The sequence below is a fragment of the Chroococcidiopsis sp. CCNUC1 genome (assembly GCF_023546805.1).
Taxonomy (GTDB): Bacteria; Cyanobacteriota; Cyanobacteriia; order Cyanobacteriales; family Chroococcidiopsidaceae; genus Chroococcidiopsis; species Chroococcidiopsis thermalis.
In genome coordinates this window covers 4955833-5071175 of record NZ_CP097480.1, presented here as the reverse complement: position 1 = coordinate 5071175, position 115343 = coordinate 4955833, and the positions used below count along the sequence as shown (strand labels likewise).

At 45.3% G+C, this 115343-nt stretch carries 100 protein-coding genes and 4 pseudogenes (2 of these 104 only partly in view); 55 read left to right on the top strand and 49 right to left on the bottom strand.

Annotated elements, in window-relative coordinates:
- Together M5J74_RS23380 and M5J74_RS23375 are read right to left on the bottom strand one after the other, a co-directional pair.
- Nucleotides 1-973 carry the 5' portion of an aspartate aminotransferase family protein gene (locus tag M5J74_RS23380; RefSeq protein WP_015156402.1) on the bottom strand. It extends 536 nt beyond the left edge of the window, so 973 of the gene's 1509 nt are visible here — the first part of the coding sequence; the start codon lies at nt 971-973; its stop codon lies off the left edge, out of view.
- A gap of 6 nt (nt 974-979) precedes the next feature.
- Nucleotides 980-2302: a diaminobutyrate--2-oxoglutarate transaminase family protein gene (locus M5J74_RS23375; RefSeq protein WP_015156401.1), complete on the bottom strand. Its 1323-nt coding sequence runs from the start codon at nt 2300-2302 to the stop codon at nt 980-982.
- Nucleotides 2303-3680: 1378 nt separating this feature from the next.
- Here M5J74_RS23375 and M5J74_RS32895 point away from each other — a divergent pair.
- The 5 genes and pseudogenes from M5J74_RS32895 to M5J74_RS23345 all read left to right on the top strand — a co-directional run bounded on the left by M5J74_RS32895 (nt 3681) and on the right by M5J74_RS23345 (nt 9977).
- A pseudogene (locus M5J74_RS32895) lies at nt 3681-6586 on the top strand (M16 family metallopeptidase).
- Nucleotides 6583-6861: a hypothetical protein gene (locus M5J74_RS23360; protein ID WP_250013436.1), complete on the top strand. Its 279-nt coding sequence runs from the start codon at nt 6583-6585 to the stop codon at nt 6859-6861. The pseudogene M5J74_RS32895 and the gene M5J74_RS23360 overlap by 4 nt, the downstream one beginning before the upstream one ends.
- An 88-nt stretch (nt 6862-6949) precedes the next feature.
- The gene (locus M5J74_RS23355; protein ID WP_342669349.1) at nt 6950-7357 is read left to right on the top strand and encodes a plastocyanin/azurin family copper-binding protein; all 408 of its coding nucleotides are present in this window, start codon (nt 6950-6952) and stop codon (nt 7355-7357) included.
- 182 nt (nt 7358-7539) lie between these two features.
- Nucleotides 7540-8370 carry a type I methionyl aminopeptidase gene (gene map / locus M5J74_RS23350; RefSeq protein WP_015156399.1) on the top strand — a complete coding sequence of 277 codons (831 nt, stop codon included), beginning with the start codon at nt 7540-7542 and terminating at the stop codon, nt 8368-8370.
- 131 nt (nt 8371-8501) lie between these two features.
- On the top strand, nt 8502-9977 hold the full coding sequence (locus tag M5J74_RS23345; RefSeq protein ID WP_250013434.1) for a pitrilysin family protein: 1476 nt from the start codon (nt 8502-8504) through the stop codon (nt 9975-9977).
- 50 nt (nt 9978-10027) lie between these two features.
- Here the strand turns inward: M5J74_RS23345 and M5J74_RS33645 are convergent.
- Both M5J74_RS33645 and M5J74_RS23330 read right to left on the bottom strand, forming a co-directional pair.
- A pseudogene (locus M5J74_RS33645) lies at nt 10028-13332 on the bottom strand (efflux RND transporter permease subunit).
- Nucleotides 13333-13382: 50 nt separating this feature from the next.
- Nucleotides 13383-14711, bottom strand: coding sequence for an efflux RND transporter periplasmic adaptor subunit (locus tag M5J74_RS23330; RefSeq protein ID WP_250013431.1), 1329 nt, complete (start codon nt 14709-14711; stop codon nt 13383-13385).
- Nucleotides 14712-15080: 369 nt separating this feature from the next.
- On the opposite strand from M5J74_RS23330, the gene M5J74_RS23325 reads away from it, so the two are divergent.
- Nucleotides 15081-15911 (top strand): hypothetical protein, encoded by an 831-nt coding sequence (locus M5J74_RS23325; RefSeq protein ID WP_250013429.1) that lies wholly within the window; start codon nt 15081-15083, stop codon nt 15909-15911.
- A 143-nt stretch (nt 15912-16054) separates the two neighbouring features.
- On the top strand, nt 16055-17731 hold the full coding sequence (gene ribBA, locus M5J74_RS23320) for a bifunctional 3,4-dihydroxy-2-butanone-4-phosphate synthase/GTP cyclohydrolase II (RefSeq protein ID WP_106169263.1): 1677 nt from the start codon (nt 16055-16057) through the stop codon (nt 17729-17731).
- A gap of 117 nt (nt 17732-17848) precedes the next feature.
- Here the strand turns inward: ribBA and M5J74_RS23315 are convergent, their stop codons facing one another.
- On the bottom strand, nt 17849-19855 hold the full coding sequence (locus M5J74_RS23315) for an ATP-binding protein (RefSeq protein WP_250013427.1): 2007 nt from the start codon (nt 19853-19855) through the stop codon (nt 17849-17851).
- Between the two features lie 361 nt (nt 19856-20216).
- Here M5J74_RS23315 and M5J74_RS23310 point away from each other — a divergent pair, with 361 nt between their 5' ends.
- Entirely contained in the window at nt 20217-22394 is a 2178-nt protein-coding gene (locus M5J74_RS23310; protein WP_250013426.1) for a response regulator, read from the top strand.
- Here the strand turns inward: M5J74_RS23310 and M5J74_RS23305 are convergent.
- Nucleotides 22361-22525: a hypothetical protein gene (locus M5J74_RS23305; RefSeq protein WP_250013424.1), complete on the bottom strand. Its 165-nt coding sequence runs from the start codon at nt 22523-22525 to the stop codon at nt 22361-22363. The genes M5J74_RS23310 and M5J74_RS23305 overlap by 34 nt on opposite strands.
- Nucleotides 22522-23904 (bottom strand): LCP family protein, encoded by a 1383-nt coding sequence (locus M5J74_RS23300; protein ID WP_250013422.1) that lies wholly within the window; start codon nt 23902-23904, stop codon nt 22522-22524. Before M5J74_RS23300 ends, M5J74_RS23305 begins: the two co-directional genes overlap by 4 nt.
- 119 nt (nt 23905-24023) lie before the next feature.
- On the opposite strand from M5J74_RS23300, the gene M5J74_RS23295 reads away from it, so the two are divergent.
- From M5J74_RS23295 to M5J74_RS23280, 4 genes are all read left to right on the top strand, one after another.
- Nucleotides 24024-25085 (top strand): mannose-1-phosphate guanylyltransferase, encoded by a 1062-nt coding sequence (locus M5J74_RS23295; protein WP_106166961.1) that lies wholly within the window; start codon nt 24024-24026, stop codon nt 25083-25085.
- A 192-nt stretch (nt 25086-25277) separates the two neighbouring features.
- On the top strand, nt 25278-25574 hold the full coding sequence (yidD, locus tag M5J74_RS23290; protein ID WP_106166960.1) for a membrane protein insertion efficiency factor YidD: 297 nt from the start codon (nt 25278-25280) through the stop codon (nt 25572-25574).
- Between the two features lie 129 nt (nt 25575-25703).
- Nucleotides 25704-27347, top strand: coding sequence for an AarF/ABC1/UbiB kinase family protein (locus tag M5J74_RS23285; protein ID WP_106166959.1), 1644 nt, complete (start codon nt 25704-25706; stop codon nt 27345-27347).
- Between the two features lie 95 nt (nt 27348-27442).
- Nucleotides 27443-28306, top strand: a complete 864-nt coding sequence (locus tag M5J74_RS23280) for a transglutaminase family protein (RefSeq protein ID WP_106166958.1) — start codon at nt 27443-27445, stop codon at nt 28304-28306.
- Nucleotides 28307-28347: 41 nt separating this feature from the next.
- Here the strand turns inward: M5J74_RS23280 and M5J74_RS23275 are convergent, their stop codons facing one another.
- Entirely contained in the window at nt 28348-29022 is a 675-nt protein-coding gene (locus M5J74_RS23275; protein ID WP_250013420.1) for a glutathione S-transferase family protein, read from the bottom strand.
- Between the two features lie 37 nt (nt 29023-29059).
- On the opposite strand from M5J74_RS23275, the pseudogene M5J74_RS33640 reads away from it, so the two are divergent.
- Nucleotides 29060-29224: pseudogene (locus M5J74_RS33640) on the top strand (DUF29 family protein); the annotation flags it as partial.
- On the opposite strand, the gene msrA reads toward M5J74_RS33640, so the two are convergent.
- From msrA to M5J74_RS23225, 9 genes and pseudogenes are all read right to left on the bottom strand, one after another.
- The gene (gene msrA, locus M5J74_RS23270; RefSeq protein WP_250013419.1) at nt 29202-29687 is read right to left on the bottom strand and encodes a peptide-methionine (S)-S-oxide reductase MsrA; all 486 of its coding nucleotides are present in this window, start codon (nt 29685-29687) and stop codon (nt 29202-29204) included. The pseudogene M5J74_RS33640 and the gene msrA sit on opposite strands and share 23 nt — an antisense overlap.
- A 31-nt stretch (nt 29688-29718) precedes the next feature.
- On the bottom strand, nt 29719-30198 hold the full coding sequence (locus tag M5J74_RS23265) for a thiol-disulfide oxidoreductase DCC family protein (RefSeq protein ID WP_250013417.1): 480 nt from the start codon (nt 30196-30198) through the stop codon (nt 29719-29721).
- A gap of 149 nt (nt 30199-30347) precedes the next feature.
- Nucleotides 30348-33569: an efflux RND transporter permease subunit gene (locus tag M5J74_RS23260; protein ID WP_250013415.1), complete on the bottom strand. Its 3222-nt coding sequence runs from the start codon at nt 33567-33569 to the stop codon at nt 30348-30350.
- Nucleotides 33570-34156: 587 nt separating this feature from the next.
- Nucleotides 34157-35380: a dicarboxylate/amino acid:cation symporter gene (locus tag M5J74_RS23255; protein WP_250013413.1), complete on the bottom strand. Its 1224-nt coding sequence runs from the start codon at nt 35378-35380 to the stop codon at nt 34157-34159.
- A gap of 174 nt (nt 35381-35554) precedes the next feature.
- Nucleotides 35555-36322 (bottom strand): amino acid ABC transporter ATP-binding protein, encoded by a 768-nt coding sequence (locus M5J74_RS23250; protein ID WP_250013412.1) that lies wholly within the window; start codon nt 36320-36322, stop codon nt 35555-35557.
- A pseudogene (locus M5J74_RS23240) lies at nt 36288-37744 on the bottom strand (ABC transporter substrate-binding protein/permease). The gene M5J74_RS23250 and the pseudogene M5J74_RS23240 overlap by 35 nt, the downstream one beginning before the upstream one ends.
- A gap of 282 nt (nt 37745-38026) precedes the next feature.
- A complete protein-coding gene (locus M5J74_RS23235) occupies nt 38027-40117 on the bottom strand; it encodes an FHA domain-containing protein (RefSeq protein WP_250013406.1) in 2091 nt (696 codons plus the stop codon).
- Nucleotides 40118-40345: 228 nt separating this feature from the next.
- Nucleotides 40346-42412, bottom strand: a complete 2067-nt coding sequence (locus M5J74_RS23230; protein ID WP_250013397.1) for a serine/threonine-protein kinase — start codon at nt 42410-42412, stop codon at nt 40346-40348.
- Between the two features lie 282 nt (nt 42413-42694).
- Nucleotides 42695-44134, bottom strand: a complete 1440-nt coding sequence (locus M5J74_RS23225) for an FHA domain-containing protein (RefSeq protein ID WP_250013395.1) — start codon at nt 44132-44134, stop codon at nt 42695-42697.
- A gap of 367 nt (nt 44135-44501) precedes the next feature.
- On the opposite strand from M5J74_RS23225, the gene M5J74_RS23220 reads away from it, so the two are divergent.
- From M5J74_RS23220 to M5J74_RS23205, 4 genes are all read left to right on the top strand, one after another.
- Entirely contained in the window at nt 44502-44813 is a 312-nt protein-coding gene (locus M5J74_RS23220; protein WP_015156376.1) for a DUF1778 domain-containing protein, read from the top strand.
- 13 nt (nt 44814-44826) lie between these two features.
- Nucleotides 44827-45345: a GNAT family N-acetyltransferase gene (locus M5J74_RS23215; RefSeq protein ID WP_015156375.1), complete on the top strand. Its 519-nt coding sequence runs from the start codon at nt 44827-44829 to the stop codon at nt 45343-45345.
- Nucleotides 45346-45577: 232 nt separating this feature from the next.
- Entirely contained in the window at nt 45578-46696 is a 1119-nt protein-coding gene (locus tag M5J74_RS23210) for a GTP-binding protein (RefSeq protein WP_250013393.1), read from the top strand.
- Between the two features lie 258 nt (nt 46697-46954).
- Nucleotides 46955-47179 (top strand): hypothetical protein, encoded by a 225-nt coding sequence (locus M5J74_RS23205; protein WP_015156373.1) that lies wholly within the window; start codon nt 46955-46957, stop codon nt 47177-47179.
- Nucleotides 47180-47278: 99 nt separating this feature from the next.
- On the opposite strand, the gene M5J74_RS23200 is transcribed toward M5J74_RS23205, so the two are convergent.
- From M5J74_RS23200 to M5J74_RS23190, 3 genes are all read right to left on the bottom strand, one after another.
- Nucleotides 47279-47734 (bottom strand): nitrate reductase associated protein, encoded by a 456-nt coding sequence (locus tag M5J74_RS23200; protein ID WP_250013391.1) that lies wholly within the window; start codon nt 47732-47734, stop codon nt 47279-47281.
- Between the two features lie 169 nt (nt 47735-47903).
- A complete protein-coding gene (locus M5J74_RS23195; RefSeq protein ID WP_015156371.1) occupies nt 47904-48047 on the bottom strand; it encodes a hypothetical protein in 144 nt (47 codons plus the stop codon).
- A 208-nt stretch (nt 48048-48255) separates the two neighbouring features.
- Nucleotides 48256-48426 carry a hypothetical protein gene (locus M5J74_RS23190; RefSeq protein WP_015156370.1) on the bottom strand — a complete coding sequence of 57 codons (171 nt, stop codon included), beginning with the start codon at nt 48424-48426 and terminating at the stop codon, nt 48256-48258.
- Between the two features lie 162 nt (nt 48427-48588).
- Here M5J74_RS23190 and M5J74_RS23185 point away from each other — a divergent pair, with 162 nt between their 5' ends.
- Nucleotides 48589-49365 carry a cyclopropane-fatty-acyl-phospholipid synthase family protein gene (locus M5J74_RS23185; RefSeq protein ID WP_106168607.1) on the top strand — a complete coding sequence of 259 codons (777 nt, stop codon included), beginning with the start codon at nt 48589-48591 and terminating at the stop codon, nt 49363-49365.
- Nucleotides 49366-49440: 75 nt separating this feature from the next.
- Nucleotides 49441-49779: a cupin domain-containing protein gene (locus M5J74_RS23180; protein WP_015156368.1), complete on the top strand. Its 339-nt coding sequence runs from the start codon at nt 49441-49443 to the stop codon at nt 49777-49779.
- A gap of 186 nt (nt 49780-49965) precedes the next feature.
- On the opposite strand, the gene M5J74_RS23175 is transcribed toward M5J74_RS23180, so the two are convergent.
- A complete protein-coding gene (locus tag M5J74_RS23175) occupies nt 49966-51186 on the bottom strand; it encodes a serine/threonine-protein kinase (RefSeq protein ID WP_206751824.1) in 1221 nt (406 codons plus the stop codon).
- 518 nt (nt 51187-51704) lie between these two features.
- Here M5J74_RS23175 and M5J74_RS23170 point away from each other — a divergent pair.
- Nucleotides 51705-52301 carry a hypothetical protein gene (locus tag M5J74_RS23170; protein ID WP_250013389.1) on the top strand — a complete coding sequence of 199 codons (597 nt, stop codon included), beginning with the start codon at nt 51705-51707 and terminating at the stop codon, nt 52299-52301.
- A gap of 14 nt (nt 52302-52315) precedes the next feature.
- Here M5J74_RS23170 and M5J74_RS32890 read toward each other — a convergent pair whose 3' ends face one another.
- Nucleotides 52316-52450, bottom strand: coding sequence for a hypothetical protein (locus M5J74_RS32890; protein ID WP_256498594.1), 135 nt, complete (start codon nt 52448-52450; stop codon nt 52316-52318).
- A gap of 83 nt (nt 52451-52533) precedes the next feature.
- Here M5J74_RS32890 and M5J74_RS23165 point away from each other — a divergent pair, with 83 nt between their 5' ends.
- Together M5J74_RS23165 and M5J74_RS23160 are read left to right on the top strand one after the other, a co-directional pair.
- Nucleotides 52534-52719, top strand: a complete 186-nt coding sequence (locus M5J74_RS23165; RefSeq protein WP_106171313.1) for a hypothetical protein — start codon at nt 52534-52536, stop codon at nt 52717-52719.
- Between the two features lie 79 nt (nt 52720-52798).
- Complete coding sequence (locus M5J74_RS23160) at nt 52799-53134, top strand: antibiotic biosynthesis monooxygenase (RefSeq protein ID WP_015156365.1); 336 nt, start codon at nt 52799-52801, stop codon at nt 53132-53134.
- A gap of 97 nt (nt 53135-53231) precedes the next feature.
- Here the strand turns inward: M5J74_RS23160 and M5J74_RS23155 are convergent, their stop codons facing one another.
- Nucleotides 53232-54029 (bottom strand): bifunctional 2-polyprenyl-6-hydroxyphenol methylase/3-demethylubiquinol 3-O-methyltransferase UbiG, encoded by a 798-nt coding sequence (locus tag M5J74_RS23155; RefSeq protein ID WP_015156363.1) that lies wholly within the window; start codon nt 54027-54029, stop codon nt 53232-53234.
- A 319-nt stretch (nt 54030-54348) separates the two neighbouring features.
- On the opposite strand from M5J74_RS23155, the gene M5J74_RS23150 reads away from it, so the two are divergent.
- From M5J74_RS23150 to M5J74_RS23140, 3 genes are all read left to right on the top strand, one after another.
- Nucleotides 54349-54768 carry a hypothetical protein gene (locus M5J74_RS23150; protein WP_015156362.1) on the top strand — a complete coding sequence of 140 codons (420 nt, stop codon included), beginning with the start codon at nt 54349-54351 and terminating at the stop codon, nt 54766-54768.
- Between the two features lie 65 nt (nt 54769-54833).
- A complete protein-coding gene (locus M5J74_RS23145; protein WP_250013387.1) occupies nt 54834-56114 on the top strand; it encodes an aspartate aminotransferase family protein in 1281 nt (426 codons plus the stop codon).
- 193 nt (nt 56115-56307) lie between these two features.
- Complete coding sequence (locus tag M5J74_RS23140; RefSeq protein ID WP_181246347.1) at nt 56308-56448, top strand: hypothetical protein; 141 nt, start codon at nt 56308-56310, stop codon at nt 56446-56448.
- A gap of 44 nt (nt 56449-56492) precedes the next feature.
- On the opposite strand, the gene M5J74_RS23135 is transcribed toward M5J74_RS23140, so the two are convergent.
- The 9 genes from M5J74_RS23135 to M5J74_RS23095 all read right to left on the bottom strand — a co-directional run bounded on the left by M5J74_RS23135 (nt 56493) and on the right by M5J74_RS23095 (nt 64793).
- On the bottom strand, nt 56493-57668 hold the full coding sequence (locus M5J74_RS23135; protein ID WP_015156359.1) for a HetZ-related protein 2: 1176 nt from the start codon (nt 57666-57668) through the stop codon (nt 56493-56495).
- A gap of 213 nt (nt 57669-57881) precedes the next feature.
- Nucleotides 57882-58787: a hypothetical protein gene (locus M5J74_RS23130; protein WP_250013386.1), complete on the bottom strand. Its 906-nt coding sequence runs from the start codon at nt 58785-58787 to the stop codon at nt 57882-57884.
- A 44-nt stretch (nt 58788-58831) separates the two neighbouring features.
- Complete coding sequence (locus M5J74_RS23125) at nt 58832-59770, bottom strand: hypothetical protein (RefSeq protein WP_250013384.1); 939 nt, start codon at nt 59768-59770, stop codon at nt 58832-58834.
- A gap of 49 nt (nt 59771-59819) precedes the next feature.
- Nucleotides 59820-60815 (bottom strand): hypothetical protein, encoded by a 996-nt coding sequence (locus tag M5J74_RS23120; protein WP_250013382.1) that lies wholly within the window; start codon nt 60813-60815, stop codon nt 59820-59822.
- 46 nt (nt 60816-60861) lie between these two features.
- Complete coding sequence (locus M5J74_RS23115) at nt 60862-61755, bottom strand: hypothetical protein (RefSeq protein ID WP_250013381.1); 894 nt, start codon at nt 61753-61755, stop codon at nt 60862-60864.
- Nucleotides 61739-62002, bottom strand: coding sequence for a hypothetical protein (locus M5J74_RS23110; RefSeq protein ID WP_106167466.1), 264 nt, complete (start codon nt 62000-62002; stop codon nt 61739-61741). Before M5J74_RS23110 ends, M5J74_RS23115 begins: the two co-directional genes overlap by 17 nt.
- Before the next feature lie 348 nt (nt 62003-62350).
- A complete protein-coding gene (locus M5J74_RS23105; protein WP_015156354.1) occupies nt 62351-62704 on the bottom strand; it encodes a DUF1257 domain-containing protein in 354 nt (117 codons plus the stop codon).
- Between the two features lie 148 nt (nt 62705-62852).
- The gene (locus tag M5J74_RS23100) at nt 62853-64361 is read right to left on the bottom strand and encodes an AAA family ATPase (RefSeq protein WP_106167467.1); all 1509 of its coding nucleotides are present in this window, start codon (nt 64359-64361) and stop codon (nt 62853-62855) included.
- Between the two features lie 96 nt (nt 64362-64457).
- Complete coding sequence (locus M5J74_RS23095) at nt 64458-64793, bottom strand: hypothetical protein (protein WP_015156352.1); 336 nt, start codon at nt 64791-64793, stop codon at nt 64458-64460.
- A 264-nt stretch (nt 64794-65057) separates the two neighbouring features.
- Here M5J74_RS23095 and M5J74_RS23090 point away from each other — a divergent pair, with 264 nt between their 5' ends.
- The 3 genes from M5J74_RS23090 to M5J74_RS23080 all read left to right on the top strand — a co-directional run bounded on the left by M5J74_RS23090 (nt 65058) and on the right by M5J74_RS23080 (nt 68096).
- Entirely contained in the window at nt 65058-66209 is a 1152-nt protein-coding gene (locus M5J74_RS23090; RefSeq protein ID WP_015156351.1) for a UDP-sulfoquinovose synthase, read from the top strand.
- A gap of 68 nt (nt 66210-66277) precedes the next feature.
- A complete protein-coding gene (locus M5J74_RS23085) occupies nt 66278-66925 on the top strand; it encodes a DUF4291 domain-containing protein (protein ID WP_250013379.1) in 648 nt (215 codons plus the stop codon).
- Between the two features lie 31 nt (nt 66926-66956).
- Entirely contained in the window at nt 66957-68096 is a 1140-nt protein-coding gene (locus tag M5J74_RS23080) for a glycosyltransferase family 1 protein (protein WP_015156349.1), read from the top strand.
- A 101-nt stretch (nt 68097-68197) separates the two neighbouring features.
- On the opposite strand, the gene M5J74_RS23075 is transcribed toward M5J74_RS23080, so the two are convergent.
- Nucleotides 68198-68461: a hypothetical protein gene (locus tag M5J74_RS23075; RefSeq protein ID WP_015156348.1), complete on the bottom strand. Its 264-nt coding sequence runs from the start codon at nt 68459-68461 to the stop codon at nt 68198-68200.
- Between the two features lie 146 nt (nt 68462-68607).
- Here M5J74_RS23075 and M5J74_RS23070 point away from each other — a divergent pair, with 146 nt between their 5' ends.
- Nucleotides 68608-68763 carry a hypothetical protein gene (locus tag M5J74_RS23070; protein ID WP_250013377.1) on the top strand — a complete coding sequence of 52 codons (156 nt, stop codon included), beginning with the start codon at nt 68608-68610 and terminating at the stop codon, nt 68761-68763.
- Between the two features lie 37 nt (nt 68764-68800).
- Here M5J74_RS23070 and radA read toward each other — a convergent pair whose 3' ends face one another.
- A complete protein-coding gene (gene radA, locus M5J74_RS23065) occupies nt 68801-70321 on the bottom strand; it encodes a DNA repair protein RadA (RefSeq protein ID WP_015156347.1) in 1521 nt (506 codons plus the stop codon).
- Between the two features lie 186 nt (nt 70322-70507).
- Between radA and rpaB the strand changes: the two genes are divergently transcribed.
- The 4 genes from rpaB (at nt 70508) to M5J74_RS23045 (ending at nt 72717) form a co-directional block, all read left to right on the top strand.
- Nucleotides 70508-71236 (top strand): response regulator transcription factor RpaB, encoded by a 729-nt coding sequence (rpaB, locus tag M5J74_RS23060; RefSeq protein WP_015156346.1) that lies wholly within the window; start codon nt 70508-70510, stop codon nt 71234-71236.
- 13 nt (nt 71237-71249) lie between these two features.
- Nucleotides 71250-71459 (top strand): hypothetical protein, encoded by a 210-nt coding sequence (locus M5J74_RS23055; protein ID WP_250013375.1) that lies wholly within the window; start codon nt 71250-71252, stop codon nt 71457-71459.
- Entirely contained in the window at nt 71452-72114 is a 663-nt protein-coding gene (locus M5J74_RS23050; protein WP_250013373.1) for a cofactor assembly of complex C subunit B, read from the top strand. Before M5J74_RS23055 ends, M5J74_RS23050 begins: the two co-directional genes overlap by 8 nt.
- Before the next feature lie 87 nt (nt 72115-72201).
- Nucleotides 72202-72717: a DUF456 domain-containing protein gene (locus M5J74_RS23045; RefSeq protein ID WP_015156344.1), complete on the top strand. Its 516-nt coding sequence runs from the start codon at nt 72202-72204 to the stop codon at nt 72715-72717.
- 11 nt (nt 72718-72728) lie between these two features.
- On the opposite strand, the gene hypE is transcribed toward M5J74_RS23045, so the two are convergent.
- The 9 genes from hypE to M5J74_RS23000 all read right to left on the bottom strand — a co-directional run bounded on the left by hypE (nt 72729) and on the right by M5J74_RS23000 (nt 85213).
- Nucleotides 72729-73784 carry a hydrogenase expression/formation protein HypE gene (gene hypE, locus M5J74_RS23040; RefSeq protein ID WP_250013372.1) on the bottom strand — a complete coding sequence of 352 codons (1056 nt, stop codon included), beginning with the start codon at nt 73782-73784 and terminating at the stop codon, nt 72729-72731.
- A gap of 34 nt (nt 73785-73818) precedes the next feature.
- Nucleotides 73819-74925 carry a hydrogenase formation protein HypD gene (gene hypD / locus M5J74_RS23035; protein WP_250013370.1) on the bottom strand — a complete coding sequence of 369 codons (1107 nt, stop codon included), beginning with the start codon at nt 74923-74925 and terminating at the stop codon, nt 73819-73821.
- 2 nt (nt 74926-74927) lie between these two features.
- A complete protein-coding gene (locus M5J74_RS23030; RefSeq protein ID WP_015156341.1) occupies nt 74928-76001 on the bottom strand; it encodes an ATP-dependent 6-phosphofructokinase in 1074 nt (357 codons plus the stop codon).
- Between the two features lie 132 nt (nt 76002-76133).
- A complete protein-coding gene (locus M5J74_RS23025) occupies nt 76134-77165 on the bottom strand; it encodes a dihydroorotate dehydrogenase-like protein (RefSeq protein ID WP_250013360.1) in 1032 nt (343 codons plus the stop codon).
- A gap of 45 nt (nt 77166-77210) precedes the next feature.
- Nucleotides 77211-81017, bottom strand: a complete 3807-nt coding sequence (nifJ, locus tag M5J74_RS23020) for a pyruvate:ferredoxin (flavodoxin) oxidoreductase (protein WP_250013358.1) — start codon at nt 81015-81017, stop codon at nt 77211-77213.
- A 118-nt stretch (nt 81018-81135) separates the two neighbouring features.
- Nucleotides 81136-81366 (bottom strand): HypC/HybG/HupF family hydrogenase formation chaperone, encoded by a 231-nt coding sequence (locus tag M5J74_RS23015; RefSeq protein ID WP_106169433.1) that lies wholly within the window; start codon nt 81364-81366, stop codon nt 81136-81138.
- Nucleotides 81367-81385: 19 nt separating this feature from the next.
- Entirely contained in the window at nt 81386-83749 is a 2364-nt protein-coding gene (gene hypF, locus M5J74_RS23010; RefSeq protein WP_250013357.1) for a carbamoyltransferase HypF, read from the bottom strand.
- Nucleotides 83750-83755: 6 nt separating this feature from the next.
- Nucleotides 83756-84787 carry a nitroreductase gene (locus M5J74_RS23005; protein WP_250013355.1) on the bottom strand — a complete coding sequence of 344 codons (1032 nt, stop codon included), beginning with the start codon at nt 84785-84787 and terminating at the stop codon, nt 83756-83758.
- Between the two features lie 204 nt (nt 84788-84991).
- A complete protein-coding gene (locus M5J74_RS23000; RefSeq protein WP_015156335.1) occupies nt 84992-85213 on the bottom strand; it encodes a DUF4327 family protein in 222 nt (73 codons plus the stop codon).
- A gap of 328 nt (nt 85214-85541) precedes the next feature.
- On the opposite strand from M5J74_RS23000, the gene M5J74_RS22995 reads away from it, so the two are divergent.
- The 4 genes from M5J74_RS22995 to M5J74_RS22980 all read left to right on the top strand — a co-directional run bounded on the left by M5J74_RS22995 (nt 85542) and on the right by M5J74_RS22980 (nt 90428).
- Nucleotides 85542-86924, top strand: a complete 1383-nt coding sequence (locus tag M5J74_RS22995) for a GTP-binding protein (protein WP_015156334.1) — start codon at nt 85542-85544, stop codon at nt 86922-86924.
- 199 nt (nt 86925-87123) lie between these two features.
- A complete protein-coding gene (locus tag M5J74_RS22990; protein WP_106171551.1) occupies nt 87124-87696 on the top strand; it encodes a Uma2 family endonuclease in 573 nt (190 codons plus the stop codon).
- A 108-nt stretch (nt 87697-87804) separates the two neighbouring features.
- Entirely contained in the window at nt 87805-89370 is a 1566-nt protein-coding gene (cysS, locus tag M5J74_RS22985; RefSeq protein WP_250013353.1) for a cysteine--tRNA ligase, read from the top strand.
- A complete protein-coding gene (locus M5J74_RS22980; RefSeq protein ID WP_015156332.1) occupies nt 89355-90428 on the top strand; it encodes an AI-2E family transporter in 1074 nt (357 codons plus the stop codon). The genes cysS and M5J74_RS22980 overlap by 16 nt, the downstream gene beginning before the upstream one ends.
- 72 nt (nt 90429-90500) lie before the next feature.
- On the opposite strand, the gene M5J74_RS22975 is transcribed toward M5J74_RS22980, so the two are convergent.
- The gene (locus M5J74_RS22975) at nt 90501-91151 is read right to left on the bottom strand and encodes a DivIVA domain-containing protein (RefSeq protein WP_250013351.1); all 651 of its coding nucleotides are present in this window, start codon (nt 91149-91151) and stop codon (nt 90501-90503) included.
- A complete protein-coding gene (gene coaD / locus M5J74_RS22970; protein WP_015156330.1) occupies nt 91124-91612 on the bottom strand; it encodes a pantetheine-phosphate adenylyltransferase in 489 nt (162 codons plus the stop codon). Before coaD ends, M5J74_RS22975 begins: the two co-directional genes overlap by 28 nt.
- Before the next feature lie 274 nt (nt 91613-91886).
- Between coaD and M5J74_RS22965 the strand changes: the two genes are divergently transcribed.
- The 5 genes from M5J74_RS22965 to sir all read left to right on the top strand — a co-directional run bounded on the left by M5J74_RS22965 (nt 91887) and on the right by sir (nt 97370).
- Nucleotides 91887-92834 (top strand): helix-turn-helix domain-containing protein, encoded by a 948-nt coding sequence (locus tag M5J74_RS22965; protein ID WP_015156329.1) that lies wholly within the window; start codon nt 91887-91889, stop codon nt 92832-92834.
- 297 nt (nt 92835-93131) lie between these two features.
- A complete protein-coding gene (locus tag M5J74_RS22960) occupies nt 93132-93842 on the top strand; it encodes an A/G-specific adenine glycosylase (protein ID WP_371934076.1) in 711 nt (236 codons plus the stop codon).
- Nucleotides 93835-94155, top strand: coding sequence for a divalent-cation tolerance protein CutA (cutA, locus tag M5J74_RS22955; RefSeq protein ID WP_015156327.1), 321 nt, complete (start codon nt 93835-93837; stop codon nt 94153-94155). The genes M5J74_RS22960 and cutA overlap by 8 nt, the downstream gene beginning before the upstream one ends.
- Nucleotides 94156-94611: 456 nt before the next feature.
- Nucleotides 94612-95160, top strand: coding sequence for an outer membrane beta-barrel protein (locus M5J74_RS22950; RefSeq protein ID WP_106217323.1), 549 nt, complete (start codon nt 94612-94614; stop codon nt 95158-95160).
- 230 nt (nt 95161-95390) lie between these two features.
- Nucleotides 95391-97370, top strand: coding sequence for a sulfite reductase, ferredoxin dependent (gene sir, locus M5J74_RS22945; RefSeq protein WP_015156325.1), 1980 nt, complete (start codon nt 95391-95393; stop codon nt 97368-97370).
- A 50-nt stretch (nt 97371-97420) separates the two neighbouring features.
- Here the strand turns inward: sir and M5J74_RS22940 are convergent, their stop codons facing one another.
- Both M5J74_RS22940 and M5J74_RS22935 read right to left on the bottom strand, forming a co-directional pair.
- Nucleotides 97421-97858 (bottom strand): DUF4079 domain-containing protein, encoded by a 438-nt coding sequence (locus M5J74_RS22940; RefSeq protein ID WP_041462580.1) that lies wholly within the window; start codon nt 97856-97858, stop codon nt 97421-97423.
- Nucleotides 97859-98042: 184 nt separating this feature from the next.
- Nucleotides 98043-98408 carry a DUF1830 domain-containing protein gene (locus M5J74_RS22935; RefSeq protein ID WP_051033365.1) on the bottom strand — a complete coding sequence of 122 codons (366 nt, stop codon included), beginning with the start codon at nt 98406-98408 and terminating at the stop codon, nt 98043-98045.
- A gap of 585 nt (nt 98409-98993) precedes the next feature.
- Here M5J74_RS22935 and M5J74_RS22930 point away from each other — a divergent pair.
- The 7 genes from M5J74_RS22930 (at nt 98994) to M5J74_RS22905 (ending at nt 105826) form a co-directional block, all read left to right on the top strand.
- Nucleotides 98994-100565: a photosystem II high light acclimation radical SAM protein gene (locus tag M5J74_RS22930; RefSeq protein ID WP_015156322.1), complete on the top strand. Its 1572-nt coding sequence runs from the start codon at nt 98994-98996 to the stop codon at nt 100563-100565.
- Between the two features lie 96 nt (nt 100566-100661).
- Nucleotides 100662-102008 carry a DICT sensory domain-containing protein gene (locus M5J74_RS22925; protein WP_015156321.1) on the top strand — a complete coding sequence of 449 codons (1347 nt, stop codon included), beginning with the start codon at nt 100662-100664 and terminating at the stop codon, nt 102006-102008.
- A 93-nt stretch (nt 102009-102101) separates the two neighbouring features.
- A complete protein-coding gene (locus M5J74_RS22920) occupies nt 102102-102740 on the top strand; it encodes a pentapeptide repeat-containing protein (protein ID WP_106217320.1) in 639 nt (212 codons plus the stop codon).
- A 204-nt stretch (nt 102741-102944) separates the two neighbouring features.
- Nucleotides 102945-103067, top strand: coding sequence for a hypothetical protein (locus M5J74_RS32885; RefSeq protein WP_256498591.1), 123 nt, complete (start codon nt 102945-102947; stop codon nt 103065-103067).
- Between the two features lie 41 nt (nt 103068-103108).
- Nucleotides 103109-104395 (top strand): DegT/DnrJ/EryC1/StrS aminotransferase family protein, encoded by a 1287-nt coding sequence (locus M5J74_RS22915; RefSeq protein WP_015156319.1) that lies wholly within the window; start codon nt 103109-103111, stop codon nt 104393-104395.
- 45 nt (nt 104396-104440) lie between these two features.
- A complete protein-coding gene (locus tag M5J74_RS22910) occupies nt 104441-105478 on the top strand; it encodes a glycosyltransferase family 2 protein (RefSeq protein ID WP_015156318.1) in 1038 nt (345 codons plus the stop codon).
- A 147-nt stretch (nt 105479-105625) separates the two neighbouring features.
- Entirely contained in the window at nt 105626-105826 is a 201-nt protein-coding gene (locus tag M5J74_RS22905) for a hypothetical protein (RefSeq protein WP_250013347.1), read from the top strand.
- A 62-nt stretch (nt 105827-105888) separates the two neighbouring features.
- Here M5J74_RS22905 and M5J74_RS22900 read toward each other — a convergent pair whose 3' ends face one another.
- Both M5J74_RS22900 and clpS read right to left on the bottom strand, forming a co-directional pair.
- The gene (locus M5J74_RS22900) at nt 105889-106719 is read right to left on the bottom strand and encodes a CPBP family intramembrane glutamic endopeptidase (protein ID WP_250013346.1); all 831 of its coding nucleotides are present in this window, start codon (nt 106717-106719) and stop codon (nt 105889-105891) included.
- Nucleotides 106720-106801: 82 nt separating this feature from the next.
- Nucleotides 106802-107083, bottom strand: a complete 282-nt coding sequence (gene clpS, locus M5J74_RS22895; protein ID WP_015156315.1) for an ATP-dependent Clp protease adapter ClpS — start codon at nt 107081-107083, stop codon at nt 106802-106804.
- Between the two features lie 135 nt (nt 107084-107218).
- On the opposite strand from clpS, the gene M5J74_RS22890 reads away from it, so the two are divergent.
- The 6 genes from M5J74_RS22890 to M5J74_RS22865 all read left to right on the top strand — a co-directional run.
- Entirely contained in the window at nt 107219-107581 is a 363-nt protein-coding gene (locus M5J74_RS22890; protein WP_015156314.1) for a hypothetical protein, read from the top strand.
- A 959-nt stretch (nt 107582-108540) separates the two neighbouring features.
- On the top strand, nt 108541-108870 hold the full coding sequence (locus M5J74_RS22885; RefSeq protein ID WP_015156313.1) for an STAS domain-containing protein: 330 nt from the start codon (nt 108541-108543) through the stop codon (nt 108868-108870).
- A 146-nt stretch (nt 108871-109016) separates the two neighbouring features.
- The gene (locus tag M5J74_RS22880) at nt 109017-111815 is read left to right on the top strand and encodes a TIGR03936 family radical SAM-associated protein (RefSeq protein ID WP_250013344.1); all 2799 of its coding nucleotides are present in this window, start codon (nt 109017-109019) and stop codon (nt 111813-111815) included.
- Between the two features lie 418 nt (nt 111816-112233).
- Nucleotides 112234-112404, top strand: coding sequence for a hypothetical protein (locus M5J74_RS22875; protein WP_015156311.1), 171 nt, complete (start codon nt 112234-112236; stop codon nt 112402-112404).
- Between the two features lie 9 nt (nt 112405-112413).
- Nucleotides 112414-114519, top strand: coding sequence for an Rne/Rng family ribonuclease (locus M5J74_RS22870; RefSeq protein ID WP_106217317.1), 2106 nt, complete (start codon nt 112414-112416; stop codon nt 114517-114519).
- Between the two features lie 95 nt (nt 114520-114614).
- Nucleotides 114615-115343 carry the 5' portion of a ribonuclease HII gene (locus M5J74_RS22865; protein ID WP_106168808.1) on the top strand. Its footprint extends 3 nt past the window's final position, so only the first 729 of its 732 coding nucleotides appear in the window; the start codon lies at nt 114615-114617; its stop codon lies beyond the right edge, outside the window.

The following is a 115343-nucleotide window of genomic DNA, read 5'->3' as shown; positions in this document are numbered from 1 at the left end:
ATTTATCTTTGAGTAAGAACAGACTACAGGGAATCGGTTGATAGAAGAGTTTGTGAAAATCGATCGTGATAGAATCTGCTTGGTGAATGCCAGCTAGTTTCTGGCGATGGCGATCGCTGAGCATTAACGCTCCACCATAGGCAGCATCGACGTGCAACCAAGTGTTGTGTTCGTGGGCGATCGCAGTCATTTCAGCGATCGGGTCGATACTACCAAAATCTGTCGTCCCAGCTGTTGCGACAATGCAAATTGGAATCAAATCTTGGCGATCGATATCTTCTAAGCACTGCACCAAATGTTGAGAACAGAGGCGATAGTTCTTGTCAACTTTGACGCGCACGACTGCATTCATCCCTAAGCCTAAAATCGCTGCCGATTGTTGAACGCTAAAGTGTGCTACCTCCGAACAGAGAATCCGAAATCGCCCTGCTAAGTTTGGCAACCCGTGCAGCTGACTTGTAAATCCACGTTGCTGCAAAGCATAATCCCGCGCTAGCATCAACGCCATAAAATTTGACTGCGTGCCACCACTGGTAAGAGTGCCATCAGCGTTGGCATCGTAACCATACAACTGACACATAAAGTTAATCAAATTCTGCTCTAGTAGCGTCGCTGCACCGCTCTGATCCCAAGAGTCCATCGACTGATTAAATGCCGAGATCAGCATTTCTGCTGCTAGAGAGGGAATTAACACGGGGCAGTGCAAGTGAGCCACGCAATCGGGATGATGTACGGCGATCGAATGGCTGAAGATCGCCTCTACAGCTTCTTGTAAAACTTGCTGAGTCGGGATTCCTTGCTCTGGCAGAATCTTTTGAGTGAGAAACTCGCTGAGAGTTGCGGGAGATAAGCCACTGAAAACTCGTTCTTGCTGGCTCAGGCAGTCCTGAATTAACTTCTGAGTTTGCTGTACAGTTTGAGCGTATTGGGCTAAGCTTTCAGGATTGTGGTTGAGAAAATGCTGTAAGTCCATTTTTGATTAAATGTTCTCCTGGGCAACAGCTGCAACTGCATCTCGGAAAATTTGACAGACATCATCAATCTGTGGTGCTTCGATAATCAGAGGTGGTAGAAAGCGCACGACGCTGGAATTACGACCACCTAGTTCGATAATTAAACCGCGATCGAGACACTCAGCTTGAAGTTGGCGACCCAGGTGTCTGACTTGTGCGGATAGTTCTACTCCCACCATTAGCCCCCGTCCCCGCACGTCGGCAATCAAGTGGGAAAATTCGGCTTGGATTTGCCATAACTGCATCTGAAAATGCATCCCCATTTGCTCAACATAGCTAGCGAGTTGATTTTCACGGATGTAGCGAATGGTGGCGAGTCCAGTCGCCATTGCAAGTTGATTGCCTCGGAAAGTGCCTGCGTGTGCGCCTGGTTGCCAAACATCTAATTCATCTTTGTAAAGAATGACTGCTAGCGGTAAGCTACCCCCAACTGCTTTGGATAGAACGATAACATCAGGTATGATTCCAGAACGTTCAAAGGCGTAAAGCGTCCCCGTTCTACCTAGACCAGTTTGAACTTCATCCGCAATTAAGGGAATGTTTCGTTCTCGCGTAATTCTGCGTACCTCTCGCACCCAAGCGTCCGGTGCTGGAATTACACCACCTTCACCTTGAACGATTTCCATGACTAAACCAGCTAGGGGAAGAATGCCACCCTCTGGATCGCCCAAGGTTGTCTCTAGGTATTGGCTACACTGTTGATAATCTTGCTCGCAGTCGCCCGTACCGATAGGATAGCGATGATGATAAGGGTAGGGGAAGAAATGAACATCTGGCATTAACCCTGGAACTTGCATTTTGGGACCTAAACTTCCCATCAGTGCCAAAGAACCGTGAGTCATGCCGTGGTAGCCACCGCGAAAAGCACCAACTGCCCGTCTACCTGTTGCCGTTTTGACTAACTTGAGTGCAGCTTCAACGGCATCGGAACCGGAGGGACCGCAGAATTGAATTTTGGCATTTTTGCTAAATTCTGCTGGCAAGGACTCGAATAACTCGGAAACAAACTCATCCTTAATTGGCGTGATCAGATCCAATGTCTGCATGGGCAGATCGTTATTGAGTGCGTCGTAGATTGCTTGCTTGACAGCTGGGTGGTTGTGTCCTAGAGGTAATGCACCCGCGCAAGCTAAGCAGTCGATGTATGTTTTGCCATCTACGTCTTTAACGTAAATGCCCTTAGCTTCTGATATTGCTAACCCCAAGTTTCGAGCGTATGTTCGCGCGTTTGATTCGCGGCGAGCTTGCCTTTCTAAAATGGGAGTCGATCGCTTAATAATAGTTACCATGAATAGTCCTGAGTAATTTGTGAATGAGTTAAGTCAAGAGAAATAACATAGCTTGCAATGCACAGAACTCGCTTGAGATAGCTACGTTATAAGAGCTATACCAGAGCTAAAGAAGTCATCTGAACATGTTTAATCCTACTGAGTTGAGTACAAGAAACTATTTCTACAGCTCTTAGCTGTCAAAGATATTTTTTTTCACCATGCCTTTTACCTATGTTTGGCAAAACTTCAAACTGGAGATATCTCATGCACTACTTCAAAATAGTTGAATTCAGATGAAAAGCCAGGCATATAGCTTTCTAAAATCACTGAATATATATCGATAGGAAATGAAGGATAGCAGATGATTTCTACATATATTTATCAGGTTTTTACTCAATACATAATATAGATATTCAAGCAACAAAGAGTCACTTGTTTTCGATCTTATTTATGTTATTTGAGTTGACCGAGTTTAGAATTTCTTATCGCAAAGATTTAAACTCGTTATGATTCGATAATTTCATTATTTCTTAAGATTGTCAACTAGTATTTTCCGCAAGAAATAAAAATACTCAATGTGTTTTTTTTTACTTAGAACTTAGTAAGTGTAATCACTAGGATATATCTAGCGTAAGCAAATAAAGTATTATCTCATACAGGTTCGTACACTTACTCCTCTATATAATACAAGTGAATTTGAAAAACAACTATTGAATAAATAAAGACTGTGCAGCAATCGTATCTATTTATGCATTACAAAGCTAATGCACATAATCCATGTTTAACAATGCTACAAACTGTTAGGTTTATGGACGCAGCGATAATACGAAAATTAAGCTTTCTGTCTCTATTTTAGATAAAAAAATATTTAGATAAATTCATTCATACCCTTTTCAGGTTACCCGATTAGAATGCAGCTATTATAGCCCAGTTAGTTCAAATTTAATGTTTTGTATAAAGCATTATTTAAATCTTTAAGTAGGTTAAAAGTTATTGCGTGAAACTACAGAGAATGACTAGAGCAAATTGTAAAGCAACGGTGAAAATTGGATTTGAATTATTTTAAGAATATATAAATTATGGGGCGAATATTGAATTGCGAATTGATTCATGATTGTGGGCGATCTCGTCGGTATTACGCAGACTACGTACACAACTAGATGAGTTGATGAATATCCAGGATTCTCAACTCACTTATTTAAGTCTGCGGCGAATGGAGATTGAATAAGTGAGTGTTGGAGGAAAGGCGATCGCAGATAGATTGAGATAAAAAAATTAAACAAAAGTCGATGCTTAGGTAAACAAATGCTAATCCCTAAGTTGCGGTCGGCGGACTACAGTAGAGTCAATAAGACTACTGAACTTAGCAACCACTGACTGTCAATCGAAACAATTCATGCGGATTTTTACTTATTTACGCCGTCATCGGCTATTTGTGATTCCATTCACTCTTTGTCTGAGTGGAGTGCTGTTCTTGGCTAATGGAATAACGCTGAGTTTTCCCGCTGCTGCTGACTCTCAGCGTCCTGCTGCTACAGTCACGCGATCGCCTCTATCCGTCACGGAAGATGTCCGTAAAACAATACTGGAAAACGGTCTAACGATTTTAACTAAAGAAGTCCATACTGCACCAGTCGTTAGCGTCCAGGTATGGTACAAAGTCGGATCGCGCAATGAAGCTCCAGGGGTAAACGGTATTGCCCACCAATTGGAGCATATGCTGTTTAAAGGTACGACGACCCGTCCAATTCAATTTGGTCGCCTGTTTAGTGCTTTAGGTAGCGAGTCCAATGCTTTTACCAGCTTCGACCAAACAGCATATTTTGGCACGGTAGAACGAAATAAATTGAAGGCGCTGCTGGAACTTGAAGCAGATCGGATGCAGAATGCGCTAATTAATGACGAGCAACTAGCAAGTGAAAAGCGAGTTGTCATCTCTGAGCTACAAGGTTATGAGAATAGTCCTACTTATCGCCTCGATCGCGCCGTGAGGCGTGCGGCGTTTCCTAACTCTCCATATGGTTTGCCTGTAGGCGGTACGAAAGCTGACGTGGAAAAGTTTACTTCGGAAAAAGTCAGAGATTATTACAACAGGTTTTACAGCCCCGACAACGCTACATTGATTGTAGTAGGAGATTTTGACACTGCACCAACGTTAAAAGCGGTGAAGGAGGTTTTTGGCAAAGTACCGGATCGGGTGAAGGGAACGGGAGTCGGGAGTCGGGAGTCGGGAGTCGGGGGACAAGGGGGACAAGGGGGACAAGGGGGACAAGGGGGACAAGGGGGACAAGGGGACAAGGGGGACAAGGGGGAATAAACTCTTCCTCAGCTCCCTCAGCTCGTTCTAACAGTAAGCCTATCGTACTCAAGGAACCAGGGGCGGCGGCGACGTTGCAAGTCGTGTATTCCTTGCCGGATGCGAATCACCCTGATGTTCCCGCACTGGATGCGATGGATTATATCTTGACAGAAGGGCGGAGTTCTCGATTGTATCAAGCTTTGGTGGAATCGGGTTTAGCGAGTGCGGCAGGCGGTGGCACGGCGAATATGATGGCAGGGGGTTGGTACGAACTCTCGGCTACGGCGGCTCCTGGGCAACAGTTAGATAAAATTGAAGCAGTTCAAGAGCAGGCGATCGCGAATTTGCGAAATAAAGGAGTCACGCCGGAAGAACTCAACCGCGCCAAAGCCCAACTCAAAGCAACGATAATTTTGAGCAATCGCGATATCAGTTCCCAGGCTACACAACTGGGTTACAGCCAAACCACTGCTGGAGATTATCGCTACATCGATCGCTACCTGGCAGCTTTGGATAAGGTAACGGTAGATGATGTCAAGCGGGTAGCAAATACTTACTTAGCTACCGAGAAACGCACTGTAGGGAAGTTTGAACCTACCCAAATCGCCGCCGGACAACCTGGTGGTGCTGGGGCGGGAACTGGTCAAACTGCGGAAAGCTTTAACTTAGGTTCCCCTGTCGATCCGGCAGAAGTGGCTAAATACTTACCACCAGTAGATGTTGCGGCTACACCGAAAGCGCGGCGGCTACCAGAAGAATTTACTTTGGATAATGGCTTGCAGGTGTTGCTTCTGCCCGACTCTAGCACTCCAACTGTAACCTTGAGCGGTCATATCAAAGCAGGGACGGAATTCGATCCGAATCAGTCGGGTGGTTTGGCAAGTATGACCGCAGATAACCTAATGAATGGGACGAAGAATCAGAATGCTTTGCAACTTGCTAAGGCGTTAGAGGATAGAGGCGCAAGTCTAGGTTTTTCTGCGAATCGCGAAGGCGTAGAAATTGGCGGTTATAGCTTAAAAACAGATTTGCCTGTAGTGATTCAAACAATGGCAGATGTGGTACAAAATGCCACATTTCCCGATCGCGAATTAGAGCTATCGCGCCAACGCGCCCTGACTCAACTCAAAATAGACTTGGATAATCCCGGACGGGTAGCGCAACGGAAGTTTCAACAGACGATTTATCCTGCGAATCATCCTTTCCATACCTTCCCAACGAAGGAAAGCTTACAGAGTATCGATCGTCAGCAGATAGTGGAGTTTTATCAAACTCATTACCGTCCCGACCAAACGATTTTGACTTTATTAGGAGACTTCGATCCAAAAGCCGTGCGATCGCTGTTAACGCAACAATTAGCCAAGTGGCAAGGAACGGGCAAACCGCCAACGATCGCCTATCCAGATGTATCTCTACCAGCGAAGGTCAAGCAGTTTAACCCGATTATGCCAGGGAAAACGCAATCGATTACGATTTTGGGATATCGGGGAATTGACCGCAAAGACCCGCGTTACTATACCTCTTTGGTATTGAATCAAATTTTGGGTGGCGATACGCTTTCTAGTCGCTTAGGCACGGAAATTCGCGATCGCCAAGGGTTGACATATGGCATTTATAGTGCATTTCAAGCTGGCAGACATGCCGGACCATTCGCAATTAGAATGCAAACCGACCCAACTGATGCTCAAAAAGCGATCGCCAGCGCCCGCAAATTAATGCAACAAATTCAAACTCAAGGCGTAAAAGCAGAGGAAGTAGAGGCAGCTAAGCGCTCTCTTACCAGTAGTTATACTGTTTCCCTTGCTAGTCCTGACGCTCTTGCTAGTACGATCTTAATGAATGCTGTTTTCGGGCTGGGTGAAGCGGAATTACGCGACTTCCCACAAAAAATTCAAGCTGTCACTTTAGAAAAAGTCAATCTGGCAGCAAAAGAATTGTTGCAACCAGATAAGCTGGCGATCGTTACAGCTGGTCCTGGTAGTGCTACAGCACAAGGGAAGTGAGGAGTGAGGGGACAAGGGAGACAAGGGAGACAAGGGAGACAAGGGAGACAAGGGAGACAAGGGAGACAAGGGAGACAAGGGAGACAAGGGAGACAAGGGAGACAAGGGAGACAAGGGAGACAAGGGAGACAAGGGAGACAAGGGAGACAAGGGAGACAAGGAAGCAGGAGATAAACTGCTGCGCTTTGCCAAATTCTGAATTCCAAATTTCCCTAACTCCTAACTCCTCGCTCCTCACCCCTCTTGACTCCCAACTCCCGCCCTTAACGAGTTAGATATCTACCATCACAGGGAGATTTTATGATGCGCTATTTAAAAAAATTCTTTCTTGTGGCAGGGTTAATACTCTGTACTGCGATCGCTATGCCAAATTTAGCTCAAGCGGCGACGAGTACAGCCCCATCTGTAGACTTGTTGCGTCAGCCAGCGACAGAAATTTCCGTCAGCTTGGGGACTGCTAGTAACGAGCTGAAGTTTGTGCCAGATTCTTTAGAATTATCTGCCTTTAAACGTTACAAACTCGTGCTGACAAATCCTAGTCCGCAGAAACACTATTTCACGGCGAAGGATTTTGCTGATGGAATTTGGACGCAAAAAGTAGAAGCTGGCAATGTAGAGATTAAAGGGGCGATCCATGAATTGGAACTCAAACCGGGAGCCAAGGCAGAATGGGTATTTGTACCTTTGAAATCGGGTAAGTACGCTTTGCGCTGTCCGATTCCCGGGCATACAGAAGCAGGAATGAAGGGGAATATCGCGATCGCCGCCTAAGTCAAACTACAATCAAAACCACAATCGGCTCAAAGTGAAGGACTGTAAATTAAAATAGAGAAGGTGTTTGAATCGTTAGCCTGGATAACAAATTCAGATAACAAATTTATAGACAAGCGCGATCGCATCAAACCTAGATCGGTTGTTTCACACAGTCACCCCATCTGTTCCCATAAAACTCCATGAATATTCTCAGTAATCTCCTCCCTCAACAACCTGCTCAATCTCAGCGCCAAAAAAAGCAACGGCGGGGTATTGAAATCAAATCTCCCCGTGAAATCGAAATCATGCGGCAGTCAGCTAAGATTGTGGCAACGGTATTAAAAGAGATTTCTGAGATGGTGCAGCCTGGGATGACGACTGCCGATCTCGATGCCTATGCTGAAAAGCGCATCCGCGAAATGGATGCAACTCCTAGCTTTAAGGGTTATCACGGTTTTCCTGCTTCTATTTGTGCCAGTGTTAACAATGAAGTCGTACATGGAATTCCCAATCCAAAAAAAGTTTTGAAGACGGGGGATGTCTTAAAAGTCGATACAGGCGCTTTCCATCAAGGTTTCCACGGCGATTCCTGCATTACGATCGCCATTGGTGAAGTTAGTCCGACAGCAACTAAACTGATCCGCATTGCTGAAGAATCTCTCTATAAAGGGATCGAGCAAGTTAAGGCTGGAAATTATTTGATGGATATTGCAGGGGCAATTCAAGACCACGTAGAGGCAAATGGTTTTACGATTGTCGAAGACTTCACCGGACATGGTGTTGGTCGAAACTTACACGAAGAACCCTCGGTTTTCAACTTCCGTACTCGGGAAATGCCTAACGTTAAACTCCGTGCTGGAATGACGCTAGCAATTGAGCCAATTTTGAATGCCGGATCGAGATTTACGCGCATTCTTGCCGATCGCTGGACGGCTGTAACGGTAGATAATGCCCTGTCAGCACAGTTCGAGCATACCGTCTTGGTGACAGAAAGCGGTTACGAAATCCTCACCGATCGCTCTTTGGTGTAATTTCAGATGAGGCAGTATGGCTGCTGTATGATGGGCATCTTGCCTGTCCTGTTAGATTAAATAACGTATCATCGTAGGGGCGCACAGCTGTGCGCCCCTAAAATCTGTGTGACAACGAAATTTTAAATTGTATGATCTCGGACAAGCACCTTATCCGTAACTTTTACAGAATTGGTTTAATAGTCATAGCGATTTTGTTCGTACTTGTCTACCATCCCTCAGCTATAGCAGCCACAGCCAAACACTACACAGAACTAGAGTTTCCCCCCCTCAAACAAGTACAAATTCCCAAATACGATCGCTACGAAATGCCGAATGGTATGGTGGTGTATTTGATGCCGGATCGGGATTTACCTTTAGTGGGAGGAACGGCAATAATTCGGACAGGCGATCGCTGGGAACCACCAGATCGAGTAGGATTGGCAAATTTAACTGGAGTTGTATTGCGGACTGGCGGAACGCAAAAACATTCCGCAGATGAGTTAAATCAGTTATTGGAACAACGGGCAGCGGCGGTGGAAGTTGGAATTAGTGATGCTTTCGGTTCCGCTAGTTTTAGCGCCTTGAGTGAAGATTTAGAAATGGTATTTGGGCTATTTGCGGAAGTTTTACAACAGCCAATATTCGCCCAAGAAAAGCTAGATTTGGCGAAAACTCAAATTAGAGGCGGAATTGCTCGTCGTAATGACGATCCGAATGGTATTGTCGGGCGGGAGTTTCAAAAGTTAGTTTATGGCAGTGATAGCCCTTATGCGCGAACGGTGGAATATGCGACTTTAGATAATATTTCCCGCCAGGATTTAGTTGATTTTTACCGTCAATACTTTCATCCTAATAATCTGATTTTGGGCATTGTCGGAGATTTTGACTCGCAGAACATGCGATCGCTGATTCAAAAATATTTTGGCAAGTGGAAATCTCAACCCAATCTATCCCAACCCCAAATTCCCACAGCCTCTCAGTCTAAGTTGGGCGGATTATATTTTGTCGATCGCCCCCAATTAACTCAAAGCTACGTCCAAGTCGGGCATTTAGGCGGACGGTTTAATAGTCCCGATTATCCAACATTAGATGTGATGAATCAAGTTTTGAATGGATTTGGCGGGCGATTGTTTAACTCCGTGCGATCGCGTCAGGGTTTGGCTTATTCTGTCTACGGTGTCTGGAGTCCCCGTTTTGATTATCCTGGCTTATTTGTAGCGGGGGGACAAACTCGTTCGGCTGCGACTGTCCCTTTTCTGCGTGCGATTCGGACTGAAATTGAAAAACTCCAAACTGATATAGTTCAACCAGATGAGTTGCAACGTGCTAAAGAGTCGGTATTGAATTCGTTTGTCTTCAATTTTGAAAACCCCAGCCAAACTCTGTCTCGCTTAATGCGATACGAATATTTTGGTTATCCAGCTGATTTCTTGTTTCGCTACCAACGTGGCGTACAAATTACGACTGCGGCTGATGTTCAAAGAGTTGCTAAAAAATACCTCCAGCCAGAAAAACTCGTCACCCTAGTTGTTGGAAATGGTACTGCGATTCAACCACCACTGAGTGCGATCGCTTCAGAAGTCATTCCGATTGATATTACGATTCCCGATGCTAAGTCAGGGTGACAAACAAGTCAAAAGTTAAAAGTCAAAAGTTAAAAATGAAGACTCGTTACTCATCCCTCTTTATTGACAGCTGATAACTGATAACTGACAACTGATGGCTGTTTGCGTCCAGACAGATCGCCTAAGAGTCCCATGATGGCGGGAACGACTGTGGGAGTGAGGATGGTTGAGAAAGCTAAGCCACCTGTGAGGACAATGCCCAACCCTTGATATAATTCAGCTCCTTGTCCTGGGACGACTGCTAAAGGTAACATTCCTAGTACGCTCGTGCCAGCTGACATGAAAATAGCCCGGAGGCGATCGCGTGTGGCATTGTAAAGAGACTTATCGTAGTCTTCGCCTTCTGCTTGGAGTTGTAAAGCGCGGTCTACTAAGAGGATCGCGTTGTTTACCACTACCCCAGTCAAAATGATAAATCCCAGCGCCGTAATCATATCCAAGGGGATGATAACACCTGGAATTTGGTTGGCGATAGCCAGACTCAATAACCCGCCACTCATACCCATCGGTACTGTTGCCATAATGACAACTGGGTAGAGAAAGGAGCGATACAGCGCTACCAATAGCAAGTAAATAATTAAGACGGACAGGATAAAGGCAGAGGATAATTGAGACAAGGTTTCAGCCAAGCGATCGGCAGATCCAGATAAATCTAACCGATATCCGGCGGGAAGATTTGCTCGGAGTGGAGCCAAAACTTGAGTTTCTGTCTGATTGACTAATGTTCCTAAAGGTGCTGTAGCTTCGAGGGAAGTTGTTAGAGTAATCGATCGCTCTAGGTTGACGTGGTTAATGACATCGGGTCCTGTTGTCTCTCGTACCTCGGCAACATCTGCTAGCTGCACTTGCTGTCCGCGACTAGTATACAAAGGCAGTTGGCGCAACTGTTCTGGAGTTTCGACAAAAAGATTTTGCAATTCCACTGAAACATCCAATTCTTCTTTACCATCGATAAAATCAGAAGCGATGCGACCACCTAGTGCTGCTTCTACCATTGCCCCGACTTCAGCTTCCGACAACCCAACTTCAGCTAAACGTTCGCGGTTGGGAATCACCTGCAATTCTCCTGCACCAAAGACATAATCAGACCGGACGTTGCGCACGCCAGGAAATGCTCGTAGTTGTTCTGTTATCTGCGTTTCCAACTGGCTCAACTGCTGCAAATCTGCACCCACGATTTGTATTTCAAACTCCTTACCTGGGTCTTGGAAGATCGAGAAGCGTGTCGGAATCAGAAAGCGATAGCCAGGAAAGTTGTTACTCTGCTGTCGCATCCGATCGACCATATCAGCAAGTCCGTTGGTAGTAGCAAATTCGGGCTTGAGAATTGCCGCAATCCCCCGCCTACCAGGACGTTCAATAAACATGACGCGATCGACTTCCGGTTGCTGGCTCAAGAAATCTCTCGCAGGTTGGGATAGGCGAATAGCTTCGGGAATGCTGGTTCCTGGTAAAGGTTCTGCCACCCAAAACACTAAGTTGCGGTTGCCTTCAGGCAGATAATCAGCAGGAGGCAGTAGAAAGATACTTGTAAATAGCAGAATGACGGGAATAGAGACAAGAATTAGTCTACGTCCAACCCGACCTGCACCCAGCGACCAAAGTACAGTAGATGCCAAAAATGATTCTAATTTGCTTTGAAATAGCCGAAAGACAGCAGAAGTGCGAAAAACGGCTGATTCAATTTTTTGGAAGATGGTTGATGGTTGACGGTTATTGGTTGTTGGTTGTTGGTTGTTGGCAATTATTCTCCCTTGTCCCCCTTGTCCCCCTTGTCCCCCTTGTCCCCCTTGTCCCCCTTGTCCCCCTTGTCCCCTTGTCCCCCTTGTTCCCGACTCCCGACTCCCAGCATTTGCATTGCTTCGTGCTGTTTGAGAAACAAACCAGAGAGCATCGGTACTAAAGTTAATGCAGCAAATAGAGAAAATAGGGAAGCACAAGAAAGGGCGATCGCCATGTCTGCAAATAACTGTCCGGCTTCCCCCTGTACCATAATTAAGGGAACGAACACCACAACGTTAGTCAGGGTAGAACCTAACATTGCGCCCCAAACTTCTTGAGTTCCATCGATCGCGGCGCGAACTGCTCCTTTTCCCTGCTGCATGTGGGTAAAAACATTCTCAATCACGACGATCGCGTTGTCTACAACCATCCCCACGGCAAACGCCAATCCCGCCAAGCTAATAATGTTGAGAGATCGCCCCAAAAATGCTATGACGATGAATACTGTGATTAAGGTTGTAGGAATAGTGAGGGCAACGACTGCTACTGTCCGCATCGAACCCAAAAACAGAATTAATACAGCCGTCGCTAGCAGCGCCCCGCTCACTAAGTTCCCTTGTACCAAGGCGATCGACTGCCCGATGTAGTCATTCTCATCGTAGTTGTAGACGAAGCGAATATCTTCTCCTTGGCGATCGAACTGGGTTTCCAATTCTGCTAGAGTTGCCCTCACTCCCCTAGATGTCTCCGGTACGTTTGCCCCAACGCGCCGGATAATTCCAATTGCCACGGCAGGAGTATTGTTAAAAACTAAAGCACTCTCTAGAGGTTTACGCCCCATTTGTACGGTTGCCACATCCCGCATGTAGACTGTACCCGACTGGTCGCGCCGCAGCACAAATTCAGCGATTTGTTGTATGTCTTGCGATCGGCTGAGAGTCCGCACGCGGTATTCTCGTCTACCTAACGTTAGGGGACCACCACGAATGTCGCGATTGTTCTCCCGTAACACCCGCACGACATCGCCTATGGTTAGATTGCGATCGAATAAAGCTTTGGGGTCAACCCTCACCTCAACTTCTCGTTCCCTACCCCCAGGAATGATAAACTGCCCTACGCCTTCGACTCGGCGCAATCTCGGTACGATAACTTCTTCTGCTAAGTCGCGGTAGCGATCGGGATTACCTTGAAACCCTTGTCTCGGTGTGAGGACAACCCACATCATCGGCGAATTATTGCCCCCAACCATCTCGACATCAGACTCATTAACTTCTGCGGGGAGTTCCTCAACTTGTTGCAATTTATTTAACACGTCCACCATCCGCTCGTTTACATCGCTATTCCAAGTAAACTCAAGCGTAATGGCACTGGTTCCAGGACGAGAACTGCTGGTAATTTCCTGTACCCCTAAGACTTCCTCCATCCGTTCCTCAATCGGACGGGTGACGAGATCTTCTACTTCTGTGGGAGCCGCACCAGGATAGGTAGTGGTAATTGTGATTTCAGGGCGATCGCCTCCTGGTTGCAGTTCTAAAGGCAAACTTAGTAGTGAAAAGATGCCAAATACGGCAAGCAGGCAAAACAACACGAAAGTACCGTGCCGCCAGCGGACGGCTGTTTCAATCAAGTTCATGGTAATTGGTAGTTGGTAGTTGGTAGTTGGTAGTTGGTAGTTGATAGCAGTTAACTGTCAACCTTTACTACCGCTCCATCTTTTAATCCATCTCCACCCCGTACGACGATCGCCTGTCCTTGGCTCAGTTGTGGGTTGGCGATCGCCATTTTTTCGCCCATGTCTGCTACGAGTTCGACTTCTAGTTGTCTGGCTTTGCCATCAGCAACAGTAAATACGAGCCAGCGATTTTCCCGCCGAGTCAATGCATCGCGGGGGACGACGAAACTAGGAGTACTGCTGGGTAACTGTAACTGTGCCTGTACTGCCATTCCTGGCAACAGGTTGGCGGGGGGATTTGATAGTCTCACCCGCACTCGCTGCCGTCGGGAAGCTGTATCAGCAGATGGTACGATACCCGTTAATGTAGTGCGATCGCGCCAGTTGGGTAGCGCCCTAGCAGTCAACTCGACAGGCATACCCGCTCTCACACTTCCGCTAAGTGATTCTGGCACTTCCAGAAATACGTCTAACTGAGTGCCATTGACCTTGGTGGCAATCTCATCACCACTTTCTACTAAATCGCCACTGCTGACTTGTCGTGTCTGGATAACACCGCTTGATACTGCCCTGATGCGCGTGCGTTGCAAGGCTAATTCTGCTTGGTTTAATGCAGATTCGGCGGCGGCTACATTAGCTCGTTGCGCGTCAATTTCTTCACGAGTGGGACCAGCGGTGGCTTCTGCTAACTCTGCTTGGGCTTGCATTCGTTCCCCTCTAGCAGCATCTGTCCGCGATTCTGCTTCGACTAATTCCCGGCGCGAGAGTGCGCCAGTATTAACTAGACTTCTGGTTCGGTCTGAATTGTCTTGAGCTTCCTGTTCCCGCGCTTGGGCTGCTCGGACTTCGGCTTGCCTTTGGGCGATGATTTCCTGCCGCGTACCGACTTCTAAGCGTGCTAATTCGCTCCGAGCTTGAGCCAGTCTTGCTCTCGCTTCGGCTACGGCTAAACGCTGATCTGTATCGTCAAGGATGGCTACAACCATACCAGGGGTAATGCGATCGCCTGGTTGGACTAACACTTGTTGCACGACTCCTGATGTTCTGGTGCGGACTGTAGCGCTCTCGCTTGCCTCGACTTGCCCTAACATACTAGTGCTTCGAGTTGCCGTGCCTGAAGTTAAAGCGATTGTCTCTATGGGGCGCGGTGGTTGCGGTTTTGCTGCCGCTGGTGCAGTGGCTTGGCTGGCAGGAGTTAATCCCCGCCCCAGTCCAACTCCTCCAACTCCGACTAGAAGCATGAGTAGCAGCCACCACCGTTTCTGGGAGCGGGGTGACGGCGGCGGAGTCTGCAATTCTTCTCGGTTTGAAACGGAAACTTGGGAATCAGAGGTTGGCACGCTCGATACTCCTATCTCAAGAGTTAACGTTTAATTGTTGACCGTTGACACTCGTAACGCTGTTTTTGTCAAGCTGTTTTTGTTAACTATCTATGCAGCATGGCAAAGGTTGGTCAGTAGCATGAAGTTTGATGGATAAATGTGACATCAATATGACACATTTATTAAATTTTCCTTAAACCTCAATTCGCAAGATTGAATTACGTAAGTTTCACGAAATAATTTATACTGCCAATAGCTAAATCACATAGAGTTTGCTGTCACTACTGCCAGTAACGGAACCATCGGTACTGGTGTGCTGTCAGCGAGAAAAATAGCTCTGGATATAGAACTAGCCTTTTGAGTGAGATTGATGTGAGGAGGATTTTCGTGCCAAAACTAAAACTGAATTCAAGAATTGTGCGATCGCTCGCACCAGCCTTGCCATTAGCCATACCATTAATTGTTTTAGAGGCAATCCCTAGTATTGCTGCCACTTTTGCTAGTTCTGAATCTACAGTTATAATTGACAATTTTAGCCATAACCCCTTCGATAGCGAGGTAATTACTGACACTTTTACGAATACTTTTGCCACAGATGGCAACGTGAATGCTAGTACAGATGCAATAGCAAACTTTATTACGGAACCACCATCTGCTTTTAACTCATCATTTAGTAGTACTGATGGTACTGGTAACAACTACTCCGGTACGGCAGACAGTTTTGCTGGAGTTTTAGGGAACTTTAGCGTCAATAGTGGCGAAACTTTTTCTTTTAATTTCGATGCCGATTTAAATTTAACAACATCCATAGACAATCCACAAACTGAAACTGCGATCGCTGACGGTACGGTTTCTTTTGCCTTATATGATACTAGTAATGTAGATAGTTGGACGCTTCTAGACTCATTTACAATTTCAGGAAATGTGACTTCTGGAAACAACGATTTTCTCAATTTTAATTCCAGTGATGGGACTCAATTAAATCTGAGTAATATTAGTTTGACTACAAATTTTGGTGGCGATCGAGAATCTGCATCAGCTTCAACTGAAGGTCTCTTTTCTCGTACTTTCGATCGCGTGACAAACTTAACCTTAGTAGAAGTCAAGGAAAATCGATCTACTGTTGCCGTACCGGAACCTTCGATTGCTGTTGGCACAATTTTAGGTATCTTTGCCTTGGGATATCGAGCCTGGAATCGGCGAGTCGGGGTGAAATAATAGCTACGTGAGTAAGGGCGCACGGCTATGCGTTCCTACAAATCGCGGATCTCATTTAATTGAAAATGGTTAGATCTCCTTTTATCCCTAGTCCAGTTAAAGCGGCTAAAATCAGAGATAGATTTTGTTTGTGATGTATTTTTGTGCAGCCTCAGAACGCTTCTAATCAATCTTTTGTGTTTGACTCGATCGATGCCGCTCTCGCCGACCTTAAAGCTGGACGCTCTATTGTTGTAGTAGATGACGAAAATCGCGAGAATGAGGGCGACCTCATTTGTGCCGCTCAGTTTGCGACCCCAGACACGATCAATTTCATGGCAGTGGAGGCGCGGGGATTAATCTGTTTGGCAATGACGGGCGAGCGCTTGGACGAACTCGATTTACCGTTGATGGTAACCAATAACACCGACAGTAACCAAACTGCTTTTACAGTAAGTATCGATGCTGCGACACATTTAGGCGTGACGACGGGTATTTCTGCTGAGGATCGCGCCCGCACGATTCAAGTAGCGATTAACCCCGCCACAAAACCCTCAGATCTGCGCCGTCCCGGTCATATTTTTCCCATCCGCGCCAGGACGGGTGGAGTACTCAAACGTGCTGGACATACAGAAGCAGCGATCGATTTAGCTCAATTAGCAGGGCTGTATCCGGCGGGAGTGATCTGTGAAATTCAAAACCCCAATGGTTCAATGGCACGATTGAATCAGTTGATGGAATACGCCAAACATCACCAACTGAAAATTATTAGTATTGCCGATCTGATTAGCTATCGCTTGCAAAACGAGCGATTTGTGACTCGCGAGACTATTGCTCAATTACCGACTTCCTTCGGTGAATTTCAGATCTATGCTTATCGCAACAGCGTAGATAACTCCGAACACGTAGCAATTGTTAAAGGCGATCCGGCTCAATTTCGCGATCGCCCCGTGATGGTGCGGATGCATTCAGAATGTCTCACGGGCGATGCTTTGGGTTCGCTGCGCTGCGACTGTCGGATGCAACTACAAGCAGCTTTGAAAACGATCGAACATGCAGGCGCGGGAGTTGTCGTTTACCTACGTCAAGAGGGAAGAGGCATTGGCTTAATTAACAAATTGAAGGCGTATTCCCTACAAGACATGGGACTAGACACCGTAGAAGCCAACGAACGCCTCGGCTTTCCCGCCGACTTGCGCAACTACGGGGTAGGGGCGCAAATTCTCAACGATCTGGGCGTGAAACAAATTCGGTTAATTACCAACAACCCCCGCAAAATTGCTGGGTTGAAGGGGTACGGTTTAGAAGTCGTCGATCGCGTGCCGCTGCTGATTGAAGCTAACGATTACAACTCTAACTACCTTGCCACCAAAGCCAGCAAGCTAGGGCATATGCTCTTACAAACATACTTGGTTGCTGTGGCAATTCACTGGCAAGAAGAATCTTTATCCGTCACGCAACGTTACGAACGGTTAGAAAAGCTACGACACATAGTCAGGACACATGATTTGCTATTGCAGGAAGAGGCACGACCGTTAGCAGTAGCACTGTTCGGTCAACCTTCCCTAACATTTCACGTTGGCTTAGATCAACCCGAACTAGCTACACCAGACTGGTATCAGCAACCAAATCATCCTTATCTAAAGGCGATCGCGCAAATTCTCGACAGCATATCAACCTTACCCTACGTCCAGCGACTAGAATTTCTCGTTGCCCCCGGTCACGATCCACTCACGGGTCTGCAAGTCCAACTAAACCGACACAACATTGGTACTGACATCTCACCTTCTGCCATCTTCGACCGACTAGAAACCCAGAAGATTTATTGTTTTGGGTGTTAGTTGTCATTGGTCAGTGACTAGCGGCTGGTGGCTAGTGGCTGGTAGTAAATAAAGTGTGGGAAGTGTGGGAGGACACTCGAAGAATCCTCCCCCCGCTCTCCCTTGTCTCCCTGCTCCCTACTCCCTGCTCCCTGCTCCCTCATAAAGAGGTAATTCAATCCAAAATCGGCTTCCTTGCCCTAGTTGCGATTCTACGCCGACGCAGCCGCCCATGCGTTCGATGCTTTTACGCACGATCGCTAAGCCGATGCCCGTACCTGGATAGGTTTCAATTCCGTGCAGGCGCTCGAAAATGCGGAAGATTCGTTCGGTATCGCTTGATGCAATTCCGATGCCGTTATCGATAATCCACAGGCGCACCCATTGCTGTCGATCGCGTTGGGCGAGCTGGTATTTGATTTCAACCTGCGGACGGCTTTCTGGTTTGATAAACTTGAGGGCATTACTGAGCAAATTGGCGATCGCTTGGGTTAGGGTGGGGCTATGTGCCAAAACGGTTGGTAGAGGTGTTGTGACTGTAATTTCTGCCTGCTTTTCTTGTAAATCCATTTCTAATTGTTTGCAGGCAGATTCGATCGTTGCCATTAATGCGACGGGTTGTAAGGTAATTTTCGTGCGCGTCAGCTGGCTGTAGGCTAGTAACTCGGTAATCAGCCGATCCATCTGCACTGCGTCTGCGGTAATTGACTGAAGATATTCGTTACCCAAGTCATCAAGGCGATCGCTATAATCTTCTTTCAATGCTTGGGCAAATCCCTGGATCGTCCGTAGTGGTGCGCGTAAATCGTGGGAAACCGAATAAGCAAAAGCTTCTAATTCTTGATTGATATCCTGAAGTTGTGCCGTGCGATCGCTTACTTTTTGTTCTAAGGTGGCGTTGAGTTGCTGAATTTCGGCGGCGGCGTGTTGACGTTCGGTTAATTGAATTTGCAATTGTTCGTTACTGAGATTGAGTTGCTGCTGTTGCTCGAATAAAGTGCGGACGAGATGCTTTAACGAACGAGATAGTCGCCCAATTTCATCGCTGCTGGTAATTAAAGGTAGTTCTGTATTTGCGTTCCCTTGACGCAGACGATCTGCTGCTGTTGCGATCGCGAGTAAGGGATAGGTGAGGCGACGCATAATAAACCATCCAGCAATGGCGAATAATATCCCTAATGTCAGATCTTGAGTAAAAATCTGCCGTTGTAAAGTTCGCACGGATGCAAGTGCGAGATCGGCTTGTTGCCTCACCACAACCGTCCAACCGAGTCCGGGGTAATTGCGATACCCTGTACTACGGGCAAAACCCGTGAGATAGAGATCGCCGTCCGACCAGGTTTCGAGCGCGTAGCCGTTGCCTTGCTGTTGCAATGTCTGTAGACTAGGCAACGAGGGAATTCTTTCTTGCAGCTCGATGGGCGCGAGTAGCACTTTGCCAGAGGCACTAAAGATGAAAACTTCCACCTGCGATCGATTTTGTAGCGGTTGCAGTAAAGAGTCCCGAATTTCTTTTGCCCACGTCCAACTGAGATGAGCGCCTAGCACGCCTGCATACTGACCCGCCGAGTCAGTCACGGGAGCTGAGATGTCGATAAATCGTAGGGGTTCGTTGGTTGGATTTGGTAGCAGCTTGGCTAAGAGCATGGCTTCGTGAACGTCGCCCACCGCTGCTTGAGTACGGGCGTTTTGAAACCACGGTCGTCGAGCGACGCTGAGATTTTCTAACAGCTTACCCGTACTGACGAGAACCTTACCTGTGGCATCTGTCAAGCCAATCCAGCTATAAGTAGGATAGGTGCTTTGTAGCCTGTCGAGCAGCGATCGCTTTTGGGATCGAGGAGAATTGGGATTGCTGAGCAGATCTAGCTCTGTCAGGTTTTGGATCTCGCGATAGCGCTCGAACATACCGCGATCGAGTTTGTCAGATACTTGGTATGCTAACTGCTCTAACGCAATGCCAGCATCAGTTTTGACGCGATCGCTCGCCGTAGCACTGACCGTAATACTCGCCATGATTGCCATGACTAGCGCGATACTACATATTGTTAAGCCTAGCCGCGCCCTCAAGCTTTGACGCGGATCGAACCGCTTAGCAACGCGATCGAGCAGTTTTTCTGAAGCCAAAACTTGATGAAATGCCATCGGCGTATTTTCTAGTCCAAACTATTTTAGCGAGTGATTTTATGTTGATTTAGACCGATTTTAGCTTTCTTGCCCCGTCGCATCCCAAAATTGCATTGCGATAGTATATGGACGAGTTATTGCTACTTTTTTAGTTCTTTTTCAGTTGTTTAATAATAAGCTGATGTTATTATTTTCTTGCGATATAATGCAAGCGGAATTATTAAAAGAGCAATACCAATTGCTAAAAATTGTATAATTTGTTGCGGAAAATCGATTGCTAAAACTTTCTTAACGACATACCTTAAATTAATCTTCTTTTAATAAGATTTGGATAATGCCATATTACTAAAAATGCTAAAGGAAAAAAATAAAAAATCGAATGTTACGTATTCTGTTGATAGACGATAATCCCAGCGATCGCAAGCTCGAAAGTCGCGAACTTCAACGCGAGTTTGCTGAAATAGAAATTCAAACGGCGATCGATGCAGCTGAGTTTGAACGCACTCTAGCAGCAGGCGGATTCGATCTCGTCATCACAGATCATCAATTGCATTGGAGCGATGGACTAGCTATTTTAGATGCAGTCAAAACTAAGTATCCCGATTGTCCGGTGATTTTATTTACGGATAGCGGTACGGAAGAAGTTGCCGTGACAGCCATGAAGCGGGGAGCGACAGATTACGTCCGTAAGGGAAAACCCTATCGCCTCGCGATCGCCGTGCGCGAAGCTCTAGAAAAGCAAAACCTGCGGCAGGAACGCGCCAAAGCGATCGAACAAATGCAGCTTTCAGAAGCGAATTTACGATTTGCGCTTGAAGCAGCCGATCTCACTGCCTATACTTGGAACCTGCAAACCGGAGAAGTTCGCCGTTTGGAGAATGCGGGTAACGTATCGGAAATTGGTGACGGCGAGATCGTGGGGACATTCGAGCAAGTGTTGAATCTCGTTCATCCCGACGATCGAGAGCTATTTCAAACTGAGATTCAAGCTGCCTTGAAAATAGGAACCTATAGCTGCGAATTTCGCATTCTCAAACCAGATGGCTCAATTGCATGGGTTTTAGATAAAGGACGGGCAATTTACGATCGCTCGGGAAACCCAGTAGGATTGTTTGGCATTGCCTGGGAGATCACGCAACGCAAACAACTCGAACAAGAACAAGCGCGGCTATTCGAGTTAGAGCAAGTTGCCCGTAATGCTGCTGAATCTGCCAACCGGATTAAAGACGAGTTTCTCGCCATGCTTTCGCATGAATTGCGATCGCCATTGAATGCAATTTTAGGTTGGGCGACAATTCTCGAATCGGGACGACGAGATGAAACAACACTACAGCGGGCAATTAGTACGATCTTGCGCAACGCTCAAGTACAAACTCAATTGATTGAAGACCTGCTCGACGTGTCTCGCATCGTTCAGGGTAAATTGAAGTTACAGTTTATTCCACTCAATTTAGCTACCCCAATTCAAGCCGCGATCGAAACAGTTGAGTTGAGCGCTCAAGCCAAATCAATCGATTTACAGATCTTCCTCGATCGCGATCTCGGTTTCGCTTATGGCGATCCCAATCGCTTACAACAAGTTGCCTGGAATCTACTCACAAATGCGATTAAATTCACGCCATTTGGTGGGCGGGTTGAAGTGCGCTTGTCAGTAGCTCCAGAGAGCGAGAAGCCAACCGCAGGAGGTACAGCGTCCCCTGACTTTCTTGTACGGGCGAATGGCTTACCCCCACTCACTACCAATCCAACTTACGCTCAAATTACAGTTAGTGACACTGGTAAAGGTATTGCGACTGAGTTTTTACCCCATGTATTCGAGTTATTTCGGCAAGCGGATGCTTCGACTACCCGCAACTACAAGGGGCTAGGACTTGGCTTGGCGATCGTGCGCTATCTGGTGGAAATGCATGGTGGTTCGGTAGCCGTCGAGAGCCTGGGAGAAGGACAGGGAGCCACGTTTACAGTATTATTGCCTTTGATGGGGATGGAAAGTCGGGAGTCGGTAGGGGCGCACAGCAGTGCGCCCGTACTGGGGAATCGGGAGCCGCACAAGGAGGACAAGGGAGACAAGGAAGAAGCCAAAGCGATCTTTCTCCCTCAGCTTCCTCAGCTTCCTGGGCTCCCTCAGCTCTCTTCTTCTCTCACTCCTCCATTACCGCTCAATAACTTGCGCGTGTTGGTCGTTGATGACGAACCAGATAGCTGTGAAGTGATTGCAGTGATTTTGCAAACGAGCGGTGCAAAGACGTATACTGCTGGCTCAGTACAAGCAGCTTTGCAAGCCCTAGAAGCTTTCCAGCCAGATTTGCTAGTCAGTGACATAGGAATGCCTGGAGAAGATGGATATGCGTTGATTCGTCAGCTCAGAACGAAAACAACAGCACATCGGCAGATTCCGGCGATCGCGATGACAGGATTTGCCAGACTTGAGGATCGGACTCAAGCGATCGCGGCTGGCTTTCAACGTCATTTACCTAAACCCATCGATCCAGACACGCTGATTGCCGTAGTTACAGATTTAATTCAAGAGATAGGTAAGACATTTAATAGTTGGTAGTTGGTAGTTGGTAGTTGGTAGTTGGTAGTTGGTAGTTGCGTTGTGTGTGTTGCGGTGCGGTGTGGTGCGAGATCGAAAGTGGCGAGAGGCAAATTTTGACTTCTGACTTTTGACTTTTGACTTTTGCTCACCGCCAGTCTTTACCAACACGGATTGTGAGCGAAGAATCCAAATCGCCGATCGCGGCGGCTTCAATATTGCCGACACCTAAGATTTGCTGAATTTTAGTTGCTGCTGCGGTATCGCCTTTTTGAGCAATGATATTTGTCTGGCGCTGAATATCCGACCAATCGGAGACTACATAGACGTTGGTAAAGCCTTTTTGCTTGAGATAGCGGACGACTTTTTGACTCAATTGGGGTTTGCCCGAAGCATTTTGCACGGCAATTTTCAGACTTGTCAGCGGTTTGGGTTTGGGTGCAGCCCCAATCGTAGAAGTACCAAAGTACTGACTCATAATCTGGTCTTGACCTGAAGTATAGAGCCAATAGCTGCTGGGGTCTTGACTGTAAGGGCTGAGATCTCCTGGTAATAGAAGCATTTGCCAGTGTTCCGGCTTCATTTGGACGCTAAAACGCACGATCGCCCGCAGTTCTTCTGGGCTGAGATTGGTTTCAACCGCAGTTTGCATAATTTTGGTAATTTCCGGCAGTTGGGGTAGTATTGCCGGACTGGTAAGGCGATCGCGCAAAGCTGCAATCAACATCTGCTGGCGCTGGACGCGATCGAGATCTCCCTGGTTTGAGGCGCGGAAACGAGCAAACTGTTCTGCTTGTTCCCCACTTAAAGTTTGCCAGCCTTGTTCTAGATCGATCTGCAACCGTTGCGTCCGGTCTTGGTATGCCATGCGTTCGGGAACAAATACCTCAATCCCTCCGATTCGATCTACCAATTGCCGCAAAGCATCTGTATTGATGCTGAGATAGCGATCGATCGGGACATTATTTAACGTGCGGCTGACAACTCGCGCTGCTAAAGGTGCGCCTCCCAAGGCATAAGCACGAGAAATTTTATCTAGACCGAGCTTGGGTAAGACAACTTGACTATCTTTAGGAATTGAAAGTACCCTGATGGCTGGGCGAGCGGGGTTGAAGCGGATTAACAGCATTGTATCGCTAGTCCCAGTTGCCGACGCAGATTTAGGATGATACCCGATGGTGTTAGGAGGAGGTTCGATACCCAGAACGAGAATATTTACCGGACGGGAGAGATTGTAGGGCAAGCCATTGCGGAGGAAAGTACTACGCGGTTGCGGAGAGTCTCTAGATAGCAAGTCAGAAGAAGTGCGACTGCCCCAAATTGGTAGTAGCAGCGCCACCATTGCTCCTAGCAAGATCGACAGATTAACTACGCCAATCCAAAATAGGAGACGGTTTCTTGTCATCTGAAACCACAACCAACGGCGAAAAGTCAAGAAATTGTGGCGAGTGACAGACAGCGATCGCCTCACCTCCACTTCTTGCAGTTGTCGTTTCAACCGCCGATCGACTCGTTTTAGTACACCAATCACAACAACTTATTCCCCCAAGCCAAACCCTACAGAAATAGTAATCCAATAAGTTACGATTGCCTTTAGCAAAAGCAAAGTAAACTCGAAAGCAGATTTAACAATTTTTGACGCGAACGCTTATGAATGGTTCTCTCATCCCTGTGATTTTGGCTGGAGGTAAAGGCGAACGTTTTTGGCCCCTCAGCCGCAGGCATCGCCCCAAACAGTTTTTAAGTTTAGATGGTAGCGGTAAAAGTTTACTGCAAGCGACAGCCGATCGCCTCTTACCTCTAGCAGGGAATTGGGAAAATCTCTGGGTGGTGACATCAAGCCAACTTGCCGAGGGAGTAGCCGCACAACTCCCCCAGATGCCAGCCCACAACATTTTGGCAGAACCAGAAGGGCGAGATACAGCCCCAGCCGTAGCTTGGAGTACGTTGGAAATAGCGCAACGCTACGGGGAAGACGCTGTTATAGGTTTTTTTCCTGCCGATCCTTGGATTGGAGATTTGCCAGGGTTTCAACACACTCTACAAGCTGCTGCTCAATTAGCTGCCACCACAGATGCGATCGCCACACTGGGAGTTAAGCCCAGCTACCCGGCAACTGGCTACGGTTATATCGAGCAAGGCGATCGGACTGGAATTTATGGTAACTTACCTGTCTATCGCGTCAACCGCTTTACCGAAAAACCAGACCTACATACAGCCGAAGAATTTCTCTCCACGGGGCGGTTTTGCTGGAATAGCGGCATGTTTATCTTTCGAGCCGGGGTGGTACTCAAAGAACTGCATACCCACGCCCCAGACATCCTCATCCCCCTCAAACAGCAAGGCAGAGCGGCTTACTCCCAGTTGCCCAAAATTAGCATCGATTATGCTCTGATGGAGAAAACCAAACTTGCCTACGTGCTACCAGCCGACTTTGGTTGGGACGATTTAGGCGACTGGAATGCGATCGCCCGTTTGCTCCAAGGAGAAACCCCCAACGTCGAAGTCGGTCATCATGTCGGGCTAGATACCGCAGGCAGCTTAGTTTATGCTGAGAACGACGAAGATGTCGTTGTGACTATTGGCTTAGAAGATGTCGTCATCGTGCGCGATCGTAACGTTACCCTCATCGTCAAGAAAGACCGCACTCAAGAAATCAAACAAGTTTTGAAATTATTGCAGGATAATCCTAAATTTAGTCATTTATTGTAAAGGGGTAATTGGTAGTTGGTAGTTGGTAGTTGGGTGGTGCGTGGCTTGCGACTTGCGACTTGCGACTTGCGACTTGCTACCTCAGCTCCCTCAGCTTCCTCCGCCCCCTCAGCTCTCTTCTTCCCCTTGTGGCAGATGAGTTAAGTTGCTATTTAGGATAGAAATTGACTGTTGGTAGCGAGATGAATAGTTATGCTGACAAGCCAGTGGGATGCAGCCGCCAGAACAGTAGCGTTAAACTTGATTGAGTTTTATCAGAGATCTGTTTCTCCTCGTAAAGGCTTTGATTGCTCGCACAGGATTTTGTATGGCAGCCAATCTTGCTCTGCTTATGTCAAACACTTGCTCGTGCGGCAAAGTCTATTATCAGCCATGAAATTATCAACTCAACGATTTCAGGCTTGTTCCCGTGCCAGGCAAATTCTCAAATCTCAAAAAACGTCTGCTGGCTTCTGCTGCATCGTAATTCCTTGCTGCATACCATTATGAGTAGTCAGTTATTAGTTGTCAGTGACTCGTGGCTAGTGGCTGGTGACTAGTGCGTGAAGAACTTACCAACGACTAATGACTAATGACTAACAACCAATTACCCATTACCCATTACCAACTACCTAAACTGTGTTCCTAACTCAAAACACTTCTCGTCAACGAGAAATCGCTGAAATTCTGTTCCGTAACGGCTGGGACTACATGCGACGGCTGCTAACTGGGGGCAAAACAGACGAGCCTCAGTTACCGACACCAGCCGTATTGCGTAAAATTCTGGTGGATTTGGGACCTGTTTATGTTAAATTCGGGCAGCTCATGTCTACCCGCCCCGATCTATTACCTGCTTCTTATATTGATGAGCTGTCAACCCTACAGGATGATGTTCCACCCGTGCCTTGGGCAGAAATTGAAGTTGCGATTCGCCAACAGCTTAAAAAACCTTTAGAAGAAACTTTCAGTAAAATTAACTTTCAAGCTGTTGCCGCTGGATCGATCGGTCAAATTCATCGTGCTACGTTGACAGATGGTCGAGAAGTTGCTATCAAAGTGCAACGTCCCGGGATTGATGCGATCGTCGCTCAAGATATTTCCTTAATTCAAGGAGTCGCCGATTTAGTAGCGCGAAGTGAGTTCGGTCAGAATTATGAGATTAAATCTTTAGCGAATGAATTTACATCTGCATTAGAGGCAGAACTAGACTTCACGAGAGAAGCACATTTTGCCGAACAATTACGCCGCAATTTGTCAGCTAGTCGGTGGTTCGATCCACAGCAATTAGTCATAGCAGAAATTTTCTGGGACTTGACCACAGAAAAATTGTTAGTGATGGAATGGTTAGATGGAGTCCCTTTATTAGCGGCAAACTTTGCTGAAAATAATGGTGTTTCTCCAGAAACCAAACGACAAGAAATTACGACTTTGCTATTTCGGGCTTTTTTCCAGCAGCTTTATATTGATGGATTCTTCCATGCCGACCCGCATCCCGGCAATATTTTCTATCTCAAAGATGGGCGCGTTGCGCTGTTAGATTGCGGGATGGTAGGCAAACTCGATCCTCGGACTCAGCAAATTTTAGTAGAAATGTTGTTGGCAATTGTTGATATTGACGCTCAACGATGCAGTCAGTTGACATTACAATTGTCAGATTCAGCTCAACCCGTAATTTTATCGCGATTGGAAAACGATTACGATCGCATGTTACGGAAGTACTATAACTTAGATCTGTCTCAAATCAATTTCAGTCAAATTATTTATGAATTACTGCAAGTTGCTCGTAACAATAAAATCCGCTTGCCGAGTAATATGGGTTTGTATGCAAAAACCCTTGCCAATTTGGAAGGATTAGCACGTCAATTTAATCCAGAAATTAATTTTCTCGATGAAGTCAAACCTTTGTTAACAGACTTGTTTCGTCGCCAGTTATTAGGCAATCGTCCTGTAGAATCTTTATTACGAACAGCCCTCGATATCAAAAGTCTTTCGCTGCAATCCCCCCGCCAGATCGAACTGTTATTAGACCGCGTGACCTCAGAGACATTGCAATGGAATTTATCGGTACGGGGATTAGATAGCATACGTCGTACCCTTGATGACTCTGCTAACCGCCTCTCGTTTAGCGTATTAGTTGGCTCGTTAATTATGGGCGCAGCGATTATTTCTTCCAAAGCCCAGACAGCACAGCTATCGTGGCTCAGTAGCGTCCTATTTGCAGTAGCAAGTTTGTTGGGATTGTGGCTGATTTTTAGTATCCTGCGATCGGGGCGTTTGCGGTAGGCTTTGTTAAAGCTAGACGAGCCTGCTCAACTTTCAAATCTTCAATAAGAATCGCTCCTCATGTTCCCATTTAAGACTCACGACTCACCGCCTTAATGCAATATCAAATCGTACACAAAACAATCTACACCTACAGCCAACCAATAACTTTAGAGCCGCACACAATTCGATTGCGCCCTCGGTCGGATGGATGGCAAACGTTGCAGAACTTTGAACTAGAGATATTGCCAACTCCCGTGAGTCAGTCTCAAATTATCGATTTGGATGGCAATGCGGCAATTAAAGTTTGGTTTGGTTCGCAAACTACAGAATTATTAGAAATTCAAACGCGATCGCAAGTAGAAACTCACTGCACCAATCCGTTTGGTTTTCTGTTAGAACCGTGGGCGAATAAACTACCAATTGATTATCCAACTTCGTTGCGATCGCAACTCCAACCATATCTACAAGGATATTGGAATACAGCAGGAATAGATCCAATTGCCATTCAACTGGCACAAGAAATTCATCACGCCCAAAATGGGGAAACGGTAGGATTTTTAACAGCACTAAACGAACGAATTTATCAAAATTGCCAGCAAGTTATTCGCGAGACGGGCGCACCTTTACCTCCAAGTATTACTTGGACAGAAAAATCTGGTTCTTGTCGCGATTCAGCAATTTTATTTATGGAAGTTTGTCGTGCTATAGGTCTAGCAGCACGTTTTGTTAGTGGCTACCAAGAAGGCGACCCCGATGCAAACGATCGCCATCTTCACGCTTGGGCTGAGGTGTTCTTACCAGGCGGGGGCTGGCGGGGTTTCGACCCTACACACGGGTTAGCTGTGGCTGACGGTCACATTGCTGTAGCTGCTAGTGCCATTCCTCAAAGTGCCGCACCAGTCAAAGGTGGATACAAAGGAAAAGCACAGTCAGAGTTAAAATACAAGTTATCGATTCAACCTGCGATGGGACAATAGATTTGGTAATTGGTAATTGGTCACGCACCACGCACCACTCATCACAAATTATCGTACTGCTCTAAATGTTCTGGTTCGACTTGTGCCGCAGTTATCCAGGCTTGCATGGCAGGAAGATGCCGAATTACTTCGGCGTAGTCTTGGCAAATCGGATCTAATTTGACTCCGTAAGTAATAAACCTGGAGACAACTGGGGCAAACATGGCATCAGCAATTGTAAAGTGACCGAACAGCAGATCGCCGTTATTATTGCCAAATTTTTCGCGGCATTCACGCCAAATTGTGGTGATGCGATCTATATCTTCTTGTACTCCATCTTCTTGTACTCCTGGTTTCATCCCTTTACCAGGAAAGTGACTGCGGCAATTCATGGGCATATTTTGACGCAAATTTTGAAAACCTGCGTGCATTTCGGCACTAATCGATCGTGCTAAGGCACGGGCAGCTAGTTGAGTTGGTAATAATTTAGCAGCGGGAAATTGTTCGATTAAATATTCGCAAATTGCCAAAGATTCCCAAATTGTAATATCTCCATGCTGCAATACTGGCACTTTTCCAGTCGGGCTGTAGCGAAAAATTTCTTGGCGAAATTGTAGTGTGTCGAGTGGAATTCTGATTTCGTTAAAATCTACGCCAATTTGTTTTAAAACTAGCCAAGGGCGTAGCGACCAAGAAGAGTAATTCTTATTGCCAATAACTAAAGTGAATTGTGTCATGTGTCATATTGATTTAGAGGATGACAGCGATCGCACTATGCCTAATCTCTATGAAACAGATTTCTTTGCTTGGACGCAAGCCCACGCTGAGTTACTTCGCCATCAGCAGTGGCATCACTTTGACCTGCCCAATTTAATTGATGAGATTGAATCATTGGGCAGACAACAGCGCCAAGAACTCAGGAGTCGCTTGAGTATTTTAAATTGTGTTGCCCTTTCTTCTCCAAATATTGTTGATGATAGTCTTCCGCCAGCCAATAAGTTGAAGCGGGTTGTATTTGAGTCACGATCGCCTTATCGTACTTATGCGATCGCTCTAACTGTGCTTGAGAATGTCTAGCTATCTGTTCTTGTGCGGGTGTGTGATAGAAAATGACCGAGCGATATTGTTCTCCTCGGTCTGCACCTTGTCGATTTAAACTTGTCGGATCGTGGATACTCCAGAATAAGTCGAGTAGCGTCTCATAGCTGACTACCGCAGGATCGTACTCTACTTGGCACACCTCAGCGTGTCCCGTAATCCGAGAGAGTACGTCCAAATAGCTTGGATGCTCGAAATGTCCGCCCATGTAACCAACAGAAGTGGAGACAACACCTTTACAGGTGCGAAAAGCAGCTTCTACACCCCAAAAGCATCCGGCTCCAAAAGTTGCTTTATTGGTCATTGGTCAATGGTAATTGGTAATTGGTAATTGGTCACTGTTTACAGCGTCCCTCGATTTCGCACTCAGTTTTTTGTTGGCGTTGGGCGATAATTGTTTTCAGATCTGGTCGTCCCGTTAGCGCTAAGCGCCAGTCAGCCCAAATTCCGTAGAGGCGATCGACTATAGAACCAACTATAGGCAATTTGGTTGCAGCATAGACCCAACCCATGCCCAAGATTTCGTAAACTCGGCGAAAAACTTCTACGTTTTTGACAATCGTGCCGTCAGGAAGAATAGCGTGGATGCGTCCCATTGCCGTTTCAAAGTCAACTCCACTATTAGCTGCGGGGTTGTAATTCTCGTCTGCAATGTCTACAAACTCGACTAGTCCCCGATTGGCATCTCGTTTGCGCAAAAAATTGACCTCACGCATACACAAGGGACACTCGCTGTCATACAACAGCTGAATTTGCCAGGTCGGAGACTGTATAGCTGTTTGAGTTGCGTGAGGCTGGGTGTTTGATAACGACATATAGCGATCGCTTGATAGTTCGAGTCAGTTGTGCCACATTTAATTCGCCTAAAGATAGCAGCCAAGGGTATTAGGAAAACTACATTTTCCCGTTTTGACTTTTGACTTTTGCCTTTTGACTTACTAACTATCTTAATAAAAGTTAATAGCTAGAAACTGCGATCGACGGGCGCTTTCCTAGAGAAGCGAGTTTCGATTGACTTGATAATGATATACAGCACGGGGATGACGAATAGACTCAACACAGTTGCAACGCACATCCCGCCGAAAGTTGCCGTTCCCAGTGATTGACGCGCCGCCGCACCGGGACCCGTAGCTATCATCAGGGGAATACCACCCGCAACCGTGGAAAAGGCTGTCATCAAAATCGGTCGCAAGCGTTCTTTCGCCGCCTCAACGGCTGACTTGGTAATACTCAATCCCTCATCGTGCAGTTGGTTGGCAAACTCGACAATCAGAATTGAGTTTTTACTTGCCATCCCAATTAGCATCACAAATCCAACTTGAGTGTAAATATCGTTGGCTGCACCTCGAACGAGAACGGCAAGTAAAGCGCCAAGAATTGCTAATGGTACTGTCAGCAGAATAATAAACGGATCGACAAAGCTTTCGTACTGGGCTGCTAGTGTCAGAAACACGAAGATTACGCCCAAACCAAAGATAAAAATTGCCTGTCCGCCAGACTCGACTTCTTCTAAAGAAAGTCCAGACCACTCATAGCCAAATCCTCTTGGTAGTGTTTCTTTTGCCACTGCATCCATCGCTTTAATAGCTTGTCCCGAACTCACCCCTGGGACAGGGGAACCGTTGATTTCCACCGAGCGGGACAAGTTGTAGTGGTTGATAATTGAAGGGGCGATGATTTCTTTCACGGTAACTAAGTTACCTAACGAAATCATTTCACCCGTTTGCGCTCCTTCAGGGACATTACGCGATCGCACGTACAATTTCTTAATATCTTCTGGGTTGGAACGAAACTGAGTATCAGCTTGTACGTAAACTCGATACGCCCGATTGAACTGGTTGAAGTCATTCACGTATGTAGAACCGAGAAAGGCTTGTAGGGTGTTGAAAATATCTTCCACCGGAACCCCAAGCGCGTTAGCCTTATCGCGATCGACTTCTACAGAAATTTGCGGTGTATTTGCACTAAAATTAGGACGTAAACCCGTCAGTTGCGGTCGTTCGGGAGATGGGTAAGTGCTGGCGCGACCCATAAATTGACCCAAGGCTGTACCCATCGCGTCAAAGCCTAAATTTGCCCTATCTTGTAGGTGAAACTCAAAACCGCCAAAATTACCCACACCATTGATCGCGGGAAAGTTAAACGGAATGACGGTAGCTTCTTGAATACTCAGCATTTTCGGGAATAAACCCGAAGGCTGGGGGAAAAAGCCGCCAATAATTGCTTGTAACGATTGGTTTGCGCCTCGTCTCTCTGCCCACGGTTTAAGAGTGGTAAAAATCAAGCCGTTATTAGGTGTCGAACCGCTGAAGCTAAAACCACCGACAGCAAAAACTTGTTGCACTTCTGGCACTTCCTTGAGTATTGCCTCGGCTTTTTCTAAAACTTTTTCGGTGTAGTTAAGCGATACCCCTTCTGGTGCTTGGACGATAGTAATAAACACCCCTTGGTCTTCATCAGGAATAAAGCCTGCGGGAATGAAATTGTAGAGCCAATAAGTAAACCCTAACGCGACTGCAAATAGGGCGAGAATAATTCCCTTAGCGTTAGTCAGCTTAGAAATACTACGACTGTAAATTATTCGGGTTTTGTCGATCGCCCAGTTAATCCCATTAAAAAACCAGTTATTCGGGACTTGCCCGCGTCTGAGTAACACCGCAGACAGCATCGGCGTAAATGTTACGGCATTAAACGTCGATACGGTAATCGAAAAGGCGATCGTCAATGCAAACTGTCTGTATAACTGTCCGGTTGTCCCAGGGAAAAACGCCACCGGAACGAATACGGTAATCAAGACGAGAGAAGTGGCAATGACGGCACTAAACAACGAATTCATCGAGGCGATCGCTGCATCTACAGGTCGCATCCCATCATCTTGAATTCGGCGCGTGATATCTTCGACAATCACCACCGCATCATCTACAACTAAACCCGTTGCCAGAGTTAAGCCAAAGAGAGTCAGGGTATTAATTGAAAAACCGAAGATTTTGACAAAAATAAACGTCCCGATTAAAGCTACAGGCATGGCAATTGAAATCACCAATGCCGATCGCCAATTTTGCAAGAAGATGTAAACGATAATGACGACCAATCCCACCGCTTGCAGCAGCGAGACGATCACCTCTTCCGTTCCAGCTTGGATAAATGTCGTGGTATCGAAAGCAATTTCGTAGTGCATCCCAGGCGGAAAAGTTTCTTTTAATCGTTCCATTTCCTGCTTCACAGCCGCCGCCGTATCGAGGGCGTTACTGCCAAATTGCTGATTGATGCCTAAGCCTACACCCCGGTGCGTGACGCGATCGCTTGCAGTAAACCGCAACAGAGAACTGTAATTTTCCGCACCCAACTCTGCTCGACCGATATCCCTCAGTCTGATTAAAGTGCCATCTTCAGCAGTTCTAATAACCAGGTTGTTAAATTCTTCCTCGTTCTGTAATCTGCCTTGGGCGTTGACTGCATACTGGTACAGTTGCTCGGATTTATTCGGTGGTTGTCCGATCTGTCCTGCCCCAACTTGCAGGTTTTGCTGTTGCAATGCCGCGATCGCATCTTGGGGAGTTAAGTTGCGGCTGGCGAGGCGATTGGGGTCGAGCCACAAGCGCATTGCATATTTGCGTTCGCCAAAGATTTCTACACCACCAACTCCTTTAATCCGTTTGAGTGCATCGGCAATGTAGAGATCGGCATAGTTGCTTAAATAAGTTTCGTCATAGATGTCTTGTTTTTTGTTTTCATCGCGATCGGAATAAACTCCAAATGCTAGCAAAAAGTTGTTGTTAGCTTTCGTGACTTGCACGCCTGTCTGCGTCACGGGTCCAGGCAACCGCGATAGTACCGTCGATACCCGATTTTGCACGTCTACCGCTGCTAAGTCTTGGTTGCGTCCTAATTCAAATGTCAGATTGATGCTACTGGTTCCATCGTTAGCGCTGGTCGATTTGATGTAGCGTAAGCCTTGGATACCGTTGAGTTCTTGCTCTAAGACGTTGGTAACGGTCGATTCAACAACTGAGGCATTTGCTCCGACATAGTTTGAAGTGACGCTGACTTGCGGCGGAGCAATTTCAGGATACTGCGCGACTGGTAATGTAGGGATAAATGCAATTCCCAGCAGGGCAATGATAATCGAACACACCGCTGCAAAGACGGGGCGTTTGATGAAAGTATCGGAAATCGAGAAAATCATAAAGTATTATTACGAAGTCGGAAGTCGGCAGTCGGAAGTTATTCACCCGACTAGAGGTCTGACACGCTTGAAATCCCGATCGGTAGCATTTTTGCTTCTCTCCATAGCTGAAGTTAGCGATGTGCGCAGGCTAATTGGTAAAGTACCCATTTTTCTCTCAATTCAGGCAAGGAGGCAAAGCCTACAAAAGCAAGATGATTTGGTTATGAATCAGAAAACAGAAAACAGAAAGCAGGGAGCAGATAAAACAACTTGAGTATAAACTCGGATGAGCGATCGCTCGCGACAGTTCCGGATACAAGAGTTTGTGAATGGACGAATTGCTAGATCGCAGTGTAATACACATACTACACAATTGGCAAATAACTTTGGGGCGATCGCGCTTTTCCTTTCAAGGCAAAATTTACACCTCTTATAGGGTAAGCATTCTACGTATCTGGTCAGGTATGTTAAGCATACGATATATTCTTGTAGTCTATTATTCTGACACAAGTGAGGTACATTGCAAGGTCAAGTAGCGAACAAATGTACTAATAATATAAAATTAGTGCTGATGTCTCAAGACGCTGTTGGAGATCGCTGTAATATCAATGTTCGGTAGTGGGTTCCACAGAGGAGCTTTCCCAATGGCTTAAGATGACAGCGTTAACCGTATTACTGACGACATTTAAAACAGTTTTCAAGCCATCAGTGAGGCGATCGACACCTGCAACAAGGGCTACTCCCTCTACGGGCAGTCCGGCGGCTGAGAGTACAGTTGTCATCATAATAATTCCTGCGCCTGGTACGCCTGCGGTACTAAATGAAACCAGAAAAGTACTGAGAGCGATCGCTAGCATTAGTGATGGAGTCAGCGGAATCTGATAGAGTTGGGCGATAAATAGAGCGTTAAACCCTTGTAAAATTGCCGAACCGTCGCGTTTTAAAGCCGTACCCAAAGGAATAGCAAAACTAGCAATATCTTCGCGCATTCCATAGTTTTCTTGGGCATTCTGTAAGGCAATTGGTAGCGCTGCATTCGAGCTTGCCGTACCAAATGCTAAAGATAAAGTTGGGAAAAAACATTGAAAAAAGTGTATCGGCTTGGCTTTAAGAATGAATAGAACAAGAGCATAAAAACCAATCATAATTATCGAGCCAATACATAAACCGATAACATAGACAAAAAGTTTAACAATTAATTCTAATCCCTGAGTGGCGATCGCCGAACTAATTAAAGCAAAAACTCCAATTGGAGCTGTATATAAAATCAACGATAAGATCTTCTCAAAAATAAAATAAACACTTTCTATTAAGCTAACAAAGTTTGTTGCTCTATCTCCGACTAATTGAATGGCAACACCAATTAAAGCAGCAGAAAAAATCGTCTGAAGCAAATTTCCCGTGCTTAATGCTTCTAAAGGATTAACCGGAATTAGACTCACCAACCAATCAATCAAAGATTGCTTTTGAGTCATTTGCGTAACTTCCGCGAGCTGAAAGCCAGTAACTCCTACTCCTGGTTTTAAAATAATAGCCAGAGTGATACCTAAACCAACTGCGATCGCACTAGTAACTACATAACTAGAAATTAACTTTAGCGTGTATCTACCGACTTGAGTTGCATTTTGAATCCGAGTTAAGCCAAGAATCAGCGAAGAAAAAACAATCGGCACAACTACAAATTGAATCAGACGTAAGAAAGCCTCACCAAGAGGGGAAAGAAGGTAGTAGTCGAGAAACGCGATCGCCTCTGGAAAGCCATAAATTAACAAGATTCCAAAAGCAATTCCTAATCCAAGCGCAGCTAAGATTAACGTTGATATTTTCATTAAATCAACTATTTTGACAGAACTTTTTATCTGAGTATATATTATAATGTTTCACAAACACAGCTTAAATACTCTTTGTGTCCTTCTTTGCGTCTTTGCATCTCTGCGCGAAACAAAGAAAAAAATATCCTCCACCCAGCTATATAGAGAGGATAAAAAACTAAATCTCCTCAACTACAATATCTTCTCCAAAAATTGCTTAGCGCGATCGCACTGAGGATGAGTAAAAAACTGCTGAGGCGATGCATCCTCCGCTAACCGTCCTCCATCTAAAAACAAAATGCGATCGGCAACTTCTCGCGCAAATCCCATTTCATGAGTGACGATCGCCATTGTAATCTTAGTTCTAGCAAGATCTTTCATAACTTCCAACACCTCCTTAACCATTTCTGGATCGAGGGCTGAAGTTGGCTCATCAAACAACATAACTTCTGGTTTCATAGCCAAAGCACGAGCGATTGCCACTCGTTGCTTTTGTCCTCCAGATAATTTTGATGGATATACCTTAGCTTTTTCTGCTAAACCAACTTTTTCTAGCAGTTCCATTCCTGCTTCACGGGCAGTATTTTTTGGGACTTGCTTCACCTTAATCGGAGCATAGGTGACATTATCTAATACTGTCATGTGCGGAAATAAATTGAAATGCTGAAATACCATACCGACATTTTGACGAATTTTCATAATATCAGTATGGCGAGAAGTAATATCAGTACCATTAATATAAATTTTACCCGCTGTTGGTACTTCTAGTAAGTTTATACATCGCAAGAATGTAGATTTTCCCGAACCAGAAGGTCCAATAACCGCAACGACTTCGCCTTTTCTAATTTGGGTCGAAATCCCTTGCAAAACTTTGAGATTGCCAAAAGATTTCTCTAAATTTTCAACATGAACAGCAACATCTTGCTCAAGTGCTACGCTGTAATCTTCTTTCAAGTACATATCCCCCCCAAGTCAAACTCATGACTAATAAGTAGTAAATTAAACCCGCAAACAGCAGCGGTTCAAAATAGATATATTTTTCTGCTCCAACGATTTGAGCGCGACGCAAAAGATCGGCTACGCCTATTGTAGAAACTAATGCCGAATCCTTAAGTAAAGTAATACTTTCATTCACCAAAGCTGGTAAAATATTTTTGATTGCTTGAGGCAAAATAATATCTAACATCATCGGCTGGTAGGCAATTCCTAATGACAAAGCTGCTTCCCTTTGTCCCTTATCGACTGCCAAAATGCCCCGCGAATTGTCTCAGAAATGTACGCTCCTGAGTTGAGGGTGAAGGTGATGACCCCTGCTAATAAAGCGGGAATATCAAAGCCCGTGAGTTGTGGTGTAGCATAGTAGACTAAAGCAATTTGTAGTAGTAATGGCGTACCGCGAAATATAGAGGTATAGGCATTAGCAAGCCACACCAACGGCTTAAATGTAGAAATTTTTAACAGTGAAAGAATTGTTCCCCAAATGAAGCCGAAAAAGACAGACAAGGCACTAAAAAGTAGTGTAGTTCCTACGCCTTCAATAATGAAAGGAATACTGGCAGAAATATTACCCGAACCCGATGTTGCTGCGTTGGTAGCTGGTTGTTCGTTATTCCCAAACCATTTATTAATCAGATTTTTCATTTCACCGCTGTCCTGTAATTGTTTAAGGACGCGGTTAAAATCGCCAACTAAATTTGAGCCTTTGGGAAAAGCGATCGCAGATCCAGCTTCTTCTGTATTAGCAAGAGTATGAAATTCTAAATCTGGATTGTTAGCAACAAAACCTTTGGCAATTGTATCTTCAATAATTGCTGCTTGAATTCTACCAGATTTAACTTCTTGGATAATTTCACCAATTCTGTTTAAAGGAACTAAGTTTACTCCTTTAAATTTTTTCGCGGCTTTCTCTTGCAGAGAACCGAGTTGAACGCCGACTTTTTTGCCTGCTAAGTCTGTTGATTTAGTTAGGTTACTACCTTTCTGGGCAATAATTGTATTTTTAGCTTCGTAATAAATGTCAGAAAAATCGACATTTTTTCTGCGTTCGGGGGTAGGTGTCATTCCCGCCATCGCAAAATCAGCTCGTCGAGATTGCAGAGCCGGAATAATACCGCTAAAGTCAGTATCGCGAATTTCTAGCTCAAAGCCTAACTCTTTAGCGATGTATTTTGCAATATCAACGTCAAAGCCGATGATTTCGCCTTTACCTTTTGCCGTATCGCGAAATTCGTAAGGTGGATAGTCCGCTGATGTTACCATTACCAGTTTTTTGCCTGCATATGGCTGTTGGGCGACTAGTTCATTTACCCAGCCAAAGCAGAGACTAACAAATAATGCCGTACTCAATAAAAGTGCAAACAAAAGCCTTTTTTTTCTGGGCATAGCAATCAACTTTTGTTTTTATCTATGGTGTTGAACTGTTGCTAAGCTATATTTGAGAGATTTTAAGAACAGTTCCAACTATCCTAAGACTTATTTTCAGAGTTAGGCGATCGCTTTGCTACAAATTTATCGCAATTCTCGATTGCGTGCGTGATGTTTGTAGAGGCGCACGGCTGTTAGGGCGCACAGCTGTGCGCCCCTACACCCTTAAACAGGGGGAATTAAAGCCCTCTTTTCAATTCAGTTAGGGAATCGAGCGAGTATCTCCTGTGAAAATTCAGACTAAAATCTTTTTAGCTTTTGCAGATCGGCTTTTTCTTTGTCCAAATTTCTAAGTTGGATTTTTTGCTGTTCTAAATTACTTTTCAGTAACAACTGATTCTTTTCAATATCGATAATATAAGTAGTAAATTGATCGTTAGCAATTTCTAGAGCATCTTTCAATCGCTTCTCTTCCGTCTCTAAAACTGTCGCAATTTCCAAAACTAATTTCTCGACTAAATTTTTACTCAAAGACTGATAGTGATTGGATAGTTCTTTTCTTAACTTATCGGCGATCGCCTCTAGCTGAAGCGTGGTATCTTTCTGATAAGTGTAGGTCAGCAAACAAATTAATAAAAATATCACAATACCAAACAGAATAGGATTTTCTCTTAGAGGTTGGGTAATACTGGAAATAACTTGCTTGCCACCACCACTGACTCTTATCCCAATAAACATAGCACCAAAGCCAACTAGAAAAGTAAATTGCATCATGTTGGCTCGGATTTGTTTCAGGACGTATGTTAATGGAGAAACCCCCTGATAGCGACCTTCATAAGGAGCTTCAATAAAAGAATTCATTAAGCTTTTTTGAAGGTCTATGCGTCGGTCAGAATAAAAAAGGGATTTGTCTAGGTTTATCGATGGTAAAAAGTTGAGTGTTTTGTATGTGGTTTCAACTATTGTATTTAATCCACCTTCACCATAAGTCGTAGTCACTAATTGCCATTCTTTATCTGCCCACTTTTTCAACTCATGGCTGCAAAAATATGTCAGATCGGCGTTGACGTTACCATTCGCAGTGACTGGATTTTCTGCTCTTAGTTGAATATATTGAAATCCACCTTTTTTCAAAACTTGTGGTTTTAGTCGCTCGATAAACTCTTCAACTTTGTACGTAATACTTTTTTTACTATACATATCTAATAAAGCAGCTTTCGATTGATTGAGTTCGAGCTTAACTTGCTTAAAAAACTTATCCTTGTCATCGCTAGCTTTTCGTAAAGCTTTCTTCGCCTGCTCTTTTACATCGTCAGTTGCTAAACCTTGAATTCGCGCTTCTTCTTGCTGAAGTTGTTGAGCGATCGCCTCAGCTTCGCGATCGAGAACTTGCTCGATGACGCTAAGTTCTTTTATCACTCGTGCAGTCAATCGTTGAGCTAAAATATCTTCTGGCTTACCTTTAATAAATGTTTCTAAAGATTGACAAAATTTTTCTAGTTCTTGTTGCGCTACTGAATTAATTTCTGAGGTTTGAGTTTGGAGAGAGAACGAACTGAGAGATAGAACTACTAATTCAAAAACATCACTTAGATCTTGACTGCGCAGCCAGGTTTCAACTTGAGTTAAACTGGGAATACTACCAATAACAACGCACTTAGCGATCGGTGCTGCATTAGCGATCGTTATTAATCCCTGCCAAGCGTTTGTAAGTGTGGCGAGATCGCACACCAAACAAAGAATATCGCAATCGAGCATTTCTACTAAAGATTCTGGATATTCAGTCGTTAAACTGTACTCAAACACAAATTCTGGATAAGCCAAACTTGCTGATGCGGCGAGAGTAATGCGATCGCCTGTCTGTAATTTTTGGCATCCTTGTAATCGAACTCCATTAATATAAGTCCCATTAGTGCTGTTGCGATCGCAAATTTCCCAAGCTAAATTTCCACAAGGACTAATTTGAGCGTGATTCCAAGAAACTTTTTTGTACAAACTTGAATCGATTGCTATTTTGCTATCAGGATTACGTCCGATACTAGTTGTTTCAGTAGTAGAAAGCGGGTATATTTTTTCGCTGCTAGATGTTGATAATACTAGTATGGCACTTCCTGCCGATCGCACGGGTTCGACCTGCTTTGGTAAAGCGCTGACTCCAACCTGATAAAATTGCGATAATCTATGCCGCTCGAAATAAATTTGAAGCGATCGCAGCGCGATCGAGTTATTGCTGACAATTTGTAATTTTATTTTTTCTGTTTTGAGACAAGCGGCAATTTTTTCTAATTCTTGAAAAACCGTTCTAAATTTTCGATCTCGCTCAAAGTTAGTGCTGACAAATTTTTGAATTTCCTGAATTCGTGCTTGTAGCTTTTCATATTTGGGTGACATAAGTTGTCAGTTGTCAGTTATCAGTTATCAGTTATCGGCGCTCGGTGACTAGATGAAGAATCTAGTGACTGGTGACTGGTGACTAGATGAAGAATCTAGTGACTGGTGACTAGTGACTGGTGACTAGATGAAGAATCTAGTGACTGGTGACTAGTGACTGGTGACTAGATGAAGAATACCGCTACTAGGCACTAGCCACTAGCCACTAGCCACTATTAAATAAACACACTACCAACCTGGATTATTATCCTCGGTGCTGTTACCATTTGGTTCTTGCTCGATCGGACTGTCAGGTACTGCTTCGGCGGCGCTACTATTTTCATCCACGCATCCAAATGCTGGATCGCCGTTGGGACATGGATCTGAAGTTGGTGGCTCGACAAATGTAGAAGTTTGTTTTAACTCTGGGATTGATGCTTCAGGAGTCGATTTAGCAGCTTTACTAGATCCCGGAATCTTCTGCTGTATGGGAGAATTTACAGCTTTGATAACTGGCTGTGGCTGTTGAGGCAGGACTTGAGCTGGTTTAGCAGCAGCGGGAGATGGAGTTGGTGGATTTGGTTTTTGCGCCAGTCGAGAATTAGCTTGCTCGACAATTTCATTACGTTTTGTATTCCAAAATAGCGTGCTGGATGGAATTTTTTTAGCTGTGTTAACTGCATCCTGCCATCGACTTTGGCTGAGGGCTTGTTCTGCTAGTTTTAAGTAGTCTTGATTCGTTTTTGATTCTCTTTCCCAAGTAGCGACTGTTTGTCTTACGTCTTTAAAAATAGAGCTTTTTGGAGGAATTGCTCTGGTTAATAAAACAGCTTTTTCAAAATCACCATCTCTTTCATAAGCGTCTTTCGCTTCTTGAAAAATTCTCTTAGACCACTGACTAGTGAGTAGTTGAGCTTCTTCAAACAAAGGTTGCTCCGCTGGCACTGTAGACACGACTGCTAGCGCCTCAGCAATTTTGAATTCCTCTGCTAAAGCTTTAGCTTGAGCGATGCGACACTCATTAACCGATTTCGTTAAATTTGTTTGTGCTTGTTTATCTTCTATGGTATTGCTGCTAGGAATGTTAATAGTTGCGCCATGCTTGATGCATTCTTCGTATTGTTTTGTTTTTTTCAACACTTCAACTTGTGCTAAGCCAGATTTGATGCTTTCTTTATTCATCACGACCAGTCCGAAAGCAGCCGCGACACTAACGACAGCAGCAGCACCCATAGTCATTCCCAAAGGAGATTTGAGTTTAGCCGCAAAATTAGCTAAACCACCCGATCGCTTGCTAGGTTGAGTGCTGGGTGAATTTGTCGTGATGTTTTGGTTCGTCGCTGGCTGAGTGAAGTTAACTGGAGTCTGAGGAATTGACGGAGCCGAAAACTGACTGCTGGGAGCTGTCGCTGGTAAGACGGCGTATTGACTTGCTTGTTGCGTCTGCGAGTATTTGGGGCGTTGGTCTAACTCTGTCGTGGCATAACCAGCGTTGATTGAAGATGGCGATCGCAATGCCTCTATAACTTCAGCTGCTGACTGATAGCGCTCTCTAAAGTCGTAGCGTACCATTTTGTCGATCGTTGCTGCGAGGCGATCGCTAACTTGTGCCTGACCTTGCCAGTCAATTTCTCCCTGAAAATTTTCTCTTAAATCTTGCGTCGTGAGTCCGGTGAGTGCCTGAATCGCAATGACTCCCAGCGCGTAGATATCGCTATTGAATTGCGGTCTACCTCGCGCTTGTTCCGGTGGCATATATCCAACAGTACCCACGGCGATCGAGGCGCTAACTTGGCTTTGAGCTGTCAGCAGTTGGACGTTAATCTCTTTAACAATACCAAAATCTACGAGGACTAATTTATTATCTTGTTGGCGACGAATTATGTTATTTGGTTTGACATCGCGATGGATTGCTCCCTGCTGATGCACGAAGTTAAGAATCCCTAACACGTCTAAGAGCATTTGGATTACTCGATCTTCGTGCCAACGACGACCACCGAACAATTCTGCACTTAGCAAATGTCCTTCGATTAACTCTTGCACCAAATAAAATTCTTGGTCTTGCTCGAAATAGGCTAGTAATCTGGGAATTTGGTCGTGAATTCCTAGCTTTTCTAAAATTTTGGCTTCTTTATCAAATAATCGTCTAGCTGCTATTAAAAAGTTGGTATTGCTATTTGCTGGCTTCAAATGTTTGACTACACAGCAAGGATTACCAGGACGACGGGTATCTTCAGCGATGTAAGTTTGGCTAAATCCACCTGCACCCAAGACTTTCAGGACTCGATAACGCCCATCTAATAATTGACCTAGCATTGATGTGATATTTTGCGAGTTAAAGATGCATTCAATTGAAAAGTAGATGATTTCGGATATTATCTGTTTTTTATTTACTTTTTGTTAAAAAATTGGTTAGTAAGATAATCCGCAATCAGACAAGTAATTCTAAAACCTAACTATGACAGATTTATGAATTATGAAATCATAAGCTTTGCTAAAAATATTTACTGTTCTAATTACGCAGTACAATTACTATAAAGTAGTAGGGGCGCACAGAGAAAGAGCCCCTACAAAGATCGCGTACGCAATCGAGAATTGCTATAACTGCCACAGCGCGATCGCCTTGTCGCGATCGCCACTAGCGAGGAATTGCCCGTTCGGACTAATCGCGATCGCCCCAACTTGCCATGCATAGCCGCAGATAGCATACACTTCCTCTGCTGCACTTAGATCCCAGACTTTGAGTAATTTATCTTCAGTCGCGATCGCTAGTAGTTTACCATCAGGACTAAAGGCGATCGCGTTTACCGCAGCCCGCAAAGCTGGCAAAGCAGATTCTTCACCCGTATCGATATGCCACAGTTTAATAATCTTATCTGCACCGCCACTAGCGATAATTTGACCGTCAGGGCTAATAGCCACCGCATTCACCCCTAATTTGTATCCTTCCAGTTTGTGGATTTCTGCACCCGTGCCGAGATCCCATAGTCTCACGGTTTTATCCGCGCTGCCACTCACTAGCATCTGACAATCAGAGCTAAACGCAACGCTATTTACAGCCGAACTATGACCGATAAAAGTAGAGATTTCTTCAGCCGTGCTGAGGTTCCAGAGTTTGATTGTCTTATCGGCGCTACCACTGGCAAGAACTTGACTGTCAGGACTAAACGCAACGGCATTAATCGCCGATTTATGTCCGTTAAAGGTATTGACAACTTGCCCAGTATTGAGTTGCCACAATTTGATGGTTTTATCAGCGCTACCGCTAGCAAGAACTTGACCGTCAGGACTAAACGCAACTGTACGTACCAAATCTGAATGTCCGGTTAATGTCAGAATTGTTGGATTTAAACCAAGCTCCCATAAGCTTTTACCAGTGTCGGGTAGTGCTGGAATCGCAGGACTTGCAGAAATGACAGCAGATATAGGTTCGGGGATTGGAGCGATCGCTGCTGCTTCTGGTTGGGCGATCGCCGCAGGTTGTTCCACCGCATCAGTCTGTGGTGCTGGCTTGGCTGGCTCGATTTCAGGAGCGGGTGATTCTACTACTTCAGGTTGCGGTGGTTCTGGTGTAGCAACGATTGGTTCAGGCTCAACTGCTGATTCTGCTACAGGGACAACTACATTTGCATGAGCTTCCGTTATCGGTTTTTGGGCGCTCGTCGGAGCTTTAACGAGTACAGTAGCAGGCAAAGCTTGGCATTCAAACAGAAACTCTGCACCTTCCCAACTAAGGGTAATGCGATCGCCCGATTGTAACCTCCGCCATTCTTCGCCAATTTGCTTACCGTTAATATACGTGCCGTTGGTCGAGCTGAGGTTACAAACTTCCCAAACAGGCTCGGAACTTTTTTGCCAGCGTAACTTGGCGTGATAGCGCGAAACTGTCGTGTAACGCTTAGGATCGAGAGCAATTTGACAATCAGGCGATCGCCCAATGACAATTTCTTCATCGGGAGAGAGAAAATAACGCGGTTGTTCTCGCGCTCCCGCTGGCTCGGAAGATTCGCAAAGCGTCAGTGTAGCAGAAGATTGCATTGTCAGTTATCAGTTATCAGTTCTCTGCGAGCGGTTATCAGTGTAGAAATACGACCTCTTACCTGTTATACAAACACCAATCGGTCTTGCATTCAAGAGAAGCGATCGCCCCAAACTTGCGATCTCTTAGTAGAACAATATACTAAATCGATCGCGTAATTCTACGTGGGATTGGTTGTCAGTTGTTAGTTGGTTGACTGATAACTGGTCACTGATAACTGATAACCGACAACTAAAGTTTATTGACTTGGATAGGGAACGAACTCATTTTTTGACAGGTACGATCAATTGCCGTACAATACTCAGTATAGTTGAACATAATTAGACATATTTGGACGTATTTGGACAGTATTCGGACACAATTATTATGCATAACACGGCAAATAAAAGCCGTAAGCCTACAAGAGAACGTGCTAAGGGTGAACGGTTAGAGGCTCGCGTTACTAAAGAGCAAAAAGAGTTGTTTCAGCGAGCTGCCGATCTCCAAGGACGTTCGCTGACAGATTTTGTGATTAGCAGTGTAGCTGAGGCAGCAAAACAGGCGATTCAGGAACAGGAGCTGATGATTTTAAGCGCGCGCGATCGAGCAGTTTTTGTTGAAGCACTGCTTAATCCCCCAGAGCCAAGCAATAAACTACGAGCTGCCGCTAGACGTTATCAGCAAAAAATGGAATTGTAGGTGAAATCGCTCAATGGATTTTGATTATTTAATAGAGCCGCTGGGTTCAGAGCATAACCGAGCGGTTTTTTGTTGCGGCGTTGAAAAACTAGATCGTTATCTTCAGAAGCAGGCAGGACAAGATGCTCGTAATTATGTTGCTATTCCTTACGTCTTGTTTGACAAAACCTCTAATGTCGTTATTGGGTATTACACGTTGAGCGGAACGAGTATTATTGCAGGAGAACTACCAGCCCAGATAGTTAAAAAGCTGCCGAGATCTCCAAGTTTACCAGCAACTTTGCTGGGACGATTAGCAGTTGATGAAAATTACCGAGGCAAGGGATTAGGCGAAGAGTTATTGATGGATGCCTTGTACCGCAGCCAGTCACATGCAAATAGTGTCGCTTCAATGGCTGTAGTGGTTGATGCCAAAGATGAAAAGGCTCGTTCTTTTTACGAATATTATGACTTTATTCCGTTTCCAGATCGTCCAAATCGACTATTTTTGCCTATGACTACGATAGTCAAGATGTTTAACTATTCAACTTAAAGCTTGACTTGCCTTTTTGGATCGCAGCTACGTCACTTCAGGCGATCGCTCATTCGAGGCGATCGGTTTCCAACGGAGATTGAGTCGGTGTATCGATCGTGAATTTTGCTAAGCGCCTCCTGAATTCATCGAACGCGACATAATGAATAAAGATGGGGCAAGAGTGTTAAGTCATACTTCTTGCCCTAGCAGATTGTAAGATAAGACTTTCAAGATTTAAATCAGCAGCGCTATGCAATCAGCAGTAGGTTCTGACCAATCTCCCGTAATGGATGCACCGAAACAGGGGCTACCAGTCACTATCATTACAGGCTTTCTCGGTAGCGGTAAAACAACTCTGCTCAATCACATCCTGACTAACCAGCAAGGTCTCAAAACAGCCGTTTTAGTGAATGAATTCGGCGAAATTGGGATTGATAACGAGTTGATCGTCACCACAGGTGATGACATGGTGGAGTTGAGTAACGGTTGTATCTGCTGCACGATTAATAATGATTTGGTAGAAGCCGTTTACAAAGTGTTGGAACGTCCAGAAAAAGTTGATTATCTCGTCGTAGAAACAACAGGAGTTGCCGATCCTCTCCCTGTGGCGCTGACTTTTCTAGGCACGGAGTTACGCGACATGACACGCCTAGATTCAATCATCACGGTCGTAGATGCGGCAAATTACAGTTTGGATCTGTTTAACTCTCAAGCAGCTTACAGTCAAATTGCCTATGGGGATGTCATCATTCTTAACAAGGCGGATTTAGTCGAGGAAGCAGATCTCGATCTTTTAGAAGTCAAGATTCGGGATATTAAAGATGGGGCAAGAATTTTGCGGACAACGCGATCGCAAGTTCCTCTCCCATTGATTCTTAGCGTCGGTCTGTTCGAGTCGGATAAGTATTTCGATACTCCCGCTGGTCACGACCATCACGACCATCACGACCATCACGACCATCACGACCATTCAGACTGCGACCACGACCATCACGACCATCACGACCATCACGACCATCACCATCATCACTCCGATCACTTAGAGAACGATGGTTTTACCTCAATATCTTTCCAAAGCGATAAGCCACTGGCAATTAGAAAGTTTCAGTATTTTCTAGACAACCAACTTCCTGAAAATATCTTCCGCGCCAAGGGGATTATGTGGTTTGAGGAAAGTCCAAAACGCCATATTTTTCACCTCTGTGGTAAGCGCTTTACTCTAGAAGACGAGGAATGGAACGGCAAACCCAAAAAGAATCAACTGGTACTGATCGGACAAAATCTAGATCGAGAGGCTTTGCTTCAACAACTACAAAACTGCATTTGTCTGCCTTCTACCAGTCGTGGTAAAGGGTTTAGCAAAGGATGAAAATATGGCGCAAAGATGCAGAGCTGATTTAGCGCCTTTGCGGGAAATACTTGGCATTACATTCGTAGGGGGGCACAGTTAGCTGTGCCCCCCTACACATTGTGTACCCTACGTAACTGAAAACAGCGATTTGTGTTAGGAGATATTGCGATCGCATCTCCACAAATGTAAAAAAATGTATTTCTAGCTACAGACGTATTTATTTATCCGCCGAGTTATTATAAAATCGTATCAATAAATACAGTTTTACTTATAACCGTGTCACAAATCGATTGGGAAGAAGCTTTTGAATATTTGCCAGGACTCGTAGTTGAGCTGAAGTCTCGTCCCGGCGTAATTGATACGATCGCGGCTTACGATCTAACTATGGTTCCCCCCATTTGGTTAGAGAAAGATCCGCGCCCCCGCTATCCCCACGAATTGCAGATTGTCTCGCGGGAAAGAGTACAGGCGTGTCAACTGGTAGAGACAGTTAACAGTTAATAGTGGTGCGTGGTGCGGGAAAATACTACCGATCGGCGATCGATGAGCAATGCCCATGAACGGCTATTTTATTAACTAGTTAACAGTAGAGAGCTTACTCTAATCGATCAGGTGAAATTCTTTGAGTGCGGGTAGAAAATTTCGGTTTTCGTGGCTCGAACGGCTGAGTTTAATTAATGCAAATCTTTCTACGGGTGGTAAATTTGCCCATTGCTCTGAACTAAGCGTCACGCCAAACTCGCCAGCTTTCTCCCCAATGCTAGCAGGAACAGTTGCTGCATTCATCCAATCGGGATTCTCTTCTACTGGCAGTTCGCTAGCCGATTTACCAGTATATTGAAAAACTAAGTTTTGCAACCACTGACGATATGCTTGAATTTCTGCTGGCGTATTACAGGGGCGATCGATTAGTGCTTGTCGATCTTCCTGACTGAATTGGTTCCATTCAGGTAATTTCAGTTTAATTCCACAAGTATCTAACTTGTAACGTACCTGCATGGGAATACAGCGCAGGGAGTCTACAAAGTCAGCTTCAAATTGAAAAAATCGTGTCATATCATGATTCGCGATGCGAGAACGGCATTGGATATAAAGCATCGCCCATACTTCCAGCGTAAAACATCAGCAACCCATCTCCGACAACCTGCAATCGCGAATGCAAAATTCGGGATTAGGTTGCTAACCGCTGCCGCGTTGGTCACTGGTCACTGGTCACTGATAACTGTTAATGTTGTGTTTTTTCTTGTAGTACAGAAAGCATTTGTTTTCTGACTGCATTCGCCCAAAGATCGAAGTTAAAATCTTTGCTATCGGCGATCGCGTTATTTGTCACGGGTTGAGTTTTTTGAAGTTGTGCTTTTTTATCCATTGTGCCTCTGAGTAATAGATTGAGAAATTTTGTGGTTAGTAATATCTATACAAAATTAGTCATAAATAATAAACAGTTATGATGTGGAAAATGCATCAAACTGATTAGCTTTTAGAATATACAGGAAAGTACTACCTATACTCAAGCATGAATTTGTACTTAACTTGAGCAAAAAGAATTGACAGTTTGACTAAATTGTCTGAAAAGCTCAAGTATAGGCAATCAAGCGACCGCAGATAACGATCCCCGTCCATGCGAGTAAGGAGATCGTGGCGATCGCTTTTACAAAAATTAATTGATAGCAAATTCTTCCGCTGAAGCCTGCGGGAGTATGCTTTTGCATGGCGACGCGAAGATGCATCACCCATAGTGGAAGCATTTAGTCAAGTGGTTGAAGAAGTTAATTGTTGAATGGTAGTTGGTAGTTGGTAAGTCGCAAGTCGCTACTCCCTACTCCCTGACAACTGAGCTAGCTCATAGATAACTCAAAGCTATTTTGTCACAGTAAAGGTAGCCAAGAATTAACTTAGAGGTCAAATGTATGACCCACGCTACCCTTAACTACGAAACTGCCCCAGGACATGAAGTTTTAGCAGCAGCAGGCAAAAAATATCTCCGTCCCGGCGGACGTTTGGCGACAGAGCAACTATTTCAATGGGCGAATTTTCAACCAGGGGAGACCGTTTTAGAATTAGCAGCGAGTTTTGGTTTAAGTGCGATCGCAATTGCTCAGCGCTATGGCGTGCGGGTTGTGGGAATTGAGAAAAATCCCGATTCTGTGGTTCGCGCTCGTGCTAATGTTGCCGCAGCAGGTTTGAGCGATCGAGTTGAAATTATTGAAGGCGATATCTTTCATCTCGATCGCTTGACAGAAAAGTTTGATTATGTATTGGCAGAAGCGATCCTGACCATGCAATCTCCGCCAGGAAAAGCGAAAATCTTAGCAGGAATTCGCGATCGCCTCAAGCCTGGTGGTAAGTTTTTATCTCACGAACTTTTAGCACAAAATCGAGAAGAAGAGATTCACCGCGCTTTAGCACAAGCGATCCGAGTCAATTCTACGCCTTTATCAGAGTCTAGTTGGATTGCAGCTTGTGAAGCGGCTGGATTAACGGTACAGCAACATCAAACCGGAGAAATGGGATTGCTCAAACCGCAGCAAATGCTTGCAGACGAAGGTATTTTTAACACAATTCACATTTGGTGGAATATACTGACGCGATCGCAAATTCGGCAACGAGTTTTAACAATGCGCCAAGTTTTCCAAAAGTATCGGCAGGACTTAGGTTACATTATTTTGTCTGCTGTTCGCTCTTAAGCTCACACCTATCAACAATAGCTCTGAGCATTTTGACTTTTAACTTTTAACTTTTAACTTTTAACCGAGGAATTCATGAGTACCACCCTATTACCCTTACGATCTTCATCCACGCAGTTACGGGCAAATATTGAATATCCCCAAGCTGGGGTATTGAGTAAAGTGCTGGTTAAAGATAGTTGCTGTCAATACACTCTGTTTTGTCTCGCGGCTGGAACTGAAATTTCCGAACATACATCTACTCGCAACGCTACCGTCAACGTGTTGGATGGCAAGGGAATTCTCACCCTAGAAGGACAAGACATTGTTCTAGAACCAGGAGTATTCATCTTCATGCCTGCAAATGCTCCTCACGCTTTAAAAGCCCAGGAAAACTTAGCTTTTTTACTAACCTTGTCAGAGAAAAACGGGTAGCGCAGCATAGCGAAAATAAATCACCGATCAGTCAAATAAACCACTACATAAGTTATAGCGTCAAAAGCTCATAGCACCAGATTGATGACGCTGTAACTTTTGTACGGGCGGGTTTTGGCAAACGATCTTCGTTCATGATGAGGGATTCTCGCCAAACCCGCCCCTACGAACTTTTAACTTCGCGTGCTATTTACTTTTCAAGGGAATTGATACAGGATACTTTTCTGGTTTGAAGGCTGGTGTGGGGGAGTGGGAGGCGAAATAGATACCTACGAGTAAAGTCGCTAAAGCGATCGCGCCAATTCCTAAATCGATTAAGGAAGTCGATCTTTTGGCTGAAATCGCAGCTGTAGCTTTGCTAATTGTATTTGGTATTTGTAATTGCGGGCGATCGCCCCAGCTATAAGAAACAGTCTCTTCTTCACCCAGTAAAGAGTGCGAATCTTGCGCTACTGTGGGGATCTGAACCTGAGTACCATGTAATTCGTGAAAACCATAATGCAGCACGGGTTGATACCGATTTGCTAGAGGTTCTAGGGCTGCTAAGACTTCCGTTGCCGATTGGTAGCGATCTTTAAAGCCGTAGCGCACCATGTTATCTATAATTTGCGCTAGTTCGGGGCTGATTTTACGATAGTGTCGCCATAGAATTTCACAGGTATCTGGATCGGTATCTAGCTGAGTCGGATGAATGCCTGTCAAACCTTGAATTGCCACCATCCCCAAAGCATAGATATCGCTGTTAGGACGAGGCTTGCCTCGTTCTTGTTCTGTAGGCATGTAGCCAGGAGTGCCGATTGTAATCGTTGCTGGTAAGCCAATGGAAAACGTATTGATCTTCTGCCCTTGCAGCGTCACAACCTGCGTCCATGCTTGTTTGACCGAACCAAAATCAATTAGCACCAGACGGCGATCGTGCTTGCGCCTGAGTAAGTTATTTGGCTTGATATCGCGATGAATTAAGCCGTGCGAGTGAATAAACTCTAAGATTTGCAGTACTTCTTGCAACATGTAAAACACTTGGCTTTCACTCCAAGGCTTACCTGGTTGTAGTTCTGCACTTAAGGTATGCCCTTGTACGAATTCTTGAATGAGATAAAATTCTTGGTTTTCCTCAAAGTGGTCTAGCAGCCGAGGAATTTGATTGTGACATCCTAATTTTTCTAAAGCTTGGGCTTCACCTGTAAACAACCATCTCAACGTTTGTAGGGCATTAGGAGAACTATTGGCAGGTTTGAGATGCTTGACTACGCATGTAGGGCGATTGGAAATATGGGTGTCTTGAGCGAGGTAGGTCTGACAAAAACCCCCTGCACTCAGAACTTGCATGACTTGATAACGTCCCTCTAGTAACTTGCCTAACATTGTAGTTGACCGAAAGTTTTTGACCCAAATTTCTCGATCCAAATTTTTATGGACGGCAGCCCACTATTGGTTGCTCAATCGATCGCATTCGTACAATTTGTAAAGTTAACTCGATCTATTTCTAATAATCTGTTATCCAGTTATAGTTGTCTGTATATGCTGCACGGTTTCATTTAGCTTGGTTGGTGGACTGTAACGAGACTCATTCAAGTTTTACACTATCTTCATAGATTATAGAGCAGGGTTGCAGGCAATAAGAGCGATTGAAATCGCAATTCCTGCGTTATGCTCTGTTTGCTGCAATTTCTTGCAGGAATTTGAACATTTCCTTAACTGAGCATCGATTGCTCCCTTGCTAGGCAGAATAAGGCTTGTGACTTTGCCATGAGATCTCATAGAGCGACTGTAGCTAGAAAATGACAGTAATTTATAAGAATAGCTTATGTAACTTTGTGTTACCTTGACCTACCTATTGATATAGTTGCTGTTTTGAAGGGGAAGAATACAGCTAGATTCATGAAATCGCATGTCAATTGAACAATTAGTAGGATAAATTTCAAATGCCGCATTCAGCAAATTTGATTGGAGGTGTTTCTATTGGGGAGATGAAACTGCCTCAACCTTTAGCGAATTTGTCAGCAGATTATAACCAACTAAAACTCAATGTTTTTTTGTTGGCTGACTATAAATTTTACCCACAGCAAATTGTTTCTTTAGAAAAAACGTGGGGTGGAGTTAGAATTAGACACACCGTTGCTGAATATCCTGCCAATATTGTTTTTTTGACTCAAAATACTCAGAGTTTTTTTGATTGCATTAAACAAGCTGGTTTTCTACCAGCAGCGCGTGTTGAGGAATTTCCTCGTCGAAACGGTAGTCCTATTTACTGGCAAGTTGTCGTTTCAGCGCTTGTGTTATGGAATATTTTTTTATTAGTTTGTGCTAATTATTCCTATCTAAATTTATCAGTTTCTACTTTAAGTTTACCCTTTTGGTTTGTTTTGTTCGTGTCTATTTCAGTACAGCGATCGCGCTTCGTACAAAGTTTCTTTCTCAAACCAAATCGCCATATAGAAGAAGTTGCCCCCGTGTTTAGATTTCTTGCCTTAGTATCTAGCCTGTTTGCAGTTTTATTCGTTGTTCAAGGTTTAATTTAGTAGAACTGCCAGATTTAGATTTTAGATTTGGATTCGATCGCTATGGCAAAATAGCAGAAGGTAGAGTGCGGCAATCGGGCATCTAACACAGCTCGTAACGTTTGCTGCATTCCTAGCCCCAAGCTGCGATCGCCACAGTTTCGCAACAAAATCTATAGTTTTAATCAATTGTGAGAGCAAAAGACTATAAAATCATTTTTAACGATTAAATCTACAGTTATCAAAATTCAAAATGGATGTGAATCCACAAGAAGTCAAACAAGTTGCCTCCCAAATTCTAGCCGGGATGCTCGCCAATCCTCATATTTACCCTAAAGTCAGCGATGAAGGTGGTCAGGGACAGCAAGAACAAGAACTAATCGTTGTAGCAGTTGAAATGGCTAAAAAGTTATTAGAAAAGATAGAACAGACAAATTAATCAGTCGTAAGTCGTAAGTCAGAAACTACTTACTAATGATAAATGACAAATGACAAATAATTTATTCAGGTGATCGACGATGGATTTTCAGGATTTTCTCAAACGGCAATATACTCAAGTTACAGTTGGAGAATTCAAACCGGGCAAGTTTGAAGAAGCAAGAAGAATTTACGAACAGGCAGTTTCAACTTATAGACATGGGTTTAAAGGTGCATATCTCCTGCAAGAACCAGGTACAGATCGAGGCGTTTCTGTGATTTTCTGGGAAAGTGTAGATGAGATGGAAGCTAACGAGCATGAAGAAAACTACAGGAGCATACTAAAAAAGATGTCTCCTTTATTCGATCGCGCTCCTACAACTACTCTTTATGAAGTGGTTTGTCAAATTCAGCCCCAGGCAGCGGAAGAGAGCTGAGGGAGCTGAGGGAGCGATCGGAAGCTGAGGGGGAAAAGAATCAACCGTCAACCAATGACCAATGACCAATGACCACCGATCGCTGTCAACAAGATCGCTATCTTTTCTTTCCTAAAGCAATCATAGTTGAACCGTTGGGGAAGTTTTTGAATAAATACCAATCTAACATGCCAAAACCAACGCAAGCTTGAGGTATGCGCTTAAACAGCCTACCTTTAGGGGCAAGGGTTTCAAATAAATGGGCGCGATGGTAGATTTTATAAATATCTATCCCGACATCAGAGCATAGAGATTTCAGGTGGCGATCGCAAAGTCGGCGTAGATGTCCTGGTTCATCGGTTTTAAATCTGCCATAACCATCAAATGATGGCTGCAAGCCTCCCGTCAAGCGATTTTGCCACCATTCAAAAGAAAATTTATTAGCGCAAGGCGTGGATAATATTGTCATTCCTTGCGGTTTGAGCAATCGACCGATCTCTCTTATAGACTGAGCAACATCACCTACATGTTCTAGAACTTCTATGGAGATGATGAGATCGAAAGAATTGTCAGGTAAATTAACTGTTTCATCACTCATGGGAGTATATTGAGCTGATGAATATAGATTTTTAGCAATTGTTAATGCTTCGTCTGATATATCACAGCCGTGGAGAGCAGATGTAGGAAAGAAATCTTTTAACAAATTGAGATATCGTCCTTCGCCACAACCATAATCTAAAATCGATGCTGGATTGAAACCGCTCGATTTTATTTGCTTCAATATATCTTGCATTGCATAAAATCTACAGGACTCAAATAATCCTGAAAAGTCCTGCATATAACCTGCTTGAAACCGAGAATTGTAAAACTGTTTTTGATCTTGGAGTGCCTCGTAGGAATAGGATTGTTCGTTCATGTTTTGGTAGAGATAAGGAATAAGGAGAGAAGTCGTAAGTCGTAAGCCGTAAGTCGTAAGTCAAAAACCTCTTGCCTCTCGCCTCCTTCCACACACCACGCTCTCGCCCCTCGCTTTAAGTTTATATACGATCGCCAGAAATGGTGCTACTACGGTTCACAAATTATTCACATTTTTCTTTTAACTTCAGATTTAAAGTCAGACAACTTAGCCGGAGATCGATCGCCGATCGCTGGTCAACGGTAAACTGTCAACGCACTGTCAACCACTCTGTGTTGTCTTGTCTGCCGATGGGTGAGTGAAGTGGAAGGCAGCCATTATGTGTATATCTAATAGTACCTGTAAGCCACATGTTGAATTAGCTGTAGATGTGTTTAAAACTCAGACACCTACGCTAATTAGCTCGCTTAAAGACTTTTTTACCGCTTTACCTAGCCCTAAATGTGTCGAGGAGATCTTAGCTACGGCACTTTATCAGCTTGCCGATACCGATCCCGATGCTTGTCGTTGGCTTTTACGTCATCCTCAATATCTCGAACCCGAACTAGATTTGGTAGAGTGGGCAACCCAGTTTGCCCTGAAGAAACTCCAAGCACAAGGGTTTGTACGGGAGCAAGATTTTCAGTTCGAGCCGAATGGTAAGTTACATGCCTGCGATCGCGCTAAAGTAAAGCTGAGTGCGGGTAACTCTACTGCTGAAAAGTTGATTTTAGAAGAGATTTTACAAGTAGGTAATTGAATATTTTATAGAGACTTACATATAACGTCCCTAGAATTCTACCACCCACAATCAAGGAATCATCCATGAGCTTAGACACTGTTTCTCAGCCTACATCAGTCGTAGAATCCAATCTGCAACAAACTGGTGAATATGACTTCGATCGCTTCAAAGAGTCAGTCATGGACACATATGCCCGTTTCCCGATTGCCTTAGAACGGGGTGCGGGTTGTCGAGTTTGGGATAGCACAGGAAAAGAATATCTCGATTTGGTCGCCGGAATTGCAACATGTACCCTGGGACACGCACACCCAGCGATGGTGGAAACAGTGACGCGCCAAATTCAGACGCTACACCACGTCTCCAACCTGTTTTACATCCCCGTGCAAGGACAACTAGCACAATGGCTAGTTCAGCATTCATGTGCCGAGAAAGTCTTTTTGTGCAATTCTGGAGCGGAGGCTAACGAAGCGGCAATTAAACTAGCGCGCAAATACGCCCATACAGTCCAAAACATCGAGCATCCAGTCATGCTCACCGCCAACGCCAGCTTCCACGGACGGACGCTAGCGACGATTACCGCTACCGGACAACCGAAATATCAGAAAAACTTTGCCCCCTTAGTCCCAGGGTTCCATTACGTCCCCTATAACGAGATTCAGGCGATCGAAGCCGCCATCTCAGAACTAGATGAAGGCGATCGGGCAGTGAGTGCAATTCTGCTCGAACCGCTGCAAGGAGAAGGCGGGGTGCGCCCCGGAGAAGTGGCATACTTCCAAGCAATTCGGCGGATTTGTGACGAAACCGGAATTTTACTAATTCTGGACGAAGTGCAAGCGGGAATGGGACGAACTGGGAAATTGTGGGGCTACGAGAATTTAGGCATCGAACCAGATATTTTCACTTCTGCCAAGGGTTTAGGTGGTGGTATCCCCATCGGCGCGATGATGTGCAAGCAGCATTGCGATGTGTTTGCACCAGGAGATCACGCCAGTACGTTTGGGGGCAACCCATTTGCCTGTGCAGTCGCCTTGACGGTGTGCCAAACAATTGAACGGGAGAATTTGTTAGAAAACGTGCAAGCACGCGGCGAACAGCTCAGAACGGGCTTGCGGGCGCTGGCAGCCAAATATCCCGCCCTCATCACTGACGTGCGCGGTTGGGGTTTAATTCATGGGATGGAGTTAGCTGCTGAAAGCGAAATTACCGCAGCGGATGTAGTTAAAGCGGCGATCGCTGAAGGTTTATTACTCGTGCCAGCCGGAGCAAAAGTGCTGCGCTTCGTACCACCCTTGATTGTGACAGCCGCAGAAGTGGACGCAGCCTTACAAATTGTCGAACGAGCGATCGCTACTGTAAACGTATAGCAGCGGTTGCCAGACAGCAAAAAAAAGCAAAATTTTTGCTTGACTACAACACAAAAGGGTGGTCTACTGTTTCGAGAGAGTAGGCGAAAAGAAGGCTAAGAAAGGAAAACAATTCGCACTGCGATGAATTTTGGATTTCTCCTGAAGCCCCTCTGCTCCCTGCTCCCTGCTCCCTGCTCCCTCTCAGGAGACGATGACCATGACTGCCTTCATTCCTTTCGATAACACGGTTGAATTCCTCACTGCTATCTATTTTGGTTCTGTGTTTGCGATTATGGCTGTTTCTCAGTTTTGTTTAGCAGCGATTGAAACTGTTGAGGAATCGAGTAAGTAAAAAGTTATTGCCTCGAAAACTTGTTATCTAAAAAAATTAGTATTTTAGTTCATCCCACTTCGCACGACTTGGGCTACTAAGCAAAGTTTATTCCATTCGCTAGTAATTTGATTTAACTTGCGGTTGAGAGTGTAGGCGATCGCATCTAAATTTTTGCCAGACTTTCTTAACTCTACAACTTGGCGCTGCCTTGGGGTTAGTTGCTCCCAAAATTCCTGCCATTGCTTAGGTGTCAAGCCGAAACTGTGTTCTTCTAAACTCGTGCCCAGCCAATGACTCACTAGTTCTGGATGATGTTTTAATCCAAATACTTTCACGGCATGGTAGACAATTTTTTCTCGCAGTCGATAGACTTCTTTGACTGATAAATTTAACTGTTGGGCGATCGCTTCTTGAGACCTACCTTGTAAGTATAGTTCTAACCATTGCGCGGCAGTTTCTCCCAAATTGTTAGTTAAATAGTTGCTAAATTTCGATTGCACGAGATGTCTTGCTGCGTACTGGTCTGCTTGGGTTTGGCTGTCTTGATACACGCTGACCGATCGCACGTCGATCGCGCTCCAAGTGCGATCGCCATCATCAGAAAGGAATTCGTCAGACAATAGTTTGAGAATTCTGCGTTCTGGAACTTGTGTGACTCCTCCCATCTGCGTCCGGCGAAGAAAATTGACAAAGCGATGCACGATTAAAGGTCGATTATGAATCGGGCGCAAACAATATTCTTCTACAGTAGTTAATAGCAAGGCAGTTCGCAGTCTCATATCGTCAGTACACGCCGCAATCCAAGCTGTTTGTTGTTGCAAATAGCGATCGCGCTGCAATAAATCTTGGATAATTTCTTGCAAAACATCAACGACTGCCCGACGGCGATCGCCACCCAAAGCAACGAGGGCGTGAATTTTATTTCGCAGTAGTACTAAACTGCACAAACGTATTGTCAAGCGGTGATATGCCTGCTGAGGTGAAACCCCTAAATAACGCTGTTTGAGGATGCGAAAGCGGTATTCCATAGCTTGCTGTGCTATAGATAACTGAAGAGAATTGCACGTTTGATAGCGTTCTGTATCTTCACCAATCAGCCAACGGACTATGCTTTCTCGGGCAGTATCGCTTTGCGCCGGACATTCTTGAGTGAGACGCAAACGCCATTCTTGGGAAATTTCCGTCGCTGTCGCTAGATGGCGATCGCGCTCCGCCACGTTTACTTGTATAGTTTGCATATCACCCTGCCGTGTGTTGAACTATCTTCTTAAATAGCGAGCGATTGGAAAATTTATGCAGGGGTTGGAGTCGTATACATGCGAACAAAACGTATTTTGCGAAATACTATCCTTGGCTTATCCAAAAGCGGCGTTTCTACTGCTCGTTTATTAGACAAAGAAAAATCTCACCTTAGCAGGGTTGACATTGCCCCCCCTACACTTGGATTTTTTCTAAGGAATAAACTTCTTTAAGATCTCATAAGTATCTTCAATTATTCCCAGAGCTGCATTTAAACCTACATTAGTAGCTTCTACGCCCTCAGTCATGGTATCTTTAGCAGTCTCAGCTGTATTACCACTTTTATCAACAAAGCCGCTCAGTTTATCCATCATTTTTTCGAGATCTTTTGCCGTATCCATCAGCCGATCGAAGACTTCTTCTTGAGTTTCTTTATATTTAGAGATGGCATCTTCAGTTGTATCTGATGTCGATTCTTGCAAATCTTTAGTTTTCTCAGTTAGTTGCTCTATTACATCCTCAACCTGAGTTGCAAATTCGCTAACTAATTCGGCAATTGCTGGACCAGATTCATCTTTAATGTGCGATTCAAACTCTGAAGCTCGTTCTTCTAAATCGGATTGGTGACTCTCTAGGCGATCGGATACATCATTTTGGAGAAAGTCTTCCTGCTCTGAAAACTGTTCCTCTAACTCTGTGGCAACTTCCTCTAGTTTTTCTTGAAGAGATTTAAAAACTTCTTCTACTGCCTCTAAAGTCGATTCTAGCTCGGATTTAGTCGAGTCTAAGTCTTCACCAAACGAACTGATTTCTGTTTTGGTAGCTTCGTTTTCTTCGTTAGTTTCATTCTGCCAAGTTTCTACATTTTCCTTGAGCTGAGTGACTTCTTGACTGAGCGATTCAGCTTCTTCACTCAAATCTTCCTTAGCGCTATTAATTCGTTCTAACAAAGATTGAGCGCGATCGCTTAATGTCTGCCAGTGACTATCCATTTGCTCGGAAACCTGAGCAATTTGTTCTCGCAAGCCTGTTAATTCTGACTGTGCTTGCTCGGCTTCACCTAATAATTCTGTCAGTTTAGTTACTGTTTCTGTTGCAGTTGTTTCAAAATCAGCCACGATTTACCTCGATTATAGTTTTAATATAGTTTCACTTAATTGCTTTAGCCAAAATCTATTCCCACGCTTTCGGCTACATCTTTCACAGCTTCAACTCCATCTTTAAGCGGATCGATAAATTCATCAAGCTGGTCGAATAATGGCTCTAATGCTTTACGAGCAATAGAAGCATCTTCGCTAGAACCCAAAATTTTCTGACTCATCTCTTCTACGGAATCCGTCACGTTTTTAACGGCTTCTGTAATTAATTCTTTCAGTTCTGCTTGAATTTTTTCTTGAGCTTGATTTAACAGCTCGTCCGTTTCGCCTTTGACGGTTTGCGTACTTAATTTATTTAAATTGGTAGTAAATTCTTGATGTAAGTCAAGAAAAGTATCTGCCATAGCTTGAATCTTTTCACCAATTTCTCCTTGTGACTTCTCCATATCTTCAGTAAATTGCTCGATCTGTTCGCTAAGAGCAGATTTTAATTCTTCTAGCTTTTCTTGGAAAGCTTCTACTTCTTTACTGGTTGCTTCTACAGCAGAAGTTAGTTTGTCTTGACCGGATTGAATTTTTTCTTGAGCTTGTGTTAGCGTATTTTGAGTTTCTTCACCCGTCCTTTCAGTTGTAGAACTACTTTCATCCAAATATTCTTTGAGTTCTGAAATTTTGCCTTGAGTCGTTTCAATTTCGCTACTGAGTTGTCCTTGAGCCTCAGAGATAAATTCTGTTAAAGATTCAACTCCACTTTCAAGTTCGGCAATTTCGCTTTCAAGTTGAGATTGATGCTCTGTAGCTTCCTCTTTTAATTCGGTTAGTGCAGTTTGAATTTGTTCGAGAATTTCCGCAATCTGCTCTTGCTTTTCTTCAATATTGCTAACCAGGCGATCGGCTTCTGCTTGAACTTCCGATGATAGTTGTACTAAACCATCTAGTTTTTCAGGAAATACACTCGCCATTTGGGATAAAGATGCCAGGGTTTGTCCTAATTGTTCGTTCATATTTTAGACTTTCAATAGTTGAGACGCGATCGATGAGTTGAAAACAGCGTTAGAATATATCGACACAATCCAAAACTGCTTTGATCGCTCCGGTAGCAACCTTGGCAGCAGCTAACGCTGGTAAAATAGGACTCAACGCACCTGTTACAGACGAACCTGTTGTCATCATCATGATGTTTTCCGCTACTTCTTCAATCATTCCTTCTACAACTTCCTGAATCGCATTCTCAAAGGATTCTTGTAGCTCGTTCTTGAGGTTATCTTCTACGTGTTCGCCAGTATTTTCTAGAATTTCGGTCAATCGTTCTTTGAGTTCGTCAGCAAATTCAGTAACTTGTTCGTTAAAATCTCCAAAAGATTCGCTAAAATTATTTTCTAATTGCTCAAAACCAGAGTTGATTGTGTCTAGCTGCTCTCCGGTGAGTTTATCGCTGTATTCGCTAAAAGCTTTTTCAAGATTAGCAGTTTGAGTATCGCTTATCTCATTTGCTACTTCTTCAAATTTTGATTCCAACTCACTTTGGAATGCTTCAATTTGTTCCTGAAGTTCTTCGATCGCCTCAGTTAAACTATCAATGTTTTCTTTAGCTTCTGTTTGACCTTCGCCCACAGAATCTTCAGTATTAGAAATTGTATCTTCTAAATTCTTAAACGCTTCTTTTAATTCTTCTAAACTTGATTCTAACTCTGATTTATTCTCGTTAATTTCTGATTCAAAATTAGCCTGAGCTTCTTCTACAGAGCGAGCAACTTCATCTAGTTTTCCTTCAATATCTGTCATTGCTTGTTGCAAAGCATCGAGTTCGGCTTTCGTTTCTTCTTCAGAATTACTAAAATCTTCTAAAGCTGTCTGCAAAGATTCGGCTAAAGTTTCAATATTTGTACTAACACTCTCGGCAGATTCATCTAAAGTTTCAGTTTCAGATTCTAGATCGGCACACACTTCTTCCATCTGCGTACAAGCAGTTTCGAGAATACTTAATAATTCGTTCAGCTTCTCAGTAGCTTCATCAACATCACGCCCAAAATCTAGAACTTGTGCCATGCTGTATTATCCTTGTTTTGAATTTGGCAAAATTAAAAGTTATCGATTAGCCTAAGATTTTATCAACCATATCTAGAACTGGTTCGATTTTTTCAACAATGTCAGTAACTTCACCAACCTTGTCCAAAATCTCACCTATCTTGCCGTCTAATGCATCGTTTACCTCATCTCCTGCATCTTGCAAATGCGATGTGGCTTCGGTAATTTTTTCGGCTGAACTCGTTAGTTCACCCATAACTTCTTCGACAAACTTTTGCGTCAGTGCTGATAATACGTCCTGAGAAGTTGAATCTAAGCTACTCTCAACTGCACTGATTTTGTCTTTTTTCTCGTTAGCTACGTCGGAGAAGTCACTTGTTAGTGATTCGAGCTGATTTTGTAGTTCTTCTGTCAAAGTTGCAAAGTCTTCTAAAACAGAGGATTTGCGATCGCCAAAACGACTTTCTGCGTCCTCAACTTTGCCGTGAAACTGCTCGATCTGCTCTTTTGCTGTTTCTAAATGCTTCTCTGCTTCTTGCTCGACTTCCTCCACGAGCTTCGATAGCTCCTCAAAACCCGATTTGGTTGTTTCGGTTTCCTGCTCCACTTCCGAAAGCATTTCTTCTTTCCGATTCTTTAACTCTTCTAGTTGTTCGCCAATCTGCTCGATCTTTATTTCTGTTTGAGATTGCAGTTCGCCTACCTTTTGCTGTAAATCGCTGAACCCCTGCTTAGCAGCTTCCATTTCGCTCTCTAAGTTTTGTTCGGCAGCTTCTAGTTCGTCACTGAGAGCATCAAACTTAGTAAATGCTTCCTCAGCGATGGAAGCGAGATTAGCCCTTAAATTGGTGGCAAATTCTAAAATTTGAGTGACTTGCTCGTTAGCTTGTTCTGCCGATTGAGTCAGCACTTGCGATCTTTGCTCGCACCGATCTAGTAAGTCGTTAATGTTGTCTGCCATTTTTGCTCAAGCCTTGAGTTGACGTAAATTTTTGATAGAGCGATTTGTTTATGTAATTTTCAACACTAAAATTTAACAGCGATCGCGATCGCTGTTTGCCAGTAGCAAATGTTGATAGGTGTGTCAGTAATAACGCTTTATAGCGATCCACTTCTGTTACAGCAGATTCCGTAATTAAGCAAAAAAACTCGTTGAGAGTTGCTGCACCTTGAGTGAAATCTAGATACCCATACAAAAACTGTCGCATGAGTCTAAAAATTTTCCCTCAATGCGATCGCTCATTGCCCTACTGATTTATTCGGTTGTATCGGTTGTATTTGATTGTATTCAGTTATGATGTATACGATTTTCCTAACATTTATAAAACTCAGTAGATATACTGAAATTTAAGCTTCAAAACACTATTAAAATACGAAAATATTATAGTTAGTACAGCTAGCAACAATAATTTAAGATTTGATGCCAGCCTAGCTATAGCATCGATTACCCGTGTAGAGACGTTACATGTAACATCTCTACACGGAAATTGACAAAAAAAAGGGGTTAACCCCTTCTAAATCTGGTTAACCCGCAAGCTTGGGAACGCGCAGAGAACTTATTTTTGCACGACCAATTTGACATTGGCATTTTGCAGACCGCGCTGCTTGACTTCTGCCAAGGTCTTATTTACTGCATACTTTTGGTTGATGGAGTTGATTAACTCGGTTTGGTTGTGCTTCTTAGCAACACCCCACAGATCAGCGATTAGATCGAAAGAACCATCGCTGTTGCGAGACCAACCCAGATCGTATTCGCCTTCTAGAACTGCTACGATGTCAGAGCGAACGCGCTGACCGTTGTAACCACGGACATCAGCTTCGGTCTTAACATTAATTCCTAAGTCGCGCAGAGAAGTCTTGAGGATTTCTGCATCGGTGATTTTTGTACGCAGAGTGCTAAAGTGAGACATTTGGGATTCCTCCTAAAGGATAGTAACGATAAACGACAACGGTTTAGCTTAGTTAATGTCGCCGCAGTCTTGGGATGGGATATGCGGCTTAGGTAATCTGCTAGCTGGGCGGCTAGCCTTTCCCCCTGTGAACGTAGGAGAAAGCTTTTTAAAACTCCATGCGCTGATACTCAGCTACGGAGGATGCTGCGGGTCTAGCACGCTGTCTTGCCCAATCTCTCAGAGCCGTTACTTGCTCGGTCATTGTCCGAGAGAGTGGTAGCGTTGCTTTAATTGCAGCAATAATATCTAGTTGAGTAAACTCTCGATCTTGAGCAAAAGCATCGTACATCGCAGCGATTAACGCTTGCTCGATCTCTGCACCAGAGAAACCGTCAGCAATTTTTGCTAGCTGATCGAGGTCGAAACGGGATAGATCCCGTTTGCGCTTGAGCAGGTGAATGCTAAATATATCTTTGCGCTCCTCTGGATTTGGCAGATCGACAAAGAATATTTCGTCAAATCTTCCCTTACGTAAGAACTCTCCAGGCAACCTTTCTACACGGTTGGCTGTTGCCATCACGAATACGGGAGAAGTTTTCTCTTGCATCCAGGTCAGGAAAGATCCGAAGATGCGGCTAGATGTACCACCATCAGAATCGGCTGAACCTGCTGTACCTGCAAAGGCTTTATCTAACTCATCAATAAATAAAATTGTGGGCGAAATTGATTCGGCGGTTTTGAGGGCGTTGCGTAGGTTAGCCTCAGAACGACCTACCATCGAGCCGTCATAAACTCGCCCCATATCTAATCTCAACAGGGGCAGACCCCACAAGCGAGATGTCGTTTTAGCGATCAAAGATTTACCACACCCAGGAACCCCTAAAATTAGCATTCCCTTCGGCTGAGGCAGACCGTATTCTCTCGCTCTTTCAGTAAAAGCATTAGAACGTTGTTTGAGCCAGCGTTTCAGCTCTTCTAAACCACCAACGGCATCGATTGTGGCATCCTCTTCAATGTATTCTAAGATGCCGTTGCGCCGGATTAATTGCTTTTTCTCGGATAAGACGACTTCTACTTCATTTTCTGATAGCTGTCCCGCTGTTACCTGAGCCTTGCGGTAGACTTTTTCTGACTCATCTCGCGTTAAGCCCAAAGCTGCTTTTAATAATTTCTCTCTAGCATCTGTTGTCAGCCGTCGTCCGCGATTTTGCTCTAACTGCCGCTCTAATACTTGGTTCAATTCTGCCAAATCGGGTAGCGGGAAGTCTAGTACGACAACTTCTTTCTCTAACTCGATTGGAACCTGCTGCATCGGAGACATCAGAACAATCGTTTTCTGCGTGCCTTTAAAGCTGGCGATCGCATCTCGCAGCCATCTCGTCGTTACTGGTGCGTCAATAAAGGGGTGTAAATCCTTAAATATGAATATGCTCGGCTCTCGTTGGCGGATCACCCACTCGATCGCTGCTTCTGGAGATACGGTATTATGCTGCGTGACGTGGCGTGGCTGACCGTGTTCTACGATTCCGTGCGTCACCGTCCAGATGAATATTCGGCGCTGCGGTCTTAACTGGGCGATCGTTGCTATTGCTTGTTCAGCCCGCTCTTCCTCAGAGGTCACAAGGTATATCAGCGGGTATTGAGCTTGTATGAGAATATTTAGCTCTTCTTTCATTGCCTTTGACCTTACTTTTGACCCTAAAGATAGTACGGACAGCGCTTCGGATTCAGCTTTGATGAATCAGCTTCAATGAAATTAGTTTCAATGAAATTAGTGGCTGGCGAGGGCTAGTTGCCCTTCTTGTATTGCTGCTTCAGCCGCAACTCTTGCCGGCTTGGACTGCTCTATTACCCCCGGCTGATCCTTGAGGGATACTAGTTCGCCTTCGTTCAATGCCACCGTTGTTGCACATTCAGGACATGCATAAACTCTGTGCGTGTTGCCGTATGACTCTGCTTCGTCTATTAACTCTTGGTGAGATAAATAAAAAGCGAGCGCGCGGGCAGCGAGTTCTGACATTGGTTCCGAGTCGATCGCGGCTCTGATTTTGAGCCGCCGATGCAGTTCAGGCGTTAAATACAGCGTAACTTTTTGCTTAGCTTGCATATTTTTTTCAATCGTCTTACCCGGGTATGTATATCACGTTATCGGCTTACTCGCATAGTGTCAAGACAGCGTAGCGTTTTGACGGCATAAATGTAACATTTTTTAACAAAAATCCGAAAATTCAAATAGGAGGTAAGAGGCAAGAGGCAAGAGGCTTTGATTGGTTAGGCAATTGTACAGAAAATATACTCCTAATTTAGGACGCAAAAGGGGGACATAAACCTGGTAGATTTAGCGAATATCAGCGAGTAACACGCACAGACGATGAAAGTATTGGTTATTGGTGGCGATGGCTATTGCGGTTGGGCAACCGCGCTCTACTTATCCAATCGAGGTTACGAGGTTGGGATTCTAGACAGCATGGTACGGAGGCACTGGGATCTCGAACTTGGAGTAGATACCCTGACACCGATCGCAACGATTCAGCATCGGATTCAAAGGTGGCAAGACCTCACAGGCAAAAAGATCGATTTGTTTGTCGGCGATATTACCAACTACGAGTTTTTGAGCAAAACGCTGCACCAATTTGAACCGGAAGCGATCGTCCACTTTGGCGAACAGCGTTCCGCACCTTTTTCCATGATCGATCGCGAACACGCCGTACTGACGCAGGTGAATAATGTCGTTGGAACGCTGAATATTCTCTATGCCATGCGCGATAGTTTCCCCGACTGTCACTTGGTCAAGCTGGGGACAATGGGCGAATACGGCACGCCTAATATTGATATTGAAGAAGGGTACATTACAATCGAACACAACGGGCGCAAGGATACCTTACCCTATCCAAAGCAGCCAGGTAGTATGTACCACCTGAGCAAAGTCCACGACAGCCACAACATTCACTTTGCTTGTAAGATTTGGGGCTTACGCGCTACAGATTTGAACCAGGGTGTGGTTTATGGAGTCCTAACAGAAGAGACGGGCATGGACGAGATGTTGATCAATCGCCTCGACTATGACGGTGTATTTGGTACGGCACTGAACCGTTTCTGCATTCAAGCGGCGATCGGACATCCGCTGACAGTATATGGTAAGGGCGGGCAGACCCGTGGCTTTTTAGATATTCGGGATACGGTGCGCTGTGTCGAACTAGCGATCGCAAATCCTGCTAATCCTGGTGAATTCCGCGTCTTTAACCAATTTACCGAACTATTTAGCGTCGGCGACTTGGCTGTCATGGTGCAAAAAGCTGGCAACGCGCTGGGACTGAAAGTCGAAGTCAACAATCTCGATAATCCCAGAATTGAGCGGGAAGAACACTATTTCAATGCCAAAAATACGAGTTTACTGAGTCTCGGATTGCAACCGCATTTCCTCTCAGAAGCATTACTAGATTCTCTACTGAATTTTGCGGTTAAGTACCAAGATCGCGTCGATAAAAAACACATTCTGCCTAAAGTTACTTGGCGGAGATAGTTATTAGTCATTGGTCATTGGTCATTTGTCCCTCATAATACGTAGTTGAGGGATAGTGATTTGTTTAAATGCCACTGGTGACAGAACTTTATCGATCGCAGCTTGACCGATTGCCAAAGTCGGGAAATCATATCGTGGCGCAATACGATGCCCAGTCTATTGTGGTATACCAAGCTTATCGCCCAGCGATCGGTCACTTTGCTGCTGCAAATGGTTATTTTGGTGGAGAATTTAAGTTCGAGCGCATGAGTTGGATTAAGCCTAACTTCCTCTGGATGATGTATCGTTCTAGCTGGGGAACGAAGGAAGGACAGGAAGTTACACTGGCAATTTGGCTCGATCGCTCTGCTTTTGAAGAGATTTTAGCAGCAGCGGTTCACTCCAAATTTTTACCAGAGATTTACACCAGTGAAAGTGAATGGAAAACAGCCGTGAGGCGATCGCCTGTGCGCTTGCAGTGGGACCCAGACCGTCACCCATCGGGAACTAGATTATCGCGTCGGGCGATTCAGTTGGGGCTGCGTGGTAAAGTCTTGGCTACCTATGCCAAAGATTGGATCGTCCGCATTGAAGACATATCTGATTTTGTCCGCCAGCAACGCCAAAATATCGCGTCTGAGTGTATAAATTTAGTCACGCCAAGAGAAACTGTCTATCCCGTGAGAGATCCCAATATTGCGAAGAAGTTGGGATTATCGGAAAATACTTGCTGGTAACTTTCCCCAGCCTCAGCGCCCCTCAATAAGTATGAAAATTGCCTTATTTACAGAAACCTTCCTACCCAAGGTTGACGGTATTGTCACGCGGTTGCGTCACACGGTCGAACATTTACAACGTAACGGCGATCGCGTTTTAGTTGTTGCACCCGAAGGGGGGATTACAGAGTATCAAGGGGCGAAAGTTTACGGTGTTTCGGGTTTCCCTTTACCATTGTATCCAGAGTTAAAAATGGCATTACCACGCCCCGCGATCGGTCACGAACTGGAGAGATTCCAACCCGATATCGTCCATGTAGTCAACCCCGCAGTGTTAGGACTATCGGGGTTATTTTATGCGAAAGTGTTAAAAATTCCCTTAGTTGCCTCGTATCACACTCACTTACCGCAGTATTTACAGCATTACGGACTAGGAATGTTGGAAGGCTTGCTGTGGGAATTGCTCAAAACTGCTCACAATCAAGCAGAATTAAATTTGTGTACTTCAACGGCAATGGTAGAAGAGCTATCTAGCCACGGAATCCAACGAGTAGACTTGTGGCAGCGGGGAGTTGATACGGAGTTGTTTCATCCCGATTTAACTTGCGAACAAATGCGATCGCGGCTATCTCAAGGTCATCCCGATAGTCCCTTGTTACTCTACGTCGGTCGTCTGTCAGCGGAAAAAGAAATCGAACGGATTAAACCCGTATTAGAGGCAATTCCAGAGGCGCGCTTAGCTTTGGTAGGAGATGGACCTCATCGTTTAGCTTTAGAGAAACATTTTGCGGGAACGAATACTCACTTTGTCGGCTATCTCACGGGTAGAGATCTTGGCGCAGCATTTGCATCGGCGGATGCGTTTCTGTTTCCTTCGCGGACTGAGACGCTGGGACTAGTTTTACTTGAGGCAATGGCAGCTGGCTGTCCGGTGGTAGCGGCAAATTCAGGCGGAATTGTCGATATTGTCACGTCTGGAGTCAATGGTTATTTATTCGATCCTAAAGACGAACAAGGGGCGATCGCGGCAACTTTACATCTGTTAGAGCAAAAACAGGAGCGAGAAACCATTCGTCAAAATGCCCGTTTGGAGGCAGAACGCTGGGGATGGGCGGCGGCTACTCGTCAGTTACAGGGATATTATCAGATGGTAGAGTCAAAGCGTTTGGCAGAGAATGTTTTGGTAGGTTAATAAAAAATGTAGAGACAAAATGTAGAGACGTTACATGTAACGTCTCTACAAAAGAGAAATTTTTAACGCGGATGTAAACATCGTGCTATGACAATAGAACGTTAGCTATCTTTTTGCTCGTCGTCATTCTGAAATGGGTTTTCACCGATTCCCAACTCTTTTTTCGAGCGTTTGAGTTGTTTCCACAAGTCGCGAATTTTTTTGTATGCTTCATCTGGAGAAATTTTTCCGGCAGTTTCTAAGTTACAGATGTAACTGACATGCTGGGCGAATTCTTGGAGATTGGCGTTAAAGACTAAATTTTCAGGCTGTACTTTGCCATAGTAACGACTGCGAGGATGCAGAAAGTCAGAACTATTTACCATAATGACAAGAACTCTCCATAGAAATTTACATAACTCATTCTGTGTATCACGAAAACCGAGCGTCAACTACAGCAATATTACGGAAACTTGGTTTGCGGTTCTATTAATCTCTGGAGTTTTGACCGAATTAAGTTAAGGATTTAGTTGTGTGGCGATCGCTCGATCGAGCGCTGATTTATATTTTTTCACATTCAACCCGACTTTGCGATCTACCACAAGTTCAACGTTGGATCGCGATCGGCAATACTAGCGGGAGTGAAGCATTTGAAGTTTCAGATTTCGATCCCCCTAACCCCCCTTAAAAAGAGGGGAACGAATGCCCTACTGCTAACCCAAATACTATTCCTCTTCTAAATCTAAATCTGGGAACGATTGTGGGGGGATTGCAGCGATAATCGCATCGAGTACTTTGGCGACAGGAATAATTTCCAAATCTACGTCAGGATAGGGTTGCCCTTTGGGTACAATTGCCCGCTTAAATCCTAGTTTAGCAGCTTCTTTCAGACGCAGTTCCATTTGAGAGACGGGGCGTACTTGTCCGCCTAACCCGACTTCTCCAATTAAAACAGTGCGCTGATCGACAATGCGATCGCGGAAAGAAGCGACTACGGCGATCGCGACTCCCAGATCTACAGCTGGTTCTTCCACGCTTAAGCCACCAGCAGAGGCGACATAGGCATCCAGTTTAGACAAAGGAATGCCAACTCGTTTTTCTAACACTGCCAAAATTTGCAGTAAACGGCTGTAGTCTATCCCCGTGGTAGAACGACGGGGTGAAGCATAGCTGGTGGGACTAACCAAGGCTTGTAACTCTACCACAATCGGGCGCGTGCCTTCGCAAGCAACCACTATCGCCGTTCCTGGTGAAGGATCGTCGCGGCTACCGAGAAATAATTCTGAAGGGTTGGCGACTTCCCGCAACCCGCGATCGATCATTTCAAAGATGCCAATTTCATGAGTAGCGCCAAAGCGATTCTTGACTGTGCGTAACAACCGATGGGAGGCGAAGCGATCGCCTTCAAAATAAAGTACTGTATCTACCAAATGTTCTAAAACTTTGGGACCCGCAATCGCACCTTCTTTGGTAACGTGTCCCACAATTAACATCGTAATATCTTCCCGTTTTGCGACTTGCATCAGGGCTGAGGTACATTCTCGCACCTGTGCTACCGAACCAGGGGCGGAAGTTAAGGCGGGAAAATAGACGGTTTGGATACTATCGATGACAGCTACATTGGGTTTGAGCGAATCGACTTCCCTCAGTATTTCTTCGAGATCTGTTTCTGGCAAAACGTATAAATCGGCTCTTGCACTACCATTGTTAACTAAATGACCGTTAGGCGATTGGTTTTGAAGCTGGGGATCTGATTCCTCTATAGGGTTTTGAAATTTAGATACACCCAAACGAGAAGCGCGTAACTTCACTTGCTGTCCTGACTCTTCACCGCAAACGTAGAGAATGCGATAGTTTTGGGCGAGTTGGTTAGAAACCTGTAGTAACAAAGTCGATTTGCCAATCCCCGGATCGCCGCCGATCAAAACCATAGAACCTGGTACAATACCACCACCGAGTACTCGGTCGAGTTCGTCATAGCCAGAACACCAGCGGCTCACTTGGCGATCGCTAATTTGGTCGAAAGTTAGAGAAGCGCGGGGTTTTGCGGCTTTAGCGATTGATTTGCCATTGCTTTGCGGCGTTTGCTGCCAGCTAACCCCACGAGTTGGTAGCGTCCCGAGAGTTGTACTCGTAATTTGTTCTTCTAAGGAATTGTAAGTCCCGCAGGCAGGACACTTACCAAACCACTGAGGCGACTCTGCGCCACATTCATTGCAAACGAAATAGGTACGGGGTTTGGGCATTCGTTTAGTGCTTTTGTTGCGTTAAGTTAAATTTTGTTGGCAAAACCGCAAATATTAAAAAACCTTGAAAGTAAGTGAGTGCGAGAATTTCGGCTAATTTACATGGATTGAATGGGATAAGATCTTCATGTAATAGTACTAAAAATTAAAATTCAAAAATGTTGGTTTTAAGGAGCGTTGGTCAATTTGGAAAGTCATAAAGAAAAAATCCTAGTCGTGGACGACGAAGCCAGCATTCGGCGGATCTTAGAAACGCGGCTGTCGATGATTGGTTACGATGTCGTGACAGCAGCAGACGGCGAGGAAGCTTTGGATACATTTCGCAAAGCCGATCCAGATTTGGTTGTCTTGGACGTGATGATGCCGAAGTTAGATGGCTACGGCGTGTGTCAAGAGCTACGCAAGGAATCAGATGTACCAATTATTATGCTAACAGCCCTGGGCGATGTCGCCGATCGGATCACCGGACTGGAATTAGGTGCGGATGATTACGTAGTCAAGCCATTTTCCCCGAAAGAACTGGAAGCACGCATTCGCTCTGTATTGCGACGGGTAGATAAAACAGGTGCTTCGGGAATTCCTAGCTCTGGCGTGATCCAAGTAGGAAGTATCAAAATTGACACGAATAAGCGACAGGTTTACAAAGGAGACGAGCGGATTCGATTAACTGGAATGGAATTTAGCTTGTTAGAGCTGTTAGTCAGCCGTTCGGGGGAAGCCTTTTCGCGATCGGAAATCTTGCAGGAAGTTTGGGGCTATACGCCCGAACGACATGTAGACACTCGCGTAGTAGACGTGCATATCTCGCGACTGCGGGCGAAGTTAGAAGACGACCCTAGTAACCCAGAATTAATCCTTACCGCTAGAGGCACGGGTTATCTATTCCAACGGATTATCGAACCGGGAGAGGAGTGAATACTGGTGGATAGTGGCTAATTTGGGAAAAGAGACGGACAAGGGGGACAAGGGGGACAAGGGGGAACTCGGGGACCCCACGACCGAAGGGAGTGGGGACAAGGGGACAAGGGGGACAAGGGGGACAAGGGAGAGATCGAAATTTCACTACACCCTACACTCTACATCCTTCTTTGTTCACTACTCACTGCTCGTTACTCACTACTCACTCCAACATGGCTAAACCAGATCCAAATCGAGTTGTAAGGCTAATACCTCTAGTGGTAGGGGGGTTAGCTGCTGTGTTGCTGTTGGTCAATCGGTTGCTGACACCGGAACTGACAGTGACTCAGGCACGGTCAGATGTTTTGGGGGCAATTGTCAGTGCGGTGCTAATTTTGACTGGCTTGCTTTGGCAGCAAGTCGCACCGCGCCTGCCGGATGCAGTAGAACTCGTGGGCGAGCAAAGGTTCGAGTTGGCTCCAGACTTGCCCGAAACAGTTAGGACAGAACTAGCATGGGCATCTTATTTGTTGTTGACAAATACCGTCACGCGATCGCTGATCGTGTTTTATCAGGGAAAAGTTTTGCTGCGGCGCGGCATATTACCAGAGAAAACCGAAGTGACTCCAGGGGCGATCGTCCAACGGGTGCTGGAAAAACATAAACCAGTTTACTTAGTGGCTTTGAGCGTTTACCCAGGACGATTTGAATTTGACTACTTGCCAGAAAACACCCAAGGAGTTATTTGTCAGCCCATCGGTCAGCAAGGCGTAATGATTTTGGGTGCAAATGCTCCCCGCAGCTATACCAAGCAAGACGAAACCTGGATCGCTGGTATTGCTGACAAGTTAGACGTTACCCTTTTTAGGGAGCAGGGAGCAGGGAGCAGGGAGTAGGGAAAAAGTCAAAAGTCAAAAGTTAAAAGTCAAAATTAACGATTCACTAATGACAAATGACGAACGACAAATGACAAATGAAAAATTATGCTAACTCTCTATTGGTTATTAGTTGCCCTCATGGTTGTCGGTGTGATTGGGGCAGTGGTTCCAGGGATTCCTGGGACGAGTTTGATTTTAGTCGCGATCGCAATTTGGGGTGTGGTGCAAGGTTCTTTTGGTAGCATTGCCGTACCTCTAATTGTGACGGTGGTGGTGTTGGCGCTTAGCGTCGGCATCGATCTGCTGGCTACCTTCTGGGGAGCGAAACGCGCTGGAGCCAGTAAATGGGGACAGATTGGTGCGGTTGTTGGTTTGCTATTGGGTATTTTTGGTTTATTGCCTGCTTTGCCGTTTGGTGGTCCCTTGTTAGGAATTTTGCTCGGACCTTTGTTAGGCGCAATTATCGGCGAGTATATTTATCAACGCGATCTTAAACGAGCCTTGAAAGCTGGAATCGGAATTGTAGTCGGTTCTCTGGTGGGAAATTTGATTCAGGGGTTATTGGCAATCGTGGCAGTCGGCTTTTTTCTCTATGCCACGCTACCACAAGTGATGGGATGAGCAAATTCGGATTAGCAGATTCGCGGTAGTTGTTCTCCGCTTAACATATCGACAATGCGTTGAGCGCCAATTTTACTCTTCATCGTGACAAAACCAGATGTTTTGCGTTCGGTAACACTGCCAATAATTTGAGCAGATTTTCCTAAAGGATGCGATCGCATAATTTTTATTGCTGTTTGGGCAAATTCTGGTGGCACAAAAGCGACAAATCTTCCTTCATTAGCGACATAAAGCGGATCGAAACCGAGGATTTCACACGCTCCTTGCACTTCTTCACTTATGGGGATGGCACTTTCATCAATTTCAATTTTGACGCAGGCAGCTTGGGCAATTTCATTTAGAGCGCTCGATAAACCGCCACGAGTCAAATCGCGCAAACAGTGAATTTCAATTTCAGCCGCAAGCAGTTCTAGAATCAGACTCGCTAACGGTGCAGCGTCGCTCTCGATGGTAGTTTCAAAGGCTAAACCCTCCCTCTCGGTCATAATAGCAATGCCGTGACGACCGAGATCGCCATTGAGGAGCAACACATCCCCAGGCTGAATTGATTGGGGGGCGATCGCCTGGTCATGCTCGATAATTCCAACACCAGCAGTATTGATAAAAATGCCATCTCCCTTCCCTTTATCCACAACCTTTGTATCGCCAGTCACGATCTGCACGTTGGCTGTTTGAGCTGCTTGTTGCATCGATCGCACCACCCGCCAGAGCGTTTCCATCGGTAGCCCTTCTTCCAAAATAAACCCAGCACTTAAATACAGCGGACGCGCTCCGCTCATCGCCAGATCGTTGACAGTGCCGTTAACTGCCAGCATTCCGATATCGCCGCCTGGAAAAAACAGGGGTTGAACTACATAAGAATCAGTGGTAAAAGCAATTCTGCCGCTTTTGAGGTGAATTTCGGCAGCGTCATGTGGCGCGCGATCGCTATGGCTAAATGTCGCCAAAAACATTTGTGAAATCAACTGATGCATTAACCTTCCACCACCCCCATGCGCCAGTAGAACGCGGGGATACTTGTCAATTGGGATGGGACAAGACAGGATAAAGTCTTCGGGTTCGCTCACTGACAACTCCTCTGCTCCTCTGCCTCTTGCCTTCTTACACCCGATGCCGATAACGATAATATGCCGCACAAGCCCCTTCTGAGGAAACCATCGGCGCACCCAAGGGATGTTCTGGCGTACAGCGATCGCTAAAAGCAGGGCATTCGTGGGGTTTTTTGATGCCTTGTAAGATCTGTCCGCTCAGACATTCGGTAGATTCTGCAATTGCGTAGTTAAAAATATCAAAGCGCTTTTGAGCATCAAATTCAGCATATCGATCGCGTAAGCCCAACCCACTTTGAGGAATACGACCAATCCCGCGCCATTGCCTCGGTACGACCTCAAATACTTCACGCATTAATCGTTGAGCGGTTTCATTTCCACTGCGCCGCACCGAACGAGCGTATTGATTTTCTAGTTGCGATCGCCCCGATTCCAATTGCTGAATGCACATATACACCCCTTGGAGGATGTCTAGCGGTTCAAACCCCGTGACGACAATCGGAATGCGATATTTCTGTACGAGCGGTTCGTACTGGGTGTATCCCATTACCGTGCAGACATGACCGGCTGCTAAAAATCCCTGAACTCGATGATGAGGTGAGGCAAGAATCGCCTCCATTGCTGGCGGAACTAATACGTGAGAAACCAGTAAGGAGAAATTTTTAACTTCCTGTCGCGCAGCTTGGTAAACCGCCATCGCTGTAGCGGGTGCAGTCGTTTCAAACCCCACAGCAAAGAAAACAACTTGTTTGTGAGGATGAGCTTGAGCGATTTTGAGCGCATCAAGCGGAGAATAGACAATGCGAATATCTCCCCCCATTGCCTTAACCGTCAGCAAATCTTTCTCCCTCTCCTCTACTCCCCTGCTCCCTGGAACACGCAACATATCTCCAAACGAACAGAAAATAACTTCGGGTTGCGTTGCGATCGCGATCGCCCGATCGATTAATTCCACAGGCGTGACGCAGACGGGACAACCAGGTCCGTGAATTAAGGTAATTTCTGGGGGTAAAAGTTCATCTATGCCAAATTTGACAATAGAATGGGTCTGACCGCCGCAGATTTCCATAATTGTCCAAGCTTGGGTAGTAATGGCAGCGATCGCCCGCGCGTATTGTCCAGCAGCATCAGCATCTCGGTATTCGTCAACGAACTTCATTGTTATCCATCCCCCACGTAAATCCCCATACAGCGAGCGGTTTGGACGAGATAGTTATCAGGTGCTACAGGCAAAGGACTTCGAGCGACAACATCGACGATCGGCACATCTACAACTCGTCCATTTTGCCAAGCCACCATTTGACCGTATTGTTCCCGCGCGATTAAATCTACTGCTGCCTTACCAAAAGCTGTTGCACTCAAGCGGTCTAAAGCCGATGGTATACCACCGCGCTGAATATGCCCTAAGATCGAAACCCGAACGTCAAGGCGATCGGTAAGGGTGTTGTGGGATTTGATTTGATTGGCAATGTACTGTCCCATGCCGCACTCTAGAGAGGCAAAATTTTGTGTTTCGGCAATAGAACTATCGTTAGCAGTTTTAGCACCTTCAGCAACAACAACGATCGCAAATTTTCGTCCCCAGCGATCGCGCAGTTCGCTAATTTGATGGCAAACTCCGTCAATCGAGTAAGGAATTTCAGGAATGAGAATACAATCTGCTCCGCCTGCAATTCCAGCATGGAGTGCTAGATGCCCTGCTGTGCGTCCCATAACTTCCACAACCATGACGCGATCGTGACTGGCAGCTGTAAAAGTCAGACGATTCAAAGCATCAACAATCGTATTGACAGCCGTATCAAACCCGATTGCTCGTTCCGTAAGTGCTACATCATTATCGATTGTCTTGGGAATCGCGATGAGATTCCAGTTTCCTTGACAAGCTAGTTGGTGGAGAATGGCGAGACTACCATCGCCACCGATCGCAATTAAGGCATCTAACGCCAACGCCCGATAACTAGCAATAATTTCACTCGCATGAGCTAGCGTGTCTCCTTTATTAATCGATCCTAAAATCGTGCCACCCATACTGAGTAAAGGATCGATACCGCGTAAATCTAAGCCATGCAAATTGAGTAACGTCGTCTTGCGCTCTAATAACCCTTGGGTAGCGTAAGGAATCCCTAGCACTTCCCAATCGTGTTGTAGCTTGGCATGGCTAACAACAGCCCGAATCGCACAATTCAACCCGGGGCAGTCACCGCCACTGGTCAAAATACCAATTCGTTTTTGCATAGGGTTTTGGTAGTTGGTAATTGGTAATTGGTAGTTGGTAATTGGTAGTTGGTCGTCATTTGTCATTTGTCATTTGTCATTTGTAGTAATTGATGGATAGTTGTTATTAGTTTTGACTTTTGACTTTTGACTTTATCCAAAATAATGAGATGTATCGAAAACTCGCTCCCATTCTGGTTTGTAGGTTTGGAGCGATCGCATGTATTGGGCGCGTTCAAAGGCACTCTTGTCGGGGCAATTTTTCTGACTCATGCTTCCTTGTAGTTGCCGCACGGATTCATACTCGTGTTCTACCATCCATTCACGCATTTCCTGCTCGATCGCGCGGATCTGGTCGATACCGTGCCGTAGCAACACCGAACAAAGCATCGTGATGTTAGCCCCTGCCATCAACAACTTGATGGCATCCTGCCCTTTGTGGATGCCGCTCGTTGCAGCCAAACTAGCATTGATGCGATCGTAGAGAATTGCAATCCAACGCATCGGTAAACGCATGGACTGCGGAGTACTTAAAAGCACGTTTGGTTCAACCTCTAGGGTTTTGAGGTTGATGTCTGGCTGGTAGAAGCGATTGAACAAAACGAGAGCATTTGCCCCTGCGTTGTCCAAACGTCGAGCCATATTTGCCATGTTGGTAAAATAGGGGCTGAGTTTGATCGCTACAGGAATTGTCATGGCGGCTTTGACCGATCGCAAAATCTCAATATAGGTTTGCTCGATCTGTTCGCCTGTCAAGTCCATGTCTGTAGGGACGTAGTATACATTCAATTCCAGCCCATCTGCGCCTGCTTGTTGGAGTTGTCTGGCATAGTTAGTCCAACCGCCAACAGATGAACCGTTAAGGCTAGCAATGAGAGGAATATTGATTTTCTCCTTTGCCCTTTGGATGTGATTTAGATATTCTTCCGCTCCGACTCGAAAGCTGTGCGGTTCTGGAAAATAGGTCAGGGCTTCGGGATAGCTTTCCGTTCCGTGCGTCAGGTGATGGTGCAGTTCGTAACGTTCTTGGCGTAATTGTTCTTCAAATAGGGAATGCATCACAACAGCCGCTGCCCCCGCATCTTCCATTCGCTTGATATTATCGATGTCTTCGGAAAGGGGTGAGGCTGAAGGTACTAGGGGCGATCGCAATTGTAACCCCATGTAAGTTGTAGTTAAGTCCATTTGTCTCCCTCCTAAAACCTTGAAGTTAGGAAAAGAACTTGAGATCTAATGAATAGTTTCAGGCGATCGCGCAGCTAGATATTCATACAAGCGCCAACGAGCCTTGACATCTTGCTGTGCCTCTGCTAATAACTGCTTAGCTGCTTCTGGCTTGCTCTTGGTCAACATCTTGAAGCGGTTTTCCAGATACATATATTGCTCTACTGGGAGTTTCGGAGCGTGGGAATCAAGTTGGAGTGGGTTTTCTCCCTGCTGAATCCGGTCAGGGTTAAAACGATACAACAGCCAGCGCCCTGAATCTACCGCAGCCTTTTGATTTTGCATCGCTGTTGCCATATTGATGCCGTGAGCGATGCAATGGCTGTAGGCAATAATCAACGATGGACCTTCGTAAGTTTCAGCTTCTAAAAAGGCTCTAAGTGTATGCTCGTCTCTTGCGCCCATTGCTACACTTGCCACGTAGACATTTCCGTAAGTCATGGCGATTAAACCCAAGTCTTTTTTGGGTGCGGGTTTACCACCAGCAGCAAATTTAGCTACTGCTCCCTTGGGGGTAGCTTTAGACATTTGCCCGCCAGTGTTGGAATAAACCTCTGTATCGAGAACGAGGATATTCACATTACGTTTGCTTGCCAGGACGTGATCGAGTCCACCAAAGCCAATATCATAAGCCCAACCATCACCGCCAATAATCCAGACGCTCTTTTTCACTAAGTAGTCAGCAAGTGATTTTAGATTTTGGATTTTAGATTGGTAATTAGTAGTTGGTAATTGGTAATTGGTATTTTCTCCCCCATCCTCCTCAGCTCCCTCAGCTCCCTCAGCTCCCTGGGCTCCCTCAGCTCCCTGGGCTTCCTCAGCTCCCTGGGCTTCCTCAGCTCCCTGGGCTCCCTGACTATTTGATAATTCGTCCAATTTTTGTTTGAGTAATTCAACTCTTTGGCGCTGTTCGTAGATATCTGCTTCATCCTGTTGTTCGGCAGTGAGGATGCTTGTTGCTAGTTCTTCACCTACTGCTGGTGCTAGCAGGCGCAGTAATTCGCTAGCAATTTCTGTGTGTTTGTCGATCGCAACGCGAAAACCCAAGCCAAATTCGGCATTATCCTCAAATAAGGAATTAGACCAAGCAGGACCCCGCCCCTCTGCGTTGTGCGTCCAAGGTGTAGTGGGTAAGTTACCACCGTAGATCGAAGAACAACCAGTGGCGTTGGCAATGACGGCGCGATCGCCAAATAATTGACTAACTAGTTTTAGATAGGGTGTTTCTCCACAACCCGCACAAGCACCAGAAAATTCAAATAACGGCTCTTGCATTTGCTGCTGATTAATCTTATGCAGTTTCAATTGAGTGCGATCGGGACTGGGAAGATTTAAAAAGAAATTCCAGTTTTCCCTTTCCTTTCCCCGCAATGGTTGCTGCGGTTGCATATTAATTGCTTTCAGTTTTGGTTGTGACTTGTTTTTGGCTGGGCAAACATCGACGCAGATGCCACAGCCCGTACAGTCTTCCGGTGCAACTTGGATGGTAAATTTCAAACCTTGCCAATCATGCTCTCTAGCATTGCTACTCTTAAAAGTGGCTGGAGCAGTTTCTAGTTGCTGCGGTTCGTAAACTTTACTGCGAATCACGCTGTGGGGACACACCATGACGCACTTACCACACTGGACGCATACATCTGAATCCCAAACTGGGATTTCCTGGGCAATATTGCGTTTTTCCCACTTCGATGTTCCACTGGGATAAGTTCCGTCTGCGGGCATGGCACTCACTGGTAGCTCATCACCCTCCCGCGCCATCATTTTTCCTAAAACATCTCGGACAAAAGCTGGGGCTGAATTGGGAATTGGTAGTTGGTAGTTGGTAGTTGGCAGTTGGTTTTCTTGACTGCTTCTTACCATCGCTCCATAATCAACTTCATAGAGATGTGCTAGGGTTTCATCCACTGCATGGATATTCATCTGGACAATTTCATCACCTTTCTTGCCGTAGGTTTTGCGGATGGATTGCTTAATTTGGGCGATCGCTTCATCTTTTGGTAGCACGCCAGAAAGAGCAAAGAAGCAAACTTGCATAACGGTGTTAATTCTGCCACCCATCCCTGCGTTGCGGGCAACTTGGTAGCCATTAATGACATAAAATTTCAGATGTTTTTGAATAATTTGAGCTTGGAGCGATCTCGGTAAATAATTCCAAACTTCATCTGCGGAGTAGGGACTGTTGAGCAAGAAAGTACCACCAGGGACGATCTCTTTGAGTAATGGAAATTTCTCAATAAACTCCCACTGATGACAGGCAACAAAGTTAGCCCGATTGACTAAATACGTGGAGCGAATCGGCTGCGTTCCAAATCGTAAATGAGAAACTGTCACAGAACCCGATTTTTTGGAATCGTAGACAAAATAGCCTTGAGCGTAGTTTTCTGTCTGTTCGCCAATAATTTTGATGGAATTCTTATTGGCTCCTACAGTGCCATCCGCACCCAATCCATAAAAGATGGCTCGCACTACATGCTCTGATTCAATCGAAAACTCAGGATCGTATGGCAGACTAGTGTGAGTCACATCATCGTTGATGCCCACGGTAAAGTGATTTTTAGGTCGATCTAGCGCGAGGTTATCGAAAACTGCTTTAACCATCGCTGGGGTAAATTCTTTGGATGATAAGCCGTAGCGTCCACCGATAATCTGGGGAGTCGGGGAAGTGGCTAGTGGCTGGTGACTAGTGGCTAGAATTGCTTCCTTGTCTCCCTTGTCTCCCTTGTCTCCCTTGTCTGCTCCTAGTCTCCTCTGCTCTGCATATTCGCACACAGCGGTAACAACATCCTGATACAACGGCTCACCTGCTGCGCCTGGTTCTTTGGTGCGATCTAAAACTGCGATCGCTTTGACTGTTACAGGTAACGCTTCTACAAATCTTTTGGCATCAAAGGGGCGATAGAGTCGGACTTTGACGACTCCTACTTTTTCGCCACTAGCATTAAGGTAATCTACAGTTTCGTGGACGGCTTCGCAACCGGAACCCATTAAGACAATAACTCTCTCTGCTGCTGGATCGCCGTGGTATTCAAATAATTGATATTGTCTCCCCGTCATTTGAGCAAACTCGTCCATCACCTTTTGGGTAATGTCTGGGCAAGTTAGATAGTAAGGATTGACAGTCTCTCTAGCTTGAAAGTAAACGTCGGGATTTTGGGCTGTACCCCGAATCACTGGGCGATCGGGAGTTAAAGCGCGAGCGCGATGGGCAAAGACTAGCTCGTCGGGGATGAGCGATCGCATGTCATCTTCTGGCAACGGTTCCACTTTGGTAATTTCATGCGAGGTGCGGAAGCCATCGAAGAAATGTAGGAAAGGAATTCGCGATTCTAATGTTGCTCTTGTGGCGATAAGGGCGAAATCGTGAGCTTCTTGGACTGATGCGGCACACAACAAAGCAAAACCGGTTGTCCGTGCTGCCATCACATCGCTATGATCGCCGAAAATAGATAAAGCTTGAGCAGCAAGCGATCGCGCTGCTACGTGAAAGACTGTCGGTGTCAGTTCTCCGGCAATTTTGTACATATTTGGCAGCATCAACAATAATCCCTGCGATGCTGTGAAAGTCGTCGTCAGCGAACCTGTCTGTAAAGCACCGTGAAGCGCCCCAGCAACACCTCCCTCGCTCTGCATTTGGACTACGGCAGGAACGTTACCCCAAATATTTGCCCTGCTTTCTGCTGTCCAAGCATCAGCCCATTCAGCCATTGGGGAGGAGGGAGTGATAGGGTAAATGGCAATGACTTCATTCAAGCGATAGGCAACTTGAGCAACTGCCTCATTACCATCTAGGGTTGCAAATGTTTTTGTTTTCATTTTTTCAACCTTTGCAAGCTTCTAAAGTATTACCAAGTGACTGTTTTGGCTCTACCTTGAAGTTAGAAGGAAAATTTGAGGAACCTGTGAGGAGAATAGAAGGGGAACCAACGATCGCTCAATTTTGCATTTCTTGTAAATAATTCAACGTACTTTCTGCTTCCTGCGAATCGAGAATGCTCAGAGCAAAACCTACATGAACGATTACATAGTCATCTACTTTTGCGTCAGGAACATAGGCAAGACTGACTTCTTTAATTACTCCACCAAAGCTAACTTTTCCAGTTTGCATCAATGGTTCTTGTTCGTTATTAATACTGATAATTTTTCCTGGAACTGCTAAACACATGGCTGTCCCTTCCTATTACTTAATGAAAAGTTGCTGCCACAATTTGTCCTAGCGCGATTCCCCCATCATTAGGTGGAATGCGTTGATGCCAGTAAGGGTAAAAATTTTCTGCTTGCAATCTTTTAATGGCTCTTTCAGTTAAATACTTATTTTGAAAACAACCGCCTGTAAGTATAATTTTCCCTTCACCCACAGATTTTGCTACGGCAACTACGATCTCAACTAGCGTATTGTGAAACTTGGTTGATATTTGTGCAATTGATAAACCAAATTCTATATCTACTAAAATTCCTCGCACCATCGTTAGCCAGTCAACGATCGCAGGCGATGACGTTGCCAAAATCTCAAAGCTATAGCACTCGTCAAGATCAAATCCGGCGATCGCAAACTCTAGTTCCATTGCTGCTTGTCCTTCAAACTGGTTTTGTTGACGCAATCCTACAATTGAGGCGATCACATCAAATAGCCGTCCCATACTAGAAGTTACTGGCGTGTTGAGATTTCTTTGCAGCATTGTCTGCAAAATTCCCAACTCGCGATCGTTAAAAGCTTGCACTGGTACTAGGTGCTTCATCTCAAACACCTCGTCTCCAAAAATCTCATAGAGCAAACCAATTGCGACTCGTCTCGGCTCTTTAATCGCCTTTTCTCCCCCAGGCAGCCGAAAAGTGTGCAGATGGGCGACTCGCTCAAATGATGTTTCTGTAACGAGCAAAAATTCTCCGCCCCAAATTGTACCGTCTAGTCCATAACCAGAGCCATCCCAAGCAACACCCAAGACGGGTTGAGAGTCATGCATTCCAATTAAATTATTTTCAGCCATGCATGAGAGAACGTGAGCGTAGTGGTGTTGTACTGGAATCGCAGGCATCCCAGAATTACGCGCAAATTGAGTAGAGAGGTAATCGGGATGAAGATCGCAGGCGATCGCCACTGGTTGTGTCTGATAAAGTAGTTGAAAATCCGCGATCGCCCGTTCAAAAGCATTCACTGCTGGTACTGTTTCTAAATCTCCGATATGCTGACTGACAAAAACTTGCTCTTTGACACAAAGCGCGATCGTATTTTTGAGATGCGCCCCTACTGCGAGAAGGGAGTCGCTAGGGGCGCACTGCTGTGCGCCCGTAAGGAGTTGGGAGTCGGGTGTGGTAGTTGGTAGTTGCTCCTCTGCTCCCAGCTCCCAGCTCCCAGCTCCCTGAATCGACAAAGGTGCATAGCCACGGGCGCGACGTAAAACCATTTCTCTTCCCATCATCACGCACACGACAGAATCATCTACAGGACGGGCGATCGGTCGGTTATGGACGAGGAAAACTTCAGTAATGCTACTCAGACGTTGCAGTGCTTCTTTTTCATCAATACAAATAGGTTCATCTGTTAAATTGCCACTGGTAGCGACTATCGGAAAACCCAACTCAGCCATGAGTAGGTGATGTAGAGGAGTGTAAGGCAACATCACGCCCAAGTAGGGATTGCCAGGAGCAACTGAGGGGGCAATCGCATGAGATGCTAGCTTCCGTTGCAGCAGGACAATTGGAGCTTGAGGCGATCGCAACAGCTTTGCTTCCAATTCTGAAACTTGACAGTGTACTTGAATCGATTCCAGCGATGGATACATCAGGGCTAGGGGTTTTGCCTCTCGCTGCTTGCAACGGCGCAGTTTTTGCACGGCTGCTTCGTTACGTGCGTCTACTACCAGATGAAACCCGCCCAAACCCTTGATAGCAACGATCTTTCCTTGACAAATCGATGCAGCAGCTTGAATCAATGCTTGATGATGTAATGCTAGAACATTGCCATCTCGCTCCCATAACTCCAGCTGGGGTCCGCATTCAGGACAGGCATTAGGTTGGGCGTGAAAGCGACGATCTAATGGATTTTCATACTCAGACTGACAATGAATGCACATCTGAAACTTTTTCATCGTCGTATTGGTGCGATCGTAGGGCAAAGCCTCAATAATGCTAAAGCGGGGACCGCAGTTAGTACAGTTGGTGAAAGGATAACCGTAACGGCGATCGCTTTTATTGAAAATTTCGCGCAGACAATCCGAGCAAGTGGCAAGGTCGGGTAATATTGTTGCTGATTTCTCACCACCCGTACTGGTGCGAATCTCAAACTGCTGGTAGCCTATGGGAGCGAGAAATTTCGATTCTAAGCTTTGAATTATCGAACGAGGTGGCTTTTGTTGCTCGATGCGTAATAAAAAATTCTGCAATTGCGCTTGAGTGCCTTCTACGTCAACCAAAACCCCTTGGGCAGAATTATTCACCCATCCTACAAGTCCTAATTCTGTTGCCAGTCGGTAGATAAACGGACGGAAGCCTACTCCCTGTACAGCACCCCGAATAGTTACGTGTAAACGTTGTTTTAGGATTGACATTTTGTCTTATAGCAAAACTTCATCGATTCCTCGCCTTGCTGTTGGTTTTACCTCAGAACCAAAACCCAGACGCAACAGAATTTGTGGATAGCCCGATGCGTAGATTAATTTGCTCAGTTGCGATCGCAAAGTTGGCACTTCAATCGGCTGATTTAAAAAGGATGCTGATAATCCTACTGCTTGACTTCGCAGCAGTACGCGCTCTAGTGCTTGCCCCGCTGCCAGCCAATCTCTCGGAGTATCTTGCTCTGTACCCAGCACTAAAATTGCCGGAGACTGGATTGTGAGTTGGCGGTTATGATGAGCCATTGCATCTCCGAGATCGAGGGTACGCATTGCCCAAGCAAAAATAGGTGTAGCAAAATCTAAGTACTGATTCACTCCATATGCATATCCAGGTATACCATCATGGCTGGAGCTGCTACCTGGATGAATCCAAGCTGCTAATTCGCGGCGAAAGTCGGGATTTGCCATTTGCCAGCGATCGCCTCGTACCACTAATTCGGCGATCGCCTGACGGGTTAGATCTCCCTTCACAACGTGCAACCACGCACCTTCGCTAGCGGCATCTACTTGTAACCATGTCAGCATCGATTTGGGGACATCCCGGTTTTCATAATCTCTTCGATTCGTGTGTCTTTGGGGAATTGCCTCAAACAGCATTTGCTCGTCAGCGCTAGCCTGTGTGGGTTTGCCTAACTGAATCGTCGCTAACAAGTCTGCTTGACTGGGTTCTGGAAAAGTTGAGATTTTGCCCGTATAACCAAAGTGACGTAGAGCAATCCGAAGATTAAATAATGCCGTACCGCAGCTGATAATTAATTCCCGGTCTTGAGGATCGACAACAGGCAAAGCGCGAGTCCGGTCAGCATAGAGCGCGATCGCTTCATCTTGAATTTTAAAATTCCAAGGTTGAGTATTATGCCCAGAAGGAGCTAGCAATGCATAGTTTAAAAGAAACTTGAGCTGCTCTGTAGGTGTACCAGATTGGGGAAATTCAGCTGCTTCAATGTTCCAGAAATTGGATATTGTAGACATGGCGATCGCCTCGCAGCATTCATGATTTTGCTCGGTAATCTTAACTATTTTTTAGCAATATAAATTATTGCTGTTTGCAACGTCGATTTTATATTCGACTCGTCTCTAAACTATCTCAAAAAACTATTCAAACTCTTTTCAAACTAATACTAAAAGTATTAATCAAACCGAGTTTTAACTTTTAACTTTTGACTTTTGACTTTTCTAGTCTTCTTGCCAATCTTCACGACCTAATAAATCGATGATTCGATCCCTAAGCAAAAAATCATTTTCCTCTAGCTCAATTTCTACGCAAACCCACTCACGACCTGGAATATATTTGCACAAAGCATAAATTGGCTGGTGACGGTCAACAAGTCCTTTATCAACGAGTTGACGCGCTTCGTCTTTGATAGCATTGATATCGTACTTAACTGAGGTTTTCATACAAATTACCTTCTACCTAGTAGGAGTTAACGGTTAATGATTAACAGTTAACACTCAGCAATCAACAGTCAACAGCTAACACCCAAGATGTAAGAACCCTTGGGAATTGCTATAGCATCAGGTTGGTTTAAACCATATCTTGTTTGGTTATAGGTTTAACTTAGCAAGCAAATTTGAGGAAATTGTGAGTAACTCAACGTTCTCCCAGACCGTTTGAGGATTCATGCAGAACCAAATAGAGAAAATCCGCCTTGTGTAACCGTTCGATTTGCCATTCCAACTGCGATCGCACTAGAGTAAATCTGTACCCTGCCGCAGTCTCTCAACCTTGACTCAATCTCAAGCCAAGCGAATCGATCTCCAAGAATCTCACCTCAACCGCGCTCGTGCAAGTATCCGCCAAGCGCTATCTTGGTACGGACATCTGCGTAAACCCAATCCACAACCTGCAAAGCTTGAATTGGCTGGGCTGGTTAAACCAGACTTGGAAGTCCTAACTTCCACGCTGAATAAATTAGAAACGAATGTCATTTGTATCGCTGCTTTTGGATTGGTGAGTCGAGGTAAATCAGCGGTTCTCAATGCCTTAGTCGGGCAGAAAATTTTACCCACGGGTCCCCTACACGGTGTGACTCAATATCCCCGTTCCGTGCGATGGAATCCAGGCGGAAAAGTACAGATTGAATTAATCGATACACCAGGATTGGATGAAATTGAAGGTCAAGCTAGGGCGCAAATGGCAAAGGATGTAGCGCGACAAGCTGACTTAATTTTATTTGTCGTCGCTGGCGATATTACCCGTACTGAATATCAAGCACTTTGCGAACTACGGCAAGCACAAAAACCGCTAATTTTAGTCTTCAATAAAATTGATTTATATCCTGAAACAGACAGGGAAGCAATCTATAAAAATCTCCAACAATTAGGGGCTGGTAGTCCGACAGCAAGACGCTTACAGCAACTTTTGTCTAGCGATGAAATTGTTATGGTGGCGGCGGAACCAGCAGCCGAAGAAGTGCGGGTAGAATACCCTGACGGACAAGTTGTTTACGAGTGGGAAACACCACCACCTCAAATTGCAGAGTTACAGCAAAAGATTTTACACGTACTCAATCGCGAAGGGCGATCGCTACTGGCTTTAAATGCTTTACTACAAGTCAAAGATGCAGAAGCTGCGATCGCAGGTAAAACTCTAGATCGTCTTCATGAAGCGGCGGAAGATTTAATTTGGCAATATACCAAATACAAAGCTTTAGCTGTCGGACTCAACCCCATCGCTGTACTTGACGTTTTAGGCGGATTTGTTGCCGATCTCGCCCTAATTCGTGCTTTGGCTAAGTTATATAATTTGCCAATGACAGGGTTTGAAGCTACGAAATTGTTGAGGACAATTTTATTTAGTTCCGGTGGTTTGCTATTGAGCGAATTAGGTAGCGGAATGCTGTTAGGCTTAGGCAAAAGTGCGACTGCGATCGCCTCTGGAGATAATCCGTTCAATATTACCGCATTTGCAGGAACTGCGATCGCTCAAGGGGGAATTGCTGGTTACGGTACTTATGCTGTCGGAAAAGCCGCCCAAGTGTATTTAGAAAAAGGTTGTAGTTGGGGACAATTTGGCGCAAGTACCGTCATTCAAGAAATCTTATCTCAAGTCGAGCCAAATACAATTTTGTATCGATTGCGGTTAGAGTTGGGGCAGCATTTGAGTTAAGCAAGTCAAAAGTTAAAAGTTAAAAGTCAAAAATGTATAAGAGCCTAATAAATGTAGGCGAACGCAGATAAATGTATCGTAGGGGTGGGTTTTATCTGAAATCTTTGTCGGAGTCAAAAACGATTAACAAACCCGCCCCCAGATCTATGCGATCGCAATTTAGAATTTTGCAATAGATTATTGTTTCGAGATTGTGTATATGAATACCATCGCCCTAGACTTACATTCAGTAATCGACTTGACCGACGAGCAATTTTTTCAGCTTTGTCAACAAAACCGAGATCTCAAGTTTGAACGCACTGCAACAGGAAAGATAATTATTATGCCACCTACGGGCTGGGGAACTGGAAACCGTAATATTAAACTATCAACAAGACTAGAACTCTGGGCAAAACGTGACAATATAAGCATTGCCTTTGACTCATCTACAGGTTTTATCCTACCTAATAAAGCGATCCGTTCTCCTGACGCTGCATGGGTGAGACGAGATCGAATTGAAGCAATAAATCCAAATCCAGACAAGTTTTTACCTCTAGCCCCCGATTTTGTTGTCGAACTGATGTCAGCTAGCGATCTGCTCGAAGACCTACAGGCAAAGATGCGAGAGTATATAGAAAATGGGGTGCGCTTAGGTTGGCTGATTGACCCCAAACAGCAATATGTGGAGATTTATCGTCAAGGACGAGAAGTAGAAGCGCTATTATCTCCCACCACCTTATCAGGAGAAGATATACTACCTGCGTTCGTTTTGGATTTACAAGGTATTTTGTAAATGCATGGGATACATAAACCAGAAGATGAATGACTCTTGAGGGTTTAACATGAGATTTAGTGACCATCGTGCAAAAAGCGCGATCGCTAAAAACATAGTTGCCCTGTTATGACCCTGACAATCTACAACACTCTCACTCGTCATCAAGAACCATTTGAGACTGTCGAACCAGGCAAAGTCAAAATGTACTACTGTGGCGTAACAGTATACGACTATTGCCATTTGGGTCATGCACGCGCTTGTATTATCTGGGATGTCGTGCGGCGCTACCTGCAATTTCTCGGATACGAAGTCACGTACATTCAGAATTTTACTGATATTGACGATAAAATTCTCAACCGCGCCCGTCAAGAAAATTCCTCAATGGAAGCCGTAGCCGAACGCTATATCCAAGCATATTTTGAGGATATGACGCGGCTGAATGTCAAAGAAGCAGATGCCTATCCCCGCGCCACGCACACGATGAACGGCATTCAACGACTAATTTTTGAATTAGAACAAAAAGGCTATGCCTATCCCGCAGATGGTGATGTTTACTACGCTGTCAAACAGTTTCCCGAATATGGTAAGTTGTCGGGACGCAAATTAGAAGACTTGCAAGCAGGCGCTAGCGGGCGCGTAGACGCAGAAGACCCAGAAGGAAGAAAAAAGCAAGAACCATTTGATTTTGCCCTGTGGAAAGCTGCTAAACCAGGGGAGCCAGCATGGGAATCACCTTGGGGTGCAGGTCGCCCTGGATGGCACATTGAATGTTCGGCAATGGTGCGCGATCGCCTGGGTGATACGATCGACATTCATGCAGGGGGCGCAGATTTAATTTTCCCCCACCACGAAAATGAAATCGCCCAAAGCGAAGCTGTTACAGGCAAATCCCTCTCTCACTACTGGATGCACAACGGGATGGTGAAGGTTAACGGGGAAAAAATGTCTAAATCCCTGGGCAACTTTATCACGATTCGCGAGTTACTCGATCGCCCCACCGATCCGATGGCAGTTAGGTTATTCGTCCTGCAAGCACATTACCGCAAACCAATCGATTTTACCGACGAAGCGATCGCGGCGGCTACCAATGGTTGGCACACCCTCAGAGAGGGATTGTTGTTTGGACATCAATATGGCGAGCAACTGGGATGGAACGAGGAGATAGGGGGACAAGGGGGACAAGGGGGACAAGGGGGACAAGGGGGACAAGGGGGACAAAGAAGCAATTCTAGCCACCAGCCACTAGCCACTCACCCGACTCTCAACTCCCGACTCCCGACTCCCGACTCCCTCATTCCTGAAGTAGTACAAAGGTTTAAAGAGGCAGTCAATGACGATTTCAACTTTCCGAATGGATTAGCTGTGTTGCAACCCTTAGCAAAGGAATTGGCGCGGGAAGGTAATCTGTTGGTACATCAGGGTAAGACAGAAACCCCACCAAAGGAATTACAACGCCAGTGGCATACTTTGGTAACTTTAGCTGAGGTTTTAGGATTTACCGTCACAATAGAAGCTGAGACTACGACTCATGACGGTTTAAGCGATCCAGAAATTGAAGCTATGCTCGAACAAAGGCAAGCTGCTAGAAAAGCAAAAAATTTTGCCGAATCAGACCGCATCCGTGACGAACTACAGGCTCGCGGAATCACTGTAATTGATAGTCGTGATGGTACGCGATGGCATCGCAACTAAATCGTCCTTTGTTGTCTGTATCTAACTTGCTGCTCCTCGTTGCCACTATCTTTTTGGCAATTTTGTTGTGGCAACTCCGAGGCTTATTAGTAACTTTAATGATTGCTGTTGTTTTAGCAGCTGCGATCGCGCCTATTGTCAACATAGCAGAAAGATTGCGGTTTCCTCGTTGGCTGGCAGTCATTGGCGTGTATCTCACTTTAGTGGCTGGCTTAACTGGAGTCGGTTTACTTGTCGGTCCTACCCTGATCGCTCAGATCGAAACTTTGGTGAGAATACTGCCGCTTTATATCGACAATCTTGTCGGACTGGTAGAACAATTCGCGCTCAAATTGGGAATTACTGAATCAGAAATCGAGCAGTTTTTTGACCTGCAAGCATTAACGGGGTGGATAATTCGCTCCGGTCAACAATTATTAGTCAGTTCCTACGACATCACCACCGGCATTTTAGGCGGAATATTTAACTTAATTCTGGCGTTCTTGCTTTCAGGCTATATGGTTGCTGGTAGGGAAAATTTAATTTCCGGTTTAGTCAATTTATTTCCCCAACCGTGGAACGATCGCCTTGCCGAGCAAGTCGAACCAATCGCCCGTCGTATGGGAGGATACATTCAAGGTCGAGTCTTGGTTTCAGCAATTTTATCCGTTGCCATTACAATCGGTTTGGGTATTTTAGGTTTATCAGAATTTGCCCTAGCTTTAGGAGCGATCGCTGGATTCACCAATTTAATTCCTTTTCTCGGACCCATCTTAGGTGTAATTCCGGCTTTAGTTGTCGCCATTTCCCAAGGTGGCTGGACGTTTTTGTGGGTATTGTTGTTGTTTATCGTCGTCCAGAACCTAGAAACCTACGTCCTAGATCCTCTACTTGTTGGTTCCTCCGTCCAAGTCCATCCGCTCTATCAACTACTAGCGGTTTTAGGGGGAACTCAAGTTCTTGGTATTCTAGGAGCCGTGATCGTGCCACCCTGGATTGCCGGAGCATCAGTACTATTAGAAAACCTATATTTACGACCGAAATTATTAGCTGAAGGCAAAGCAATAGGTAAGTCGTAAGTCGTAAGTCATAAGTCAGAATTAATTGCTCCCTGATAACTGATAACTGATAACTGATAACTGATAACTGATTCAAGCGGATTTTCGCTGCTGTGTTTCATCTGGTTGCAACTGCCGTCGTCCGTTGTAGATGATGCGGAGTGCTTCTGTAAGCTGCTGCTCCAAGCTATTAAGGACAGCATCGGCATAATCATCCGCACCGCGTAGAATATCCTCTGCCTCCATAATTGCCTCTTGCCGCATCCGCTCAATTTGCCGTTCTGCTTCTTGACGCAGGCGATCGATTTGTTGCAGATTTTCTTCTTGCGCTAATAAGCACTCTTGTTGAACTTGCTGCTGGAGTTGCCTAGCTGAGAGGTCAGCTTGTTGTACGATAGTCGTCCGCTCGACAATCTGGGCTGCTTGTGTCTGTGCCGTCTGAATAATTTCATTGGCTTCTTGTTCTGCCTGCAAGAGAATGTTTTGTCTTTGCGCGACGATCGCTTGTGCTTGTTGTAACACAGTTGGTAGGAGCGATCGAATCAGATCGATTCGATCTAGCAACTGCTCCTCATCTACTAGTGTTCTGCGCGTCAGAGGAATATGGGGACTAGAAAGAATTATTTCTTCTAGCCGAGCCAATTCCTGCTGAATTTCTCCGCTACCTAGATCGGCAGCACCTGCTAGCGGCGGAAAGCCTCTATTCTCTTCAGGCTCTAGATTGGGTGAGTTTTGGCTTGGCATCGGTAAACATCCCGAGCAATGTGCGGTGGGACTAGATGGTCGATGGGACCGCCAAATTTAGCGATCTCTTTCACCACACTACTACTTAAAAAACTGTACTCATTTGATGTCGCCAAAAAAACAGTTTCAATTTCAGATGATAGCGTTTTATTGATGTGAGCCATCTGTAATTCAGCTTCAAAGTCTGAAATTGCTCGTAAACCACGGATGAGAGCTTTAGCTTGTCGCATTTGGGCGTAATTGACGGTTAGACCATCAAAACTATCGACTTCCAGATTAGGTAAATGACGAGTGGTGAGGCGAATTTGTTCTAGCCGTTCTTGCACGGTGAACATAGGTGTTTTATTCGGATTGCGCAACACGGCAACGACTAAGCGATCGAATAGCTCACAACCGCGTTCGATAATGTCGAGATGTCCCAAGGTAATTGGATCGAAGCTACCAGGATAAATGGCTAGCACTAGTCAACAGCCTCAGAGTTACTGGAAAATTATAAATCAGTTATCAGTTATCAGGGAATAGGGAGCAGGGGAGCAACTACCAATTACCAATTACCAATGACAAACAAAGTACCGCTAAAATTGAATGCAGCAGTGTTCTGGCTGGAATTGGTGGGCGCTCGATCGGGCTTAACCTAAAACCACTTTTGCCATTGGTGCTGTAGAGACGAGAGTGAATATCGAGCCGCAATCGCCAATTCTGGCGTTGAGAAGCGGGCTGAGGGGAAACTGGAGTATGACGGTCAAAAAATTAACGGAAGCTGACAGAACAGAAATTTTGGATTTGTATCGCAATACAGGAGAGACAACATCAACGCTAGCAGATCGCTATGGAGTGAGCAACTCTACGATTAGTCGCTTCTTAAAAGTGACTTTGCCAGAAGATGAGTATGAAACGCTCATTGCAGCTAAACGGGCGGCTCGGACCCCTGGGGGAGCAGAGAGAGAAGAGGTAGCAGCGATCGCTTCCCCTGTGGTAGAAGTACCCTCACCCACCCTAGAAGCACCCATACTAAAAACAATATCTGAACCCGAACCAGTTGTTGAAGCCCCTACCCCCAAACCTGTGAAAAAACGGCGTTCGACAGCGAAGACTGGAGCAGAAATCGAGCCGCTAGCAGAACAATTAGAGTTACTCAGTAACCCTTCCCTACCGGTAGAAGAAGAAGTGCGCGAGGAGGTAAGCGCAGAGGCTAGCCAGATTGCAGCAATTATGGTAGGAGAAGAATTGCTCGATGAAGATGAAGACGAAGATGATGAGGATGACGATCTAGAAGATTTAGAAGATTTAGAAGATCTAGACGAAGACGACGATTTCGAGGAAGAGACAACACCAGTTATTAGAAGGCGATTGCCCGTCGAAAGCTTCGTCAGGGTGTTACCGTTGTCAGAAGCAATGCTGCCGAGAACATGTTATATCGTGATCGATCGCATGGCAGAATTAATTACGCGACCGCTGAGGGATTTTGGCGATTTGGGACAAATTCCCGTGCAAGAAGTCCAACAAAAAACTCTACCGATATTTGACAACCATCGGGTAGCGCGGCGATTTTCCAGCAAACGCGATCGCGTGATTAAAGTTCCTGACAGTCGCATGTTGCAAAAAACTCGTTCTCAACTTCAATCTAAAGGCATCACACGTCTACTATTTGATGGACGAGTCTATTCTTTATCGTCTAGTTAGATTTTTGTAGAGGCGCGCTGTGTCGTGTCTCTATTTACAGGGTGAGTTATTATGTCGCGCAAAGGCGAGCCAGTGCGTTGCGGAGCCAGCGCCGTGCGGGGGGTTCCCCCGAGTCCCGCGACTGGCGTGAGGTTCCCTCCGTTGTAGCAACTGGCGTGCAAAGGCGCAAAGTGTAGTTTTGGATTTTCGCATCCTAATTTAACTTTGAGTAAGCTGCTTGTTGCGCAAAATTGTTTCTCAATTGGAACGATGGCAAAAGTTTAAGTGTCTTGTCTTGAAAGAGAGGAATCTGGTGTTGTGACAAGCGCGATCGCTCAATCTCAAGAAAATTTTACATTGCTTCTGGCTGCAAACAAAATTAAGTGGTTTCGTCGTCAGTTAACTAGTTGGGCTACTCTCAATCTGCGAGAATTTCCTTGGCGCACTACAACAGATGCTTATACTATTTTCATCGCTGAGTTTTTGCTGCAAAAAACTAGTGCTAATACAGTTGCTCCAATTTACGCAGATTTTTTGACTCGATATCCTACCCTCGAAGATTTGGCAACGGCATCAGTAGCAGAAATTGCGATTTTACTAAAGCCTTTAGGTTTGCATTTCCGTGCCGATCGCCTTTATCAATCTGTACGAGTAATTATCGAACAATATGATGGTAAAATTCCAGCCTCAGAGGCTCAGTTGCTTTCTTTACCTGGAATTGGATTATATACGGCACGCTCTATCTGTGCCAATGCTTTTGCGCAGCCGCTAGCAATATTAGATACTAATGTGGCACGAATTTTAGAGCGATTCTTTGGTTTGCAGGGGAATCGTGTCAAGTCTCGTTGCAAGCTGTTGTGGAGTGCGGCTGAATATGTCGCTCCGAAAACAAGTGTGAGTCGGTGGAATTTAACATTATTAGATTTTGGTGCGGGAGTTTGTACGGCTAGAAATCCCAGTTGTGGAATTTGTCCGTTGCGATCGCAATGCAATTACGCCAAAATTAATCTTGATATGAATCATGAATAAAGCAAATTACGGTTTAGTTTTGGTCACAGCCGGATCGCCACAAGAAGCAGAGGCGATCGCCACTTCTTTAGTAGAATCTCAGCTAGCTGCTTGCGTGAATATTCTCCCTATCCAATCGGTTTACACGTGGCAGGGAGAAATTAATAAAGAACAAGAGTGGCAATTATTAATTAAAACAGATTTAGCTCAATTTTCTCACTTAGAAGCTAAAATCCGCGAGTTACACTCTTACGAAGTCCCTGAAATTATTGCCATTCCGATATTAGCAGGTTCTCAATCTTATCTAGACTGGATTTCTGCTTCTGTTAAATAATGTAGCGTTGCCCATACGTCTGCAATATATTCGTAAGGGGCGCACATCTGTGCGCCCCTTACGAATATGGCTATTTCAACATACTCAAATTAATTATTCCTGGAGACGATCTTTAGGATTTATATATAGGGTGCGTTATTTAACGCAACTCTACCAGAGACGAAAGCTTTGACAAAAAGTTCCCATGTCTATACTTATTTGACTGTATTATAGCGTGAAAAATTTATTTTGAACAATTGTTATAAAAATAATATGACAGTTTATTAACAGTCTACATCTGCTGCAAGCTGTGATTGGCGATCGCTACCTTAGTTGTAGTGAAGGTGATACGGCAAAGGTTTCGGGCAAGCCAATAACTCAGTAATAAATGGTAAAGAAGTTATTTGATTGTCTGATACATAAACGCCATCTTTACGACACACAATACACAAGTTTTTGTTGGCTCAAGAGTTACTTATGAAACGCTCAATTAAGTCTATCCTCGCTCTTTCTGCTGTGTCTGCATTGGCTATCATTCCTACATTTCTTCCTGTAGGAAAAGCCTCAGCTCAAACTTTTACCACAAATGGTACGGATGCGAACTATCTCGGTGGTGGTATTTCCGTAGGCGTTACCGATGGTGATAGCCCCATATACGATGATGATTCTAAAGTTGGTGGCAACGTTCAAGGACGATTCGCGATTCCAAACGCGCCTATTTCTGCCAGAGGTGCAATCTTATTTGGTGGCGATTCAACCGCATTGATGCCGTTGGTAACATATGATGTTCCAGTTGCTCCTAATACCAACCTTTACCTTGGTGGCGGTTACTCCTTCAATACTGAAGAAGGTCAATCTTCGCCTCTAGGTAACAAAGATGCTATCGTGCTAACTGCTGGTGCTGAATCTGAAGTTGGTAGCAACGTGGTTGTTTACGGTGATGCCAAGTGGGGGATTGATTCCTACAGAGACAGCGATTCCGATGCTGTCAGCATTCAAGCTGGTGCGGCTTACCGCTTTAACTAATGAGTTGAGGTAGGGGCGCACAGTGGTGCGCCCCTACAAAGTCAAAGCTGGGATTGTTTACTCTTATAACTGGAGTCAGCCCCAGCTTTTCGATCGTGATAGGATCTATAGAGTTAATCTATTCATCACAAAATCGACGGAATTACCGGAGATTAAACAGCCGTAGGGGTGTTATCAAAATTTACCGGAGCGGCGGTGAAATATTTTTGTGAACTCAGCATCCAACTCTAATGGTTAAATCTTCTACTCCTCCCACCCCCGTAACTCGCAAGCCTTCCAAAGTTGAAGGGATTAAGGAACGCAGCAATTTTTTGCGGGAACCAGTCGCGACCGAAATTCTGCAAGATACAACTCATTTTACCGAAGAAGCGATCCAGATTCTTAAGTTTCACGGTTCTTATCAGCAAGATAACCGCGACAACCGGATTAAAGGTCAGGAGAAAGACTACCAATTTATGGTACGGACAAAAAACCCAGGTGGGTTCGTGCCAGCTCAATTGTATTTGACTCTGGACAAGCTGGCTGAAGAATACGGCAATCAAACTTTGCGCGTCACCACGCGGCAAGGCTTTCAGATGCATGGCATTTTGAAGCGAAATCTCAAAAGCGCGATCGCAGCCATAATTAAAAGTATGGGTTCGACGCTGGGAGCCTGTGGTGACATTAATCGTAACGTCATGGCTCCTCCGGCTCCGTTTAAAAATAAGCCAGAATACCAACATGCTTGGCAATATTCCGAGTATGTCGCTCAGTTGCTCTCACCACAAACTGGGGCATACTATGAAATCTGGCTAGATGGAGAAAAAGCCATTAGTGCGGAAGAAAACCCTGAAGTTGTAGCTGCACGGCAGAAAAATGGTACGGGAACGGTGTTTCACGATAGCGAAGAACCACTCTACGGCACGCACTATATGCCCCGTAAGTTTAAGTGCAGCGTCACCGTACCTGGTGATAACTCCGTAGATTTGTTTTCTCAAGATTTAACTTTGGTAGTCATAACCAATGACAAGCAAGAAGTAGAAGGATTTAACATCTATGCTGGTGGTGGCTTAGGACGGACGCACGGTAAGGAAGAAACTTTTGCCCGACTAGCCGACCCAATTGGTTATATAGCCAAAGCCGATGTATACGATGCTATCAAAGCAATTGTAGCTACTCAGCGCGATTACGGCGATCGCACCGACCGCCGCCACGCCCGCTTAAAATATTTAATCAATGACTGGGGCGTAGATAAATTCCGGTCGATGGTAGAAAAGTATTTGGGCAAGCCTTTGGAAGCTTCCAAGCCTCTACCAGAATGGAAATATGAAGATTTCCTCGGCTGGCACGAACAGGGTGATGGGAAGTTATTTTTGGGGATTTCGGTCGAAAACGGTCGAATCAAGGATGAAGGATCGTTTCGGTTAAGGACTGCTTTACGGGAAATCGTGCAGCAGTACAACTTATCAATGCGACTGACACCCCACCATAATGTTATTTTGTGCGATATCGCCCCAGATCAAAAGCAGGCGATCGCAAATCTACTCGTAACTCACGGTGTAGAACCTGACCCCAACGCCATCAGCCAGTTAGTTAGATACTCTATGGCTTGTCCGGCTTTGCCTACATGTGGCTTGGCAACAACTGAATCGGAACGGGTCATGCCAAGCGTCCTCCAGCGAATTGAAGTGTTATTAAATCGCTTGGGCTTGAGTCAAGAACATTTCGTCGTGCGGATGACGGGTTGCCCTAACGGTTGTGCTAGACCCTACATGGCAGAACTAGGGTTTGTCGGCAATGGTCCTAGCACGTATCAACTATGGTTGGGTGCAGATGCTAACCAAACGAGGCTGGCGCAAGTGTATATAGAGAAGTTGCCTCTCGATAACCTGGAGGCAGAATTAGAACCATTGCTGGTTTACTTCAAACAATCGCGGCAACCTAATGAAAGCTTTGGCGATTTTTGCGATCGCATTGGCTTTGACTCTTTACGAGAGTTTACCTCCAAATACGAGTTTCAAGGCGCACTGGAACCAGAAATCGCCCTACAAGATGATGGCAATGGCGAACAGGAAGCAGCTGCTAATGCAGCAACTGCGGCAAAAGCCCGTCGTCGTATCACTTTACGCGAACCAGTCTACGCAAAGCTAAAAGCTACTGCTGAGAGTCAAGGTAAACCGATGACTCAACTTGTGAATGAGGCGATAGAAGCTTTCTTACAAGGGCAATAATCGTATCTACATTTTGTGTAGAGACGTTACATGTAACGTCTCTACAATTTCTATGGCAAATACTTCTGTACCACCACCCAACCCGTGAGGGATACCCAGAGAAAACCAAGGAATAAAACTGCATTTGCGCCTACGTGGAGCGATCTCGCCCATTGACGCTTAGGACTGATTAAAGTTGCACTAACTGCCGATATTAGGGTTAATGCTACCACGATTAGTCCTGCCGTCAAGTGTTGGGAATGACCGAGAGAACCAAAATGACCCAGCGTACCGACAACACCAATTGCTAATAGCAGCAGCACTAGCAAAACCATGCTGCCACCAATACTATAGTGCAGCAAATGCAGCCAACTAGGTCTGGGATGAAAATTTGTTCTTGCCTGGAACATCTGCCAGCCTGTTACGGTCAACAGCAGATAAGCTAGTAGCGACAGACCCATCGACCAGGCTGCTATTTTCCACAACCACAAAAAAGAAGGTAAATCCAATTTATTTTAGACCGAATACAATAGCAGCAATTCTATTTCTAGTAATAGCTTACTAAATGTAGCGATCGCGCGGTTTACTTTCTTCCTTTCGGTAGAATTTGTTTATTTTTCAATTCACTATTTTTTCATTTATTAAAATAGAGCCGCTAAAGTTAGCGACTCCAATGTTAGTTAAACCGATGATCTAATCAATAGTCGTTAAAAGAGGGGATTTAAAATTTCTTTGACTTAGTTTATCTTTTTGTTCTACCGATCGCGCTGCTGGACGATCCATTTGTGCTTCTGCTTTGCTTTCTTCTAACAAGCACAAGCGTTCGCAAGGAATATTATCTGACAAAATAGCACTCGCCATCATGCCCGTGTGAATTTCTAGTGTTGCTTTAGGTGGCGCTTCAAATACAAGGCGTTGACCTGGAAACACAACTCGTTCAAAATACCAGTTAGGGATATTTGATATTCGAGCAATTTGAATCTTGCTAGTTGCGTTTACATAGCAGCAAAGAAGTCGGTCGGACTGTTCGGGTGGTAGGGAATCTAATATTTGAGCCATAACAGCTAAGGGCATGAAAGCCACTTTTATTTGATTACACATATAAGCTAACACTTAGCGATCCCCGAGTGTTGTAACTCCTACTACCAACTGATAACTTAGCTCGAATTTGTTGTCGCCTCTATCTATAGATATAAATTGATAGAAGTTAAACTTATCGGCTTTCCGATTTAGCAACCAATTGTCTGATAAATTTTTGATTTGATTTTTGCATTTAACCGCACAAAATTGGTTGACTGTAAATGATTTATGCGTTAAGGCAAAATACCAACTTATTCACGAGCGGCAATTGAGGGATCGTGCCGAGGTGACGCAAATCCAGCGATCCTAGAGGCGATCGCGTCATATCGAGCAGCGATCGCCTCTAGCTACGACAACTCATTATCTCCGATCGACCTACCACTAAGACAAGCTCGATGTTATCGTAAAGTTATATGAAAATTATTTTCAGAAATCTCTTTAATAGGGGCGCTTAGGCTCGTGAGTGAGGGCGAACTTGGAAGCTATCTAGACATGAGTTGGCTCAGCTTCACTCAGCAGCGCTGCTACTCGAACCTTGGTAAACTCTAACCTCAAACGATCGAGATGGAAAACCGTATTCTCTACGTTCGCCTTCCGTGCAACCCTATATTTCCGATTGGGGTTGTTTACTTGGCAGATCACGTTCACAAGCTTTTTCCCGAAATCGAACAGCGAATTTTTGACTTAGGGACAGTCCCACCACTCGACTTTAATTCCGCCTTAGATACTTGTATCGACGAATTTCAGCCGACGCTTTTAGTATTCTCTTGGCGAGATATTCAGATTTATGCCCCAGTAGGTGGTAGGGGTGGTAATCCCTTGCAACATTCCTTTGAGTTTTTCTACGCCTTCAATCCGTTAGTCAAATTTCGCGGTGCAACCGGATTGCTGCGATTGGCAGTTTCCTATTACAAGGAACTCTGGCGCAATCAAGGACTGATTAAACGCGGGCTAAAACGCGCTCAGAAACACCAACCAAATGCCCGTGCCGTAGTCGGTGGGGGTGCAGTTAGTGTATTTTACGAGCAGTTGCAGCATAATTTGCCCCAGGGAACGGTTGTTTCTGTCGGAGAAGGAGAAACGCTGCTAGAAAAATTGTTGCGAGGCGAAGATTTTAGTAACGAACGCTGCTACGTTGTTGGCGAAACTCAACCACGCGATCGCCTAATCCACGAAGCGCCAACACCGCTAGAAAAATCTGCTTGTAACTACGACTATATTGAAAAGATTTGGGCGGAATTCTCCTATTACCTGCAATCTTCCGACTTTTATATCGGCGTGCAAACAAAGCGCGGCTGTCCTCACAATTGCTGCTACTGCATTTACACCGTAGTAGAAGGCAAACAGGTACGGATCAACCCCGCCGATGAAGTCGTAGCCGAAATGCGACAACTATACGATCGCGGCATTCGGAATTTCTGGTTTACCGATGCCCAGTTTATCCCAGCACGGAGATTCATCGATGATGCGATCGAACTGCTGCAAAAGATCGTCGATTCAGGCATGACTGATATCCACTGGGCAGCATACATCCGCGCCGACAACCTCACCCCCGAACTATGCGATTTAATGGTAAAAACGGGGATGAATTACTTCGAGATCGGCATCACCAGCGGTTCTCAGGAACTCGTGCGGAAAATGCGGATGGGCTACAACCTGCGCACGGTGTTGGAAAACTGCCGTGACTTAAAAGCAGCAGGTTTTAACGATCTCGTCTCCGTCAATTACTCCTTCAACGTCATTGACGAACGCCCCGAAACCATTCGCCAAACGATCGCCTACCACCGCGAACTCGAACGGATCTTCGGCGCTGACAAAGTGGAACCAGCCATTTTCTTCATCGGACTCCAACCCCATACCCACTTAGAAGAATACGCCTTTAAAAATGGCATACTCAAACCAGACTACGATCCGATGAATCTCAAACCTTGGACGGTACAAAAATTATTATGGAACCCCGAACCCCTCGGTTCCTTCTTTGGTGAAGTTTGCCTACAAGCATGGCGACAAAATCCCAACGACTTCGGACGGGAAGTGATGAAAATCTTAGAAGAACGCCTCGGCTGCGCCCCCCTCGAAGAAGCCCTTTCCGCCCCTATTCCTACCACTGACAAAAAGCAACTTGTAACAGCGTAAAAAGTCAAAAGTCAAAAGTTATAAGTCAAAATTACCTTTTACCAATGACAAATGACCGATGACAAATGACCAATGACCAATGACCAATGACCAATCATGCTAGAAGGCTCCATCTTACAACAGCTCAAATCAGCACTCGAAAACACGAATCGACCCCTTAACCTGGGTGTCTACTATAAAAACACCTTGGTCGCCCTGTGTCATGCCCTAGAAGACTGCATTTTGGTTTCTGGTAGCCAACCGCTAGTCATTACGGCTTTTCAACGGGGTAAATGGTATCTGCAAGAAGCAGAACGCTACCACGATTTAGCCCAAAAATCCCGCCATGTGGCGATTATGGCAGCTCCAGATACGGGCTTTGCCGACCATCCTACTAGCAAATTACCAAATGTAGACTTAGTAGCGTTGAATCCTGAAGACCCAGTGGCGCAAGAATGGCATTTGATAATTCTTGCGCCTAGCTACACGGCAATGGTACTTTGTCAAGAGTTGTCTGAGGCGGATTACGGAGTCGGAGGTAGACCGACAATTGATTTAGAGCGTAAATTTTACGGTTTTTGGACGTTTGAGCCAGCCAGGGTAGAGAAAACAATCGACCTAGCGATCGCCCACATTAACAGTTACAACCCCGAACTCGCGCAACAGCTCAAATCTCACGTCCAGGCGATCGCCCAAGAGTCTGCCCAAGTAGAACCGGACGATTTGAATACAATCGTTTCTCGCGTGGTCGATTACCTCCAAACCAGCGAATATAGCATCAAGCAGATAGAACATCATCAGATATTAGATAGCAATTTAGTTTCCAACGAATTACAAGCCTTCCTCCGCTTGGGACAACTGATCGACCTTGCCGATACGGGTAACCCCCTCGCAGCCGCAGAAGTCGCCGCGATCGCCGAAATTATGGGGCAATTACTCAATCTTCCCGCTTGGCAGGTCAAACGCCTGCGCCTAGCCAGTCTACTCCATCGCATTGCCCCCCAATCGGTCAACGTGCAGTATGGCGAAGCCCCCAGTTGCCCTCTCATCCCAGCCGCCCAAGTTTTGCGTACCATGCCTCGCCTGAGCGCGATCGCTCAAATTATCAACCATTTCTCAGAACATTGGGATGGTAGCGGAGAGCCAGCTGGTTTGATGGGGGAGACAATCCCGTTAGAATCGCGAATTTTAGGCTTGGTGGCAGACTTTCAGCAGCGTTTTACCCATCTATCCCAATCTCATACCAGAGAGGAAGCCTTATCAACTGCGTTGGCTCAATGTCAGCAAGAACAGGGTAAAGCTTGGGAACCAAAACTTGTAGACACCCTAGAATTACTCGTGCGCGGGATGCAACAGGGTTTAACCTTACCCGTCTCCCCCACAAAAATTAGTAGCAGCATGTGGCTGATCGATGAGGAGCGAGCAGAATTCGGAATTCGGAATTCGGGAGTGGCTAGTGGCTAGTGGATAATAGCCATTGCGACTTAATTTGTCCCCTTTATCCTCTCTCTGCTCCCTGTTCCCTGACAACTGATAACTGATAACTGATAACTGAATATGACTGATTCGATTGCAGCAATTAGAGAAGGAAAAGTTAAGCAATTACCAGGAGCCAATTTAGAGGATGAAGATCTGGCAGGGTTAGATCTGGCGGAAATGAATTTGGCAGGGGCTAACTTAGTCGGAGCCGATTTTTCTGGCTCCAAGTTAGAACGATCGCGTCTGGAAGGCGCTAACCTACTCGGTAGCAAGCTTCGCGGTGCAGATTTACGCGCTAACTTTTTGGGAGCCAATTTGATGCAGGCTGACATGACAAGTGCCGATCTGCGAGGCAGTAACCTCCGAGGCGCAAATTTGATGGGCGCGAAATTATCCCAAAGCGCGATCGCTGGAGCATTTTTGAGTGGGGCAAACCTGATGAGTGCTAACTTACAAGGCGCAGATCTCAGGGGTGCAGACTTACGGGGTGTCAATCTTTCTAATGCAAATTTACAAGGAGCCAATCTCACTCAGGCAGATTTACAGGGCGCTTTGTTAAATGAAGCTAATTTAGAAGAAGCGGACTTGCGGGGAGCAAATTTAGCGGGTGCTAACCTTTCAGGCGCTAATCTTCTGTGTGCGGAGTTGGAAGGAACTAATCTTGTAGGAGTTAATTTGGCTGGTACTTGCTTGTTAGGAACCGTGGTGAAACAGTAACCAGTTATCAGTAATCAGTGACCAGCGATCGATGACTAGCTAATAGTAACCGATACCTAACTATGACTATTTACCAATTAAGCATTGACTTTTTCAGTGTTAGTACTGTAGCCTTGGCATGGCTGCTAGTATAGATTTATATTTTTAAAAAATAAATAGAAATGGCGAACAGCCGTTTTCGGATGAGCGATCGCCCGACTGGATTTGATTCAATTCAGAATTGCAGTATTTCCCGAACAAGTTCCCGAACTAAACGACCCCTATTTAGTAGGAGTCGATACAGAAAGCGATCGCCAATGCGTGCAGGATTTATTCGTTTGTTTGTAGGAATCAGTAACATATTTCATCTGGGAAATGGAAGAAATTGAATGACAAACAGTCCTATTCGTTCTCAAGAAGAGTTTCTGGTATTTGGCGCGCCTGTTATTGAAGCAGCAGAAATAGAAGAAGCGATCGCAACGCTCAAAAGTGGCTGGTTGGGAACAGGACCTAAGGTAGCTCAGTTTGAGCGAGATTTTGGGGTATATAAAGGAGCAGATAATGCGATCGCTGTGAATTCCTGTGGTGCAGCACTACACTTGAGCCTACTCGCGGCTTCCTTACAACCAGGAGACGAAGTCATTACCAGTCCCCTGACGTTTTGCGCCACGATCAACGCCATTACTCATGTGGGCGCGACACCCGTGCTAGCAGATGTCGATCCCGTCACGATGAATATCGATCCTGTCCAAGTTCAAGCAAAAATTACCCCTAGAACAAAGGCGATCCTACCCGTTCACTTTGCAGGTAGACCCTGTGATATGGATGCTTTATGTAATCTTGCTTTGCGCTACGGTTTGAAGATAATTGAGGATTGCGCCCACGCGATTGAAACAGAATATAAAGGTAAAAAAACAGGCACTTTTGGCGATTTTGGCTGTTTTAGTTTTTATGCCACCAAAAATATTTGTACGGGCGAAGGCGGCATGATTTTAGCGCGTAACTCCGAAGATGCCACCCGAATCAGAGCGCTGAGCTTGCATGGCATTAGTAAAGATGCTTGGAAGCGGTTTAGTGAAGAAGGATACAAACACTATCAAGTTTTGGAAAGCGGATTTAAATACAACATGATGGATCTACAAGCTGCCCTTGGCATCCATCAACTGAAGCAAGTAGAATCTCGCTGGCAGCGCCGTCAAGAGATTTGGCAGCACTACAATTGCGCTTTTGCCGATCTCCCCTTGGTACTTCCAGCAAAACCAGAACCCCATACTCGCCATGCCTATCACCTTTATCCGGTACTTATTGACGAGCAGAAAGCTGGATGCGATCGCGACACTTTTCTCAATGCGATGACAGCCGAAAACATTGGCGTGGGCGTACACTATCTCAGTATTCCAGAATACGATTACTATCAGCAAAGATTTGGTTGGCAACCAGAAGATTATCCTCAAGCAATGCGAATTGGGCGGCAGACAGTAAGTCTGCCGCTTTCTGCAAAGTTGACTCGCCAAGATGAATTAGATGTCATTCAAGCAGTGAGAAAAGTTCTAGCATCAAGTCAGACTCATGACACTATGAGGGGTGAGAAGAGAGGCACAAGCGAGGGACAAGGAAGACACATAGTAGCGTTCAACCAACAACTGTCAACTGTTAACCATCTTCGCGCAGTGTAGCGGAGCATTTGCTGTCAACCAACCCAATCTAGGATTGCTGGATGAATGAAACTAGTTTCAGTCATTGTTTTAATTTACGATAGCGAAAAATATATTGCTGCGACACTAGAATCCGTGTTGACTCAGACATATAAATATATTGAAGTGTTGCTTGTTGACGATGGTTCTCCAGATAAGAGTATAGAAATTTGTCAGCAATTTAACGACCCAAGAATTAGAATTATTCGCCAACAAAATCGCGGCTTGCCAGGAGCGAGAAACGCAGGTATTCGGCAAGCAAAAGGAGATTATTTAGCATTTATTGATGGTGATGACTTGTGGCAACGGGATAAATTAGAGCATCACGTCAATCATCTCGCTAATTCTACAGAAGTTGGAGTTAGTTTCAGCCGTTCTGCTTTTATCGACGAAGCAGGTAAATTTTTAGGCTCGTATCAAACACCGAAACTTAAGGGAATTACCCCCTCATATCTAGTGCGGTGTAATCCTGTAGGCAACGGTTCGGCTGCTGTCGTCAGACGGGAAGTCTTTGCCGCGATCGCATTTTCACCTCGCCAATATTCAGACAACCGACACGACACGCTAGACTGCTACTTTGACGAACAATTTCGTTATTCTGGCGGCGATGTCGATCTGTGGTTGCGAATCTTATTGCAAACCAAATGGCAAATTGAAGGAATTCCCGAAGCTTTAACTTTATATCGCGTTCACTCTAGCGGACTCTCAGCTCAATTAGATCGACAATTGGCAGCAGGAGAACAATTAATTGCCAAATTTCATACTTACGCAACCCAACTAGATAGGAATTGGGAGGCGGTGATGAGAGCGTATCACTTACGCTATCTAGCTCGGAGTGCGATTCGCTGGAAATCCGACGCGATCGCGATTCAATTGATGCATCAAGCCATAGCTTCCTATTGGCGGATCGTTCTAGAATCACCACGCCAAACTGTGATGACACTTATTGCGGCTTACCTGTTGTTACTCATTCCCCGCCGCTTGCGCGCTCATTTTGAGGTCATAATCGGACAGCCAACAACAATTTTCCAAAAAGTAAGGACTAGGATAAGAATTCAGAATTAAGCGCTTGCTTGTAAGTTGTAAGTCGGAATTCCACTATCTCTAACTACTCTTTAGATAGAGAAACTCTTATTCTTATGGAGGTAGTGGCAATGTTGTGATTGGGTGTAATCTTTATTCTGTATTCAAACAGAAATACAGAGCCGTCCTATGTTTCCAGAATCCTCGCCACAACCTCGAATCCTGACTAGTCAAAAGCAACATTTACAAACTTGCTTTAATTTACCAACACATGATGAGCGCGTCGAACGAGTTTTTCGCGAAGTGAATAACTTGTTTGCTAGTCAAGAAATTCAGCAACGCTTATTAGAAAAAAGACAACGAGTCGAGCAAAAGAAAAGCCGTGGTTGATGCCAGACAACTTGGGGCTCGATCGAGAGATATAAAAGCGCTCGCGCCTACGAGAAGAACGATTAACGCGACTTGTGGCTAAATCTTCTCATGCCCAAAGCGAGCGCGCCTAAAAATAACATTCCCATTCCACCAGCGAGAGGATTGCGATCGATACCAGTTAACCATTCTGGGACGCGATCGTTATATTGCACCATTTGCCCAACATTAATTGCGTAATAACCCCAAATTAACCCAGCATGAAGACCAATTGGTAAACCCAAACGACCTTTGCCACAGCGTCTTGCCCATACAAGAGTTAAGCCTAACAACACCAAAGCTGGAAATTGCAGCAGGGTTCGCCGAATTTCTGCTAGTTGTTTAATAAAGTGCAGTGCGGCAAATATGCAAGCATTCGCCCAGAGTGCTGTCCGAGGATGGTAATCTCGCTGTAACTCATCTAACAGCCATCCCCGGAAAAGTAACTCTTCCGCAAAACCATAAGCTAAAGCAACGATTAACCCTTCAACGACAAATCGCCATAAAAAAGTAGAGGGTTGTCGCCACCATAGCAAACCCAACCAGCTTTCTAGCAAAAATAAGCTTAAAACACTAGCGACCCCAAGCCCCAAACCTATCAGTAGCTCTTGCCTATTCTGCCTAGTTGTAACCAAACCATATTCTTGTAACACGTGTGGCTGACGATAGATAGACTTTCCCCACAGCCGCAACAGGATAATAAATATCCCATATAGGAACGGCAAGGTGAGAATATTCACTAAGTTTTTGTCATCCACCCACCAATGAATCGGTGCAGCTACAGGCAACCATAGTAGCAGCAGTACTAAGATAAAAATGACCAGCCTCAAGGGAGCTGGGTAGAGGGCTATTCTGGCAAAATTGAATTTTAACAATTAGCAAGTAGTGAGTAGTGAGCGGGGAGTAGTAAGTGGTAAAAGATTCTACACTTATGACTTACTACTTATGACTTCCTATTTACTCATCTGGCTCAATCGTACTGGTCAAACCATGATTTTTGAGGGTTTCACAGTAAAACTCAGCGTGTTCTTGAGCGCAGGTAATGACTAAAGCGATGCCATTTGTATGGGCTTCCATCATAATATCTACTGCTTGTGGCTGGGTGAGGCTGGGTACAGTCTGCATCAATACCTGCACCACATGCTCCATAGGATTAAAGTCATCATTATGAAGCAACACGCGATACCGAGGTGCGAGTTTACGAACTGTTGAACGCTGCTCCAGGGTTTCGACGGACACTGCTTACTCCTCTTGTTCTGACTAACGACTTTTGGTTTAAATCTCGATTGAAACTGATTAACTTATTAAATATTTATAGCATCGAAATCCAACGACCGTAGCGATCGCACATGACTGAAGAACTGGAGGCGAGCTGTGACGAACTCTTTATGTGACTTTCAACCGCGACAAATCGTTTGTACAACCCATCAAGCTACTCACCTATATGCTGAAGTCATTCAAGTAGTGGAATCGCGCCAAATTGGGTGGTTTCGACCTTTACTACTCGTGGAATTTTTTGACGATGAGCAGCTATCGATCTCACCAACACTACTCGACCTCCGTTCTGGAGCCGATCTTCTCTGTCCTCCCTCTTTATTCCGTCCGGCAATTGATACTGAGGTCATACCGTTGCTGATGCAATTGTCAGCTTGGGAACCGCCATTAGAGCACGATCCGGTTGCCTTCAAACGATTGCATCAATTCATTCAACAGGCTTTGCTGCTTGACGAGAAGTGAAGAGGTTGTTAGTTATTGGTTGTTGGAAACCGATCGCTGGTTGCCACTCGTTGCCTGCTGCTCAAAAACTTCTGATATTTCCATTTGAATTTCTGATGCAATCTATAGTAATTTCTAACGATTGATGGGAACTTGGTTGCTATCGTTAATTTCTCATGGCTTAGAATTGGCGATCGGCTGTTGCATAAGTCTTTTGCAAATCAGATCGAATTATCAGAATGCGATCTTTACGGTTAATAACATTCAGAATTCTGATGCTTCAGGATCGGAATTATCAAAAATTAATATGTATTTGAGGAACAAATTGTCTTGTTTTTCGGTCGCGGGGATTTAACCTTCAGACTAGTATCTACTGACAATTGACCGTTATGGATCTCAAGCTATCTATCTAGTGAGTTAGACTCAACTGTATACTCAGTCACACAAACTAGAAAAATCAAGTCAAACTGCTTGCTCTTCTCGGTTTCTACCATCTGGTAGATGTTGATGTATCATGCCAGTAGCGTAGAATCTAGAAATCATTTAACCTGGCTATGTACGAGAGATTGACCTCAATAAAAAGTCAGCAAAAGTTAGTCCTACTGCACGAGATCGCTTGGCAAAAGATTGTTTTCCACGTGAAATTGGTCGATCGGTAGGATGATTCCGTTGAGTGGTATTCTATTGGTACAAATTTCAATCGCTAATTTGAATCAATCGAGTACTATGTAAATAATTGATGAAGATGTTCTCGTTGGTATAGTTAAATACTTTTCTTTTAGAATAAACGCTGGTAGCTTGGAATCACAATGAATGATTTAATAAATATTTAAGATTTAAGTAACTAAAGAGCTAAATAGAAAAAGCAAGACAAAAGGAAAAATACTTCATATCATAGACCCATTTGATTTCATTAAATTTCGATTTCATCCTATTCAATTTAACCCCATTCGATTTCACCAATTTGCACGGAAGCGTTAATGATGCAAACAATGACTGCTCCTAGAGCTACAGTAATTCGCCCTAACGGTCACTTTAATGCAGCGAATGCCGCTGACTTTCAGCAATACCTGACCGCAGAAGTTACACAGGCAACACACGACTGTGTAGTCGTCAACCTAGAACAAGTAGAGTCGATGGATAGTGCCGGTTTGATGGTATTAGTTCATGGATTGAGAGTGGCACAATCGCTCGGAAAAAGTTTCCACCTTTGCTCTGTTGCACCTTCAATTCGGATTATCTTTGAGTTGACTCAACTAGATAGCGTATTTGAAATTTTAGATACACCTATAGAGGTTACAGCAGCTTAGCGGGAAGCTAGGTGTGAGCAATTTATGACTATTTGATATATGACTGTCTGATGTTTCGCAGCAGCAGGTACTGTTCTTCCAGACGCGATCGCCGATTGATGCTAGCTTTAGAGTGATAAGTCAGGGATTGGCACGAGAGGCGCAAAGTGGCAGTTGCAGTAGAAACATTACTAACGGCTGAAATTCAACGTCCAGCTCGCTATTTAGGTAACGAGCTGGGAGCTATACGGAAGAATTGGCAATCGGCAGATGTACGCTGGGTACTGACATATCCTGAGTTGTATGAAGTTGGTGCATCTAATCTAGGGCACGTCATTCTATACAATATTTTGAATGCACAGCCTCGCCAAATGTGCGATCGCGCCTACCTCCCAGCGCCCGACCTAGCAGCAAAGCTACGCGAGACGCACACCCCCTTATTTGCTGTTGAATCGAGAAGATCGTTAACAGAATTTGATATTTTAGGCTTCAGCCTCAGTTACGAGTTAGGAGCTACCAATATTTTAGAAATGTTGGATTTAGCTGGTATTCCTCTAACTTGGCGTGAAAGAGCTGAGGGAGCTAAGAGAGATAAGAAAGCTGGGGGAGCTGAGGGAGAAAAACCAAGCGCCACTCACCACTCAAATACCAACTACCAAATACCAACTACCAATTACCAACTACCAATCACCAATTATCCACTCATTTTTGCAGGCGGGCAGACGGCAACATCAAACCCCGAACCCTATGCTGATTTTTTCGATTTTATTGCTTTAGGTGACGGGGAAGAACTGTTACCGGAAATTGGTTTAGTCGTTGCAGAAGGCAAGGCAGCAGGGTTAAATCGAGAAGAACTTTTGCTGGATCTGGCGCAAATCCCAGGGGTCTACGTGCCGCGATTTTACGATCTGGCAATAGATGGTTCCATTCACCCTAATCGTCCAGACGTTCCAGAGAAGATAATTCGGCGCGTTGCTACGCCCATCCCAGCGTATTCTACAGGCTTAGTTCCTTACGTCGAGACAGTCCACGATCGCCTCACGATCGAAATTCGGCGCGGTTGCACTCGCGGCTGTCGCTTTTGCCAACCAGGAATGCTCACCCGTCCCGCACGGGACGTAGAACCGGAGCAGGTTGTCGAGGCGATCGAAACGGGCATGAGGGCAACGGGATACAATGAATTTTCTCTGCTTTCCCTCAGTTGTTCCGACTATTTATCTCTTCCTGCCGTAGGAATGGAGATTAAAAACCGCCTGCAAAACGAAAATATTTCCCTTTCGCTTCCTAGTCAGCGAGTAGACCGTTTCGATGAAAATATCGCAAATATTTTGGGGGGTTATCGCCAAAGTGGGTTGACCTTTGCTCCAGAAGCTGGAACCCAACGGATGCGAGATATCGTAAATAAGGGCTTGACGAATGAAGAATTATTGCGAGGCGTAAAAACAGCTTGGGAACAAGGCTGGGACAAAATCAAGCTCTACTTCATGATTGGATTGCCTGGGGAAACAGATGTCGATGTGTTGGGGATCGCGGAAACCGTCGCATGGCTACAAAGGGAATGTCGCGCTCAAGGTAGAAAACCTTTGGCATTCAATTTAACAATTTCCAACTTTACACCCAAACCCCACACCCCGTTTCAATGGCATTCTGTTTCTACAGGCGAATTCCAGCGCAAGCAAGAATTATTACGCCAAGAGTTTCGGCGCATGAGAGGAGTCAAAGTTAATTTTACCGACGTGCGGATCTCGGCAATGGAAGACTTCATCGGACGAGGCGATCGCCGTTTATCTGCTGTATTACGTCGCGCTTGGGAACTGGGTGCGGGAATGGACTCGTGGTACGACAGCGTAGAGAGAGCGTATAACGCTTGGGGACAAGCGATCGCTAAATCCGGCTTAACCTGGAAGTATCGCCAAGTCGAGCAGGGTGAGTGGAATTTGATGCAAGGGAGAAGGGAGCAGGGTAAGAGAGCTGAGGGAGTTGAGGGGGCTGAGGGAGACGAGGAAACTATTCTAGTCACCAGCCACCAGCCACCAGCCACTTTCTTTCCCGACTCCCTAGATCGTCCTTTACCTTGGGATCGGATCGACACGGGGATCGAGAAAAAGTGGCTCAAGGAAGATCTGCAACGCGCTATGGAGGCTGCAACCGTCCCCGATTGCTCTTTTGATGGTTGTTCTCACTGCGGCGTTTGTGGAGTCGATTTCGGTCACAACATTGTCATCGAACCACCACCAATTCCCCAATTTGCCGGACAGTACGTTCCTAACAATACAAAAGTTCAAAGACTGCGACTCCGGTTTGGCAAGCTGGGAGATATGGCGCTAGTGAGCCATCTCGACTTGATGCGCCTGTTCGATCGCGCCGTCCGACGAGCCGCATTGCCCGTATCCTTTACAGCCGGATTTAGCCCCAGCCCGAGGATTTCTGTAGCGCTGGCTCTGCCTTTAGGCGTAACGAGTAGTGGAGAAATTGTCGATTTTGAACTAACTCAAATCGTCGAGCCAGCAGTTTTTCGGCAACAACTGAGTAGTCAGTTACCAATAGACATACCTATCTACGATGCGATCGCGCTCGATTTAAAAGCACCTGCGGCAATGAAGACTCTAACGGGAGCAGAGTACATCCTGACAATAACGGCAACTCAAACGACAACACCGACACAACGGCAGGAATGGATAGAAACTATTAAGAATTCAACCGAAATTTGGTGGGAGCAGACAACAAAATCTAAGAAAACTTATCAGGTGAACTTGCGCGATCGCCTATTTGAATTAGAATTAGTTCCACCACACAACCCAGATACAGGAGAACCAGACAATACCTTTAACTTGCGCTATACGGGTAGTTGCTCTCAAGACGGCAATCACCTGAAACCAGAACACGTCACGTTCATGCTAGAGCAAGTTGCCCGCCAAGAAATCCAACTGCTCCACATCCATCGCCAGCAACTCATTTTACAGTGACCAGTGAGCAGTAACCAGTGACCAGTTATCAGGGAGCAGGGAACAGGGAACAGTTCCTTACGAATTACGACTTACAACTTACGACTTCTCTAATTAATTGCTTTTTCTCAAGCATGAGTTAAAATTGAGCTAACAGAAGTTTTCTAGCGCTGCATTGGATTTCCGATTCGCTCTCCCAAATGGGACACTAGCGAGAATTATTGAGAAGCATCCACGATTCTTTTGCATAGCACTTGAAGCGGAGTGGTCGTCTCATTAGTCGCTAAGAGCGTTTCTTGAAGCCAGTGACAGGCAAAACAGGCTTTTTAGGTGTCTGTGAATTAGGTGTCTGCGAACTAATATTGTGTTCCTGCCCGCAAATCAAGGATGGGAAACAAGATTAAAACTACAAAACATGCTCGGTTCTCAGAGCAGACTTATGTATGCAGCAGTTTTGAAAACATTTTGTTATGCTTTTAAACTGCCAGCATCTTTAGATTTAGTTGCGATCGAGCGTGGTGAGCGCCACTATTATTTCCAGCAGCGCCTACCTTCAGTCAATCGAAGCGAGAGAGGAGACCTCAAAGCTTCTGATGCTGCGAATTTTTGAGGGAATTGAATGCCAAAACAAATTATCATAGCAGAGCAGCATCACATTGCTGCTGTTTTTTCAGAAGATCAAATTCAAGAACTCGTCGTTGCTACCGGACGACATCAAGTTGGTGATATTTACCTCGGTGTCGTAGAAAACGTTTTACCAGGTATAGATGCAGCTTTCGTAAACATTGGCGATTCAGAACGAAACGGTTTTATCCACGTTACCGATCTCGGACCGTTAAAGCTAAAACGGACTGCGGCAGCCATTACAGAACTACTCGCACCGCAGCAAAAAGTCTTAGTCCAGGTTATGAAAGAGCCGACGGGCAATAAAGGACCCAGGCTCACGGGTAATATCACTTTACCCAGTCGCTACGTAGTTTTGATGCCGTTTGGACGGGGAGTTAACTTATCGCAACGGATCAGAAATGAAAACGAGCGCAACCGCTTGCGGGCTTTAGCAATTTTAATTAAACCTGCTGGCATGGGCTTGTTAATTCGTACCGAAGCCGAAGGCAAGCCAGAAGAAGCAATTATTGAAGACCTAGAGGCGATCCAAAAACAGTGGGAAGAGGTGTTATTGAAAGCGCAATCTACCCGCGCTCCCTCTTTACTTAACCGCGATGACGATTTTATTCAGCGCGTCTTGCGAGATATGTATGGCTCGGACGTAAATCGCATCGTGGTAGACTCTGCTACCGGACTCAAGCGGGTCAAGCAATACTTGATGAACTGGGGTGGCGGACAGCCGCCTCAAGGGTTGTTGATCGACCACCATCGCGATCGCATTCCCATTTTGGAATATTTCCGCATCAATGCCGCAATTCGCGAAGCCCTCAAACCGCGAGTTGAGTTGCCTTCTGGCGGTTATATCATTATTCAACCGACGGAAGCATTAACGGTCATTGACGTAAACTCTGGTTCCTTCACTCGTTCCGCTACAGCAAGAGAAACCGTACTGTGGACGAACTGCGAAGCGGCAACAGAAATTGCCCGACAGTTGCGCTTGCGTAACCTGGCAGGGGTGATCGTGGTAGATTTCATTGATATGGAATCGCGCCGCGACCAGTTACAAGTCTTAGAGCATTTTAATAAAGCCTTAAGAGCGGACAAAGCCAGACCGCAAATTGCCCAACTGTCAGAATTGGGTTTAGTCGAACTGACCCGCAAACGCCAAGGTCAAAATATTTACGAACTCTTTGGGCGCACCTGTCCTACATGCGGCGGCTTAGGACATGTCGTACACCTGCCAGGAGAATCGGAAGAACGAGAAGTATCAATGCCATCAGCAGCACGAGAACCCGAGTGGTCAGCCCCACAGCCAGCGCGGGACTCATACCGCGTCATGCCTAACCCTCGGTCAGTAGAACCCCGCGAAAGCAGTACTAGTAGTAGTAGTAGTTGGGGATTGGAAGCAGAAAGTTTTAGTAACGATTTCGATAGCGATCGCCAAGACTTAATGCCGATCAACCATCCTAATTATCAAGAAATTGGCGACGCGGGAAATAATCGGCGGCGGCGGCGGCGGCGCATCGGCGAGGGGGGCTATAAAGAAGAAAATCCACGGGCAGCGACTAATTCGCTTACCCTGCTCAACGACCGAGATACAGAACCAGATGTAGAATCGGAAGGGGCAATTGCCACTGAAGTTTCCTATGGCGATCGCCGCGATGCTGCAGGCGGAACGCTAAGTCGCGACCATCGTGGCTGGGTAGAAAAACCAGAGCGGTCTAAACCCATAAAGCCGGAACCCGTCAAAGTCGCGATCGATCCACCAGAAACAATTGTGGTGGAAATGACACCCGAGGAACAGGAAATTTACGCCGTCATGGGCGTATCGCCCCTAGTACGCTTAGACAGGGAAGTGAAAAATCCCAAATCTGCGATCGTGCAAGTCGTTTTGCCCGGGCAAGCACCTCCTTTGCCTCAAAGTGAAAATGGCACAACGTCCGATTCAGAAGTATCTACCATTAACATTGACAGCGTGGCTGCTGCCGATCCTCCGGTTATAGCTGCAATTTCTGAAAACACTGAATCGGAACTACCAGCGCTAGAAGACAGCGAAACCGATCGCAAAACTCCAGTCCGTCGCCGTCGCCGTCGTTCTTCGGCAGATGGTGACGAGTAGATTCTGTGTAAAGATCTCTCCAACCCCTCTTAAAAAGGGGGCTTGTGTATAGTGTAGGGTGGGCGATGCCCACCTACTTTTTTCGATTGACTATTATGCCTGAGTCATCGTCCATTCAAAAGCTGAAATCTAAAGTTCAAAAATCTAAAATTCAAAATGGCATTACCCAGGACTTTGACTCAGGGTTAAGCGATCGATACTCTATCCTCATAGCTGGAGTGGATGAAGTAGGCAGAGGTGCTTTATTTGGTCCAGTGGTAGCAGCGGCAGTAGTTTTACCTCCATCAGCCTTGAAGGAATTAGTAGCAGCCCAGATTAGAGATAGCAAAAAACTATCGCGCGATCGCCGTTTGAAATTAGCAGCCCATATTTGTCAGGTAGCACTTGATTGGCGGATTGGTTTTGCGACCTCTGCCGAAATCGATCGCATTAATATCTTGCAAGCATCGTTACTAGCCATGAAACGGGCAGTCCTGAAACTAAAAATTCAGCCCGAACTATGCTTAGTCGATGGTAGACAACCCATTAAAGATTTATTGATCCCGCAACAAGCGATCGTGAAAGGAGACGAGCAATCTTTGGCGATCGCTTCTGCTAGTATCGTCGCTAAAGTGTGGCGCGATGCCCTAATTACTCGCCTTGCAGTCAAATATCCCCAGTACGATTTAGTCACAAATAAAGGATACGGCACTCAGCGACACATTGAGGGATTGCAACAACACGGTCCCTGTCGCTTGCATCGGCTGACTTTTCGTCCCTGCCAACTGAAGAAAGTCGGGAGTCGGGAGCAGGGGAACAGAGGAGCAGAGGAGCAATTCACGCAT

What these genes read in the sequence shown, in the direction of transcription:
- M5J74_RS23375 (WP_015156401.1), bottom strand. Translation starts at nt 2,302, where the DNA reads ATGGTAACTATTATTAAGCGATCGACTCCCATTTTAGAAAGGCAAGCT.
- M5J74_RS23355 (WP_342669349.1), top strand. Translation starts at nt 6,950, where the DNA reads ATGCCAAATTTAGCTCAAGCGGCGACGAGTACAGCCCCATCTGTAGAC.
- map (WP_015156399.1), top strand. Translation starts at nt 7,540, where the DNA reads ATGAATATTCTCAGTAATCTCCTCCCTCAACAACCTGCTCAATCTCAG.
- M5J74_RS23345 (WP_250013434.1), top strand. Translation starts at nt 8,502, where the DNA reads ATGATCTCGGACAAGCACCTTATCCGTAACTTTTACAGAATTGGTTTA.
- M5J74_RS23315 (WP_250013427.1), bottom strand. Translation starts at nt 19,855, where the DNA reads ATGGCATTTCATCAAGTTTTGGCTTCAGAAAAACTGCTCGATCGCGTT.
- M5J74_RS23310 (WP_250013426.1), top strand. Translation starts at nt 20,217, where the DNA reads ATGTTACGTATTCTGTTGATAGACGATAATCCCAGCGATCGCAAGCTC.
- M5J74_RS23295 (WP_106166961.1), top strand. Translation starts at nt 24,024, where the DNA reads ATGAATGGTTCTCTCATCCCTGTGATTTTGGCTGGAGGTAAAGGCGAA.
- yidD (WP_106166960.1), top strand. Translation starts at nt 25,278, where the DNA reads ATGCTGACAAGCCAGTGGGATGCAGCCGCCAGAACAGTAGCGTTAAAC.
- M5J74_RS23280 (WP_106166958.1), top strand. Translation starts at nt 27,443, where the DNA reads ATGCAATATCAAATCGTACACAAAACAATCTACACCTACAGCCAACCA.
- M5J74_RS23275 (WP_250013420.1), bottom strand. Translation starts at nt 29,022, where the DNA reads ATGACACAATTCACTTTAGTTATTGGCAATAAGAATTACTCTTCTTGG.
- msrA (WP_250013419.1), bottom strand. Translation starts at nt 29,687, where the DNA reads ATGACCAATAAAGCAACTTTTGGAGCCGGATGCTTTTGGGGTGTAGAA.
- M5J74_RS23265 (WP_250013417.1), bottom strand. Translation starts at nt 30,198, where the DNA reads ATGTCGTTATCAAACACCCAGCCTCACGCAACTCAAACAGCTATACAG.
- M5J74_RS23260 (WP_250013415.1), bottom strand. Translation starts at nt 33,569, where the DNA reads ATGATTTTCTCGATTTCCGATACTTTCATCAAACGCCCCGTCTTTGCA.
- M5J74_RS23255 (WP_250013413.1), bottom strand. Translation starts at nt 35,380, where the DNA reads ATGAAAATATCAACGTTAATCTTAGCTGCGCTTGGATTAGGAATTGCT.
- M5J74_RS23250 (WP_250013412.1), bottom strand. Translation starts at nt 36,322, where the DNA reads ATGTACTTGAAAGAAGATTACAGCGTAGCACTTGAGCAAGATGTTGCT.
- M5J74_RS23235 (WP_250013406.1), bottom strand. Translation starts at nt 40,117, where the DNA reads ATGTCACCCAAATATGAAAAGCTACAAGCACGAATTCAGGAAATTCAA.
- M5J74_RS23230 (WP_250013397.1), bottom strand. Translation starts at nt 42,412, where the DNA reads ATGCTAGGTCAATTATTAGATGGGCGTTATCGAGTCCTGAAAGTCTTG.
- M5J74_RS23225 (WP_250013395.1), bottom strand. Translation starts at nt 44,134, where the DNA reads ATGCAATCTTCTGCTACACTGACGCTTTGCGAATCTTCCGAGCCAGCG.
- M5J74_RS23220 (WP_015156376.1), top strand. Translation starts at nt 44,502, where the DNA reads ATGCATAACACGGCAAATAAAAGCCGTAAGCCTACAAGAGAACGTGCT.
- M5J74_RS23215 (WP_015156375.1), top strand. Translation starts at nt 44,827, where the DNA reads ATGGATTTTGATTATTTAATAGAGCCGCTGGGTTCAGAGCATAACCGA.
- M5J74_RS23210 (WP_250013393.1), top strand. Translation starts at nt 45,578, where the DNA reads ATGCAATCAGCAGTAGGTTCTGACCAATCTCCCGTAATGGATGCACCG.
- M5J74_RS23200 (WP_250013391.1), bottom strand. Translation starts at nt 47,734, where the DNA reads ATGACACGATTTTTTCAATTTGAAGCTGACTTTGTAGACTCCCTGCGC.
- M5J74_RS23195 (WP_015156371.1), bottom strand. Translation starts at nt 48,047, where the DNA reads ATGGATAAAAAAGCACAACTTCAAAAAACTCAACCCGTGACAAATAAC.
- M5J74_RS23190 (WP_015156370.1), bottom strand. Translation starts at nt 48,426, where the DNA reads ATGCTTCCACTATGGGTGATGCATCTTCGCGTCGCCATGCAAAAGCAT.
- M5J74_RS23185 (WP_106168607.1), top strand. Translation starts at nt 48,589, where the DNA reads ATGACCCACGCTACCCTTAACTACGAAACTGCCCCAGGACATGAAGTT.
- M5J74_RS23180 (WP_015156368.1), top strand. Translation starts at nt 49,441, where the DNA reads ATGAGTACCACCCTATTACCCTTACGATCTTCATCCACGCAGTTACGG.
- M5J74_RS23170 (WP_250013389.1), top strand. Translation starts at nt 51,705, where the DNA reads ATGCCGCATTCAGCAAATTTGATTGGAGGTGTTTCTATTGGGGAGATG.
- M5J74_RS23165 (WP_106171313.1), top strand. Translation starts at nt 52,534, where the DNA reads ATGGATGTGAATCCACAAGAAGTCAAACAAGTTGCCTCCCAAATTCTA.
- M5J74_RS23160 (WP_015156365.1), top strand. Translation starts at nt 52,799, where the DNA reads ATGGATTTTCAGGATTTTCTCAAACGGCAATATACTCAAGTTACAGTT.
- M5J74_RS23155 (WP_015156363.1), bottom strand. Translation starts at nt 54,029, where the DNA reads ATGAACGAACAATCCTATTCCTACGAGGCACTCCAAGATCAAAAACAG.
- M5J74_RS23150 (WP_015156362.1), top strand. Translation starts at nt 54,349, where the DNA reads ATGTGTATATCTAATAGTACCTGTAAGCCACATGTTGAATTAGCTGTA.
- M5J74_RS23145 (WP_250013387.1), top strand. Translation starts at nt 54,834, where the DNA reads ATGAGCTTAGACACTGTTTCTCAGCCTACATCAGTCGTAGAATCCAAT.
- M5J74_RS23140 (WP_181246347.1), top strand. Translation starts at nt 56,308, where the DNA reads ATGACCATGACTGCCTTCATTCCTTTCGATAACACGGTTGAATTCCTC.
- M5J74_RS23135 (WP_015156359.1), bottom strand. Translation starts at nt 57,668, where the DNA reads ATGCAAACTATACAAGTAAACGTGGCGGAGCGCGATCGCCATCTAGCG.
- M5J74_RS23125 (WP_250013384.1), bottom strand. Translation starts at nt 59,770, where the DNA reads ATGAACGAACAATTAGGACAAACCCTGGCATCTTTATCCCAAATGGCG.
- M5J74_RS23120 (WP_250013382.1), bottom strand. Translation starts at nt 60,815, where the DNA reads ATGGCACAAGTTCTAGATTTTGGGCGTGATGTTGATGAAGCTACTGAG.
- M5J74_RS23115 (WP_250013381.1), bottom strand. Translation starts at nt 61,755, where the DNA reads ATGGCAGACAACATTAACGACTTACTAGATCGGTGCGAGCAAAGATCG.
- M5J74_RS23110 (WP_106167466.1), bottom strand. Translation starts at nt 62,002, where the DNA reads ATGCGACAGTTTTTGTATGGGTATCTAGATTTCACTCAAGGTGCAGCA.
- M5J74_RS23105 (WP_015156354.1), bottom strand. Translation starts at nt 62,704, where the DNA reads ATGTCTCACTTTAGCACTCTGCGTACAAAAATCACCGATGCAGAAATC.
- M5J74_RS23100 (WP_106167467.1), bottom strand. Translation starts at nt 64,361, where the DNA reads ATGAAAGAAGAGCTAAATATTCTCATACAAGCTCAATACCCGCTGATA.
- M5J74_RS23095 (WP_015156352.1), bottom strand. Translation starts at nt 64,793, where the DNA reads ATGCAAGCTAAGCAAAAAGTTACGCTGTATTTAACGCCTGAACTGCAT.
- M5J74_RS23090 (WP_015156351.1), top strand. Translation starts at nt 65,058, where the DNA reads ATGAAAGTATTGGTTATTGGTGGCGATGGCTATTGCGGTTGGGCAACC.
- M5J74_RS23085 (WP_250013379.1), top strand. Translation starts at nt 66,278, where the DNA reads ATGCCACTGGTGACAGAACTTTATCGATCGCAGCTTGACCGATTGCCA.
- M5J74_RS23080 (WP_015156349.1), top strand. Translation starts at nt 66,957, where the DNA reads ATGAAAATTGCCTTATTTACAGAAACCTTCCTACCCAAGGTTGACGGT.
- M5J74_RS23075 (WP_015156348.1), bottom strand. Translation starts at nt 68,461, where the DNA reads ATGGTAAATAGTTCTGACTTTCTGCATCCTCGCAGTCGTTACTATGGC.
- radA (WP_015156347.1), bottom strand. Translation starts at nt 70,321, where the DNA reads ATGCCCAAACCCCGTACCTATTTCGTTTGCAATGAATGTGGCGCAGAG.
- M5J74_RS23050 (WP_250013373.1), top strand. Translation starts at nt 71,452, where the DNA reads ATGGCTAAACCAGATCCAAATCGAGTTGTAAGGCTAATACCTCTAGTG.
- M5J74_RS23045 (WP_015156344.1), top strand. Translation starts at nt 72,202, where the DNA reads ATGCTAACTCTCTATTGGTTATTAGTTGCCCTCATGGTTGTCGGTGTG.
- hypD (WP_250013370.1), bottom strand. Translation starts at nt 74,925, where the DNA reads ATGAAGTTCGTTGACGAATACCGAGATGCTGATGCTGCTGGACAATAC.
- M5J74_RS23030 (WP_015156341.1), bottom strand. Translation starts at nt 76,001, where the DNA reads ATGCAAAAACGAATTGGTATTTTGACCAGTGGCGGTGACTGCCCCGGG.
- M5J74_RS23025 (WP_250013360.1), bottom strand. Translation starts at nt 77,165, where the DNA reads ATGGACTTAACTACAACTTACATGGGGTTACAATTGCGATCGCCCCTA.
- nifJ (WP_250013358.1), bottom strand. Translation starts at nt 81,017, where the DNA reads ATGAAAACAAAAACATTTGCAACCCTAGATGGTAATGAGGCAGTTGCT.
- M5J74_RS23015 (WP_106169433.1), bottom strand. Translation starts at nt 81,366, where the DNA reads ATGTGTTTAGCAGTTCCAGGAAAAATTATCAGTATTAATAACGAACAA.
- hypF (WP_250013357.1), bottom strand. Translation starts at nt 83,749, where the DNA reads ATGTCAATCCTAAAACAACGTTTACACGTAACTATTCGGGGTGCTGTA.
- M5J74_RS23005 (WP_250013355.1), bottom strand. Translation starts at nt 84,787, where the DNA reads ATGTCTACAATATCCAATTTCTGGAACATTGAAGCAGCTGAATTTCCC.
- M5J74_RS23000 (WP_015156335.1), bottom strand. Translation starts at nt 85,213, where the DNA reads ATGAAAACCTCAGTTAAGTACGATATCAATGCTATCAAAGACGAAGCG.
- M5J74_RS22990 (WP_106171551.1), top strand. Translation starts at nt 87,124, where the DNA reads ATGAATACCATCGCCCTAGACTTACATTCAGTAATCGACTTGACCGAC.
- cysS (WP_250013353.1), top strand. Translation starts at nt 87,805, where the DNA reads ATGACCCTGACAATCTACAACACTCTCACTCGTCATCAAGAACCATTT.
- M5J74_RS22980 (WP_015156332.1), top strand. Translation starts at nt 89,355, where the DNA reads ATGGCATCGCAACTAAATCGTCCTTTGTTGTCTGTATCTAACTTGCTG.
- M5J74_RS22975 (WP_250013351.1), bottom strand. Translation starts at nt 91,151, where the DNA reads ATGCCAAGCCAAAACTCACCCAATCTAGAGCCTGAAGAGAATAGAGGC.
- M5J74_RS22965 (WP_015156329.1), top strand. Translation starts at nt 91,887, where the DNA reads ATGACGGTCAAAAAATTAACGGAAGCTGACAGAACAGAAATTTTGGAT.
- cutA (WP_015156327.1), top strand. Translation starts at nt 93,835, where the DNA reads ATGAATAAAGCAAATTACGGTTTAGTTTTGGTCACAGCCGGATCGCCA.
- M5J74_RS22950 (WP_106217323.1), top strand. Translation starts at nt 94,612, where the DNA reads ATGAAACGCTCAATTAAGTCTATCCTCGCTCTTTCTGCTGTGTCTGCA.
- sir (WP_015156325.1), top strand. Translation starts at nt 95,391, where the DNA reads ATGGTTAAATCTTCTACTCCTCCCACCCCCGTAACTCGCAAGCCTTCC.
- M5J74_RS22935 (WP_051033365.1), bottom strand. Translation starts at nt 98,408, where the DNA reads ATGGCTCAAATATTAGATTCCCTACCACCCGAACAGTCCGACCGACTT.
- M5J74_RS22930 (WP_015156322.1), top strand. Translation starts at nt 98,994, where the DNA reads ATGGAAAACCGTATTCTCTACGTTCGCCTTCCGTGCAACCCTATATTT.
- M5J74_RS22925 (WP_015156321.1), top strand. Translation starts at nt 100,662, where the DNA reads ATGCTAGAAGGCTCCATCTTACAACAGCTCAAATCAGCACTCGAAAAC.
- M5J74_RS22920 (WP_106217320.1), top strand. Translation starts at nt 102,102, where the DNA reads ATGACTGATTCGATTGCAGCAATTAGAGAAGGAAAAGTTAAGCAATTA.
- M5J74_RS22915 (WP_015156319.1), top strand. Translation starts at nt 103,109, where the DNA reads ATGACAAACAGTCCTATTCGTTCTCAAGAAGAGTTTCTGGTATTTGGC.
- M5J74_RS22910 (WP_015156318.1), top strand. Translation starts at nt 104,441, where the DNA reads ATGAAACTAGTTTCAGTCATTGTTTTAATTTACGATAGCGAAAAATAT.
- M5J74_RS22905 (WP_250013347.1), top strand. Translation starts at nt 105,626, where the DNA reads ATGTTTCCAGAATCCTCGCCACAACCTCGAATCCTGACTAGTCAAAAG.
- M5J74_RS22885 (WP_015156313.1), top strand. Translation starts at nt 108,541, where the DNA reads ATGATGCAAACAATGACTGCTCCTAGAGCTACAGTAATTCGCCCTAAC.
- M5J74_RS22875 (WP_015156311.1), top strand. Translation starts at nt 112,234, where the DNA reads ATGTATGCAGCAGTTTTGAAAACATTTTGTTATGCTTTTAAACTGCCA.
- M5J74_RS22870 (WP_106217317.1), top strand. Translation starts at nt 112,414, where the DNA reads ATGCCAAAACAAATTATCATAGCAGAGCAGCATCACATTGCTGCTGTT.